This window comes from Labrenzia sp. PO1, from assembly GCF_012273635.1.
GTDB classification, from domain to species: domain Bacteria; phylum Pseudomonadota; class Alphaproteobacteria; order Rhizobiales; family Stappiaceae; genus Roseibium; species Roseibium algicola.
The window spans coordinates 908,705-1,022,980 of the sequence record NZ_JAAXCR010000001.1; the positions used below are offsets into that span (position 1 = coordinate 908,705).

General features: G+C 60.5%; 112 protein-coding genes (2 of these 112 only partly in view). 57 read left to right on the forward strand and 55 right to left on the reverse strand.

The window, feature by feature from the left end; translation table 11 throughout:
• From HCG46_RS04325 to HCG46_RS04335, 3 genes are all read right to left on the reverse strand, one after another.
• Nucleotides 1-87: the 5' portion of an ABC transporter permease subunit gene (locus HCG46_RS04325; RefSeq protein ID WP_168684810.1), read on the reverse strand. 1,596 nt of this gene lie to the left of the window's left edge; the window shows 87 of its 1,683 coding nt (coding positions 1-87); its start codon is at nt 85-87; its stop codon lies beyond the left edge, outside the window.
• On the reverse strand, nt 84-1,124 hold the full coding sequence (locus tag HCG46_RS04330; RefSeq protein WP_168684812.1) for an ABC transporter ATP-binding protein: 1,041 nt from the start codon (nt 1,122-1,124) through the stop codon (nt 84-86). Before HCG46_RS04330 ends, HCG46_RS04325 begins: the two co-directional genes overlap by 4 nt.
• Nucleotides 1,125-1,211: 87 nt before the next feature.
• Nucleotides 1,212-2,219: an ABC transporter substrate-binding protein gene (locus HCG46_RS04335; protein ID WP_168684814.1), complete on the reverse strand. Its 1,008-nt coding sequence runs from the start codon at nt 2,217-2,219 to the stop codon at nt 1,212-1,214.
• A gap of 202 nt (nt 2,220-2,421) precedes the next feature.
• Here HCG46_RS04335 and hisN point away from each other — a divergent pair, with 202 nt between their 5' ends.
• Complete coding sequence (hisN, locus tag HCG46_RS04340) at nt 2,422-3,210, forward strand: histidinol-phosphatase (protein WP_168684816.1); 789 nt, start codon at nt 2,422-2,424, stop codon at nt 3,208-3,210.
• 155 nt (nt 3,211-3,365) lie between these two features.
• Here the strand turns inward: hisN and HCG46_RS04345 are convergent, their stop codons facing one another.
• From HCG46_RS04345 to HCG46_RS04385, 9 genes are all read right to left on the reverse strand, one after another.
• The gene (locus HCG46_RS04345; RefSeq protein WP_168684818.1) at nt 3,366-4,682 is read right to left on the reverse strand and encodes an SGNH/GDSL hydrolase family protein; all 1,317 of its coding nucleotides are present in this window, start codon (nt 4,680-4,682) and stop codon (nt 3,366-3,368) included.
• Between the two features lie 12 nt (nt 4,683-4,694).
• Nucleotides 4,695-6,530 carry a carbamoyltransferase gene (locus HCG46_RS04350; RefSeq protein ID WP_230057592.1) on the reverse strand — a complete coding sequence of 612 codons (1,836 nt, stop codon included), beginning with the start codon at nt 6,528-6,530 and terminating at the stop codon, nt 4,695-4,697.
• Nucleotides 6,531-6,534: 4 nt separating this feature from the next.
• Complete coding sequence (locus HCG46_RS04355; protein ID WP_022998046.1) at nt 6,535-6,684, reverse strand: DUF5989 family protein; 150 nt, start codon at nt 6,682-6,684, stop codon at nt 6,535-6,537.
• Between the two features lie 47 nt (nt 6,685-6,731).
• Nucleotides 6,732-7,136 carry an SxtJ family membrane protein gene (locus tag HCG46_RS04360; protein WP_031268239.1) on the reverse strand — a complete coding sequence of 135 codons (405 nt, stop codon included), beginning with the start codon at nt 7,134-7,136 and terminating at the stop codon, nt 6,732-6,734.
• Nucleotides 7,137-7,363: 227 nt separating this feature from the next.
• Nucleotides 7,364-7,537, reverse strand: coding sequence for a hypothetical protein (locus HCG46_RS04365; protein WP_168684820.1), 174 nt, complete (start codon nt 7,535-7,537; stop codon nt 7,364-7,366).
• A 114-nt stretch (nt 7,538-7,651) separates the two neighbouring features.
• Nucleotides 7,652-8,656, reverse strand: a complete 1,005-nt coding sequence (locus tag HCG46_RS04370; RefSeq protein ID WP_168684822.1) for an aldo/keto reductase — start codon at nt 8,654-8,656, stop codon at nt 7,652-7,654.
• 134 nt (nt 8,657-8,790) lie between these two features.
• Entirely contained in the window at nt 8,791-11,970 is a 3,180-nt protein-coding gene (locus HCG46_RS04375; RefSeq protein WP_168684824.1) for an efflux RND transporter permease subunit, read from the reverse strand.
• Between the two features lie 56 nt (nt 11,971-12,026).
• On the reverse strand, nt 12,027-13,538 hold the full coding sequence (locus HCG46_RS04380) for an HlyD family efflux transporter periplasmic adaptor subunit (RefSeq protein ID WP_022998051.1): 1,512 nt from the start codon (nt 13,536-13,538) through the stop codon (nt 12,027-12,029).
• A gap of 269 nt (nt 13,539-13,807) precedes the next feature.
• Entirely contained in the window at nt 13,808-14,479 is a 672-nt protein-coding gene (locus HCG46_RS04385; RefSeq protein WP_022998052.1) for an outer membrane protein, read from the reverse strand.
• Nucleotides 14,480-14,849: 370 nt separating this feature from the next.
• Here HCG46_RS04385 and HCG46_RS04390 point away from each other — a divergent pair, with 370 nt between their 5' ends.
• The 7 genes from HCG46_RS04390 to mscL all read left to right on the forward strand — a co-directional run bounded on the left by HCG46_RS04390 (nt 14,850) and on the right by mscL (nt 23,780).
• A complete protein-coding gene (locus HCG46_RS04390) occupies nt 14,850-15,863 on the forward strand; it encodes a calcium/sodium antiporter (RefSeq protein ID WP_022998053.1) in 1,014 nt (337 codons plus the stop codon).
• A gap of 89 nt (nt 15,864-15,952) precedes the next feature.
• On the forward strand, nt 15,953-17,932 hold the full coding sequence (gene uvrC, locus HCG46_RS04395) for an excinuclease ABC subunit UvrC (protein WP_168684826.1): 1,980 nt from the start codon (nt 15,953-15,955) through the stop codon (nt 17,930-17,932).
• 60 nt (nt 17,933-17,992) lie between these two features.
• Nucleotides 17,993-19,549 (forward strand): sulfotransferase, encoded by a 1,557-nt coding sequence (locus HCG46_RS04400; RefSeq protein ID WP_168684828.1) that lies wholly within the window; start codon nt 17,993-17,995, stop codon nt 19,547-19,549.
• Nucleotides 19,550-19,689: 140 nt separating this feature from the next.
• Complete coding sequence (locus HCG46_RS04405) at nt 19,690-21,249, forward strand: tetratricopeptide repeat-containing sulfotransferase family protein (RefSeq protein ID WP_168684830.1); 1,560 nt, start codon at nt 19,690-19,692, stop codon at nt 21,247-21,249.
• Between the two features lie 82 nt (nt 21,250-21,331).
• Entirely contained in the window at nt 21,332-22,435 is a 1,104-nt protein-coding gene (locus HCG46_RS04410; RefSeq protein WP_168684832.1) for an endonuclease/exonuclease/phosphatase family protein, read from the forward strand.
• A 129-nt stretch (nt 22,436-22,564) separates the two neighbouring features.
• Entirely contained in the window at nt 22,565-23,143 is a 579-nt protein-coding gene (locus HCG46_RS04415; RefSeq protein ID WP_022998058.1) for a thymidine kinase, read from the forward strand.
• A 193-nt stretch (nt 23,144-23,336) separates the two neighbouring features.
• Entirely contained in the window at nt 23,337-23,780 is a 444-nt protein-coding gene (mscL, locus tag HCG46_RS04420; RefSeq protein ID WP_031268245.1) for a large conductance mechanosensitive channel protein MscL, read from the forward strand.
• A 29-nt stretch (nt 23,781-23,809) separates the two neighbouring features.
• On the opposite strand, the gene HCG46_RS04425 is transcribed toward mscL, so the two are convergent.
• Nucleotides 23,810-24,763, reverse strand: coding sequence for a helix-turn-helix domain-containing protein (locus tag HCG46_RS04425; RefSeq protein WP_156912442.1), 954 nt, complete (start codon nt 24,761-24,763; stop codon nt 23,810-23,812).
• A gap of 124 nt (nt 24,764-24,887) precedes the next feature.
• Between HCG46_RS04425 and HCG46_RS04430 the strand changes: the two genes are divergently transcribed.
• The 8 genes from HCG46_RS04430 to HCG46_RS04465 all read left to right on the forward strand — a co-directional run bounded on the left by HCG46_RS04430 (nt 24,888) and on the right by HCG46_RS04465 (nt 30,646).
• Nucleotides 24,888-25,913 carry a carbon-nitrogen hydrolase family protein gene (locus tag HCG46_RS04430; protein ID WP_055655853.1) on the forward strand — a complete coding sequence of 342 codons (1,026 nt, stop codon included), beginning with the start codon at nt 24,888-24,890 and terminating at the stop codon, nt 25,911-25,913.
• Nucleotides 25,914-26,080: 167 nt separating this feature from the next.
• Nucleotides 26,081-26,452: a winged helix-turn-helix domain-containing protein gene (locus HCG46_RS04435; protein ID WP_168684834.1), complete on the forward strand. Its 372-nt coding sequence runs from the start codon at nt 26,081-26,083 to the stop codon at nt 26,450-26,452.
• 71 nt (nt 26,453-26,523) lie between these two features.
• Entirely contained in the window at nt 26,524-27,315 is a 792-nt protein-coding gene (gene modA, locus HCG46_RS04440; RefSeq protein ID WP_168684837.1) for a molybdate ABC transporter substrate-binding protein, read from the forward strand.
• Between the two features lie 185 nt (nt 27,316-27,500).
• Entirely contained in the window at nt 27,501-27,791 is a 291-nt protein-coding gene (locus HCG46_RS04445) for an HlyU family transcriptional regulator (RefSeq protein ID WP_022998064.1), read from the forward strand.
• Between the two features lie 102 nt (nt 27,792-27,893).
• Nucleotides 27,894-28,466 (forward strand): CDP-diacylglycerol--glycerol-3-phosphate 3-phosphatidyltransferase, encoded by a 573-nt coding sequence (pgsA, locus tag HCG46_RS04450; protein ID WP_022998065.1) that lies wholly within the window; start codon nt 27,894-27,896, stop codon nt 28,464-28,466.
• A 43-nt stretch (nt 28,467-28,509) separates the two neighbouring features.
• A complete protein-coding gene (moaD, locus tag HCG46_RS04455; RefSeq protein ID WP_022998066.1) occupies nt 28,510-28,761 on the forward strand; it encodes a molybdopterin converting factor subunit 1 in 252 nt (83 codons plus the stop codon).
• Nucleotides 28,762-28,764: 3 nt separating this feature from the next.
• On the forward strand, nt 28,765-29,226 hold the full coding sequence (locus HCG46_RS04460; RefSeq protein WP_152505786.1) for a molybdenum cofactor biosynthesis protein MoaE: 462 nt from the start codon (nt 28,765-28,767) through the stop codon (nt 29,224-29,226).
• Nucleotides 29,227-29,422: 196 nt separating this feature from the next.
• A complete protein-coding gene (locus tag HCG46_RS04465; RefSeq protein ID WP_168685597.1) occupies nt 29,423-30,646 on the forward strand; it encodes a multidrug effflux MFS transporter in 1,224 nt (407 codons plus the stop codon).
• Nucleotides 30,647-30,670: 24 nt separating this feature from the next.
• Here HCG46_RS04465 and HCG46_RS04470 read toward each other — a convergent pair whose 3' ends face one another.
• Nucleotides 30,671-31,747 (reverse strand): alcohol dehydrogenase family protein, encoded by a 1,077-nt coding sequence (locus HCG46_RS04470; RefSeq protein WP_168684839.1) that lies wholly within the window; start codon nt 31,745-31,747, stop codon nt 30,671-30,673.
• Nucleotides 31,748-31,827: 80 nt separating this feature from the next.
• Here HCG46_RS04470 and HCG46_RS04475 point away from each other — a divergent pair, with 80 nt between their 5' ends.
• Nucleotides 31,828-32,355: a TetR/AcrR family transcriptional regulator gene (locus HCG46_RS04475; protein ID WP_286185197.1), complete on the forward strand. Its 528-nt coding sequence runs from the start codon at nt 31,828-31,830 to the stop codon at nt 32,353-32,355.
• Between the two features lie 49 nt (nt 32,356-32,404).
• Here HCG46_RS04475 and HCG46_RS04480 read toward each other — a convergent pair whose 3' ends face one another.
• Nucleotides 32,405-33,307: a branched-chain amino acid aminotransferase gene (locus HCG46_RS04480; RefSeq protein ID WP_168684844.1), complete on the reverse strand. Its 903-nt coding sequence runs from the start codon at nt 33,305-33,307 to the stop codon at nt 32,405-32,407.
• 246 nt (nt 33,308-33,553) lie between these two features.
• Here HCG46_RS04480 and HCG46_RS04485 point away from each other — a divergent pair, with 246 nt between their 5' ends.
• The 4 genes from HCG46_RS04485 (at nt 33,554) to HCG46_RS04500 (ending at nt 37,827) form a co-directional block, all read left to right on the forward strand.
• Complete coding sequence (locus HCG46_RS04485) at nt 33,554-34,120, forward strand: MarR family winged helix-turn-helix transcriptional regulator (RefSeq protein WP_205838367.1); 567 nt, start codon at nt 33,554-33,556, stop codon at nt 34,118-34,120.
• Nucleotides 34,121-34,154: 34 nt separating this feature from the next.
• A complete protein-coding gene (locus HCG46_RS04490) occupies nt 34,155-34,853 on the forward strand; it encodes a response regulator transcription factor (protein WP_022998074.1) in 699 nt (232 codons plus the stop codon).
• A 71-nt stretch (nt 34,854-34,924) separates the two neighbouring features.
• Nucleotides 34,925-36,259, forward strand: a complete 1,335-nt coding sequence (locus HCG46_RS04495) for an ATP-binding protein (RefSeq protein ID WP_208992267.1) — start codon at nt 34,925-34,927, stop codon at nt 36,257-36,259.
• Nucleotides 36,260-36,492: 233 nt separating this feature from the next.
• Nucleotides 36,493-37,827 (forward strand): 8-oxoguanine deaminase, encoded by a 1,335-nt coding sequence (locus HCG46_RS04500; protein WP_168684846.1) that lies wholly within the window; start codon nt 36,493-36,495, stop codon nt 37,825-37,827.
• 39 nt (nt 37,828-37,866) lie between these two features.
• Here HCG46_RS04500 and HCG46_RS04505 read toward each other — a convergent pair whose 3' ends face one another.
• Nucleotides 37,867-38,208: a tRNA-binding protein gene (locus tag HCG46_RS04505; protein ID WP_022998077.1), complete on the reverse strand. Its 342-nt coding sequence runs from the start codon at nt 38,206-38,208 to the stop codon at nt 37,867-37,869.
• Between the two features lie 70 nt (nt 38,209-38,278).
• Nucleotides 38,279-38,977, reverse strand: a complete 699-nt coding sequence (locus HCG46_RS04510) for a TetR/AcrR family transcriptional regulator (protein ID WP_055655868.1) — start codon at nt 38,975-38,977, stop codon at nt 38,279-38,281.
• Nucleotides 38,978-39,344: 367 nt separating this feature from the next.
• Between HCG46_RS04510 and HCG46_RS04515 the strand changes: the two genes are divergently transcribed.
• Nucleotides 39,345-39,818, forward strand: a complete 474-nt coding sequence (locus HCG46_RS04515) for a ferritin-like domain-containing protein (RefSeq protein ID WP_055655871.1) — start codon at nt 39,345-39,347, stop codon at nt 39,816-39,818.
• A 108-nt stretch (nt 39,819-39,926) separates the two neighbouring features.
• Here the strand turns inward: HCG46_RS04515 and proC are convergent, their stop codons facing one another.
• The 3 genes from proC to HCG46_RS04530 all read right to left on the reverse strand — a co-directional run bounded on the left by proC (nt 39,927) and on the right by HCG46_RS04530 (nt 41,857).
• On the reverse strand, nt 39,927-40,745 hold the full coding sequence (gene proC, locus HCG46_RS04520; protein ID WP_168684848.1) for a pyrroline-5-carboxylate reductase: 819 nt from the start codon (nt 40,743-40,745) through the stop codon (nt 39,927-39,929).
• On the reverse strand, nt 40,742-41,242 hold the full coding sequence (locus HCG46_RS04525) for a YbjN domain-containing protein (RefSeq protein WP_022998082.1): 501 nt from the start codon (nt 41,240-41,242) through the stop codon (nt 40,742-40,744). Before HCG46_RS04525 ends, proC begins: the two co-directional genes overlap by 4 nt.
• 348 nt (nt 41,243-41,590) lie before the next feature.
• Nucleotides 41,591-41,857, reverse strand: coding sequence for an accessory factor UbiK family protein (locus HCG46_RS04530; RefSeq protein WP_022998083.1), 267 nt, complete (start codon nt 41,855-41,857; stop codon nt 41,591-41,593).
• 253 nt (nt 41,858-42,110) lie between these two features.
• Between HCG46_RS04530 and lgt the strand changes: the two genes are divergently transcribed.
• From lgt to HCG46_RS04585, 11 genes are all read left to right on the forward strand, one after another.
• Nucleotides 42,111-42,926 (forward strand): prolipoprotein diacylglyceryl transferase, encoded by an 816-nt coding sequence (gene lgt, locus HCG46_RS04535; protein ID WP_022998084.1) that lies wholly within the window; start codon nt 42,111-42,113, stop codon nt 42,924-42,926.
• A complete protein-coding gene (locus HCG46_RS04540) occupies nt 42,923-44,011 on the forward strand; it encodes a class I SAM-dependent methyltransferase (protein WP_168684850.1) in 1,089 nt (362 codons plus the stop codon). The genes lgt and HCG46_RS04540 overlap by 4 nt, the downstream gene beginning before the upstream one ends.
• Nucleotides 44,012-44,067: 56 nt before the next feature.
• Entirely contained in the window at nt 44,068-44,832 is a 765-nt protein-coding gene (gene pgeF, locus HCG46_RS04545; protein WP_022998086.1) for a peptidoglycan editing factor PgeF, read from the forward strand.
• A 9-nt stretch (nt 44,833-44,841) separates the two neighbouring features.
• Nucleotides 44,842-45,999, forward strand: a complete 1,158-nt coding sequence (locus tag HCG46_RS04550; RefSeq protein WP_152505778.1) for a Xaa-Pro peptidase family protein — start codon at nt 44,842-44,844, stop codon at nt 45,997-45,999.
• 91 nt (nt 46,000-46,090) lie between these two features.
• Nucleotides 46,091-46,612, forward strand: a complete 522-nt coding sequence (locus tag HCG46_RS04555) for a hypothetical protein (RefSeq protein ID WP_022998088.1) — start codon at nt 46,091-46,093, stop codon at nt 46,610-46,612.
• A 239-nt stretch (nt 46,613-46,851) separates the two neighbouring features.
• The gene (locus tag HCG46_RS04560) at nt 46,852-47,784 is read left to right on the forward strand and encodes a ribose-phosphate pyrophosphokinase (protein ID WP_031268253.1); all 933 of its coding nucleotides are present in this window, start codon (nt 46,852-46,854) and stop codon (nt 47,782-47,784) included.
• A gap of 389 nt (nt 47,785-48,173) precedes the next feature.
• Nucleotides 48,174-49,181 carry a BMP family protein gene (locus tag HCG46_RS04565; protein WP_075282500.1) on the forward strand — a complete coding sequence of 336 codons (1,008 nt, stop codon included), beginning with the start codon at nt 48,174-48,176 and terminating at the stop codon, nt 49,179-49,181.
• A 96-nt stretch (nt 49,182-49,277) separates the two neighbouring features.
• The gene (locus HCG46_RS04570; RefSeq protein WP_055655884.1) at nt 49,278-50,825 is read left to right on the forward strand and encodes an ABC transporter ATP-binding protein; all 1,548 of its coding nucleotides are present in this window, start codon (nt 49,278-49,280) and stop codon (nt 50,823-50,825) included.
• Nucleotides 50,822-51,904 carry an ABC transporter permease gene (locus HCG46_RS04575; protein WP_062487649.1) on the forward strand — a complete coding sequence of 361 codons (1,083 nt, stop codon included), beginning with the start codon at nt 50,822-50,824 and terminating at the stop codon, nt 51,902-51,904. Before HCG46_RS04570 ends, HCG46_RS04575 begins: the two co-directional genes overlap by 4 nt.
• Nucleotides 51,901-52,845 carry an ABC transporter permease gene (locus HCG46_RS04580; RefSeq protein ID WP_022998093.1) on the forward strand — a complete coding sequence of 315 codons (945 nt, stop codon included), beginning with the start codon at nt 51,901-51,903 and terminating at the stop codon, nt 52,843-52,845. Before HCG46_RS04575 ends, HCG46_RS04580 begins: the two co-directional genes overlap by 4 nt.
• Nucleotides 52,846-52,854: 9 nt before the next feature.
• Nucleotides 52,855-54,147 carry an amidohydrolase family protein gene (locus HCG46_RS04585; RefSeq protein WP_168684852.1) on the forward strand — a complete coding sequence of 431 codons (1,293 nt, stop codon included), beginning with the start codon at nt 52,855-52,857 and terminating at the stop codon, nt 54,145-54,147.
• 181 nt (nt 54,148-54,328) lie between these two features.
• Here HCG46_RS04585 and HCG46_RS04590 read toward each other — a convergent pair whose 3' ends face one another.
• The gene (locus tag HCG46_RS04590; RefSeq protein ID WP_168684854.1) at nt 54,329-55,099 is read right to left on the reverse strand and encodes a hypothetical protein; all 771 of its coding nucleotides are present in this window, start codon (nt 55,097-55,099) and stop codon (nt 54,329-54,331) included.
• An 87-nt stretch (nt 55,100-55,186) separates the two neighbouring features.
• Between HCG46_RS04590 and HCG46_RS04595 the strand changes: the two genes are divergently transcribed.
• Both HCG46_RS04595 and HCG46_RS04600 read left to right on the forward strand, forming a co-directional pair.
• A complete protein-coding gene (locus HCG46_RS04595) occupies nt 55,187-55,753 on the forward strand; it encodes a MarR family transcriptional regulator (RefSeq protein WP_168684864.1) in 567 nt (188 codons plus the stop codon).
• Entirely contained in the window at nt 55,750-56,436 is a 687-nt protein-coding gene (locus HCG46_RS04600; protein ID WP_168684866.1) for an MOSC domain-containing protein, read from the forward strand. The genes HCG46_RS04595 and HCG46_RS04600 overlap by 4 nt, the downstream gene beginning before the upstream one ends.
• Nucleotide 56,437: 1 nt before the next feature.
• Here the strand turns inward: HCG46_RS04600 and HCG46_RS04605 are convergent, their stop codons facing one another.
• Entirely contained in the window at nt 56,438-56,785 is a 348-nt protein-coding gene (locus HCG46_RS04605; RefSeq protein ID WP_022998098.1) for a hypothetical protein, read from the reverse strand.
• 344 nt (nt 56,786-57,129) lie between these two features.
• Between HCG46_RS04605 and HCG46_RS04610 the strand changes: the two genes are divergently transcribed.
• Together HCG46_RS04610 and pth are read left to right on the forward strand one after the other, a co-directional pair.
• On the forward strand, nt 57,130-57,753 hold the full coding sequence (locus tag HCG46_RS04610) for a 50S ribosomal protein L25/general stress protein Ctc (protein ID WP_022998099.1): 624 nt from the start codon (nt 57,130-57,132) through the stop codon (nt 57,751-57,753).
• A 161-nt stretch (nt 57,754-57,914) separates the two neighbouring features.
• Nucleotides 57,915-58,703, forward strand: coding sequence for an aminoacyl-tRNA hydrolase (gene pth / locus HCG46_RS04615; protein WP_168684868.1), 789 nt, complete (start codon nt 57,915-57,917; stop codon nt 58,701-58,703).
• A 51-nt stretch (nt 58,704-58,754) separates the two neighbouring features.
• Here the strand turns inward: pth and HCG46_RS04620 are convergent, their stop codons facing one another.
• Complete coding sequence (locus tag HCG46_RS04620) at nt 58,755-59,360, reverse strand: OmpA family protein (protein WP_055655899.1); 606 nt, start codon at nt 59,358-59,360, stop codon at nt 58,755-58,757.
• Nucleotides 59,357-61,051 carry a DUF4384 domain-containing protein gene (locus HCG46_RS04625; RefSeq protein WP_168684869.1) on the reverse strand — a complete coding sequence of 565 codons (1,695 nt, stop codon included), beginning with the start codon at nt 61,049-61,051 and terminating at the stop codon, nt 59,357-59,359. Before HCG46_RS04625 ends, HCG46_RS04620 begins: the two co-directional genes overlap by 4 nt.
• Nucleotides 61,052-61,283: 232 nt before the next feature.
• Between HCG46_RS04625 and ychF the strand changes: the two genes are divergently transcribed.
• The 4 genes from ychF (at nt 61,284) to HCG46_RS04645 (ending at nt 66,779) form a co-directional block, all read left to right on the forward strand.
• Entirely contained in the window at nt 61,284-62,384 is a 1,101-nt protein-coding gene (gene ychF / locus HCG46_RS04630) for a redox-regulated ATPase YchF (RefSeq protein ID WP_022998103.1), read from the forward strand.
• Nucleotides 62,385-62,544: 160 nt separating this feature from the next.
• Nucleotides 62,545-63,843, forward strand: a complete 1,299-nt coding sequence (locus HCG46_RS04635; protein ID WP_168684871.1) for an MFS transporter — start codon at nt 62,545-62,547, stop codon at nt 63,841-63,843.
• A 165-nt stretch (nt 63,844-64,008) separates the two neighbouring features.
• Complete coding sequence (locus HCG46_RS04640; RefSeq protein WP_022998105.1) at nt 64,009-64,692, forward strand: fumarylacetoacetate hydrolase family protein; 684 nt, start codon at nt 64,009-64,011, stop codon at nt 64,690-64,692.
• Nucleotides 64,693-65,003: 311 nt separating this feature from the next.
• Nucleotides 65,004-66,779 carry an SLC13 family permease gene (locus HCG46_RS04645; RefSeq protein WP_168684873.1) on the forward strand — a complete coding sequence of 592 codons (1,776 nt, stop codon included), beginning with the start codon at nt 65,004-65,006 and terminating at the stop codon, nt 66,777-66,779.
• Nucleotides 66,780-66,787: 8 nt separating this feature from the next.
• Here HCG46_RS04645 and HCG46_RS04650 read toward each other — a convergent pair whose 3' ends face one another.
• Complete coding sequence (locus HCG46_RS04650) at nt 66,788-67,687, reverse strand: AraC family transcriptional regulator (RefSeq protein ID WP_168684876.1); 900 nt, start codon at nt 67,685-67,687, stop codon at nt 66,788-66,790.
• Nucleotides 67,688-67,876: 189 nt separating this feature from the next.
• Here HCG46_RS04650 and HCG46_RS04655 point away from each other — a divergent pair, with 189 nt between their 5' ends.
• The 4 genes from HCG46_RS04655 (at nt 67,877) to HCG46_RS28525 (ending at nt 70,264) form a co-directional block, all read left to right on the forward strand.
• Entirely contained in the window at nt 67,877-68,776 is a 900-nt protein-coding gene (locus HCG46_RS04655; protein ID WP_055655907.1) for an NAD(P)-dependent oxidoreductase, read from the forward strand.
• 118 nt (nt 68,777-68,894) lie between these two features.
• The gene (locus HCG46_RS04660; RefSeq protein ID WP_022998109.1) at nt 68,895-69,257 is read left to right on the forward strand and encodes a hypothetical protein; all 363 of its coding nucleotides are present in this window, start codon (nt 68,895-68,897) and stop codon (nt 69,255-69,257) included.
• Nucleotides 69,258-69,329: 72 nt separating this feature from the next.
• On the forward strand, nt 69,330-69,788 hold the full coding sequence (locus HCG46_RS28520) for a MaoC family dehydratase (protein WP_022998110.1): 459 nt from the start codon (nt 69,330-69,332) through the stop codon (nt 69,786-69,788).
• Entirely contained in the window at nt 69,785-70,264 is a 480-nt protein-coding gene (locus HCG46_RS28525) for a MaoC family dehydratase (protein WP_168684878.1), read from the forward strand. Before HCG46_RS28520 ends, HCG46_RS28525 begins: the two co-directional genes overlap by 4 nt.
• Nucleotides 70,265-70,377: 113 nt before the next feature.
• Here the strand turns inward: HCG46_RS28525 and HCG46_RS04675 are convergent, their stop codons facing one another.
• Both HCG46_RS04675 and HCG46_RS04680 read right to left on the reverse strand, forming a co-directional pair.
• Nucleotides 70,378-70,620 (reverse strand): hypothetical protein, encoded by a 243-nt coding sequence (locus HCG46_RS04675; protein WP_075282487.1) that lies wholly within the window; start codon nt 70,618-70,620, stop codon nt 70,378-70,380.
• A 114-nt stretch (nt 70,621-70,734) separates the two neighbouring features.
• Nucleotides 70,735-71,757, reverse strand: coding sequence for a methyltransferase (locus HCG46_RS04680; RefSeq protein WP_022998113.1), 1,023 nt, complete (start codon nt 71,755-71,757; stop codon nt 70,735-70,737).
• 288 nt (nt 71,758-72,045) lie between these two features.
• Here HCG46_RS04680 and HCG46_RS04685 point away from each other — a divergent pair, with 288 nt between their 5' ends.
• Nucleotides 72,046-72,942 carry an agmatinase gene (locus HCG46_RS04685; protein WP_168684880.1) on the forward strand — a complete coding sequence of 299 codons (897 nt, stop codon included), beginning with the start codon at nt 72,046-72,048 and terminating at the stop codon, nt 72,940-72,942.
• A 78-nt stretch (nt 72,943-73,020) separates the two neighbouring features.
• Here the strand turns inward: HCG46_RS04685 and HCG46_RS04690 are convergent, their stop codons facing one another.
• The 14 genes from HCG46_RS04690 to HCG46_RS04755 all read right to left on the reverse strand — a co-directional run bounded on the left by HCG46_RS04690 (nt 73,021) and on the right by HCG46_RS04755 (nt 88,065).
• Nucleotides 73,021-73,500, reverse strand: a complete 480-nt coding sequence (locus tag HCG46_RS04690; RefSeq protein WP_022998115.1) for a GNAT family N-acetyltransferase — start codon at nt 73,498-73,500, stop codon at nt 73,021-73,023.
• Nucleotides 73,501-73,617: 117 nt separating this feature from the next.
• Entirely contained in the window at nt 73,618-74,280 is a 663-nt protein-coding gene (gene bluB, locus HCG46_RS04695) for a 5,6-dimethylbenzimidazole synthase (protein ID WP_022998116.1), read from the reverse strand.
• Between the two features lie 7 nt (nt 74,281-74,287).
• Entirely contained in the window at nt 74,288-74,836 is a 549-nt protein-coding gene (locus tag HCG46_RS04700; RefSeq protein ID WP_022998117.1) for an adenine phosphoribosyltransferase, read from the reverse strand.
• 135 nt (nt 74,837-74,971) lie between these two features.
• The gene (locus HCG46_RS04705; protein ID WP_168684882.1) at nt 74,972-75,850 is read right to left on the reverse strand and encodes an S-methyl-5'-thioadenosine phosphorylase; all 879 of its coding nucleotides are present in this window, start codon (nt 75,848-75,850) and stop codon (nt 74,972-74,974) included.
• 61 nt (nt 75,851-75,911) lie between these two features.
• Nucleotides 75,912-76,403, reverse strand: a complete 492-nt coding sequence (locus HCG46_RS04710) for a heme-binding protein (RefSeq protein ID WP_022998119.1) — start codon at nt 76,401-76,403, stop codon at nt 75,912-75,914.
• 71 nt (nt 76,404-76,474) lie between these two features.
• Nucleotides 76,475-77,359 carry a cytochrome c1 gene (locus tag HCG46_RS04715; protein ID WP_022998120.1) on the reverse strand — a complete coding sequence of 295 codons (885 nt, stop codon included), beginning with the start codon at nt 77,357-77,359 and terminating at the stop codon, nt 76,475-76,477.
• Between the two features lie 30 nt (nt 77,360-77,389).
• Nucleotides 77,390-78,655 carry a cytochrome b/b6 gene (locus HCG46_RS04720; protein ID WP_022998121.1) on the reverse strand — a complete coding sequence of 422 codons (1,266 nt, stop codon included), beginning with the start codon at nt 78,653-78,655 and terminating at the stop codon, nt 77,390-77,392.
• Nucleotides 78,656-78,680: 25 nt separating this feature from the next.
• Nucleotides 78,681-79,241, reverse strand: a complete 561-nt coding sequence (gene petA / locus HCG46_RS04725) for a ubiquinol-cytochrome c reductase iron-sulfur subunit (RefSeq protein WP_022998122.1) — start codon at nt 79,239-79,241, stop codon at nt 78,681-78,683.
• Between the two features lie 306 nt (nt 79,242-79,547).
• Entirely contained in the window at nt 79,548-81,386 is a 1,839-nt protein-coding gene (locus tag HCG46_RS04730) for an ABC transporter ATP-binding protein (RefSeq protein WP_075282482.1), read from the reverse strand.
• A 2-nt stretch (nt 81,387-81,388) separates the two neighbouring features.
• Complete coding sequence (locus tag HCG46_RS04735; RefSeq protein ID WP_145903536.1) at nt 81,389-81,817, reverse strand: hypothetical protein; 429 nt, start codon at nt 81,815-81,817, stop codon at nt 81,389-81,391.
• A 394-nt stretch (nt 81,818-82,211) separates the two neighbouring features.
• Nucleotides 82,212-84,074, reverse strand: a complete 1,863-nt coding sequence (locus HCG46_RS04740) for an EAL domain-containing protein (RefSeq protein ID WP_168684884.1) — start codon at nt 84,072-84,074, stop codon at nt 82,212-82,214.
• A gap of 132 nt (nt 84,075-84,206) precedes the next feature.
• Nucleotides 84,207-85,526, reverse strand: coding sequence for a methyl-accepting chemotaxis protein (locus tag HCG46_RS04745; protein ID WP_022998126.1), 1,320 nt, complete (start codon nt 85,524-85,526; stop codon nt 84,207-84,209).
• 182 nt (nt 85,527-85,708) lie between these two features.
• The gene (locus HCG46_RS04750) at nt 85,709-86,107 is read right to left on the reverse strand and encodes a DUF2177 family protein (RefSeq protein ID WP_077292109.1); all 399 of its coding nucleotides are present in this window, start codon (nt 86,105-86,107) and stop codon (nt 85,709-85,711) included.
• 104 nt (nt 86,108-86,211) lie between these two features.
• Entirely contained in the window at nt 86,212-88,065 is a 1,854-nt protein-coding gene (locus tag HCG46_RS04755) for an ABC transporter ATP-binding protein (RefSeq protein ID WP_168684886.1), read from the reverse strand.
• A 200-nt stretch (nt 88,066-88,265) separates the two neighbouring features.
• Here HCG46_RS04755 and HCG46_RS04760 point away from each other — a divergent pair, with 200 nt between their 5' ends.
• Nucleotides 88,266-88,748, forward strand: coding sequence for a tRNA (cytidine(34)-2'-O)-methyltransferase (locus HCG46_RS04760; protein WP_168684888.1), 483 nt, complete (start codon nt 88,266-88,268; stop codon nt 88,746-88,748).
• A gap of 54 nt (nt 88,749-88,802) precedes the next feature.
• On the forward strand, nt 88,803-89,729 hold the full coding sequence (gene hemF, locus HCG46_RS04765) for an oxygen-dependent coproporphyrinogen oxidase (RefSeq protein WP_168684890.1): 927 nt from the start codon (nt 88,803-88,805) through the stop codon (nt 89,727-89,729).
• A 1-nt stretch (nt 89,730) separates the two neighbouring features.
• Here hemF and HCG46_RS04770 read toward each other — a convergent pair whose 3' ends face one another.
• From HCG46_RS04770 to HCG46_RS04790, 5 genes are all read right to left on the reverse strand, one after another.
• Nucleotides 89,731-90,843: an HD domain-containing phosphohydrolase gene (locus tag HCG46_RS04770; protein WP_168684892.1), complete on the reverse strand. Its 1,113-nt coding sequence runs from the start codon at nt 90,841-90,843 to the stop codon at nt 89,731-89,733.
• A gap of 108 nt (nt 90,844-90,951) precedes the next feature.
• Nucleotides 90,952-92,196, reverse strand: a complete 1,245-nt coding sequence (locus HCG46_RS04775) for a CCA tRNA nucleotidyltransferase (protein ID WP_168684894.1) — start codon at nt 92,194-92,196, stop codon at nt 90,952-90,954.
• A 4-nt stretch (nt 92,197-92,200) separates the two neighbouring features.
• A complete protein-coding gene (locus HCG46_RS28530) occupies nt 92,201-92,461 on the reverse strand; it encodes a DUF6111 family protein (protein WP_055655939.1) in 261 nt (86 codons plus the stop codon).
• Nucleotides 92,461-93,111, reverse strand: coding sequence for a CoA pyrophosphatase (locus HCG46_RS04785; protein ID WP_022998134.1), 651 nt, complete (start codon nt 93,109-93,111; stop codon nt 92,461-92,463). The genes HCG46_RS28530 and HCG46_RS04785 overlap by 1 nt, the downstream gene beginning before the upstream one ends.
• A 39-nt stretch (nt 93,112-93,150) precedes the next feature.
• Nucleotides 93,151-93,759: a DUF1285 domain-containing protein gene (locus HCG46_RS04790; RefSeq protein WP_062487595.1), complete on the reverse strand. Its 609-nt coding sequence runs from the start codon at nt 93,757-93,759 to the stop codon at nt 93,151-93,153.
• A gap of 281 nt (nt 93,760-94,040) precedes the next feature.
• Between HCG46_RS04790 and HCG46_RS04795 the strand changes: the two genes are divergently transcribed.
• Genes HCG46_RS04795 through HCG46_RS04810 form a run of 4 tightly spaced genes read left to right on the forward strand, consistent with a single transcriptional unit; the run spans nt 94,041 to nt 100,937 of the window.
• Entirely contained in the window at nt 94,041-95,060 is a 1,020-nt protein-coding gene (locus tag HCG46_RS04795; RefSeq protein ID WP_022998136.1) for a MoxR family ATPase, read from the forward strand.
• Nucleotides 95,061-95,094: 34 nt separating this feature from the next.
• A complete protein-coding gene (locus HCG46_RS04800; RefSeq protein ID WP_022998137.1) occupies nt 95,095-96,030 on the forward strand; it encodes a DUF58 domain-containing protein in 936 nt (311 codons plus the stop codon).
• Nucleotides 96,031-96,033: 3 nt separating this feature from the next.
• Nucleotides 96,034-98,853, forward strand: a complete 2,820-nt coding sequence (locus HCG46_RS04805; protein WP_168684896.1) for a DUF4159 domain-containing protein — start codon at nt 96,034-96,036, stop codon at nt 98,851-98,853.
• Between the two features lie 8 nt (nt 98,854-98,861).
• Nucleotides 98,862-100,937 (forward strand): hypothetical protein, encoded by a 2,076-nt coding sequence (locus HCG46_RS04810; protein WP_055655948.1) that lies wholly within the window; start codon nt 98,862-98,864, stop codon nt 100,935-100,937.
• Nucleotides 100,938-101,173: 236 nt separating this feature from the next.
• Here the strand turns inward: HCG46_RS04810 and HCG46_RS04815 are convergent, their stop codons facing one another.
• Complete coding sequence (locus HCG46_RS04815) at nt 101,174-101,686, reverse strand: N-acetyltransferase (protein WP_031268273.1); 513 nt, start codon at nt 101,684-101,686, stop codon at nt 101,174-101,176.
• A 375-nt stretch (nt 101,687-102,061) separates the two neighbouring features.
• Here HCG46_RS04815 and HCG46_RS04820 point away from each other — a divergent pair, with 375 nt between their 5' ends.
• On the forward strand, nt 102,062-103,036 hold the full coding sequence (locus HCG46_RS04820; RefSeq protein WP_075284771.1) for a glutathione S-transferase family protein: 975 nt from the start codon (nt 102,062-102,064) through the stop codon (nt 103,034-103,036).
• 76 nt (nt 103,037-103,112) lie between these two features.
• Here HCG46_RS04820 and HCG46_RS04825 read toward each other — a convergent pair whose 3' ends face one another.
• A complete protein-coding gene (locus HCG46_RS04825) occupies nt 103,113-103,565 on the reverse strand; it encodes an NUDIX domain-containing protein (RefSeq protein WP_353621809.1) in 453 nt (150 codons plus the stop codon).
• Between the two features lie 565 nt (nt 103,566-104,130).
• On the opposite strand from HCG46_RS04825, the gene HCG46_RS04830 reads away from it, so the two are divergent.
• Nucleotides 104,131-105,069, forward strand: coding sequence for a metallophosphoesterase (locus HCG46_RS04830; protein WP_152505753.1), 939 nt, complete (start codon nt 104,131-104,133; stop codon nt 105,067-105,069).
• A 104-nt stretch (nt 105,070-105,173) separates the two neighbouring features.
• On the opposite strand, the gene HCG46_RS04835 is transcribed toward HCG46_RS04830, so the two are convergent.
• The gene (locus tag HCG46_RS04835) at nt 105,174-105,755 is read right to left on the reverse strand and encodes a hypothetical protein (protein ID WP_023014621.1); all 582 of its coding nucleotides are present in this window, start codon (nt 105,753-105,755) and stop codon (nt 105,174-105,176) included.
• Nucleotides 105,756-105,985: 230 nt separating this feature from the next.
• Between HCG46_RS04835 and mtnA the strand changes: the two genes are divergently transcribed.
• Nucleotides 105,986-107,092, forward strand: a complete 1,107-nt coding sequence (gene mtnA, locus HCG46_RS04840; protein ID WP_168684898.1) for an S-methyl-5-thioribose-1-phosphate isomerase — start codon at nt 105,986-105,988, stop codon at nt 107,090-107,092.
• Nucleotides 107,093-107,150: 58 nt separating this feature from the next.
• Here mtnA and HCG46_RS04845 read toward each other — a convergent pair whose 3' ends face one another.
• On the reverse strand, nt 107,151-107,762 hold the full coding sequence (locus HCG46_RS04845) for a GNAT family N-acetyltransferase (protein ID WP_168684900.1): 612 nt from the start codon (nt 107,760-107,762) through the stop codon (nt 107,151-107,153).
• A gap of 144 nt (nt 107,763-107,906) precedes the next feature.
• Between HCG46_RS04845 and HCG46_RS04850 the strand changes: the two genes are divergently transcribed.
• Nucleotides 107,907-108,182 carry a hypothetical protein gene (locus tag HCG46_RS04850; protein WP_022998149.1) on the forward strand — a complete coding sequence of 92 codons (276 nt, stop codon included), beginning with the start codon at nt 107,907-107,909 and terminating at the stop codon, nt 108,180-108,182.
• Between the two features lie 149 nt (nt 108,183-108,331).
• Nucleotides 108,332-108,607 (forward strand): hypothetical protein, encoded by a 276-nt coding sequence (locus HCG46_RS04855; RefSeq protein WP_022998150.1) that lies wholly within the window; start codon nt 108,332-108,334, stop codon nt 108,605-108,607.
• A gap of 67 nt (nt 108,608-108,674) precedes the next feature.
• Here HCG46_RS04855 and flhA read toward each other — a convergent pair whose 3' ends face one another.
• From flhA to fliG, 5 genes are all read right to left on the reverse strand, one after another.
• Nucleotides 108,675-110,852 carry a flagellar biosynthesis protein FlhA gene (flhA, locus tag HCG46_RS04860; protein WP_022998151.1) on the reverse strand — a complete coding sequence of 726 codons (2,178 nt, stop codon included), beginning with the start codon at nt 110,850-110,852 and terminating at the stop codon, nt 108,675-108,677.
• 77 nt (nt 110,853-110,929) lie between these two features.
• Nucleotides 110,930-112,282 carry a sigma-54 dependent transcriptional regulator gene (locus tag HCG46_RS04865; protein WP_055655957.1) on the reverse strand — a complete coding sequence of 451 codons (1,353 nt, stop codon included), beginning with the start codon at nt 112,280-112,282 and terminating at the stop codon, nt 110,930-110,932.
• Nucleotides 112,283-112,294: 12 nt separating this feature from the next.
• Nucleotides 112,295-112,630 (reverse strand): flagellar motor switch protein FliN, encoded by a 336-nt coding sequence (gene fliN, locus HCG46_RS04870; RefSeq protein WP_022998153.1) that lies wholly within the window; start codon nt 112,628-112,630, stop codon nt 112,295-112,297.
• Complete coding sequence (locus HCG46_RS04875) at nt 112,627-113,319, reverse strand: FliH/SctL family protein (protein ID WP_208984228.1); 693 nt, start codon at nt 113,317-113,319, stop codon at nt 112,627-112,629. The genes fliN and HCG46_RS04875 overlap by 4 nt, the downstream gene beginning before the upstream one ends.
• A 38-nt stretch (nt 113,320-113,357) precedes the next feature.
• Nucleotides 113,358-114,276, reverse strand: partial view of a flagellar motor switch protein FliG gene (gene fliG, locus HCG46_RS04880; protein WP_022998155.1) — the 3' portion only. 128 nt of this gene lie beyond the right edge of the window; 919 of the gene's 1,047 nt are visible here — the last part of the coding sequence; the start codon falls outside the window, past its right edge — the gene reads right to left on this strand; the stop codon is at nt 113,358-113,360.

Sequence of the window (114,276 nt, forward strand, 5' to 3'; positions counted from 1 at the left end):
CGGCAGCCCAACGCAAACAAGTGTGAGCAGCCGGTCCGCATCCAGTTGTTTGCGCGCTGGCGTGGTCATCGTTTCCACACCGCTCATGCGGCGGTCTCGGCAGGCTGGTGGACCATGTCGTCAGCCACCCAGGTGCAGGCTTCCGGTGGAATGCTCAGGTTCACGCGTTCGCCCTCGTGACAGGAATTATACCCGTGGGTCTCGACGACCAGCGGGCCGATTGCGCTATCGACCTCAAGCCGTCTGAGATTGCCAAGGAAACTGATGCTGCGCACCATGGCGTTGCCGTCCGGCGCCGGGGTCAGACTGATCTGTTCAGGGCGAATGCAGGCAACATGCTCCGTCCCCGATCCCCCCGGCCACTTTGCCATCAGATCCGGGTATTCACGCCGGATTGGGGCAGCAGAAACGAGATTGCTGATCCCCATGAAGTCCGCCACAAAGCGCGTCGCCGGTCGATGGTAGAGGTCTTCCGGCGTGCCGGCCTGCACCACGACACCATGGTTCATGCAGATGATCTTGTCCGCCAGCGCCAGTGCCTCTTCCTGATCATGTGTCACCATCAAGGTTGGAATGCCGAGCGAACGCTGAACATGGCGGATTTCGTCTCGCAGTTCGGCCCGGACCTTCGCGTCCAGCGCCGAAAGCGGTTCGTCCAGCAGCAAGACACGCGGGTCGACGGCGATTGCCCGTGCCAACGCGATCCTCTGCTGCTGCCCGCCGGACAGCTGACCGGGAAACTTGCCGGCGACCTGCGGCAGTTTCACCAGCTCCAGAAGTTCCGTCACGCGCCGTGAAATCTCCGATCGCGGGGTGCCACGGATCTTCTGCCCGTAACCGATGTTTTCGGCCACTGTCATGTTGGGAAAGAGCGAGTAGGACTGGAACACGATCCCGAAGCCCCGCTTGCGTGCGGGAAGGTTCGAAAGCGCTGTCCCCTCCAGAAGGATTTCGCCGCTGTTCAGCTCCGTCAGCCCGGCGATCAGCCGCAGGAGTGTCGTCTTGCCACAGCCGGAGGGACCCAGCAGGCAAACGAATTCCCGTCGATCGATCTCGATCGAGACATTGTCGAGCGCTTTGAAGGCCCCGAAGGTCTTGGTGGCGTTACGGACGGTCAAGTACACGGCGGATCGGTCTCCTGTCAAAGGTGCGCGGGCCTCCAGTGAAGCCCCGCGCGCTTCTGGCGGCAGCCGGAGCTGCCGCGGGCACGATCAGCGGCCCAGCTTTTCTTTCCAGGTTTCCTTCACGGCCGTCTGGTTCTTGGCCGCCGTGACGAAATCGATTTTCGCCAGGACGGTCGCAATATCAGCCGGCAGGCCCGCTTTTTCAGCCGCTTGCGAAGCATCGACACCCGGAACCGTGATCAGCGCCTTGTACTGCTGGTAGAGACCGATTGCCTCGTCGGACATCGTCCAGTCGAGGAAGGCTTTTGCCGCATCCTTGTTGTCGGAGCTTTCCATCAGGCCGGATGCTTCCAGTTCATATCCAACGCCTTCCTCTGGGAAGACCATTGCCAGCGGATAACCTTCCTCGATGGACTGCATCGCGGTGAATGCCAGAGAGATACCAACGGTGTATTCGCCGACGCGTGCGGACTTGCAGGGTTTGGAACCGGATGAAGTATATTGTGCCATGTTCGGATCGACGGCTTCGAGCTGTGCCCAGCCGGCCTCGTCACCCATGGTTTGCAGAACCGCATTGACGTGCAGGTATCCGGTCCCGGAAGAATTCGGGTCCGGCATCAGGATCTCGCCCTTGAAGTCCGGGTTCTCCAGATCCTTCCAGCTCTTGGGCATCGGCAGGCCCTTCTCCTCAAGCCGTGCCGTGTTCACGCAAAACGCGCCCATGTAGCCGATCGGAGCAAACCATTTGCCGTCTTCACCACGGAAGGAGGCAGGCAGAACATCGACGCCCTTGGCTGCGTAGGGTTCCAGCATCTCCAGGATCTGGGGATCCATCATGGCGCTGACGGCCCAGCCCCAGATCACGTCGGCCTGCGGGTTGCCCGCTTCTGCCAGAAGACGCGCGCCCAGCTTGCCCGTGGACAGGCGCAGCACATTGATCTCGGTATCGGGCATCGCCTTCTGGGCGGCCTCGATATAGGCCGCGATCTCTTCTTCCTCAAGCGCAGTGTAGACGGTGATTTCGTCGGCAGAGGCTGTTGCCGTCATGCCGACGGCAAACAGCGAAGCCAAGGTGAATTTCGTCCAGGTCTTCATTGTCGTCTCTCCTTGTTGATCCACGTGTTCGTGTGCCAGTGCCTGCCCCGGATCGGATCCTCCCGAGACCCTTTGTTATTGCCGCGTCCTCTGTTCGCGGTTCTGGGGATATTTGTGTAGTCTTGCATTTTTGTGGATTTTGTCTAGAGTTAATTTGCCGGCTGACCATCGTTGCCAGCTTCCCCGCAGACAAGGAAAACCCATGCAAAGCTCCACGACGCCGCCCGAAACGGAGATGCTGGCGCGTTTTGCCGACGGGCTCGCCAACGTGGCTGACGCCATGGCGATGACCTACTTCCGCAAGCCATTGGACGTGGAACAAAAGGCCGACCTATCCCCGGTCACGCAGGCTGACCGCGCCATCGAGGCCGCGATGCGTGAAAGCATCCTCAAAGAGTTCCCGGCCCATGGCATTCTTGGCGAAGAGCACGAGGACGCACGTCTGGATGCCCAATACCTCTGGGTGCTCGACCCGATTGACGGGACGAAGAGTTTTGTTTCCGGGATGCCGACCTTCGGCACGCTCATTGCCTGCCTTTTCAACGGGACACCGGAACTCGGCATCATCTCGATACCGCCGACCGGCGAACGCTGGATGGGGCGACGTGGTGAACCGTCAACATTCAATGGTGAACCTTGCTGCACCAGCGGCAGGCACCGACTGGCCGACGCGATCCTTTACACGACCACGCCCGACACGTTCGACACCGAGGGACGCGCGCAGTTCGAGGCACTCTCAAGCAAGGTCGCCATGCGCCGCTTCGGGGGCGACTGCTACGGATACGGACTGCTGGCTTCAGGCCACATTGATCTGGTGTTCGAAATGAATCTGCATCCCTACGATTACATGGCCCTCATTCCGGTTATCGAGGGTGCGGGAGGCGTGATCACCGACTGGAAAGGTGAAAGGCTGGGCCTGCACTCTGAAGGTCAGGTTCTCGCCGCGGCCAACGCCACACTGCACGCAGAAGCCCTCGCCGCCTTGTCCTGACCCGCCTTCGACAGTGCCCTGGGCTGTCGCCCCTGCGCCGTCCCAATTCAGATCCTGTGCCCGTGCCGGCGTCATCAGCCCGGGAGACATGACGAGGCTGCCTGTCAACACCGTTGCCAGAAACGGGGCATTCCAACGATAGAGACATGGCAGCGTCAGGGAATTGCCATCAGCGGGTCGGCCATGATCGTGCCGGCGGCAAGCGCCGCGCCTTCGGCATTCAGATGCGCATCCGGCGCGTAAAGACCCAGCGGCGAGGGATAGTCCCGAAAGGTCGGGGTCAGGTCGATCATGCCCAGGCCTGCGCTCTCGGCTGCGCGCGCCACGTTCTCGCGTAGCGGAGCGCTGAGAAAGCCATGCGGAAACACCCCACCGAACTGGTCGAGAGCGGGGATATAGACCACCACCACCCGCCCCTGCCAGCCATCTGCGATCTGCTTCATGCGATGCAGGATCTGCTCGAAAACCGGGTTGTCGCTGGCCGCCTTGGGGTAGTGCAGCCCCAGGATGCTGGCGGTTTCCTGAAGGGCGAGGAAATTGCGCAAATAGGCCCGGCGGCTCAGATATTCCTCCAGAGTGGCGGCAGTGCCCTGCCACCAGCCGGCAATGATCCGGGCCGCGTCCGCGCGCCGCGCCGCATCCACCTCGATCGGGCCGAAATCGGCCTCCGGCGCCAGGGCCTCGTGCAGCCACGGCTGTTCTGTTTCAACGGACAGGTTTTCCCAGTCGTTCCCCTCGAAAAAGGCCAGAACGGTGATGCGGGGGCGAAAATGCGGGCCATAGCGGCCAAGGACCGCCAGTTCATACAAGGGGCCTGCGCCCCGGCTGGCAGTGTTCAGGATCGAAGCCCCGCCTGCACGCATCTGGTCGACGAAATGCTGGCCATCGTCGAGGCAAATCCCCTCGGCAAAGGAATCGCCGAGGATCATCAGATCGACCGGCGCGGCGGTTTCCGGCTGCGGATTGCGAAAACCGTAACTGTCGATCCGTGTCGTGACCGGCACGCCCATACGGCTGCACAGCAGCATCTCGGCTCCGGGCGTCCCGGCCAGCACCGCCTCGGCCAGAGTTTCGGTCCCCAACTTGGCATTCAGGGCCTTGATCGTATAGGCCGGAGGCATGGCGCCGCCATAGCGTTCCAGATCGGTTCCGCCATCGACGATCCCGGCCAGCCCCATCCGCTGCGGCAGGTTATGCCAGCGCATGTACCCCTCGAACATGAACATCCCGGCCAGGATCGAGCAGGCTGTAATCCCTATCGTCAGCGCGTTGTCGGGCGACAGAAGCCAGGCACAGCCAACCAGCAGCGCGGCAATCGCCAGCGGCCCCAGCACATAACGCAGCAGCCTGGGCAGGTCTGAGGCGAAATCGTCAAAATGCACCAGCGCAAAGATCGCGGTCAGCAGGAAGTAACCCGCCGGGATCAGGCACAAGATGGTAGCGATCCGGCGATGGCGGCCGAAGATGTGCAAGGGCTCCTCCGGTCAGTCCAGTTCGTACATGTTTTCGTAATTCTCGTGCAGCGAGGCGTCCTGCGCCTCCTTCTCCAGCAGGCAATTGCCGGCGACCAGCATCTCGATCCCGGTGCCCATGAAGCAGCGGAAGGCGTCGGTCGGAGTGCAGACGATCGGTTCTCCGCGCACGTTGAACGAGGTATTGACCAGCAGCGGGCAGCCGGTCAGGTCGTGAAAGGCAGAGATCAGCGCGTGATATTTCGGGTTGGTGTCGCGATGCACGGTCTGCACTCGGGCCGAATAATCGACATGGGTCACGGCGGGGATGTCCGAGCGGCGGATGTTCAGCTTGTCGATGCCGAAAAGAGCCTGCTCCTCGGACGTCATCTGGCGCCGGATACGTTCGGCAACATCGGCGACCAGCAGCATGTAAGGGCTGTCCCCGTCCAGATCGAACCACTCGCTGACATGCTCGCGCAGGACAGAGGGCGCGAAAGGCCGGAAGCTCTCGCGGTATTTCACCTTGAGGTTCAGCAACTTCTGCATGGAGCCCGAGCGCGGGTCGCCAAGAATAGACCGGTTGCCAAGGGCGCGCGGCCCGAATTCCATCCGTCCCTGAAACCAGCCCACGGCCTTGCCATCCGCCAGCGCTTGTGCGCTACGGGCCAGGATCTCACCCTCGTCCAGCCGGGTAAAGCTGGCCCCCGCCGCTGTCAGATCCGCCGCGATCCGGTCGTCGTCGAAGGCTGGACCCAGATAGGCACCCCGCATGGCATCGCCGGGCGGCGTTTGTCGGGGCTGGCCCAGTTCCATATGCCACGCGGCCTGCGCCGCCCCGAGCGCGCCCCCGGCATCGCCCGCCGCCGGCTGCACCCAGATGTCGCGAAAAGCGCCGTCACGCAGGATCTTGCCATTGGCCACGCAGTTCAGCGCCACCCCGCCGGCAAGGCACAGCGAGGGAATACCGTATTCCTGCGCCAGCGCGCGGGTCATGCGCAGCAGGATCTCCTCGGTCACGGCCTGGACCGAGGCGGCGATATCCATGTGGAACTGTGTCAGCGGTTCCGTCTCGGGCTGGCGCACAGGGTGGCCGAACAGGTCCTCCATGGCCTTGCTGGTCATGGTCAGACCCGCTGCATAGTTGAAATAACGCTGATCCAGCCGGAACGAGCCGTCCGGCTTTACATCAACGATCCGATCCAGCATCAGGTCGCGAAATCGCGGTTGCCCATAGGGGGCCAGCCCCATCACCTTGTATTCGCCGGAATTCACCTTGAAGCCGGTGTAATAGGTGAAGGCGGAATAGAGCAGGCCCAGCGAATGCGGAAAATGCAGTTCGCGCTGAATTTCCAGATCCTTGCCGCGTCCGATCGCAACCGTGGTCGTCGCCCATTCCCCCACCCCGTCGATGGTCAGCACGACCGCCTCTTCGAAGGGTGACGAGTAGAAGGCACTGGCGGCATGGCTGATGTGATGTTCGGCGAACAGCAGCTTGTCCACGGAGAAACCCGGGTCGAAAAGGCTCAGTTCTCGCTTCAGCAGGTCCTTCAGGAACAGTTTCTCGCGCAGCCAGACCGGCATCGCCATCCGAAACGAATTGAAACCGCGCGGGGCATAGGCCAGATAGGACTCAAGCAAGCGCTCGAACTTCAGGAAGGGCTTGTCGTAGAACGCGACGTGATCGACGCTGGCAAGGTCCAGCCCGCCCTCGTCCAGCACATAGGCGATGGCATGGGCGGGAAAGCCCGCATCGTGCTTGCGCCGGGTAAAGCGCTCCTCCTGCGCGGCGGCCACGATCCGGCCATCGACCAGCAGTGCAGCGGCGCTGTCGTGATACAGCGCCGAGATCCCCAGGATCGCGGTCACTGGTCTAGAACAGCGCATAGATGAAGGGGGCGACCGCCGAGCCCTGGCTGAGCACGATCAGCGCTCCGAAAATCGCCAGTACAATGAAAACTGGCAAAAGCCAGAATTTCCGCCTATCACGCAGAAAACCCCACAATTCGGCGATCATCGACATAGAGGCAATTCCTTGCTTTGTCTGGGAACCGTGCCGGTATTTTTGTCCTAATATTGCAGTTTCATGGACTTCGGCTGGTCGGTTCTGGGAATCCAATAAGATTTTTCATTCGGATCCACTTTCCTTGAAAGCGGATCCTTCCCGCTGGCTCGCATCGCAAGACCGATGGGAATGAAGATTAAAAGAAAGACAACCGCCATCGCCACCGGCGCCATCACGGCACCAAGCAGCAGACCCAGTTTGAACCACAACCTGTTGGGTAGGCGCAGGCTCTGCGGCGCAAACATGGCAAGGGCTATAAAAACAGCCGCAAGGGATAGCAAAATCCAACGCGGCGCGGCGCCACCAGTGACCGGCCACAGCCCGATCAGCAAAAAGACCACGGCGAAGACCAGCCCGAAATTCCGTTCGGAGCCCATCCTGACCGAGGTATTGAACTGATGATCACTCATTTGGAACCACACAGGTAAACAACCTGTACTATATATATCAAAATCGACGGGGTTAGTCCCCAGTTAATATTCGCGTAAAAATTAAGCACATGATGTGGTTTTGCACAAATCGAAAGAGGGATCCACTGCGTAAACCGGGATTGATAACCTGGGAGGCATGAGCCATAGGGCGCAAGCGAAGTACAAAGCCGCGAACCGGGCTGCTTGCAAGGAGACCTTGAAGCAACCTAGGCCGGGGGCTTTGTGGGTTGTTCCTGAGAGCTGTGGATGTTGCCGCCGACCAGTTTCCTGTTCTGATTGTTGGGCATCAGATACCCCTTGATTGCAAGGTGCATAGACCGATCCAGCTCATCGAGCATTTCGGCAGGTTTCATGCCCTTGGCAACTGGATCAGGCCGCATGGCATGTCCTCGGCATGCTCCCGCAAACAGGCATGTGACATTGGCCGCACTCTGACCCTTCTGATCCAGTTAGGACTTTCACACCCGCCCCTTAGGCATGGGATGAAACGATGATCAGACCGGTTGCGGATTGCGTTCCGGGAATGCGCGTTGGTGCCAATACGGATAGGGAACGGGAGTGGTGCTGGCTTCGTCAAGCAAGCGCATATGTTCGGCATCCAGCTCCCAGCCGGTGGCCTCCATGTTGTTGCGCAACTGAGCTTCGCTGCTAACGCCGATGATGAGGCTTGCCACGGTCGGCCGCTGCAGAAGCCAGTTCAGTGCGACCTGGGCTTCGCTTTTGCCTGTGTCACGAGCCACCTCCCCCAACGCTGCAAGTACGCGCTCAAAAAGGGTTTCGTCGTAAAGAGGCGGTGCATAGTCGGGGGTTGCGTCCTTGTGCCGGCCTGCTGAAGCGTGCTTCCCGCCACCCTTCAGGCGCCCCCACCCAAGCGGGCTCCACACCAGCGCTGAAACGCCCTGGTCCAGGCCCAGTGGCATCAATTCGAATTCGTAATCGCGGCCGATGAGCGAATAATACACCTGGTGCGCCACCAGCGGCTGCCAACCGTTGTATCGTGCCGCAGCCTGAGACTTCATCAACTGCCAGCCGGCATAGTTCGAGACACCCAGGTGCCGAACCTTCCCCGCTTTCACCAGGTCATCCAGCACCTCCATGGTCTCTTCGACCGGTGTCATTGCGTCAAACGCATGGAGCTGGAACAGGTCAATATAGTCGGTGCGCAGACGGCTCAGCATTCCCTCGACAGCAGTCAGCAGGTGGCCGCGTGAACTGCCCACGTCATGTTCGCCCGCCCCGGTCCGCAGACCCGCCTTCGTGGAGATGATCACCTTGTCCCGGCGCCCGTTGATTGCCTGCCCGAGCACCATTTCGGCATTTCCGCCGGAATAGACGTCCGCGGTGTCGAACATGTTCAGCCCCTCGTCGAGACAGATGTCGACAAGACGCCGGGCTGCACCCGCATCATTGCCAGACCATGGCCCGGATGTGAAACTCGCCGTCCCCAAGCTGAGAACGGGCACAGACAGGGCACGATCGCCCAGCCAACGACGGTCCAATGCGTGTCTCCTTCCACGATTGATTGAACTGACCTTGATCAGATACTTTTCTGGTAAGACGTCGGGATTGGATCAGGTATTCCGATCCGGTTTCAGGCTTTGCTCCAGTCCATCACTGCACCCTCCCCCTGCGGTCACGCCTGTCCACCGGAAAGCGGCGTCCTGCCTCGAAGCTTGAGCAGGCGCCTGCCACTGGTGATCGCCTGACCGAAATCCTTCTGCACCGCCAGCAGAGCCGGCACCAGAAGGATGACAAGGAACAGCCCGACGCCCAGCCCGTAAGCCAGCGTGATGACTGTCGGCAGCAGGAACTGGGCCTGGCGACTGGTCTCGAACAGCAGCGGTGCCAGGCCGAACACTGTCGTTGCAGTCGTCAGCACGACCGCCCGCAACCGGTCGCAAACACCGTTGACCACTGCCTGCCGGAAGGGGTGGTCCCTGGCGTATTCGTCGATAGTGGTCACCAGCACGATGCTGTCGTTGATGATAATGCCCGCCATGCCGATGAAACCGACCACGGAGAACATCGACAGCGGAATGCCGTGCAGGTAGTGGCCCCAGATCATGCCGACGCAGCCAAAGGGAATGATGATCATGATCATCAGCGGCCGGGTCCAGGATTCGAAGATCCAGCACAGCACCAGGTAGATACCGGCCAGACACATGGCAAAGCCGATCAGTGCATCGGAGAGGAACGAGCGTTCCTGCTCCGCCAGCCCGCTCATCTCGCTTTCGACGTCATAGTCGGCGGCAAGCTGTGGCAGAAGCTCGTTCTGCAGCATGTCGGTCACTCGGGCAGCGGCTGCCGGATTGTCCTCCGATACATCCCCGAAGACCCGAAGCGTGCGCAGCCCGTCGCTGCGGCGGACCGAGGCAAAGCCGTAGGTGCTGTCGATACTGACAATCTCGCTCAGGGAAACATAAGTGCCGGCATCGGTACGCACCCGCGTTGAATAGAGAAACGCGGCATCCGTTTCCTCATCCGGCAACAGCACTTTCACCGTTGCCGTTCGCCTGCCGATCGGAAACTCGGCAACCTCGATGCCCTCCAGCCTGTTGCGCAGAATGCGGGCGATTTCCTCCGTGGTGAAGCCAAGGGCTTCGCCGCGCGGTGTCAGCGTCAGGTTCAGCTCCGGCTTGTCATAGGCCAGCGTATCCTCCAGCGCGCTGACGCCTTCCATAGGCGCCAGAGACTGCTTCAGGCTTTCGGCAGCGGCTTTCAGGTTTTCCGTGGAGTTGCCGTAGAGCTTGATGTCGATCGCGTCGCCCCCCGGGCCTGAGCGCTCGCCGCGCAGGGCCAGCGTTTCCAGAAGCGGCGGATTTATGATCTCCTCGCGCCAGTCGCCGATGAACTGAAAGGCCGAATAGGGCCGAAGGTCGGGGTCGAGCAGTTCTATGGAAATGCCGCCAAGCTGGTCGGCGTCCTTGGTATCTGCCCCCATAAGGCCGCGCCCTGCCGTAGCGCCAACGGTGGAGAGCGCAAAGACCACCGGTTCGGCGCCGTATTGCTCGCTGTATCGCTGGTTGACCACGTCAAGCGCGCGTTCCATCTCCGCAATCATCGCCTTGGTGTCATCGCGTTTTGCCCCGGGCATCATGGCAATGCTGGCGGAAACCACTGCCTGTTCCGGCGCATTGAAGAACCGCCAGCGAACCGACTTGTCGAAAACCAAGGTGAGCGACAGCGCCAGGACCATCAGCGCAAAGCCGATGGCCGGATACCGCACGGCGAGAACCCAGCCGACGAACCGGCGAAACAGCTTTTCCCGGAACCAGACGAAGCCCCGGTTGAACAGGCGGTTGGGCAGGTCGAACCAGTGTTTCTTCTTGCTGGCCTTCAGCGCGTGGTTCATGTGGGCCGGCAGGATGAGGAAGGATTCCACCAGGCTGGCAATCAGCACCACCGACACCGTAAAGGGAATATCGGCGACAAGACTGCCGAAACGCCCACCGATGGCAACCAGTCCGACAAAGGCAATCAACGTGGTGATGGAGGCGCAGAAGACCGGTGCCGTCATGCGCCTTGCCGCAAGGCTGGCGGCTTCCGCTGGCGAATAGCCGCGCCTGTGCAGGAAGTCGGCATGCTCGCCGACCACGATGGCGTCATCCACGACGATGCCGAGACAGATGATCAGCGCGAAAACGGAGATCATGTTCAGCGTGATCCCGAAGACATACATCAGGCCGATCGTGGCGGCCATCGCCACCGGAATTCCGGCAGCCACCCAGAAGGCCGTTCTGGCTGAAAGAAACAGGAACAGGAACAACAGCACCAGGGCCAGCCCGAAGATGCCGTTTTCGACCAGGATGTCCAGCCGGTCGATGATCGCCTGCGAGCGGGTGTTGGTCAGCTGAACGACAACACCTTCTGGAAGGGTGTGCTGGAAGTCCGCCGTGATCCGCTCCACGGCCCGCTGGATCTCGATTGTGTCTCCCTGGGCACTGCGGCTGACCCTCAGAACCACCGCCGGCATGCCCTTGTGATAATAGGCCCGGCCGCTTTCCACCCCTTCGGTGACAATGTCGGCAACGGACCGCAGCTCAAGCTTTTCCCCTTGCGAGGGCGCTTTCAGAACGATCTCTCCCAGCTCCTGCTCGCTGCGTCGGGTCTGGCCGGTACGCAGCCGGGCGGAACTGCCGGCGACATCGCCCGCGGGCGTCGTTTCCATCTCCGCCGAAACAACGTCAGCGATTTCGGCAAGCGTCAGACCATGCCGCACCAGCATGTTCTCGCCGACATTCACCCGGATGATCGGGTCTTCCAGTCCTCGAATGGTGACCCGCGTGACGCCCTGGCGGAAAAAGACGGTCTGGAGATCTTCGGCAAAGCGGGCAAGCTGGTCGATATCGACCGGCCCATACATGACGACATCTGTCACCCGGTCGGAATAGACGCTGCGGGTGACCACCGGTTCGTCGATGCCTTCGGGAAGACTGGAGCGGGCCTGATCGACGGCGGCCTTCACCTCGTCGGTTGCCTGGCCCATGTCCCAGCCGTCCTCGAACTCCAGTTCGATGCTGGCCCGGCCCTCGCGCGCAACGGATGTGGCTTCGTCGACACCGTTGATGGCAAGCAGTTGCGGCCCCAGGATTTCGACAACGGCCCGGTCGAGATCCTCGGGCCCCGCGCCCGACCAATTGACGACGACGTCCACTTCCTCGCGGACAAAATCGGGAAAGAACTGCGTCCGGATCTGCGTCGACGCCGCGAACCCGCTGATCAGCATCATGGCCAGTAGCAGGTTCGCCGCTGTGCGGTGCCGGACCATGTAGTCCAGCAGCGAGGCAAATTGCGATCCGCCAGGAGAACGCATGTGGGGACACTCCAATCAGAATATCAGGTCGGATGTGACGGGGTTTGCAGCGGTGTTCAGCCGCTGTTACCGCCGCCATGCTCCAGCCGTTCGATCAGCTCTTTCGGCACCATCGGCTTGTTCAGAAGGGCAAGCAGCCTGGCCTTTCGGTTTTCCGGCATGTCGGACCTGTTCAACTGATCGATCAGCGCCGCGCGTCGTTCAGGTTCCAGCGCCACCAGGTCGCCGGAGAGACGCGCTTCGCCCGCTTCCAGCGCCTGCGCCGTCGCTGGTTCGTCAGGTTGCGGGTCATCCTGCCCCCCGGTGTTGCGCCGGGGAGTAACCTTCAGACCGGTGCCAAGCTGCGGCAAGCGCTCACGCACGTAATCAGCGCCAAAGGGGACATTGGCCACGATGACTTCATTGCCCATCCGGCGCAGGATCGTCGCCTTGATTTCCTCGATCCGATCCCCTTCGCCAACGATCAGCATGCGGCCGTCTTCCGTTAGCGCCGCCGAAGGCACCTTCGCGACACGGGTCAGCTCCGGTTCAAGCACATTCACCTTCACGAAGTCGCCCGGCCGCAGCACCGTACCCGGCTCCAGATCCAGCGTCGCAAACAGCGTCCGCCCCGCTTCGCCTTCAGAGACCACGGCCGCGGCCCTGTCAATGGTACCTGGAACTTCGATCGACCGGCCTCCCAGCTGCAGGACTGCTGTGACGGGTGCCTTCACCAGACTTCCGCTGGTATCCAGCAGCCGGGAAAATTCGTCGGTCGATAGCGAGAAACGAACTTCCAGCGCCGCCGGATCGATCAACAGGGCCAGCGTCTCCGAAGAGCTGACGCGGCGCCCCAGCGTGGCGTTGACCTCAGACAAATAACCGGTGAAGGGGGCCGTCAGAGTGACTTCCTCCAGGGTACGCCTGGCATCGTCCAGAGCGAGCCGGGCTCGCTTGACCGTCAGGTCCATCCGCTCGATGCGCTTGCGTGCAGTGATGACCGATTGCAGGCGATTGCTGAGCGATTGTTCAAGGGAGGCGACGGCCAGTTCTTCGGTCTCGACCTGTACGGCCGTGGAATACCCCTTGTCCCTCAGCTGCTGCTGACGCTCCAGCGCCTGCTTGCGCAAGTCCAGCTGGCGCCGGGCTGCTTCCAGTTCCTGCTCGGCACCGACAATGGCTTCCGCGGCTTCCGCCTTCTGGGCCTCGGCATCGGCAAGGGCCGCTTCCGCGTCCAGCACCTGGAATTCCGCATTGGCCGGATCGATCCTCAGCAGCAGTTCGCCCTTTGCGACGGCGGCACCGTCGCGAAACTTGGAGGCAACCTCGACAAGCCTGCCTTCCGAGCTGGCCCTGAGTTCCAGCGTCCGCCAGCTTTCCACCTGGCCGTAGGCAGTCGTGACAGGCGCGACCGTTTGCGATGTCAGCTCGGCGACATTGACCGAATAGCTGCGTTCGCGGGCAGGACGTCGCTGCGCGGTCTCTTCTGCCGTCATGGCAGTATACAGACGGTAGCCGCCAAAACCGGCAAACCCGATCATGATCGCCATCAATGCCAGACCGACAAGTCCGCGCATCAGAAACCGCATTCGCCTCTCCACCTGAAGGGCCGGGCTAGCGGGTTGTAAGGAAGTCACCCGCGCACCGGCACTTAACGTCAGGTTCCTTAAGTAACATGGTACTGGGGCGAAATTCTGAAAAGCTTGTAACGACTTGTATCGTCTTGTATATGCCGGCCGCCTGTTCGCCCGTCAGCCGCTTCTCTTTGCCGCAGCCGGCCGAAGCGACCCGGAAAGCAGACAAGAAAAAACCCGGCACCTTGCGGTACCGGGTTTTCCGTATCGGCCGGGAGGCTGGCTTAGAACTTGTAGCCAATACCCATGCGAACCTGCGAATTGTTGAAATCCGAGCTCACGCCGGTTCCGTTCAGGTTGAAATCCTGTTCGCCGAAATCCTGGTAGACGTATTCCAGCTTGGCGCTGATGTTGTTGGTGATGGCTGCTTCGCCACCTGCGCCAAGGGTCCAGCCCAGGGCGGTCTTGCTGTCCGTGTCGCCGTTGCCGGAAACTTCCAGGTCGGCAATCGCCAGACCGCCGGCACCATAGACCATGTAACGGTCGAAGGCGTAACCGACACGGCCACGGAAGTTGGAGTTCCAGTCAGACTTGGACCGCAGGGTCAGGCCACCGTTGGACTTGGACTTTTCCAGGTCGGTCAGGCTGAAGTCCGCTTCCGCGCCGACCACTATGTTCGGCGTCACCTGGAAATTGTAACCGGTGTAAAGACCGCCGGCGATGCCGTTCGCATCCACTCCAAGCCCGGTGTTGTTGCCGGCCTTGTTGTCGAACTGGCCGAAAGCCCATCCGAGATTGCCACCGATATAAAGGCCGGTCCAATCGATGCTCTGTTGCGGAGCCGGAACCGCCTCATAGGCCGGTGCCGGCGACTGCGGCAAATCCGCAGCCAGGACAGGCGCCGATGCGACCGTCGCGGCTGTCAGGGCCATGCCAGCAAGTGCAAGACGTTTCATTTGAGTACTCCAGATCCACTTTATCCATTAGTGCGTTGGCCGGAAATTGCCGGCCAGTTGCGAGTTGGACGGGTATAAAGCCGCGTCCTCACTCTCCCCCAATGACAAGATATGGAGATCGTTTGTGGCGGATCAGGATTGAGAATGGGGAGTTTTGATGACAAATGGAGGCAACATTCTGACAGGATGAAAGACCCGTAAAGACAATTGCAATTTGCATTCAGGAACCCCATTTGGCCGGTAGAAAGATCCTTGTCCGCGGCTTTCCCCTCACCGATCTATTGCGTATAAGGCGCCAAGTTGAACTTTGGCGCTGCCACATTGAAGCCGCCTTCGAAGATTGAAACTGACCCGAACCGGAAATTCGTAAATGCTCTTTGACTACATCAGCCTCGCAGGCGGACTTGTTGTTCTGATTATCGCAGGCGATGTCTTGGTCAGGGGTTCGGTCGGTATTGCGCAGCGTCTGGGCATTCCCAATCTGGTCATCGGGTTGACCATCGTCGCCTTCGGCACCTCTGCTCCCGAACTGGTCATTTCCCTGAAAGCAGCGCTGGAAGGCGCCGGCGGCATCGCCATCGGCAATGTGGTCGGTTCCAACATCGCCAACGTGCTTCTGGTTCTGGGCATGCCCGCGCTGATTGCGGCAACCCCGTGTGGTGAAACCGGCGCAACGCGCAACGCCCTGTTCATGGTCGCAGTCACCATTGTTTTCATGGCGCTCTGTTTCTTCACGCCCATCGGCCTGACCGCCGGCCTCATTCTTCTGGCACTGCTCGGTGTCTTCCTTGCAGCCTCCACCATGATGGCGCAGAAGCACAGGAAAGAGCAGAAAGCCATCGCCGCAGCATCCGCGGGCGCCGCCGCTGCCGATATCCCGATGGAAGACGATGATGGCCTGGACGAGGTTGAGGATGTTCCCGATTCCGTCTGGATCGCGCTTGCCTATATTCTTCTCGGCCTGGTCGGCCTTCCGCTCGGTGCGCATTTCACCATCAGCGGAGCAACGTCGATCGCAACCTCCTGGGGCGTCAGCGAAGCCGTCATCGGCCTGACCGTCATCGCCCTCGGCACCTCCCTGCCGGAACTTGCCACAACGGTCATGGCCGCCATTCGCCAGCATGGTGCCGTCGCCATTGGCAACGTCATTGGCTCCAACGTCTTCAATCTGCTCGCCATCATCGGCATCACCGCCGTCATCGTGCCGATCGACGTGCCGCAGGAAGTCCTCAAGCTGGATATCTGGGTGATGCTGGCCTGTGCGATCCTGCTGACAATCCTGGCTGGAATGCGCATCTGTCTCGGCCGTATATCCGGCGCTGTCATGACGGCGGCCTATTGCGCCTATATCGCCACTGTCTATGTGCTGGGTCACACCTCCTGAAGACACTTTTGGCCGCCAGTTGGCAGCAGAGCACCGCTTCGCCGCACCCGCCTCTTTCCCTATTGCCTTGCGCGGCTTAAATGTCTGGCATGCAGGACGATACTGATTCTGAAAAAAGCGCCGTATCCGCGCCGGAGACCGACAATGCCCCCGCCCGCAAGGGTGTCGAGGTCATTGCCGACGAGGTCAAGCGCCTGCCCAACGGGCCGGGCGTCTACCGGATGCTGGACGAAAACGGCGAGGTTCTCTACGTCGGCAAGGCCCGCAGTCTCAAGAAACGGGTCACCAGCTACACGCGCCTGCAGGGCCAGTCCAACCGGATCATGCGCATGATCCTAGCGACGGCGTCGATGGAATTCGTCGTCACCCAGACAGAGCCGGAAGCCTTGCTTCTGGAAGCCAACCTGATCAAGCGCCTGCGGCCACGGTTCAACGTGCTGCTGCGCGACGACAAGTCCTTTCCCTATATCCTGGTGACCGGCGATCATGAATCCCCCGCGATCGTCAAGCATCGCGGTGCCCGCAAGCGCAAGGGCGAGTACTTCGGCCCCTTTGCCTCGGCAGGCGCGGTCGACCGCACCATCAATGCGCTCCAGAAAGCCTTCCTGATCCGGACCTGCTCGGACAGCTATTACGAAAACCGCTCCCGCCCCTGCCTGCAGTATCAGATCAAGCGCTGTGCAGGCCCCTGCACCGGGGAAATCGACCCGGCGGATTACGCCGGCCTGGTGTCGGAGGCTAAGGCCTTCCTTTCCGGCCGCAGCCAGTTGATCAAGACTCAGCTTGCAAAGCAGATGGAAGCCGCGTCCGCCGATCTGGAATTCGAGCGCGCCGCCATCTACCGCGACCGCCTGTCGGCATTGTCGCACATTCAGGCGCATCAGGGCATCAATCCGCAGTCGGTCGAGGAAGCCGACGTTTTCGCCATCCACCAGGAAGGCGGCCAGACCTGCGTGCAGGTGTTCTTTTTCCGTACCGGACAGAACTGGGGTAACCGGGCCTACTTCCCCAAGGCCGACAAGTCCTTCGAGGAAGCCGATATTCTGGAAAGCTTCCTGGCGCAGTTCTATGACGACAAACCCGCTCCACGTCAGATCCTGCTCTCCCACGAATTGAGCGAACAGGACCTTCTCGCGCAGGCGCTCTCCGAACGCACAGGCCGAAAAGTCGACGTCGCCTGCCCCAAACGCGGGGAAAAGAAGGAACTGGTCGACCACGCACTGACAAATGCACGCGAAGCGCTCGGCCGCAGACTTGCGGAAACCTCCAGCCAGGCCCGTTTGCTGAAAGGCGTCGCGGAAGCTTTCGACCTGCCCCAATCACCGCGCCGGATCGAGGTCTACGACAACTCCCACATCATGGGCACCAATGCGGTGGGCGGCATGATCGTTGCCGGCCTGGAAGGCTTCGCCAAGGGCCAGTACCGCAAGTTCAACATCAAGTCGGAAGATCTCGTCCCCGGCGACGACTACGGCATGATGCGCGAAGTGCTGACGCGGCGCTTCTCCCGTTTGTTGAAGGAACACGCCCGCGAAGACAGCAAGCCGGAGGCGGTCGACCCAGCCCTCCAGGATACCGATGAGGGCGAACTGGAAACGGCGCCTGCCGATACCGGCGTACCGGCCTGGCCGGAACTGGTGCTCATCGACGGCGGCCAGGGCCAGCTGACCGCGGCCCGCGAGACTCTGGAAAGCCTCGGCATCACCGATGTCCCGCTCGTCGGCATCGCCAAGGGACCGGACCGGGATGCCGGACGGGAGAAATTCTTCATCCCCGGCCGGCAGTCCTTCATGCTGCCCGAGCGCGACCCCGTCCTCTATTTCGTCCAGCGCCTGCGCGACGAAGCGCACCGCTTTGCCATCGGTAGCCACCGGGCCCGCCGCAAGAAGGACATCACCAGGAACCCGCTGGATGAGATCGCGGGTGTTGGTCCGACGCGGAAGAAGGCCCTGCTGCGCCACTTCGGCACGGCCAAGGCCGTCTCCAAGGCAGGGGTCGACGACCTGGCCGCCGTGCCCGGCATTTCCGAGGCAATTGCCAAACTGGTCTATGACCATTTTCATGAATAGGACGTCCGGCCGGCGGCTCCTCCCGGCCAATGATTTTGCCAAAGCCAAGGAATTCTGAGAGTGTCAAACCCGTTGGAAGCCGCGCTTCGGTGCATCGACGCAAAGGATTACGGCATGGCGCTGGAGATCCTGACCGATCTCAATGCAGCCAATCCGCGCGATCCGCAGGTCAATCACTGGCTTGGTGTCATCTATCTGACCCACGGTCACGCATCCCGGGCAATCGAACATCTACAAGCTGCCGCGAAGGTCGCGAAGAAGGAAGCCGTCATCTTCGCTACACTTGCGGATGCCCTCACCCTCGACAACCGTTTCGAGGAGGCCCTGCCATATGCGCGCAAGGCAGTCGCCCTCGACGCCAAGTCCGAATTCGCCCACCGCACCCTGGGCGAGATCTACGCAAGGCTGCGGCGGCCCGTCATGGCCGAACATGCCTTTCAAAACGCGCTTGCCATCAACGAGGCTTCGGCGATCGCGCATCTGGCGCTCTCGCGGCTGAAAGTCTCGCTCGGCAAGATGGACGAGGCCGAAACCCATTTCCGGCGCGCACTGGAACTGGCTCCCGAGGAACCCTCGGTTCTCATCAGTGCAAGGGACCTCTCCGACCTTTCACTGAAGAAAGAGGCGCTGGAAAAGATCGAGACCCTGCTGAACGATGCGGACCGGCCGATGGCGAAAGTCGAGCGGGCAAGGCTTGCCTTCACAGCCGGCAAGATCTGCGACGACACCGGCGACACGCCCAAGGCCTTTCACTATCTCGGGCAGCATCGAAACGACCTTTACGGCCACTATGATGCCGACCGGCAGGAACGCCATGTCGAAACCTGCCGGGAAGTCTTCTCGAAACAGTTTTTCGATGACCGCAAGGATTATGCCCTCACCAGCGACAGGCCCGTCTTTGTCTTCGGCATGCCGCGATCAGGCACCTCGCTGGTCGAGGCCATCCTGTCCGCTCATCCCAAGGCGACCGCCGCAGGTGAATTGAGTTTCTTTGACGAACAGATTGATGGCCTGACGAAAGGCCACACCGGTGACAACGCCTTCTTCGACGCCGCCCTGGCCCTCGACCGCAAGAGCGCCCAGCGCATCGGCCGCAAGTACCTGACCCTGCTCGACGGTTTCAGCAAGAAAAGTGCCCGCGTGATCGACAAGATGCCGCAGAATTTCGAGCACCTCTGGCTGATCGCCCTCCTGTTCCCAAATGCACGTTTCTGCCATGTCAGCCGCAACCCGGCCGATACCTGCGTCTCCATCTACATGACGCCCCTGCCCGGCAAGCACGGTTACTGTGAAAGCCAGCAATCGCTCGCCCATTATTATGGCCAGTACAGAAAGCTGATGGCGCACTGGAGCACAGTGCTACCGGTTGAGATCCGCAATCAGTCCTACGAGACCCTTGTCAGCGATCCGGATACGGAGCGCCCCGCACTGATTAGTCACGCCGGGTTGGCATGGGACGATGCCTGCCGCCATCACGAAAGCAATGAGGCGCAGGTCTTCACCTTCTCCATGGCCCAGGTCAGGCAACCCATTCATACTGGGGCCGTGAACCGTTTCGAAAAGTACCGGGATCACATTGGCCCGCTACTCGAAGGACTTGCAGGGATCGAAACCTGACACCGGAGGGTTGCATCTTCAGGCCGGTTTATCACAAGCTGTAGCGACAAACCGGCACCCGGCGCGTCTTCCGCGCCTCTTTTGGAAACGGGTGTGTTCGCGAGACCAGCCGCTTGTGCGGTGCAGACCACCGGACAAAGATGCACCCAGATCCGACCGAACAAGCTTTCGCTCTTCTTCAAGCAGGACAATTCGTCCGCGCTCAGACGCTTCTGGAGGCATTGCTCCAGAACGATCCGCGCAATGCCCGCGCACGGTATGGCCTGGGCATCGCCTGCCTTTCCTTCGGCCGGACCGCGCAGGCGATCCCGCATCTGGAAGAGGCCGCAAAAGGCGCGAAAAAGGAAGCAGTGGTTCACACCACACTCGCAAGCGCGCTCAACATCGAGAGGCGCAGCGAAGACGCACTGCCTCATGCGCGAAAGGGGGCGTCACTCGCCCCGAGGTCTGAATACGCGCAACGCGTCCTCGGTGAAGTCTACGCCGATCTCCGGCGCTCCGGACTTGCCCGGCAGGCCTTCGAGCAGGCTCTGAAGGCCGATCCGCAGTCGCCACGTGCTCATCTGGGCCTCTTCGAACTGGAAATGACGCTCGGCAATCGGGAGATTGCTGAAAACCATATTCGCATCGCTTTCACAGAGGCCCCTTCCGATCCCGCAATCCTGACCGCGGCTGCCGAAGCTCAGGACGAAACTCTCAAGGCGAGTGTCCTTGACGGAATTGAACGGCATCTTGCGAACCTGCCACAAGGCGCCGCAACCGCCGAAGTCACCCGTCTTGCGTTTGCCGCAGGCAAGATCTGCGACGCCGCAGGCGACACCGGCAAGGCATTTTCCTTTTTCGACGGATACCGGACGGGCCTTTACCCCGCCCACGACCCGGGCGTCCAGAAAGCCTTCGTGGAAACCTGCAAGGGCGTCTTTGACCGGGAGTTTTTCGAACAGCGGAAAGACTGGGCGCTTTCAAGTGACAGGCCGGTTTTCGTTTTCGGCATGCCTCGCTCCGGCACGACCCTGGTCGAGCGGATCATCGGCCGGCACCCCGCAGCACGGGCCGCGGGGGAGCTTCAATTCATCCCCGATCGGATTCATGGTTTGGCGTCCGGCCGGACACACGGCCCGCAACTCTTTGAGACTGCCCGTCAGATGACACGGCAGGACGCTCAGCGCATCGGCCGCCGCTATCTCTCCCATCTGGAGGATATCGACAAGAGAGCGCACCGTGTAATCGACAAGATGCCTCACAATTACGAAAACCTCTGGCTTCTCGCCCTTCTTTTTCCCAACGCCAGTTTCGTGCATGTGACGCGGAGCGCGGAAGACACCTGTCTTTCGATCTACATGACGCCGCTACCGCCGCATCATTCCTACAATGAGAGCCAGGCTTCACTCGGCCGCTATTTCAATCTCTACCGTGATCTGATGGCCCACTGGTCAGAGGTTCTGCCGGTTGCCTTGAGGCATCAGTCCTATGAAAGCCTTGTCAGCGACAATGAGACGGAAAGTCGGGCCCTGCTCGCCCATACCGGCCTGGACTGGGACGATGATTGTCTGAAGCCCCCTGATGAGACCACCCAGATCTTCACCTTTAGCCGCGAGCAGGCACGCCGACCTGTCTATGGCTCGTCCGTCGGGCGCTGGAAGGCTTATCAAGCGCATATTCAGCCGCTGCTGGCAGCGCTCGAAGCAAAGGCGAACTGACTTTGCGGCAAAACAGGTCGCACCTTCCGCGCAGTCCGTGCTAAGCACAGCCGCCTTCTCATGAAATCGGACCCAGGCTGCCATGTTTCGAAAGCCCCAGGCTAAACCGCGTTCCCTGATCCATAGCGTATTATCCCTGATCGGCTGGTGCGGCAGCCTTGGTGCCATTGCAGTCAGTGTGCTCGGCCTGCTTGCCTTTCTGGCGCCGGACGTCTGGCTTGCGGACAACATGAGCTTCTTCCTGAGACAGTTTCTGGCCGCAGGCCTGGCAGGGTGTCTTGGCGGCGCGGCCGGTTTCCTCGTTCGCCACAGGCTTCGTCTGATCTACCGGTTGACCTGGTTCGTGGCCGTGATCGCCTTTCTCAGCCTGGCCGGGTTCACCGGAGCTCGCACGCTTGCCAACACCAAGCCCCTTGGTCCCGCGGCGCCGGGAGACCGTCCGCTCAAGATCGTCTCCATCAATCTTGAACACCTGTTTCTGGGGGACAAGGTGTTGCAAGCCTTTCTGGAAAAGGAGCAGCCTGATGTCGTGGTGTTTCAGGAAGTGCTGTGGTGGCTTCAGGAACGCCGCTGGCAACGCTTGGGGTTGCCGACCGGCGGTGCCGGCGAGAACGGATTTCCCGAATACCTGAAGGTCGGAGACCTGGGGGGCCTGGCGGTCTATTCCCGCTTTCCGCTGACGTCGGAAGAAACCCGTGTCATCTCTGGCGATGTCCCTCCCGGAGCCAATGTCTATTACGATGGCGACAGGGAACTGCTGTCGCTCTCCGTCGACACCGGCTCGGCGCCGCTGCATCTCCTGGTCATTCATCCGGACAGCCCACGTTCGAAGATCCGCTGGGAGAACAAGCGCCGCTATTTCGACGAGGCCGATAACGTCATCGATACCTTGAAGGCCGACAACGGCAGCAACATTCTGGCGATCGGCGACTGGAACAGTTCACCCTGGTCTGCCCGGTTCCAGCAGACACTGACACGAAACGGGCTGAAGACGGCCTATCCGGACGGATGGCCGCAGACGACGCGCTTCTTCTTCGACTACAGCCTGCACTGGATCCTCGGTGCGCCTGTCGACCAGTTCGCCGTCTCCAGGGATATCCAGATCGTCAACGTTTCCCTTGGCCCCGATATCGGTTCCGATCATTTGCCGCTGATCGTGGAGATCGCCCAGACGCCGAGCAACTGACTTCGGCGACCTGCGCCCGGCACCTGAAAATTGAGTCATTGGCTGTGACTTCAACCGGAAAGTGTTTGAGGCTTCGGATGGTTTCCTGAAAACTGCCCGCAACTTCAAGACCGATTCCCAAAGTTCCGCATGGCCAAGCTCTATTTCAACTACTCCTCGATGAACGCCGGCAAGTCGACTGTGCTGTTGCAGGCCGCCTATAACTACGAGGAGCGCGGGATGAACACGCTGCTCCTGATCGCCGCCTTCGACGACCGGGGCGGCAAGGGCCGGATCGCATCGCGTATCGGGTTGGGAGCGGATGCCGATGTCTTCAACTCGGCTGACAACGTCTTTGATCACATACTGCGCGCCGACGAAGCGAAAAAGGTCGACGCGGTCTTCGTCGATGAAGCCCAGTTTCTGACGGAAGACCAGGTCTGGCAGCTCGCCCGGGTGGCCGATACGCTGCGCATTCCGGTGATGTGCTTCGGCCTCAGAACGGATTTCCAGGGAAAGCTCTTCCCCGGCAGCGCCGCCTTGCTGGCGCTTGCGGATAATCTGAAGGAAATCAAGACCATCTGCTGGTGCGGACGCAAGGCAACCATGGTTGCCCGGTTGGATGCGGACGGCAAGATCGTCGAGGAAGGCGACCAGGTCGTTATTGGTGGCAATGACAAGTATGTCTCGCTCTGCCGCCGTCACTGGAGCGAGCGGAAGCTGGGCTGATCGCCACTTTCCGTTCGGAACCTTGCAGAACCGCACCTCGGACTGGTTGCAGTGCCCTCACTTTGTGATGGACAAAGCCCCCCAGAGCAGGATTATCAGTTTTTCTGACAAGAAGCCCCGCCGCAGCCCAATTCGTTGAAGGTGCTACCGCGCGCACTCTGGTCAGCGATCCGAAGACTTTTGGGGTATGCATATGATCAAGGAATTTCGCGACTTTATCGCCAAGGGCAACGTCATGGACCTTGCCGTCGGCATCATCATCGGCGCAGCATTCACCGCCATCGTCACCAGCCTGGTCAATGACCTGATCAACCCGATTATCGGGCTCATCATCGGCGGCATCGACTTCACCTCCATGTATGTCGTTCTGTCCGGGGAGGTTCCTGCCGGCACCGGTCTTGCCGCCGCTCGTGAGAGCGGGGCCGCCGTTTTCGCCTATGGCGCCTTTCTGACGTCCTGCATCAACTTCATGATCATCGCGTTTGTCGTCTTCATGCTTGTGAAGTCGGTCAACCGGATCAAGTCCATGGCTGAAAAGCCGGACGACGTCGAGCCTGAGGTCAAGACTGGCCCGTCGGAAATCGACGTCCTGATCGAAATCCGCGACGAGCTTAAGTCAGCGAAGGCCTCTGCCTGATTTCACCGTCGCGGGACGCTTTACCGCGATTACTCTTCCTCGCCCCGGTACTGCCGGGGCGAACGGCCAAAAGCCTTGCGAAACAGTGTCGAGAAATGCTGCAGATTGTTGTACCCGCAGCGCATCGCGATTTCACTGATCGACATCGCTGCAAACCTCGGGTCATGCAGCGCCGCTGCAACGACCTCCAGCCGTTTCTGCCGGATTTCGCCTGCGATCGAAGACCCTTCGCACTGGAAGATCGCGTTGAGACGCCGTACCGACAGTCCGGTGGCCGACGCCACCTGGTTCCGGTCCAACTCCGGATCGTGAATGCGGCGCGCAATGCAGCTGCGTGCCCTGAGCAGGATCTGACGATCGAACGAGGAAAGCGCCAGCTCGCTCTTGCGGCTGCCCGCCAGCCCGGTCGCCACAAGGTCCAGAAGTGTTTCCTGAAGTGTTGAGGCAAACACCGGAGAACCGCTGTTCAGGTGAGCTGAAAACGCCAGGATGCTCTCCCGCACAAGACGGCCGATGTCGCTTTGCCCGTCGATCCAGGTTCCGCCGAGCGTCTCGGCAAATGGCAGTCGGGAGAGCAGACTTGCCTTCGAAAACTGCAGGACCGTTTGCGAGAAGGGTTCAGTCAGATCCAGACAATAGGGCTGGGTGCTGTCATAGACCACCATGTCGCCGGGACGCAGCACCGATGTTTTTCCGAATTGGGTCAGACGCGAGGAGTTTGCGGTCTGCAGGCTGACGAGGAAATCGGCTTCCGACGCCGACCGGATGTCGCTGGGACGCCGCACCACCCTGTGGGCTGTCCCGGACACTCTGGAAACGGACAGGGCTGAATGGCGCTCGATATCCAGACTGCCGACGAAACCGGGGCCCTCGCCTGCTTCACAGCCCAGCTGGACATAGGAGTCACAGACTGCTTCCCGCCAATAGGCGAAGCGATCGCGCGGGGCGATGTCCACTGTGCTGTATGAGGCCTGGCCGCTCATATCCGTTTCCGTGTTCGACTGGTCGATTTTCGGCAGTCTGCCCAAAAACGCAAGTTTTTTGGCTCAGGGGCAAAAGTAATCTCTTCGTCACTCCGGCAGGCTGGGAGGCCTAGGAGGACATCACATGACCAAGCAATTCAAAGTCGCAGCCGTCCAGGCTGCCCCCTGTTTTCTCGATCTTGATGCCGGCATCGATAAGGCCGTCCGCCTGATCGAGGAAGCTGCATCAGCCGGAGCCAGACTGGTCGCCTTCAGCGAAACCTGGCTGCCCGGTTATCCAAACTACATCTGGCTCGGCCCCGTCGCCTGGCAGATGCAGTTTGCCGGACGCTATTTCGAAAATTCCATCGTCGCCGGATCGGACCATGAAAAGCGCCTGGCCGACGCCTGCCGGAAAAACAACATCCAGCTTTCCATGGGCTGCTCGGAACGTGACGGCGGCTCGCTTTATATAGCCCAATGGCATTTCGACGAGACCGGCACGGTCGTGAACCGGCGGCGCAAGCTGAAACCCACCCACGTGGAACGCACGGTCTATGGCGAAGGCGACGGCTCTGATCTTGCCGTGGTCGAAACCTCCCTCGGCCGCATCGGCCAGCTGGCCTGCTGGGAACACCTGCAACCGCTGTCGAAATACGCCATGTATGCCCAGAACGAGCAGATCCATTGCGCCGCCTGGCCCAATCTCCACCTCTACAAGGGCACGGCCTACGCCCTTGGCCACGAAGTCAACAACGCGGCGTCGATGATCTACGCGGTTGAAGGCGGTTGTTTCGTGCTTGCACCCTGCTCGCTGGTCACCAGGGACATCCAGGACGAGCTCTGCCAGGGCGATCCGGAAAAGGAAGCACTATGCCCGCTCGGCGGCGGCTATACCCGCATTTACGCCCCGGACGGACAGGAAATCGGCACTCAGATCGCTCAGGACGAAGAAGGCCTCGTCTTTGCGGACATCGACCTCGGCATGATCGCCTTCGCCAAGGCAGCTGCCGATCCGGCGGGTCATTATGCCAAGCGGGACGCCACCAGACTGTTGCTCAACCGGAAGAAACAGCGCCCCGTTGTCGCCTTCGACGATGCCCCCGGTTGGGAAGATGCAAGCGAGCTTGCCACAGTGCGGCAGAGCCCAATGGAAGAGGCTGCCGAGTAGACCAAACAAGCCGGTGCGCGGTACCTGCGCACCGGTCCGGAATTACCCGGGTCTACCGTACGCTGAGCCAATCCGTCGGCGACCACCTCGCCGGCACACTTGGACAAACCCGCGGAACCGAAATTTGCGCCTTGTCCAGGCGTGGCCGGCAAGGTCAATATCGGCGCATGAGAGACGAAGACAGCAGTCCCCGGTTCCGCATCCGCCTCGTGTTCGGCCCGGACGAAATGATGGGCCCCGGCAAGGCCGAGTTGCTGGAACGCATTCAGCGCACCGGATCGATAGCGGCCGCGGGCCGTGAGATGGGCATGAGCTACAAGCGGGCCTGGCAACTAGTGGAAACACTCAATGCCATGTTCCGCTCTCCCCTCGTGGAACGCAGCCGCGGCGGCGCAAAAGGCGGTGGGGCGCAGATTACCGAGACCGGCCTCGCCGTTCTCGAGGAGTATCGCGCGATTGAACTGAAGGCGCGTGCCGCCGGAGACCCGCACATCGAAAAACTGAAAACCCTGCTGAGCGATATTCCCAGCGGAATATAACGCTTGCCTTTTGGCAGCTTCGCCTGCGATATTCCCGAAGAAACATATCGCAATTTTGAGGAACCAGCTGCATGTCCAATTCCAGTGTCTTCGCCTGCTTGCGCTCTCTGGCTGGTGCGGCCTTTCTTGCAGGCCTTGCGGCTCAGCCAACCACTGCGGCAGCAGAGGAAGTCACCGTTTTTGCCGCAGCAAGCCTGGCGGACGCCCTGGAAGAGATCGAACAGCGTTTCGAAGCAGCCACCGGACACGATCTGGTGATATCACTTGCGGGCTCTTCGGCGCTGGCGCGGCAGATCCAGCAGGGAGCACCGGCGGACATCTTCATCTCGGCGAATCCGGACTGGATGGATGTTCTGGAAAAGGACGGGCTGCTGGAGGCTGGCACCCGGTTCGACCTGTTGAACAATTCCCTCGTCCTGATTGCACATGGCCGTGAAGCAAAGCCGCTCGATATTTCGGCGGATCTGAACCTCCCCGAAATCCTGGGCGACAACCGTCTTGCGATGGCTTTGGTCGACGCGGTTCCCGCAGGCATTTACGGCAAGGCAGCCCTGCAAAGCCTCGGGCTGTGGGACGAGGCGGAACCACGTGTAGCGCAGTCGGACAATGTTCGTTCCGCGCTCGCCCTGGTGGCAACGGGTGAAGCGCCCTACGGCATTGTCTATGCCACGGACGCCGTGGCAGAGGACAATGTGACTGTCGTTGGAACCTTTCCGGCAGAAAGCCATCCGCCGATTGTGTATCCGGTGGCGGATCTGGCCAATCGGGACACACCCGCGGAAGAAGAGTTTCTAGCTTATCTCCAGGGCCCCGACGCGCGCGAAGCCTTCGAACGTCAGGGTTTCTTCGTGCTCGATCGCTAGGTCTTCAAGCCGGTCAACGCAGGAACCTCAAATCGCCGAACAGGTGAGCAGGCCGGACGAAACGCCTCTGCACCATCACCTTGCGCTGAAGAATGCAAATTCCCGCAAGCTTCTCCGGCCTCTCCCCTTGAAGCCCTTCCCCGCCCCTCGTAAAAGGGGGCAAATGAAACGGATTGAGGCCTCAGATGCTCGGCAAGATGTTCAAATCCCTTTTCGGCTCTTCCGGAGACGGCAACAAAGGCGCCTCGAAGGCAACGACGGTGGACTATGACGGTTACCTGATCGTCGCTCAGCCCCAGCTGTCGAACGGCCAATGGCAGGTCAGCGGCCGGATTGAGAAGCAGGTTGGCGAGACAACCAAGGTGCATACCTTCATTCGTGCAGACACGCTGCCGGACGAGGAAGCTGCGGCCAACGAGATGATCCGCAAGGCCAAATTGATGATTGACCAGGTCGGCGATAGCATATTCGATTGAGCAAGGACCGGATCTTCACCGGAAATGAATAGTCAGGGCGCTGCCGGGAACCCGTATTCCGGGCCGAAAGCGCCGGGTTCAGCCCGAAATCCGAAAGCCGACATGAAACGAAATATTGTCCTGAGCCTGCCCAATCTCCTCACCTATGGGCGCATTTTGGCGGTTCCTGCAGTTGCGGTCTGTTTTTATTTCGAAGGCAACACAGCCCGCTGGGTTGCGCTTGCGCTGTTCGTTCTGGCAGCGATCACCGATTTCTTCGATGGCTACCTGGCGCGTGCCTGGCAACAGCAGTCCGCGCTCGGGCGCATGCTCGACCCGATTGCCGACAAGCTGCTGGTGTCCGTCAGCCTGCTGATGCTGGCCGGTGACGGAACCATCTACGGCTGGACCATGATCGCGGCAATCATCATCCTGTGCCGGGAAATCCTGGTCTCGGGACTGCGCGAATTTCTGGCCGAACTGCAGGTCAGCGTTCCCGTTACCAAGCTTGCCAAGTGGAAGACCACCGTCCAGTTGATCGCTGTCGCCTTTCTGCTTGCTGGCCCGGCGGGCGACACCGTGTTCGCCTATACGACGCAAACAGGCCTCGTGGCACTTTGGCTCGCCGCCCTGCTTACCCTATATACGGGTTACGATTATTTCCGGGCCGGCATCGGCCATCTGATAACGGAATAGGCGCCTTCATTCCGGCCCTGACCGCACACCACCTGGAGGTTTCATGAACATCCGCTATTTCGCCTGGGTCCGTGAACGGGTCGGCGTCGAAGAGGAAACCATCGAGGTTCCGGCATCGGTTGCGACAGTTGCTGATCTGATCTCGCATCTGAAGACACTCGACGACAATCACGCCGCCGCGTTCGAGGAAGAAGACGCCATTCGCGTCGCACTTGACCAGATGCATGTGGAAACCGACGCTGCGCTTGGCGATGCCCGGGAAGTTGCTTTCTTTCCGCCCATGACAGGCGGCTGAACGATGGCCACAACCCCGCTTGTCCGCGTCCAGGCAGAAGACTTCGACCTGCAGGCCGAAAGCCGTCGTCTTACAGAAGGACGCAAGGACGTCGGTGCGCTGGTGACCTTCACAGGTCTGTGCCGGGATGAAGCCGGAACCCTGGCGGCACTGGAACTGGAACACTATCCCGGCATGGCCGAAGCCGAATTGACCCGGATTGCCGGAGAAGCGGCAGAGCGCTGGCCGCTGACGGGCCTCACCGTGATCCACCGCTTCGGCAAGATCGCACCAGGGCATAACATCGTTCTGGTGATCGCAGCCTCTTCCCACCGCCGGGCCGCATTCGAGGCTGCCGACTTCCTGATGGACTACCTGAAGACCCGCGCCCCCTTCTGGAAGAAGGAACACCCTGCGGAAGGCGGCACCGGAGCCTGGGTGGAAGCGAAAACCGAAGACGACACGGACGCCGCACGCTGGACCTGAGCTGCACAAGCGAATAGTCTGCTATTGATTCAAGGCCGCTCTGCCGCTTCTTTCCCATTCTCAAGCTTTGCGGCTGCCCCGGCAGCCCACCCATTTGAATTGGTCCGACCCCGTGAAACACGACAGTGAACCCTCCGGCACAGCCGCCGCAACGCCGGCGGCAGAAAAGGGTGCTTCAGGCTCTTCTTCAGAAGTTCTGCGCGAGCCAGGCATTCCCTTTGCCGAGTTTGTCGCCATCATCGCCATGATCATGGCGCTGAATGCCATGGCCATCGACGTCATGCTGCCGGCCCTGCCCGCGATTGGCGATGCACTCAACATTGTTGAGGAGAACAACCGCCAGCTTGTGCTCCTGTCCTATCTGGTGGGTTTTGGCGGCGCGCAGCTCTTCTTCGGCCCGGTAACAGACGCACTGGGGCGGCGCGGCATCCTGGTCGGCGGCCTTGCGCTTTACAGCCTTGCCAGTATCGGTGCCATCTTCGCGATGGATCTCGACACGCTTTTGCTCGCGCGCGTCCTTCAGGGCATCGGCTGTGCGGCAGCCCGCGTCACGGCGCTTTCCGTCGTGCGCGATTGCTACACCGGCAGGCGCATGGGCAAGGTCATGTCACTGGTGATGATGGTCTTCATGGCCGTTCCCGTGGTCGCGCCGTCCATCGGCCAGGCAGTTCTCCTGATTGCCGGCTGGCACTGGATCTTCGCGCTTCTGCTCATTTACGGCGTCGCGATGATGATCTGGTCCGCCCTCAGGATGCCGGAAACCCTGGCGGTCGAAAACCGCCGCCCGATGGAAGTCTCCACCATCGTCAGTGCCTACATGACGGCTCTGACCACCCGCGTGAGCCTTGGATACACCGTCGGCACCGCATTCATTTTCGGCGGCCTGTTCTCGTTCCTGGCCATGTCGCAGCAGATCTTTGTCGACATTTTCGGCCTTGGGACGCTGTTCCCGATCGTCTTCGCTGCCATTGCCATCACCATGGCCGGTGCGTCCTTCACCAACGCGCAGCTGGTGGAAGCCATCGGCATGCGGCGGCTCTCCCATGGGGCCGCGGTCGTCTACACCGCGCTCGGATTTGTCGTGTGGATTCTGGCGTTTCTAGGTTTGGAGAACTTCTGGGCGTTCATGATACTGGCAACGCTGATCATGACCAGCTTCGGCTTCCTGGGCGCAAATTTCAATGCCATGGCCATGGAACCGCTCGGCGCCATCGCCGGAACCGCTTCCTCCGTCATCGGCACCATTTCGACGCTTGGCGGCGCGATCCTGGGGTACATCATGGGGCAGCTTTTCGATGGCACGACCCAGCCCCTTGGCCTCGCCTACACAGTCTATGGACTTTGCGCCATCGGCTGCATTCTCTACGCCGAGCGTGGCCGCATGTTCCACGCCATGCACGACAAGCAGTCCCAGGACTGAGAATGAAATGTTGATGTCGGCGCCTCACGCGCCGACATCAATCGCGATTTTTCCGATGAAGGCTTTTTCCAGGAACTTTTCCTGCGCGACACGCAGCTCGCGCAAGGGATAGGTTTCAGCAACCACCGGCCGGATCTCGCCCGCTTCGATGTAGCTCACAAGGTCCTGAAAGACGTTGTCCGGCTGATAGGTGCTTCCAAGAAGCGTCAGATCACGCAGGTAGAGCGTCCGAAGATCCAGTTCGACAATCGGCCCGGCTATCGCACCCGATGTGACGTAGCGCCCTCTGTTGCAAAGCGCATCGATCAGCTTGCCCCAGGAAGGGCCGCCAACGAGATCCAGCACAACGTCAAAGGACTGTTGGGGCGGAACGGCGTCCCGATCCAGTGTTTCGTCGGCTCCAAGAAGCCGCAAGTCGGCTGCTTTTTCCCGGCTGGTAACCGCCGTGACATGCGCCCCCCGGCGCTTGGCAAGCTGGATCGCCGCAGAGCCGACCCCGCCGGACGCCCCTGTGATCAGCACACGCTCAGCCTTGACACCAGCGCGCTGCATCATTCCTTCAGCCGTGGAAAAGGCGCAGGGAAACGAAGCCAGTTCGACGTCGCTCAGACGGGAGTTTATCGCAAGTGCATCGCGAGACCTTGCCGTTGCGTATTGTGCAAATCCACCGTTGCTCTCTGACCCGAAGGTCCAGATTGCAGGTTCCTGGCCATCTGCTTCGACGGATTGAAGCGCCCGCACCAGAACCCGTTCGCCAATCCGGCTCACCGGGACGCTGTCGCCAACCGCACCGATTTGACCACAACAATCGGCGCCCTGAATATGCGGGAAGGTCAAAGGCTTGCCGGACCAACTGCCATCCGCTCCGGTGTCGGCCAAATATCCGTCAGCCGCGCCGGAGGCGGTGTCGCCACGCACGGTCTTGGAGTACCACCCCGTTCGGGTGTTCACATCGGTATTGTTGACCGACGACGCACCGACACGGATCAGAACCTCGTTCTTTCCGGGCACGGGAACCGGCAGGTCCGTCCTCCAGACCAGCTTCTCAAGTCCGCCGTGCCCCGTCAGCACGACACCGCTCATCTTTTCGGGGATCGCCATACGCTTTCCTTTGGTAGAATGATCGTTCTACTTGCCGCGTGTAGAACGATCATTCTACATAGTCAAGCATGACCGACACCATGACCAGGATCGCTTCGGGACTTGAGCGGGCATTTGCCGAAAACGGCTTTGCCTCATCAAGCGTGGGAGATTTGAGAGATGCGGCGGGCGTAAGCCTTCGCACCCTGTACAAATACGTGCCGTCGCGGGAAGACATGGTCTACGCGGCCCTGGAGCATCGGCACCGGCGCTACCTGAAACTGGTGTTTGGCGACTTGCCGGCCGATCCGGAACAAGCTCTTGGAGAAATCCTCGACCGGGTCGCCAGCTGGATGGAAACCGAAACCACGAGGGGCTGCCTGTTCCATGCCGCTGTGGCATCTGCTCCCCATGACGAGAAGCTGTTTGATCTCCTGAAGGAACACAAGACACAGGTGGCCGACCGCGCCGCCAGCGCAACAGGACTTGCGGGCTGTGAAATCGAACTCTCGCTTCTTCTGGAAGGTCTGACGCAGACCTGGCCGCTTCATGGCGACCGGTCGGTGGAACGCGCCAAGTTACTCGGCAAGCTCCTTTTGACGGCGCATTCCGACATCACCGCAAAATAAAAGGCGGGCCAATGCCCGCCTTTCTGGTCCTTGCCGTGCGGCTGTTCTGTCAGCCTGCTGCGGCCTGCAGGGCCGGAGTTTGCGGACGCACAGCGGCATCATAGTCCTGCATCAGGGTCTTGATGATATCGCCGACCTGATAGGTATTTCCTGCAATCTCGGAAACCGGCGTCACTTCAGCGGCCGTTCCGGTAACGAAGCACTGTTCGAATTCCGGCAGCTCTTCCGGCATGATCACGCGCTCGACAACCTCGATACCGCGGTCGCGTGCCAGACCGATCACCGTCTGGCGGGTAATGCCGTTCAGGAAGCAGTCGGGCGTCGGCGTATGGATCTTGCCGTCCTTGACGAAGAACACGTTGGCGCCGGTCGCCTCGGCCACCTGGCCGCGCCAGTCCAGCATCAGCGCATCGGTGTAGCCCTTGGCTTCCGCGGCATGCTTGGAGATGGTGCAGATCATGTAGAGACCGGCGGCCTTCGCCTTGTACGGTGCCGTTGCAGGCGCCGGACGGCGATATTCGGCCATATCCAGGCGAATGCCCTTCAGGCGCTCTTCCGGCTTGAAATAGCTCGGCCATTCCCAGGTGGCGATCGCCAGGTGAATGGTGTTGTGCTGAGCCGAAATACCCATCATCTCGCTGCCGCGCCAGGCGACGGGACGGATATAGGCATCGGTCAGGTTCATGCGCGCCAGGGTTTCTTCCTTGGCAGCGTTGATCTGTTCAGCAGTGTACGGGATCTCGAAACCGAGCATGCGCGCCGATGCAAGCAGGCGCTCCGTATGCTCTTCGGACTTGAAGATCCGGCCGCCATAAGCACGCTCACCTTCGAACACGCTGCTGCCGTAGTGCAGTCCGTGGCTGAGAACATGCAGTTTGGCTTCCGACCAAGGCACGAAAGTGCCGTCGTACCAGATATCACCACTGAGCTGATCAAAGGGCGTTCCAGCCATTTTTCATCTCCCGCTCGCTCTATGAGCGTTGTTTTGTTTTCTCTTTAACAGAGGCAAATGACGCCAAAGACTTGCGCCTTTTTTACCGCTGTATTTTTTGCACAGCACGCCAACTATCGGTATCCTGATGGCCGCGGCGACGATGATAGGATTCGTTTATCATCTGATGCGTGAAAATGCATCAAAAAGACCGATCATTTCGTTCGCGACCGGATAGAAGTAACAATCGACCAGAATTAAGTCAATATGACTGACGTAAATTTCAAACCGGACCAACCGCCCCTCAGACGGGATACGGACGGGGTTCGGCCCAGGCAGCCCGAAGGGGACGATACGGATGGCGCCAACGCGCTGTCCTACGACCTTATCGAGCTTCTTTTTTTCGCATATCGCGACTTCACCGGTGACCCGGATGACGTACTGGCCAAGTACGAGTTCGGCCGCGCACACCACCGTGTTCTGCATTTTGTGGATCGCAATCCGGGGATCATGGTCACTGACCTGCTCGGCATTCTCCGGATCACGAAGCAGAGCCTTGGCCGGGTGCTCAAGCAACTGGTGGACGCCGGCATCATCGAGCAGCGCGAAGGCCATCACGACAGGCGGCAGAGACTGCTCTATACCACCGAACGCGGACACGCCCTTGCTGTGGACCTTACCAGCCTGCAGCAAAAGCGCCTTGAACGCGCCCTAATTGGATTGCCAGATGGCAGCGACGAAATTATCCGCAGGTTTCTGCTCCAAATGATCGATCCCGAAGCGCGGCCTCAGATCCTGCAGCTGATACGCAGTCTCTACGATCTGAAGGATTGACCGGCAGAGGTCACAAAAGGACGACAAAGCCGACATGAATGCCCAGGTGCCTGACGACAACGCCAACCACATTCTCCTGGTCGACGACGACAAGCGCATCAGGGACCTTCTGTCCAGGTTGCTCAAGGAGAACGGCTATCGTGTGACCGCCGCCGCCCATGCGGCCGAAGCCCGCACGTGCCTGTCCGGGCTGGAGTTCGACCTGATCATCCTCGATGTCATGATGCCGGGTGAGACCGGTCTGGAACTTGCCGTTTCCCTACGCCAGGACTCTTCCGTCCCGATCCTGATGCTCACCGCGCGCTCCGAAGCCCCGGACCGGATCGCCGGACTGGAAGCCGGTGTCGACGATTACCTTTCCAAGCCGTTCGAACCGCGGGAACTGATGCTGCGCATTGCCGCGATCCTGCGCCGAGGCAACCAGCAGCCGGTCATTGTCAGCGAAGAGATCCGCTTCGGCCCGTTTTCGTTCAATTCTTCCCGGGGTGAACTCAAGAATGGCGAGGCCATGGTGCGCCTGACCGACAGGGAAAAGCAGATCCTGTCAATTTTCGCCGAGCAACCGGGCGCGACTGTTCCTCGCCACAAGATCGTCGGTGATGATAGCGGCCTGGGCGAACGGACAGTCGACGTCCAGATCAACCGGCTGCGCCGCAAGATCGAAACGGATCCGGGAAACCCGATCTACCTGCAGACGGTGCGCGGCATCGGATACAGGCTCGCGTGCGACTGAGCCGGAAACAAATGGCGAGACTCGACAGCTTCTTCCGGCGCGTTCCCCTGACGGTTCCCCTGAAACCGCTGATGGCGGTCTATCGTCAGGTCGCCAGGCTCATGTACCGGGTCATGCCGAAGGGCCTGTTCACCCGGACCTTCCTGATTATTGTCGCCCCCATCGTGATCCTGCAGTCCGTGCTCGTCTTCGTGTTCATGGAGCGGCACTACCAGTTGGTCTCGCGCAGGATGTCGGAAGCCGTGGTGCGCGAAATTGCGGCCGTGGTCTATGTTCTGGAGAACTATCCGCAGGATCCGGACTACGCCAACATCGAGGAACTCGCCTCGCGGGCGCTCGGCATGTCCATGACGGTGACGCCGCTTGAGCCCTTGCCGCCTCCGACGCCCAAACCTTTCTTCGACGTCATCGACCAGGAACTGAGCCAGGCGATCGGGCAGCGCATCGGCAAGCCGTTCTGGATCGATACGGTCGGCCGGTCCCGCTTCGTCGAAATCCGCATCCAGTTGAAGGATTCCATCCTGCGCGTCTTCACAAGGCGCAGCCAGACCTACGCCTCCAATTCGCACATCTTCCTGGTCTGGATGTTCTCCACGTCGCTGGTTCTGGTGATCATCGCCCTGTTGTTCCTGCGCAATCAGATCCGCCCGATCGTGCGCCTTGCCAATGCGGCGGAGGCCTTCGGCAGAGGGCGTCCGGTGGAGAACTTTCGGGCCAGCGGCGCACGCGAAGTTCGCCAGGCAAGCCTTGCCTTCATCGACATGCGACGACGCATCGAACGGCAGATCGAGCAGCGTACAACCATGCTTGCAGGTGTCAGCCACGATCTCAGGACCATTCTGACGCGTCTCAGGCTGCAGCTCGCGTTCCTCGGCGGCTCGCCGGAAAGCGAGGCGATGCGCAAGGATGTCGACGAGATGAGCCACATGCTCGAGGATTATCTGGCCTTCGCCAGCGGCGATGGCGACGAGGATATCCAGAAGACCGACCTGTCGCTGCTTCTGGAGGAACTGGAAGAAGAAGCGGAGATCTCGGGCCACGATGTAAGGACCCGGTTCGAAGGCTCCCCGGAAGTCGAGATCCGGCGCCTGTCGATGAAGCGCTGCCTCTCCAACCTGGTCACCAACGGCTGCAAATACGGCAACCGGGTGGAAGTACTCGGCCGGGTCGACAGAGGCTGGATCACCATCACCGTCGACGACGACGGCCCGGGCATTCCCGAAGACCAGCGCGAGATTGCCTTCAGGGCCTTCCATCGGCTGGATCTTGCCCGCAACATGGATGAAACCGGCAGCGGTCTCGGCCTTGCCATCGCCCGTGATATTGCCCGTGCCCATGGCGGCGACCTCTATCTCGAAGACAGTCCAATGGGCGGCTTGCGGGCACGGCTGCGTATCCCGGCATAGGAAAACTTTACTTTCCAGGCAGGAATTCGCCGCCATACTGGCCGAGAGACTTGCCTTTTCAGCCACCAGTTTGTTTCATTTGAAAGTCTTTCAAGGTGATTGAACACAATCGCCACCCAATTTCCGGTTGACTGGGCAAACATCAATTTTCTACCAAATGGCTTGCTGGTTCTTGCCCCCGTTTTCCACCAGCCGAGCGCATTCCGATGAGACGGGGACTTGAGGAATGCACCATGCCTGATATTCTGCTGAAAAATGCCGATACCGTCCTCACGATGGATGATGACCGTCGGGAACTGTCAGCCGTCGACATTCGTCTGCGTGATGGCGTGATTGCGGAAATCGGCAAAGATCTGGAGACCTCCGGCGAAACGCTGTCCGCTCGTGGCTGCGTCGTGACACCCGGCCTTGTGAACACGCACCATCATCTCTACCAGAGCTTGACCAGAGCCGTTCCCGGCGGCCAGGACGCCCTGCTTTTCGGTTGGCTGCAGACCCTTTACCCGATCTGGTCCCGCTTCGGCCCGGAGGAAATGTTCGTTTCCGCGCAGACCGGACTTGCCGAACTGGCACTTTCCGGATGCACGCTCAGCTCCGATCATCTCTACCTCTATCCCAACGGGTCGAGGCTTGATGACACCATCGCCGCCGCAAGAGAGATCGGCCTTCGCTTTCACCCGACCCGTGGCGCCATGAGTATTGGCGAAAGCGACGGCGGCCTTCCGCCCGACAGTCTTGTTGAACGGGAAGCCAGCATTCTGGAAGATTCCATTCGCGTCGTAGACGCCTTTCACGACCCGTCAGAAGGCGCGATGGTTCGTGTCGGCCTTGCCCCTTGCTCACCCTTCTCGGTCAGCCGGGACCTGATGCGCGATGCGGCTCTGTTAGCTCGCGACAAGAAGGTTATGCTTCATACCCATCTTGCGGAGAACGATGAGGACATTTCCTACTCGCAGGAAAAATTCGGCTGCCGACCGGGGCAATACGCCGAGGATCTCGGCTGGACCGGGCCGGATGTCTGGCACGCCCATTGCGTCAAGCTGGATGATCGGGAAATCCGGTTGTTCGCCGGCAGCGGCACCGGCGTTGCCCATTGCCCCTGCTCCAATTGCCGGCTTGGCAGCGGCATTGCCCCTGTTCGCGCAATGCGCGACGCCGGGGTGAAGGTTGGCCTTGGTGTTGACGGTTCGGCCAGCAACGATGCCGGCAACCTGGTCCTGGAAGCGCGCCAGTCGATGCTGCTGCAACGGGTGGCCAACGGTGCGGATGCCATGTCTGCCCGCGAAGCCCTGGAAATCGCGACGCGTGGCGGAGCCGATGTGCTCAACCGGCCGGACTGCGGCCGGCTCGCCCTCGGCAAACGTGCCGATATCGCACTGTGGGATGTTTCCGGCATAGAAAGCGCGGGCAGCTGGGATCCGGCGGCCCTGCTGCTCGCCGGTCCGACACGCGTCAAACACCTGTTCGTGGAAGGTCGTCAGGTCGTCAACGACGGCCAGATCACCACGATCGACCTGCCGAGGGTGATCGAACGCCAGAACCGGCTTGCGCGAAATCTGCAACCCTGAAACGAGCTTGTCCCTGGAGACGGGGCCAAGTGCGCAGGATCAGTAAAGCCGACCGCCGATCGGAACGTCCTTGGTCGGCGACAAAAGCACCACTTCGCCATCAGCATCCGGAACGCCGAGTGTCAGCACTTCGGACATGACGGGGCCAATCTGGCGCGGCGGGAAGTTGACCACCGCCATCACCAGCTTTCCGACCAGGGTTTCCGGCGTGTAGTGTTTGGTGATCTGTGCAGAGGTTTTCTTGATGCCGATTTCCGGACCGAAATCGATCTGCATCTTGTAGGCAGGCTTGCGTGCTTCGGGAAATTCCTCGGCCTTGATAACGCGGCCGACACGCACATCCACTTTCAGGAAATCGTCAAAACTGATCTGATCGCTCACGAAAACATTCCTTTTGTTCCGCGAGCGACCATGGACGGTCAGATGACTGTTCGCAAGGCCCGGGCAGCGCTCAGGCGCCTGCCGGGGCTTCTCCGCCGAGGTCTGTGTCTTCCCGGCCACTTTCCGCCCTGTCACCGCGGCGGCCAGACCGTTCAGATGCCTTGCGGAAGAACGACCGGATGCCTTTTGCGACGCCGTCCAGCTTGTTCAGCCGCTTCATGAAGGACGTGCCCTTGTCCAGTTCCTTGTCGAGGCGCGCCATGGTGCGCGGCATGCCTTCGTCTTCCTCGTCCAGCCAAACGCCGATGACACGGGCAAAGGCAACGGAGAGACCCTGGGCAACGACGGTTGCCTTGACCCCGGAAACATCGATCCCGGCAGCGATCAGCATCCATTTCTGCGAGCGCACTTCAAGGGCGTTGAAGTCAAGCGCAAGGGCGGGATCCTTTCGCGCCGCCTTGTGGAGCGCACGCACGGCTTCCTTGTGTTCGGCCATGGCGTCGATGCGGCTCATCAGGATGTCGAACAGGCGATCGCGCGGGGGTTGGTCGCCCATATCCTCGTCGCGTTCGTCCAGAACAGCGGTGTCGATCTGTTCCAGGAAGGCGGCAACCAGCTTCAGCTTGGAGGCATAAGCGCTGCGCATTTCGGAAAGCTTGACCTTGGCCGTCTCGGCGATCAACGGCAGCGAGACGTCTTCATAAGGATGTTCCGACAACAGATCGAGAAAGGTCTTCAGGATCTTCTGCTTGGTCTTCGCGGTCGCCATTGCTGGCCCTCCTGTGTGTTTACAGCCCTCAACATAGGATCGCAGGCGCTTACAGAAAAGGGCGGCCCGCTGCCGCAGGCTGTCGGAACGCCCCTCCAGGAACGCGGGTCTCAGGCAAATGCAGGCACCGAACAGGAACCAAACCGACTGGCACGGCGTTTCCTGAACTGACGGGCCTGAGACCGTGTACGGAGTGTCCGGAAGGACTCCCGGTCACCTTTCTCATGACCTGTTCCGCCCGAGCGATCGGTTCCCCCACGCGAAGCCCCGTTGAAACGGAGCATCGCGCCGATCGTCTCCGGGTGGCTTTGACAGACCTTTGCCGAGCCCCGCCCCGGGCCAAGCGCATCTTGTGAAAGGACGCCCCATGAAAACGCTTGCCGATGCTTTCGAGCATACGCTTCAGGACATCTACTACGCCGAAAAAACCATGACCAAGACCATGCCGAAACTGCAGGAGGCTGCAAACGGCAAGAAACTGAAGGATGCGATCGGTGAGCATCTGGAAGAAACGAAATCCCAGGTCAAGGTTCTGGAACAGGTCTTCAAGTCGCTCGGAAAGAAGCCGGAAGGCGAGAAGTGCGATGCCATTGAAGGCCTGATCAAGGAAACCGACGGCATCATCAGCGAGGCGAGCGGCGCGGCCAAGAACGCAGCATTGCTGGCTGCCTGCCAGGCGGTCGAGCATTATGAGATCGCCCGCTACGGGACACTGCGCGAATGGGCCAAGGTCCTCGGCCACGATGAGGCCCACGACCTGCTGACCGGCATTCTCGACCAGGAAAAGGCGGCAAACAGCAAGCTGACCAATCTTGCCGTTTCGACCATCAACGCGCAGTAACCACGCCATGCTGCTCGAAGGCCCTTCGGCTTTCGGGTCAGAGAACCAAAAGGCCGCCGGAGTTCCGGCGGCCTTTTGTCTGATAAAACCCGTGTTGCCGGGACGACCTCAGCCGGCCAGCTCCCGCGCGCGTTTGACGGCGGCGGCAACCGCCTCGCTCATAACCGGCTGCAATCCTTCGGCGTGCATCAGCACGTCAAGCGCAGCAGCCGTCGTGCCGTTCGGGCTGGTAACGTTCTGGCGCAGGATGGAGGGATGTTCACCGGACTGGTGCATCAGCTCGCCTGCCCCGCACACCGTGGCAACGGCCAGCTCATGAGCTATCTCTTCGGGAAGCCCGGCCTGCTTGCCCGCTTCGCTCAAGGCTTCTGCGAGGAAGAAAACATAGGCTGGGCCCGAACCACTGACACCGGTCACCAGATCGATCTGGTTTTCGCTGTCGAGCCAGACCACCTTTCCGACCGCTGACAGAAGCTTGGTGACATCTTCACGGGAAGAAGCGGAAACTGCCTCAGTCGGATACACCGCCGTGATGCCGCGTTTGACCATGGCCGGTGTGTTCGGCATGCAGCGGCAGATCGGCACCTTGCCAAAGTATTCCTCGAATTTGGCAACCGGAGTGCCAGCCGCAATCGACAGCACGAGCGTGTCGGCAGCAACGGCAGACCTCAGGCTGGGAAGGACCTGGTCCATGAGCTGTGGCTTGATCGCCACCAGCACGATGCCAGCCGTAAGGTCATCCGGGACCGAAGTCACATGGCGGATGCCGTGTTTCTTGAGGAGGGCGTCCATCTCTTCGGAAAGACGCGGGTCGCTGACCACGATGGCGGCGGGATCAATCCCTTCCGCCATCCAGCCTGATAACATTGCCCCGCCCATCTTGCCGGCTCCGACAAGAAGGAAAGGCCGTTCCTTTGAAAAGCTCATGCTTCTCCTGCGGTTTCAAACAAGGCCGTATTCAACGCCTCGGCTGCCGAATGACCGGCCCAGACGACGAATTGAAAGGCTTGATAGAAACGTTCGCAGTTTTCAAGGGCATTTGTCAGCATTCCCTCGATCTGTGCCGAGGAAGCCTCCGCACCGCCCGCAAGAAGCAGCGACTGCCGGAACATCACCACGTTCTCCTTGTTCCAGAGATCGAAGTGGCCCATCCAGAGCTGTTCATTGACCAGTGCGAGCAGACGGACAACTTCCGTCTTGCGCAATTCGGTGACCTTGAGGTCAAAAGCGCAGGCAAGATGAAGGGCTTCGACTTCCTCCATCCACGAGAAGGAGACGTGGTAATCACACCAGCTCCCCTCCAGGGATATGGTGATCTCGTCTTCGTCCGACCTTTCGAACGTCCAGTCGTTCAAGGCGGCGAACGTCTCGATGGTGTCAACGGGATTACCAGGTCGCTCGAGTTCAAGCTCGATGAGGCTCATGTGCCTACTCCCCTTCTGAGCCGGGGGCCTTGAACCCGATCACGATAACCGGGCGGGCCGCCGGGAAAAGTCCCATGCCGGAGGAGCAAAACGCGTCCTGTTACGGCCCTTTTAGAAGGGAACCGGTTCCGTCTTGCTCCGACGAATCCCTGTTATCTTTCAGTATAGGAGCAGGATTGACTTAAGCGATACATACCAATTGAGCGAAAAAAGCCGAAACTTGTGGACGACTCAGCGGTATTTTTCATCACACTGCCCAAAATCAACGCAAACCCGCCATGTTCACGCGTCGTAATTCTGTCATCAACTATTAACAGAAAACGCTCACATCGACGTCAACAAATCGGGTTAAGCGTCTCCAGCAGCGCCGGATTCCGGATTTTCGAGTTTGGCGATCCGCGATTCGAGCTCGTCGATCCGGTCCAGAGCGCGCACTGCCATCTCTTTGACCGCTTCGTGCTCTTCGCGAGAAACCACGTCCATGTCGGACAGGAAACGCTCGGCCTGCGCACGGAAGGCGGTCTCCACCTCGCGGCGCGCACCTTGGGCAACACCGGCGGCGTCGGTCATCAGCTTGGCAAAATCATCGAGAAGACGGTTCGGGCCTTGGGTCATCGGACCCTCCTTGATCGGAAAAACATGCGATGGGAGAGAGGTATGAGGGAATGGCGGGAACTTCAAGGACCAATTCCGCCGCAGCCGAATTCACTATCAACAGGAGCAATCTCCCGAACCCTCTTGCGGGCAGCGCCTCACCGGCCTGACAAACCCGTGTCGGCTTGACGAGGCGGACAAGATCGCGCAAGCGTTCAGCCCGAAACCCGCCCGCGCACCATCGGAAGGTTCTGCCGTGCCGCCTGTTCTGGTTATGCCCTTTCCCGCAATCGATCCTGTACTCGTCGAATTCGGGCCCTTTGCCCTGCGCTGGTACGCGCTTGCCTATATCGTCGGCATTCTGCTGGCCTGGCGCTACATGCGTCTGCTGGTGGCCAACGACCGGCTGTGGGGTGGCATTGCCCGTCCCACACAGCTCGAGATCGACGACTTCGTGCTGTGGGGAACGCTAGGTATCATCATCGGAGGCCGCCTCGGCTACGTGCTGTTCTACAATCCGGGCTATTATATCGCCCACCCGGCCGAAGCGCTCGAGATCTGGACCGGTGGCATGTCCTTCCACGGCGGCTTTGCCGGCACCGTCATCGCGATGATCCTGTTTGCCTGGAAACGCGGCCTGTCAATCTGGACCCTGTTCGACCTTGCCGGCTGCGCGGCTCCCATCGGCCTGTTCTTCGGCCGTATCGCCAATTTCATCAATTCCGAGCTCTGGGGCCGGCCGACGGATGTACCCTGGGCCGTGGTTTTTCCGAACGGCGGACCGGATCCCCGTCATCCAAGCCAGCTCTATGAAGCCGCGCTCGAAGGCATCGTGCTGTTTCTGGTTCTGATGGTGCTCAGCCGGCGCTTCAAGCTTTTGCAAAAGCCCGGCTTTCTTGCCGGTGCCTTTGCCTTCGGCTACGGCATCGCCCGGTCGATAGCAGAACTCTACAGGGTTCCGGATGCCCATATCGGCTATCTGAGCGGCTTTCTCACCATGGGCATACTGCTGTCCGTACCGATGATCCTGGCGGGTCTCGCAACCATGATCTGGGCCGCCCGGCGCCGGACTGGAGCAACCGCGGCGTGACGGGACTGAAAGACAGGATCAAGGCACGGATCGAAACCGAGGGCCCGCTTTCGGTCGCACAATACATGTCCGTTTGCCTCGGGGACCCGGACGCCGGCTACTACATGACGCGCGAACCGTTCGGCACCGCGGGCGATTTCGTCACAGCACCCGAAGTCAGCCAGATGTTCGGCGAACTCGTCGGGGCAGCCTGCCTGTCCGCCTGGCAGGCACTTGGAGAGCCCGCGGAATTTCGGCTGGTCGAACTTGGGCCCGGTCGCGGCACACTGATGTCCGACCTCTTGCGGATGGCTGCCCTGCGACCTGCCTTTGTGAAGGCGGCTCGCCTGAACCTGGTTGAGACCAGCCAGCGACTGAGGGACATGCAGTCAGCGGCTCTGAAGCGCGGTCCGTTGAAACCGCAGTTTCGCGACCGGTTCCAGGACGTTCCGGACGGCCCGCTGATCCTGGTTGCCAACGAGTTTTTCGACGCCCTGCCGATCCATCAGTTCGTCAAGACCGAACACGGCTGGCAGGAACGCCAGATCGGGCTTTCGCAGCACGGAGAGCTGATCTTCGGTGTCGGCACCGCCCGTCTGCCCGATGACGCTGTACCCGCTGGCCTTTCCACTGCACCGGACGGCACGATCTTCGAAACCCAGCCTGCAGCCAATGCGATCGCCGAAGAAATCGGCCGGCGGATTGCAGATAGCGGCGGTGCAGCACTCTTCATTGATTACGGGTATCTGAAGACTGCTGCCGGCGACACGCTGCAAGCACTTTACAGGCACGCCTATGACGACGTCCTGGCTCATCCGGGAGAAGCGGATCTGACCGCCCATGTGAATTTTGAGGCGTTGGCGGCGGCGGCTGTCCGGGCGGGCGCCCGCGCTCTTACGCCGCTGACCCAGGGCGAATTCCTGCTTCGCACCGGTCTTCTGGAACGGGCAGGTGCCCTTGGTGCGGGTAAAACCCACAGCGAACAGGAGGCGATCCGCGATGCCGTCGAACGGCTGGCCGCGCCTGACCAGATGGGGGATCTTTTCAAGGTGCTCGCTGTGACGAATTCCGGAAATTCGTTTCCCCCGTTTGACAGCGCGTCCTGAACACCCCAAGGATCAGTCGCTGGCGTGGCGAATCCCCTCCCCCTCAGGAGCCCTGAATGAAAATTGAAGCAGACGTCTTGAAGCTGGATGGCATCCGGCACGGCTTCTTCACCCGCCAGGGCGGCGTTTCCGGCGGCATTTATACCAGCCTCAATATCGGTCTCGGTTCTGACGATGAGCGCAGCAGCGTTCTTGAAAACCGCGACCGGGTTGCCGGCCAGCTCGGCATCGGTGCCGATCGCCTGGTGTCCCCCTATCAGATCCACTCCGCCGACGTGATCACTGTCAGCGCACCGTTCGCACAGGATGCAGACCGCAAAGCCGATGCCCTGGTCACGGCCACACCGGGCCTTGCCATCGGCATCGCGACGGCCGATTGCGGCCCGCTTCTGTTTGCGGATACCAAGGCGGGTGTCATCGGCGCTGCCCATTCAGGCTGGAAAGGCGCCGTTACCGGCATCTTGCAGAATACGGTTGCCGCCATGGAGGCTCTCGGCGCGACCAGAACCAACATCACGGCGGTGCTGGGTCCGACGATTTCGCAGGGCGCCTATGAGGTCGGCCCCGAATTCAAGGAACGTTTCCTTCAGGAGCACCCGGACAACACCCGCTACTTCAAGCCTTCGGAACGGGCAGAGCACTTCATGTTCGACCTGCCCGCCTTCATTACGGACAAGCTTCAGGCTCTTGGACTGGGGGCCGTTGCCGACCTGGCACTGTGCACCTATGCCGATGAAGACCGCTTCTTCTCCTATCGCCGGACGACCCATCGCAAGGAACCGGACTACGGCCGCCAGATCAGCGCGATTGCACTTTTGTGAGGACCAACCATGGCACTTCATTTTTCCGATGCCGAGTTTGAAAGCCGCTTTGACAAGCTGAAAGCCGCCATGGAGGCGCAGAAGCTGGATGCCATGCTGCTCTTCGCCCAGGAGAGCATGTACTGGCTGACCGGCTACGACACCTTCGGTTTCTGCTTCTTCCAGTGCCTCGTGGTGACGAAGGAAGGACGCCGGGTACTCCTCACCCGATCTGCCGACGAACGCCAGGCCAAGCACACCTCGAACATCGAGGACATCCGCATCTGGATCGACCGCGGCTCCGCCAGCCCGGTGCTGCAACTGAAGGAACTGCTGTTCGACATGGACCTGCTCGGCTGCAAGCTGGGCGTTGAATACGACACACAGGGCATGACCGGCAAAATAGCGCTGAAGCTGAACGAGGAACTTACCAGTTTCGCCGATGTCAGCGATGCCTCGCCCCTGATCCCCGACCTTCGTGCGGTGAAAAGCGCCGAGGAAATCGTTTATGTGCGCAAGGCCGCGGAGCTTGCGGACAAGGCCTTTTATGCGGCAATGGATGAAATCCACCCCGGAGCCGACGAAGGCCGCATCCTGGCTGCGATGCAGGGAGCCATTTTTGAAGGTGGCGGCGATTACCCCGGCAACGAGTTCATCATCGGCTCCGACCGCGACGCTCTCCTGTGCCGTTACAAGGCAGGTCGCCGGAACCTGTCCGAACAGGACCAGCTGACACTGGAATGGGCAGGCGCCTACCGCCACTACCATGCCGCACTGATGCGCACGGTGGTGATCGGCACGCCGACGGACCGGCATCTGGAGATGTACACCGCCGCACGCGAAGCACTGGCCGCCGTTGAAACACAGCTCGTTCCCGGCAAGACATTCGGCGATGTTTTCGACGCTCATGCGGAACGGGTGGACGCTCATGGCCTGATGCCGCACCGGCTGAACGCCTGCGGTTATTCCCTGGGTGCCAGGTTCACACCAAGCTGGATGGACATGCCGATGGCGTACCGGGCCAATCCGGCCGAGGTAAAGCCCGACATGGTCATCTTCATGCATATGATCCTGATGGATTCCAACTCCGGAACCGCCATGACGCTCGGCCAGACCTATCTGACCACGACCGGAACGCCAGAGTGCTTGTCCAAGCTGCCTCTCGACCTGCCGGTCAAGTCAGGCTAAACCAGTTTCAACCTTGCGGCCCGGTTCGCGTTTCGCGTTTCCGGCAGGGCCGCTGCCACGACGATATCGACCGCGAGAGCCAAGCGTCTCCATGACAGACAAGACCACCCAACAATCCATTTCTTCCCGGCGCCTGTTGGCGGTTCTACTGCTTGGAGCAGGGCTTGCAGCCTGTCAGGCTGCTCCACAGCCCCCTACTCCGATCTCGACCACTGTCACCGCGCCGACGATCGCCGGTCAGGTCGACCCGGAAGAAGGCATCACCTTCGCGTTCGAGCCGTTTACCGGTGCACCGGGCAACATTGCCGACGAGCTGTCCGAAATGATCGGCTCCGAAGCCCGCAAACAGGGCATCACGCTGGTGCGCCGCATCGGCGCGGCCGCCACCTACCGGGTCAATGGCTATCTGTCGGCCACCGGGCAGCCTTCCAACGGCACGGTCTTCTACGTTTTCGACATCGTCGACAGCTCTGGTCGCCGCGTGAAGCGAATCTCCGGAACGGAAGATACCGGCGGAGCCTCGGGCGACCCATGGCAGGCTGTCAGCTCCGGGACGCTGTCGCGCATTGCCAATCGCTCGATGGTGGAAATCAAGGCCTGGCTCAACCGATAATGAATTGCTTTGCCGGGTAATTCCGGCGTGGCGTCACAAAAAATAAAAAAAAGCGGGCGTCAGGCACGAACGCCTGTTGTGGTCCGGTTGCTTGGTTGTTACAACGCCGCCGCCTGCCGAGGGTTTCCGAGCGAGGCTCCCGGCACCCGGCACATGACTTAAGACCTAGGCCTTTCCGCGTGTTTGCAAGGCACAACCTGTCTGCAAAACCGCCGTCGCACCAGAAGGACTTGCGGCTCATGAAGATCGTCGCGGGCAATTCCAACCGAGCCCTGGCTGAGGAAATATCCAAATACCTGGATGCCCCTCTCGCCAAATGCCAGGTCCGGCGGTTTGCCGACCAGGAAATCTTCGTAGAAATCCAGGAAAACGTACGCGGCGAAGATGTATTCGTCGTCCAGCCGACCAGCTACCCGGCAAACGACCACCTTATGGAGCTGCTCATCATCATCGATGCGCTCCGCCGGTCCTCTGCCCGCCGCATTACCGCGGTCATTCCGTATTTCGGCTACGCCCGGCAAGATCGCCGCGCCTCCGGCCGAACCCCGATCTCGGCAAAGCTGGTGGCCAATCTCATTACCGAAGCCGGTGCCGACCGCATTCTAACCCTGGATCTCCACGCCGGTCAGATCCAGGGTTTTTTCGATATCCCGACAGACAACCTGTTCGCAGCGCCCGTCATGACGCGCGACATCAAGGAACGCTACGCGACCGACAATGTCATGGTCGTGTCTCCGGATGTCGGCGGCGTGGTGCGCGCCCGTGCACTTGCCAAGCGCATCGAAGCTCCGCTCTCCATCGTCGACAAGCGTCGCGACAAGCCCGGAGAATCGGAAGTCATGAACATCATCGGTGATGTCAAAGGCTATGACTGCATCCTGGTCGATGACATCGTCGACAGTGGCGGCACGCTCTGCAACGCTGCCGAAGCCCTGTTGTCCAAGGGCGCACAGTCGGTAACGGCCTATATCACTCACGGCGTTCTGTCCGGCGGTGCCGTTGCCCGCGTGACCTCTTCCAAGCTGAAGGAGCTGGTCATCACCAACTCCATCGAACCGACTGCCGCCATCACGGCTGCAGCCAACATCCGTGCAATCTCGATTGCCCCGCTGATCGGCGAAGCAATCAACCGCACGGCACTGGAAAAATCGGTTTCCAGCCTCTTCAGCTGATCGCCGAAACGTCGACTGCTCAAGACGCCCGGCCCGTGCCGGGCGTTTTTGCGTTCAGCCCACATTTTTCTGCGAGACTTGCCTTTTCCGCGATTGCCGTATTGCTCGCTGCCGTAAAGTTGTGGCCACGCCGGAGCCGGAGGGAGGGAATCGGAGCCGGAAGCCGGCCCCACAGGTTTTGCAGCCGGGACCTTGTAACCGCTCCTTCGGGCCGCATTCACGTCGACACCGGACGGGTAGTTTCCACCCCTCACAACCAGTCCGCGCCGAGCTTCACAAATTTTCCCAATTGTTCAAAAAATTTGCCGCCGAAGCTCCTGCCCAGCTTGTGAGCACGCATATTTTGTGGTCATCTAAGTCTGCACAAGGTCTTTTCCAGGGGATTTCAGATGCTCACTTCCAAACCATTTTCCAGGGCCCGCAGGGCCATGTTGACGGCCGCTCTGGCTGTTACAGTATCGGCAGGACTGTCCATTCCTTCCGCCAATGCCGCCGACCCGGTCAAGGTCGCAGCGATCTACACCGTTCCGGTCGAACAGCAGTGGGTCAGCCGCATCGACAAGGCGCTGAAAGCCGCCCAGGAACGCGGCGAAATCACCTACACCTTCTCCGAAAACGTTGCCAACACCGACTATGAGCGCGTCATGCGTGAATACGCCGAACAGGGCATGGATCTGGTGGTTGGCGAAGCATTCGCCGTCGAGCGCGCCGCCCGCAAGGTGGCTGCGGAATATCCGGACACGGCCTTCCTGATGGGGTCGTCCTTCGGACCGGCTCAGCCGAACTTTGCCGTCTTCGACAACTGGATCCATGAGCCGAGCTATCTCTCCGGCATGATCGCCGGCGCCACCACCAAGTCGAATGTCATCGGCATGGTCGGCGGCTACGCCATTCCGGAAGTGAACCGCCTGATGAACGCCTTCATGGAAGGCGCAACCTCCGTGAACCCGGACGTGAAGTTCCTCGTAACCTTCATCAACTCCTGGTACGACCCGCCCAAGGCCAAGGAAGCTGCCTTCGCGATGATCGACAAGGGTGCGGACATTCTCTACGCAGAGCGCTTCGGCGTTTCCGATGCGGCCAAGGAAAAGGGCATTCTGGCGATCGGCAACGTGATCGACACGGCAAGCGACTATCCGGGCACCATCCTGTCCTCCGCGCTGTGGCACATGGAACCGACCATCGACAAGGCGATCGGCCTCGTTGCCAGCGACACCTTTGAACCTGCCGATTTCGGCCCCTACAGCTTCATGTCCTACGGCGGCGGCAGCTTCGTTGTGGACGAAAGCCTTGCTCCTGCCGACGCGGTTTCCGCGGCAAAGGCCAAGGAGCAGGAAATCCTCGACGGCCTGTTCCGCGTCAATGTGAACGACAGCGAACCGAAATCCACCATGTAGGCTTTCGCCTGCCACGTCCGGCGGTCACAATGACCGCCGGCGATTCCCGGCCGCGGGGTTCAAGCGCGGCACTCATTCTTTTCCCGGGGGGAACATATGGCAGGTCCGGCACAGGACGCTGGTGTCGTGCTGCGATTGGACGGCATCACCAAGCGCTTCGGCGCTCTGACGGCCAATGGCGACGTATCGCTCGATTTGAAACAGGGCGAGATCCTTGCCCTTCTCGGCGAGAACGGCGCCGGCAAGACCACCTTGATGAACATCCTTTTCGGGCACTACGTGGCCGACGAAGGCCGGGTCATGGTTTCGCCGGACGGCTCCGGCTTGAGCGAACTGGAACCAGGCTCGCCGCATGCCGCGCTCCAGGCCGGTATCGGCATGGTGCACCAGCACTTCACCCTTGCCGAAAACCTGAGCGCGCTCGACAATATCCTTCTGGGCACGGAACGGCTTGCCGCGCTTTCCTCTTCCCGGGCGCCTGCCCGCCGCAAACTGGAAGAGCTGATGGCCCGCTCCGGCCTGACGGTTTCCCTCGACGCTCGCATTTCCCAGCTTTCCGTCGGCGAAAAACAGCGGGTGGAAATCCTGAAGGCGCTCTACCGCGATGCCCGCGTGCTGGTTCTGGACGAACCGACCGCTGTGCTGACACCCCAGGAATCCGACACTCTGTTCGCGACCTTGAAAAAGCTGGCCGACGACGGGCTCGGCATCATCTTCATCTCGCACAAGCTGGCGGAAGTCCTTGCCTCTTCGCACCGGGTCGCCGTGTTGCGCGGTGGCCGCAAGGTGGCCGACCTGCCGACAGCGGAATGCGACCGGCGCAAGCTGGCCGAGTTGATGGTCGGCCATGCCATTGTCGAGACAATGCGGTCCCCCGGCACACCGGGCGCACCGCTTTTCGTCTTGAACAAGGCCTCCGCCGGACATGGCCGCGATGCCTTGCACGCGGTCGACCTCACACTGAAATCCGGTGAAATCCTTGGCATTGCAGGGGTTTCGGGTAACGGCCAGACGACGCTTGCACGGGTCATTTCCGGTCTGGAACCGCTCACCCATGGATCCATGACGCTGGAAGGCACGGTGATCGGCCACGCAAGTGCCCGAACCATGATCGACAACGGCCTTGCCCGCATTCCCGAAGATCGTCACCACGACGGCATTGTCGGAGCTATGAGCGTTTCGGAAAACCTTGCCATCGAAGCCATCCGCAAACCGGAAAACCAGCGCCTCGGTCTGCTGCGGTTCTCCGCCATGCGGGAGCGGGCGCGCAACCTGATCAAGGCCTACGATATCCGTTGCCAGAGTGAGGACAGCCCGGCGCGGCTACTGTCGGGTGGCAATATCCAGAAGATCGTACTGGCCAGAACCCTTGAAACTGTTCCAAAGGTGGTGCTGGCTGCCCAGCCGTCGCGCGGGCTGGATGTCGGTGCCACGTCCGATGTTCACAAGCGCCTGCTGGCGGCTCGCGACCGCGGGGCCGGTGTCATCCTGATCTCGGAGGATCTCGACGAACTCATGCGCCTTTCCGACAGGATCGCCGTGATCCACCGCGGGCATCTGTCCGAAGCTGAACCCAGCGAGACGCTGGATCGCGGCTCTCTCGGCCTCAGGATGGCCGGACACAATGCGGAGGACGCAGCATGATCCGCTTCGAACCGCGTGGCCCCTCCTCCGTTTCCCGTATGCTGGGCGTATCGATTGCCGCGGCTGTTGCCGCCCTGGTGCTTGCCGCCATCCCCATGGCCTTTGCCGGCTTGTCGGTGTTCGAGGCCTACAGCCTCATGGCCAAGGGCGCCTTCGGCTCACTCTTTGCCTTCACCGAAATGCTGACAAGAGCGACACCGCTGATCCTCACCGGCCTGGCGGCAGCCGTCGCCTTCCGGGCCAAGCTCTGGAACATCGGCGCGGAAGGCCAGCTTTATGCCGGCGCCCTTGCGGCGGTTGCCGTCGGCACCGGCGTCATTTCCGCACCGCCCTACCTTCTCATTCCCATGGTGATCGTTGCCGGTGCGCTCGCCGGCGGGCTGGTCATGCTTGGTCCAACCCTTTTGAAAACCCGGCTTGGCGTCGATGAAGTCGTCACCACCTTGCTGCTGAACTTCATCATCCTGCTTTTCGTGCAGATGATGCTGGAAGGCCCGATGAAGGACCCCATGGGCATGGGCTGGCCACAGTCAGAACCCATCCTCGATGAAGCGGCCTTGCCCAAGCTGATGGACCGGATGCGTATTCACTGGGGTCTTGTCATCGCCCTCGTTTCGTCGCTCGGCGTCTATTTCCTCTTGAAACGCACCGTCTGGGGTTTCGAAATCCGCGCGGTTGGCGAGAACGCGGCCGCCGCCCGCCACGCCGGCATTCCGGTCACCGCAACCTTCATTCGCGTCGGTCTTCTGTCCGGCGCGCTGGCAGGGCTTGCTGGCGTTGGTGAAGTTGCCGGTTTGAAAGGCTATCTGACCGCTGACCTATCACCCGGTTTCGGCTATTCCGGCATCGTTGTCGCCATGCTTGCCGGGCTTTCCCCGGCCGGTGTCGTTCTGGCGGCTCTTTTCATCGCGAGCATCTTTGTAGGGGCCGATTCCATGTCCCGTGCCACTGGTGTCTCCAACTATCTGGCAGACCTGATCGTCGCCATGGCGCTGTTGTGCGTTCTGGTCTCCGGTCTGTTCCTGCGCTTCAAGATCCGTTTTGTCGGCAGCCAGGCAAACCCGGAGGCGGCAGAATGACCGAGATCCTCGACATTCTCATCTCCGCCAACTTCTGGGCGGCCGCGCTCCGCATCGCGACCCCGCTGATCTTCGGTGTTATCGGAGCGCTTGTTTGCGAACGTGCCGGTGTCCTCAACCTCGGCATCGAAGGCATCTTCACCGCCGGTGCCATGGCCGGCTGGATGGCGGTCTGGCTCGGCGCAGGCCTGTGGGGCGGCGTTCTGGTCGCGGCGATGGCCGGCGCCTTCTTCGGACTGATCCACGCCATTCTGACCGTGCCTCTCGGGCTCTCTCAGCACGTCTCGGGCATTGGCGTGACGCTGTTTGCCACTTCGCTCAGTTATTTCATCTACCGGACGGCCCTGCCGGACGTCTCGTCACCGCCCCGGATCGAGGCTTTCAAGCCCCTCGACATTCCGGGCCTGAGTGACCTGCCGTTCCTCGGGCCAGCCCTGTTCCAGCAGACGCCCCTGACCTTCCTCGCCCTGCTGTTGGTCGCGGTCACGGCCTATGTGCTCTACCGAACCCCGCTTGGCCTGGCCATTCAGGCGGTCGGCGACAATCCGGCTGCCGTGGAATCGCAAGGCCTCTCGGTCTATGCGATCCGCATCGGTACGGTGGTTGCGGGCTCCGCGATCATGGCGCTTGGCGGCGCCTTCCTGACCATGTCGGCCTTCGACGCGTTTTTCTTCGGCATGGTCAACGGCCGTGGCTGGATCTGCATCGCCCTGACGGTGTTCGCCTCCTGGCGACCCGGCAAGGCCCTGATCGGCGCTCTACTCTTCGGGGCTTTTGATGCCTTCCAGGTCCGTCTTCAGACCGAGGTCGGCAGTTTCATTCCCGGCCAGGTGTTCCTGATGATGCCGTATCTGCTTTCCATCGCCGCGCTGATTGTCGTTGCCCGCCGGGCAGACTATCCAAGGGCCCTTCTTGTGCCCTACTTCCGTGGTCAACGCTGAGACAGTCCCATGAGTTTCGATCTCCTCGTCAAGAACGCCAACCTGCCCGACGGCCGCCACGGCATCGACATTGCCTGCCGGAACGGCCGTATCGAGGCTGTGGAAACCGGGATCACGGCGGACGCCGGCCAGGTGATCGATGCTGGTGGACACCTCGTGTCGCCGCCGTTTGTTGACAGCCACTTCCACATGGATGCGACGCTGTCGCTCGGCCTGCCGCGCATGAACCGCAGCGGCACGCTGCTGGAAGGCATCGCGCTTTGGGGAGAACTGAAGGAGATCCTGACCGTCGATGCCGTTGTTGAGCGGGCCCTGAGATATTGCGATCTGGCCGTCTCGCAGGGACTGCTGGCAATCCGCACCCATGTGGATGTGTGCGACGACAGGCTGACCGGCGTCAAAGGCCTGCTGGAAGTGCGAGAGAAGGTGAAGGACTACATCGACCTGCAACTGGTCGCCTTCCCCCAGGACGGGCTCTACCGCTCTGCCACCGCCGAGAAGAACCTTCTGACGGCACTCGACATGGGCGTCGACATCGTCGGCGGCATTCCGCATTTCGAGCGCACCATGGACGACGGTGCCCGATCGGTCGCGCGGCTGTGCGAAATCGCGGCAGAACGCGGTCTGATGGTCGACATGCACTGCGACGAGACCGACGATCCGATGTCGCGCCATATCGAGACGCTCGCCTATCAGACCCAGCGCCTCGGGCTGCAGGGCCGCGTTGCCGGATCGCATCTGACGTCCATGCATTCCATGGACAATTACTACGTCTCCAAACTGTTGCCCCTGATCGCCGAAGCGGAAGTGCATGCCATTGCGAACCCGCTGATCAACATCACGCTGCAGGGTCGGCACGACACGTATCCAAAGCGCCGCGGCCAGACCCGTGTTCCGGAGATGCGGTCCTACGGCATCAATGTCGCCTTCGGCCACGACTGTGTGATGGACCCCTGGTACTCAATGGGCTCCGGCGACATGCTGGAGGTCGCGTCCATGGGGCTTCACGTTGCCCAGATGACCAGCCGCGACGCCATCCGTTACTGCTACGACTGCGTCACCGCGCATCCGGCCAAGGCGATGAACCTGGACGGGTACGGTCTGGACAAAGGCTGCAAGGCGGACTTCGTGCTGCTACAGGCCCGAGACACGATCGAGGCCATTCGCCTGAAGGCAACGCGCCTTGCGGTCGTCAAGTCCGGCAAGGTGATCGCAACAACCCCGGCCCGGCAGGCGCAACTCACCCTCCCCGGACGTCCGGCCCAGGTCGACCCGGCCTCCTACGCTCCGCACGAGGGCTAACGGTCTTTCCAGCTTCGGACGCTGTCCTTCAGAGCCCCCTTCCCCGTCATGCCATGGCTCGACCATGGCATCCACGCCGTTTCCCTGCCCCAGATACGACCTTGGAACCCAGCCCGGTCATGGCATGGATTGCCGGGACAAGCCCGGCAATGACGCGGTGAGTGGTTGGTGCTGATGCGGCTCAGTTCCCGGTCATTTTTCCCGGCAGGCTGAGATCGCCGGAGGCAACGTCGAAGACGTCGACGACGCACAGCAGTGGGGCGTGGACGTTCTGGTTCACCCGCAGGGCCGACGTGACGCCGTCATACGACAGGGTCTCAACAGTGCTTTCATCGGCAAAGGCCACGTTGAGGGTAATTTCCTCTGCCTCCAACACGGGTGAAAATCCAGGGCTGTCGATGTAGATCGGCAGGCCCGGCCAGGTGGCCGGCATCTTCGGGTTGGTGTCAGCGGGAATATCCTGCACGGAGAGTGCGCCGGCACCGCAGGCCTCGTTCGGTGTCAGCACCACCCAGTGCGAGTGCCATTTCGCACCGTCGTTCAGAAGGTCGCCGTCGCCGTCTTCATCAAAAAGCGGTGTGTCGTCGAAATCCGGATGGCTGGTAGCCACCAGCGCAAGGATGCCGCTCCCCCCTTCAAACCCGACCGTTTCCGGTTTCAGTGACGTTGGCCAGACATAGGACTGCACCGGCGCCCCTGCGAGCGCACCGTTTGCCTCCGGCACGCTCGCACCGGCCGTTCCCTTCAGTGTCATGTGGAAGGTTACGACACGCCCCTTGCGGTGCACATGGGCGGCCAGGATGTCGTAGTTCGGGTCAATCTCCTGGTTTTCCGGCGACAGGATTGCTCCCGTCTGGTGGAGCGCATGACTGCCGCCTGCAAATGCCACAGTCGGCAGGGCAATTGCCGACACTCCGGCAATCAGAACGGCTAGGGAAATGGATTTGTACATCGGCTTTCTCCTTGATTGAGGATGCAGCCTTATTAGTAGCGAGTCGAAACTATTGCAAGTTTAATTTCGACTCGCTACATAGAGAGCATGTTTGCTCCAACCGATACACAGACCATTCGCGACCTGATCGACCGGTTGACGCGTCTTGCCGCTGCCGAGGAATGGAACGGGCCTTTGAACCCGTCACAATTTGCTGCCCTCAACTATCTTGCCCGGGCAAACCGCTTTTCACGCGCGCCCTCGCACGTGGCCGATTTTCTGGCAACGACACGCGGCACAGCTTCGCAAACCCTCAAGGCGCTTTCCCGCAAGGAGCTGATTGCCGAAACGCGTTCGGACGAAGACAAGCGCAGCATTCGTTATGACGTCACCCGGGCGGGCCGGGACCTGTTGCAGGACCCTTCGTCTCTGGAGAATGTCATCGACGCCTTGCCGCCGGACGTCGCCGCGTCGCTGGCCTCGTCCCTGAAAGCACTTGTCCTGACGATGCTGCACCAGCGGGGTGGCCGCTCGTTCGGTCTCTGCAGCACCTGCTGCCATCACGAGGCAAGGGAAACGGGGGGCTATTGCAAGCTGCTCAACGTGCCGCTCTCGCCTGTCGATGCCGCACAGCTCTGCCACGAACACACACCAGCCGAAAGCCATCAGCCATGACCGCCAATGCCCGCATCGTCTCCCTCTTCACCGGAGAACCAGAACACCGTTGGGAGGGCAAGGAGCCGTCTGCCATCCGCAAGACCCGCGCAGATGGCATCCTCCCGGTCAGCTCCACCGGCATCACCACCGACCGTCAGGCGGATCTTTCCGTACATGGCGGACCGGAAAAGGCACTGCATATCTATCCTTCGGAGCATTATGCCCACTGGCGGGACGCCTTTCCGGAAAAGGCGGAAATCTATCAGCCAGGCGGTTTCGGCGAGAACATCGCTTCAGAAGGCTTTACCGAGGAAGACCTGTGCATCGGCGACATCCTGTCGGCGGGTACGGTCCGCATGCAGATTTCCCAGGGCCGGCAGCCCTGCTGGAAGCTGAACATGCACACAGACAACCCTCTGCAGGCAGCTCATTTCCAGAAGACAGGCCGAACCGGCTGGTATTTCCGGGTGCTGCAGGAAGGGTCGTTTCAGGCAGGCGACGAGTTGACCGTCGTTGAACGCCCCTGCCCGGACTGGAACCTGCGCGAGGTGATCCACGCCCGGTTCAACCCTCGGCTGGATCCGGCGGTGGCAAAGGCCCTGTCAGAACTTGAAGAGCTGGCTGAACCCTGGCGTGTCTCCTTCGCCAAAAAAGCCGATCCGGCCTTTCAGGAAGACACATCGAAAAGGCTCAACGGATAGGTCAGGCACCTTTCGGTGGCAGTGTCAAAGCATTGGCGATGGCAAGATCCAGCCAGTTTTGCAGAACTTCGTCGGTGCAATCGTCCTCACCGACGAAGAACATGCCACTCAAAGTGCGCCCGCCCTGAACGATCGGTTCAGCACCCGGCAGTGCCAGCCCGGCAGCATGGCTGGACTTGCCAAGACGGAAGATGAAACGTCGTTCGCCCTCCCTGGTGCGGTCGGCACCCGCGATCATGTGGCCATGCAGCAGAAAGCACATCGCGCCCATCATCCTTTTTTCGCTGATGCCTGCCCTGTTTCCAAGCGCCTCGCGCAAACGGTCGTTGAGGTCTTCATCGATGGCCATGGGGTCGATTCTTTCAGACAGGGAAGGTCAGGAAAACGATTTCGGACAGCGGGAGATATACCCGCACAGAGGACCGCAGCCTCTTCCGGACGAGCCAATCGGTCAACCGGAAGGTTCAGCAAATCTCTGTTACAGACCGGTTTGCGGGTGACCAGCTTGAAATTTCCGCAGTTCCCTGCGACAAACGAGCGACTGCGGACTTGCACTTTCCTTGCGCTTTGGGTATATCCGCGCTCGCGCCTGCACCCCTGGAGGAGGCGCTTCTGGACCGATCCCGGACAACATGAGTCTTCTGGCACGGTGGTTCGCCGGTCCGTTACCTATACACTCGAAGGAGTTTTGCCATGGCTGCCAGCTATGAGCTGAAGGCGTCGGCACGGGACCGGGTGGGCAAGGGGGCCGCACGGGCACTGCGTCGCGAAGGCCTTCTCCCTGCCGTGATCTACGGCGACAAGAAACAGGCACTGCCGATCACCATTCCGGTGAAAGAAACCACCATTACCCTGCACAAGGGTGGTTTCCTTACACACATCGGTATCATTGATGTGGACGGCGAAAAGCATCAGGTTATTGCCAAGGATTTCCAGCTGCACCCGGTACGCGACGACGTCATGCACGTCGACTTCCTGCGCGTTGCCAAGGGCTCCACGCTGACGGTTGAAGTTCCGGTTCACTTCCTGAACGAAGAAACCTGCCCGGGCATCAAGAAGGGCGGCGTCCTGAACATTGTTCGCCACACCGTCGAAATGACCGTTCCGGCCGACAACATTCCGGAAGCTCTCGAAATCGACCTGGCCAAGGCACAGCCGGGCGACAGCCTGCACATTTCCGCAGTTAAGCTGCCGGAAGGCTGCCAGCCGACCATCACCGATCGCGATTTCACCATCGCCACGATCGCTGCTCCGGCCGGTATGAAAGAGACCGACGACGAAGCTGAAGCAGAAGAAGGTGAAGGCGAAGCTGAATAAGCTGCAGCCTTGCTTTAAAAAATCGGGAGGCGGTCTCCGCCTCCCTTCCCCTTGCGGGAAAACTTGCAGAGCAGCCGCCATCGGCTGCTTTTTTGTTTCAGGATTAGCCAGCCGGTCTGCATTGCGCTAAATGCAGCACGCTCTACCTTGAAAGGCACACCATGAAATTGATCGTCGGCCTGGGCAATCCGGGCGCCAAATACGAAGGCAATCGGCACAATATCGGTTTCATGGCCGTTGATGAGATCCATCGCCGCCACTCCGGCTTCCAGCCCTGGAAAGCCCGTTTTCAAGGTCAGGTTTCCGAAGGCCGCCTCGGCTCGGAAAAGGTCCTGCTGCTGAAACCCAGCACCTACATGAACGAATCCGGCCGCTCTGTCGGCGAAGCCATGCGGTTCTACAAGATCGAACCGGCAGACATTGTCGTCATCTACGACGAACTCGACCTGCCGCCCGCGAAATTCCGCATGAAGATCGGCGGCGGCCACGGCGGTCACAACGGCCTGAGATCAATCACGGCGCATATCGGCGAAAGCTACCGCCGGCTGCGCCTCGGCATCGGTCATCCTGGCGACAAGAAGCTGGTGTCGAACTACGTGCTGGGTGATTTCGCAAAGGCCGATCGGGACTGGCTGGAGCCGCTCCTGATGGAAGTCGCCGATCAGGCTGCATTGCTGGCCGAAGGCAAGGACAGCCAGTTTGCCAACAAGTTGACCCTGGCCCTGGAGCCCGAAAAGGCACAGCGCAAGGGCAAGAGCCAGGACGACAAGGCAAAGGATGGCACGACTGGAGCCGCCAAGGCCGTTGCTCCCGGACAGGGCACCCCCGCACCAGCCAAACCCAAGGGCCAGAGCCATATTCGCCAGGCTCGGCAAGGCAAGTCGGTCAATTTGCCCAAGTCTGGGCCAATGGCTGACATGCTGAAGAAGCTTCTCGGCGGCGGCGACTGAGGCCGGTCCCTCCAAGAACACCAGCGCAACCGGGCTGCCTGCCTTTGGCGGTCAGGACAGCGGCTGAACGTTGATGATCTCCACACGCCTGTTGCGGCCGCTGGCCGGATCGCCCGGATCGACAGGACGGCTTTCGCCGTACCCCACCGGCACAAGCCGTTCACGGGGGATCGTATAGAACGCTGCCAGAAACTCCGCGACCATGAAGGCCCTTCGTTTCGACAGGTCCAGATTATAGGCCGACGTGCCGCGCAGGTCCGTGTGCCCGGCGATCTGGAAACGCATGTTCCTGAGCCGTGGATCCTGCAAGGCCTGTCCGAGCGCCTGCAACGTCAGAATGCCGTCGTTGGTCAGTGAGGCGGAATCGAACTCGAAATTGACCGTCAGATTGATGCGCGGCAGCTCCACTTCCGGCGGCAACTGGCCCTCGATGCTGATCCCGCGAAACGGGTGCGGTTCCTGCTTTCGCATGGACCGGGATTTCGGCGCGCCGGCGTCTGGCAACAACGCGTTGATGATCTGATCCGGCGTGACGGACTGAGCGGAGACGCCGGCTGGCAGCATCAAGGGGACCAGCAGCGCCAGAACGGGTGCCAATGCCAGGCGGGCGGTCGCAAATTCGATAAGAAAGCGCATGTCGAAACCTTTGAGTGTCACTCTTCCCGGATCGTCAAATGAAGGACGGCTGCAGAAATCTCACGTGGCAGGCTCATTTCGTCCGGCCGGTCCGCCATCCCTGCCCGCAATGCCGTCAGGAAATATCTGTCGTCCGCGGTCCCGGCGCCGCCTTCAGCGCTCACAGGCATGGAGAATTGCCCGGATCCGCCGTTTTCCAGTTCTTCCAGTTGGATGACAGGGCTATGAGCTGCAATCACGATAATGGCTTCCGACCCGGCAGGTGGCTGCACGGTGAACTTCTGACGCCCCTGCCGGCCATCGCCATAGACGAAACGGTCGCCGAATTGCACCTGCTGGCGCACCGGACCGCGACGCGGAAAGAGGTTCACCACAGTGCCGTCGGCCTGCAGATAGACGATATAGAGAAACGAGGCGAAATCCGGTGCGGTCACCTCGAAGGCCAGCGAATCTCCGTAGCGCAGATCCGCGCTGCCTCCCAGGAGCCGAATGCGCGGTCGCGAAGGTTCCGCCAGTGGCCGGGCAAGAGTCTTCAGGGCTTCACACACGGGCCAGGGCCTGACATCGATTTTCTGAAGCTGCTCGGGCGGAAACTCCGCTTCCAGCTTCCGGAGTGCTTCCTGTGTGCTCACGAAACCGGCGAGCAGCGGCATGCCGTCCGGCGTATCTTCGCTCACGTAAAGGCTGCTGCAGCTATCCCCCGCAAAGGCCACCTCATTGTCCCGGTCGGTTCTGGTCAGCCCAGGAACCGGACGCGGCGGCACGATGGACGTGCGCATGATCGACGCGTTGTGCATGTCGGCCTTCGTTGCCTCGTAGCTGATCCAGCCATACCCGTCTCCGGACCAGTATGGCCCCCAGGAGTTCTGGACGAGGAATGCCTGACGCCGTTCATCGTACCCGACGAACACCATCTGGTGTCCTCCGGCGGCCCCGCTGTGACGCCCGAGCGATCCCTGGTAGATCTCTCCCGATTTCAGATATTGCAGCGTCACCCCGTCCGGCGTCTGGGCGGACGGCACCACGCCGACCATCAGGAACCCGGTGGCCACGGGGTTCCCCGCCGCCAACTGCTGCTTGATCGCATCCAGATCCCGGTCCGTCGCGTTGCGGCGCTGGCGACCCTTGTCGAACACGAACAGGAAGTCTCGAATGCGGAACCTGTCGGGGGCCATCGTTGCGGTTTCCACCCGTTCCGAGCACATGGCGGCGTCCGGAATGTCGTCCTGGTCGGGAGAGCCGTTGCCCTTGAAATAGGCCATCGCCAGAAGCGCATGACTTCCGGCGGTTTCACACGCCTCCTGCCGGTTGCGGATCTGCGAATGGAGAAACGCCGGACTTGGCGTGAAGGTGCGGTTGCCGGGTTCCACGTTGTTTTCAAGCGCAGCGTAATAGCCGCGCATGGCATACCCGATGGCATAGGAAACACAGCTGCCGTATGTCTGCAGCAGGGGTGGTGGCATCATTGGCGACAGGTCGATCGCGTCGGGGATATAGGCCCGTGTGACATTTACCTGTCCGACGCCTTCCAGCAGCGCAGGATCGATCGGCGCATCGCCCAGAAGGCCCGTCAGATCACGCGGATTGAAGCTTTGAGCCGATGCCGGACTTGCCGAGAAGACAGTGGCACAAGTGGTGACGGCAGCCAGGGTGGCAAACAGGCTGCCGGAAAATGCACACAGAAACCCGTGTTTCTTGCGACTGAAAATCATCGCGTCCCAATTCCCAAAACAATCGCCCAAAACACCCACACGACTATAACCGATAAACAACCGGAGGGAAGCTTTCAGCCGGATCACATCGCCGGACGCCTTTCCTTTTGCCGCTTCATCCTGACATGCTCTTGACAAACACCCGCCCGCAGTCCGCCAAAGCCTTGACCTCTTGACCCGGCTCGGGCATTTAGCGCTGCAAAGTCTCAAGACCAACCGAAAGCGAACTCCCATGGGTTTCCAGTGCGGCATTGTCGGACTGCCGAATGTCGGCAAGTCCACACTCTTCAACGCGCTCACCAAGACGGCAGCTGCACAGGCTGCCAACTATCCGTTCTGCACCATCGAGCCGAATACGGGCGAAGTTGCCGTTCCGGATCCGCGCCTCTACGCGATCCGTCAAGTTGCAGGGTCCAAGGAAGTCATTCCGACGCGCATCACCTTTGTCGACATCGCCGGCCTCGTGCGCGGCGCCTCCAAGGGCGAAGGCCTCGGCAACCAGTTCCTGGCCAACATTCGCGAAGTCGACGCCATCGCACACGTGCTGCGCTGTTTTGAAGACGACGACATCACCCATGTGGAAGGCACTGTCGACCCGATCGCCGATGCCGAAACGGTCGAGACCGAACTCATGGTCGCCGACATGGAAAGCCTTGAGCGCCGCATTGCGCCGCTGAAGAAAAAGGCCTCCGGCGGCGACAAGGAAGCCAAGGCTGTGCTACCCGTCATGGAAGCCGCCCTGGCCCTGCTGCAGGACGGCAAGCCGGCACGCGTTCTGGAAGTGTCCGGTCCGGATGAAGAGAAGATCCTGAAGGGTCTGAACCTCCTGACTGCAAAGCCGGTTCTCTACGTCTGCAACGTCGACGAGGCATCCGCAGGCGAAGGCAATGCCCTCTCCGCCAAGGTCGCCGAAAAGGCGAAGGCAGAAGGCGCTGCCGCCGTCGTGATTTCCGCTGCCATCGAGGCGGAAATCTCCCAGCTCGACAAGGAAGAACAGGAAGAGTTCTTGGAAACCATCGGGCTTGAAGAGCCGGGCCTCGACCGGCTGATCCGCGCGGGCTACGGCCTGCTGGGCCTGATCACCTATTTCACGGCAGGCCCGAAGGAAACCCGCGCCTGGACCATCACCGAAGGCACCAAGGCCCCGGGCGCAGCCGGCGTCATCCATACGGATTTCGAACGCGGCTTCATCCGCGCGCAGACCATTGCCTACGACGATTACGTCGGCCTCGGCGGCGAAACTGCAGCCAAGGAAGCGGGCAAGGCTCGCGACGAAGGCAAGGAATATGTCGTCAAGGACGGCGACGTCCTGCTCTTCAAATTCAACACCTGACGAAATCCCGCGCAGGCAGCCAGGCGCCGCCTGCGCGTTTCCCGTCCGCTTCCACCTCCCGGTCAGCCGCCTTCCTCAGACGGCACGGAAACGGAAGATAAAGACATCCCCTCTAGGGTTACCCGGACAAACGGGAATTCGACCTGCAGGAGGGGCCAATATGGCGGGACGAAGCGACACCAGGATCCGCAAGATCATTGCGGGAACGGTGGGAAACACGCTGGAATGGTACGATTTCGCCGTCTACGGCTATCTTGCCCCCATCCTTGCGCAACAGTTTTTCCCGAGTGACGATCCGACCGTCAGCCTGATCAGCACCTTCGGTGTCTTTGCGGCAGGCTTCCTCATGCGTCCCATCGGCAGTCTGCTGCTCGGCCATATTGCCGACAAGACCGGCCGCAGCCGGGCCCTTCTGTTGTCCGTCGCCCTGATGGCCATTCCGACGACGCTGATCGCCTTCTTGCCGACCTACGACCAGATTGGCATTGCCGCACCTGTGCTGCTGACGCTGCTGCGGTTACTGCAGGGGCTTTCCGTCGGCGGCGAATACACCGGTTCAACCGTCTACCTCTACGAGATCGCCCCGCCCAAGCGTCGGTGTTTCACGGTTTCCTGGGCCCTGGTCGGGGCAACATTCGGCATTCTGCTCGGTTCCGGCGTGGCGGCACTGGCAACCGGCCTCCTGCCGGCGGACGATCTGGGAAGTTGGGGATGGCGCATTCCCTTCGCCTTCGGTCTGCTGGTCGGCCTGACCGGTTTCATGATCCGCAGCGGCACCAAGGCAGAAGAAAGGGACCAACCGCCCTCCTCGCATGATCCTGTCAGTGCTCCGGTTGGCGAGGTCCTGCGCAACCACCGGCCCGCCCTGCTGCGGACGATAGCGTGCAACATCCTCAACGGCGTCGGCTTCTATCTGACGTTCGTCTATCTCACGTCCTACCTGGTCGACTACGTCAAGTTCACGGAAAGCCGGGCCCTGACGATCAATACCAGCGTGATGGTCGTCTTCATGCTGCTGTTGCCTATTGTCGGCTATCTCGCCGACAAGATCGACCGAAGAACCATACTGCTGTTCGGATCGGGCGGTGTCGCCCTCTTCGCCCTGCCGATGTTCTGGCTGGTGCATCATCCGGATCCGGTCATGGTCATTCTGGGCCAGCTCGGCATGGCCGTTATTCTCACCGCCTTCTTTGCCCCGCTCATGGCCGCCATGGTCGGCCAGTTCCCTGTGTCCGTGCGCGTGACCGGCTATTCCATCGGATATAACATCCCGCTGGCGCTCTTTGGCGGCACGGCACCGCTGTTTGCCACCTATCTGATCGACAAGACCCACTTGCAGCTTGCGCCGGCGTTCTACATGATCGCTGCCGGCCTGCTGGCCTTCGTGGTCATCTGGTTCATGCCTTCGGAGGACGGTAGTATCGGCCAGGACGAAGAAGCGGAGCCGGCTCCAACGTAGTCCAGGGCAACAGGACCACCTGCGTTCCGGTCTGAACGCCTCTGGTGTGCCCAACAAATCGCACGGCAAAGGCTGGCTCTACCGGGGCGAACATAACTCCAGCTCGACAGGATGCTGCCGAACCCGGTACAAGCAGGCTTTCGTCAATTCTCGAAAGTGTCTGCGATGTCGACCGTCATTCCGGCTCCCTTCCCCACGATCCTGCCCGTCAGCGAAAGCCAGAAGGGTTTTCCAGTCCGCCGGGTCTATTGCGTCGGTCGAAACTATGCCGCTCATGCCGTGGAGATGGGCCACGATCCGAACAGGGAAGCACCGTTCTTCTTCCAGAAGAACCCGGACAACCTCGATCCTTCCGGCGAATTTCCCTATCCGCCCCTGTCCAGCGACGTGCATCACGAGGTCGAACTCGCGGTCGTTCTGAAGTCCGGCAAGCGCAGCATCCCGGCAGCCAGTGCACTTGAACATGTTTACGGCTACGCCGTTGCCCTCGACATGACCCGCCGCGACCTGCAGGCGGAGGCCAAGAAGGCGGGGCGCCCGTGGGAAGCCGCCAAGGCTTTTGAACGCTCTGCCCCTATCGGACGGATCATGCCGGCGGCAGACAGCGGCTTCCTCGACCAGGGCCGGATTGCACTCAGCGTGAACGGAGAGCTTCGCCAGGAAGGCGACCTCAACCAGTTGATCTGGAAAATACCGGAAATCATCGCCAAGCTGTCCGAGCTGTTCCAGCTTGGTGCCGGCGACGTCATCCTGACCGGAACCCCCGCTGGTGTCGGCTCCGTCCAGCGCGGCGACCTCATGCTGGCGACCATCGACGGCTTGCCGGAGCTGACCGTCAGGGTCATTTGACAGGCCCGGGCGGGCGTGTGCGCGCTCGCGTTGAGATCCCCGGTATTGCCGCATTGCAAGGGCCCGGAAAGCAGCCGCTTTCCGGGCCTGGTCTTATTGGCCTTCTCTCGCCCTTGAAAGCTGCGGAACCTTTTGGTGGCAATCCGTGTTTAGAAGTTGTGGTCCCGGTTTCTCCGACAACGGCGCTGTCCAGCTCCGTTCGGCCGGAAATGCAAAGGAAGACGGACCAAGTCCTTTAAGTGGTCTTGAGATTGCGGGTCGGCCATGTTCAGGTCGAACCCGGATTTTGAAGTCTTTGCCGGAGCCTGTTCGTGACCTTTGACCAGATTGCCCTGTTCGTCCTCTTCGGCACTGTCTTCGCACTGCTGGTCTGGGGCCGTATCCGCTTCGATCTCATTGCCTTTGGCGCGTTGATCCTGGGTGCGTTCCTGGGTCTCGTCCCTTCCGAGGAAATCTTCTCCGGCTTCGGCCATTCCGCCGTCATGATCATTGCCCTCGTGCTGATCGTCTCGCGCGGGCTGATGAACTCAGGTGCCGTGGAACTGATTGCGGGCGTGGTGATTTCCGCTTCCAGAGGCCTGTCGCGGCATATCGGTCTCATGGCCATCGTCGGCGCCAGCCTGTCGGCAATCATCAATAACGTGGCCGCGCTGGCATTGCTCATGCCGCTCGATATGGAGGCAGCCAAGAAGGCGGAACGTTCGCCTGGCCTCTCCCTGATGCCCCTGTCTTTCGCAACGATCCTTGGCGGCATGATCACCCTGATCGGAACACCGCCAAACATCGTGATTGCGCAGTATCGTTCGGATGCCTTTGGCGCGCCCTTTTCCATGTTCGATTTTGCCCCTGTCGGCCTCGTGGTCGCAGTGACAGGCATTGCCTTTGTTGCCCTGTTCGGCTGGCGCCTGCTGCCCCGCCATTTCCGGGACAAGCCGAAACAGGAGGGCTTTGCCGAAAGCCTTTATGCGGCCGAACTGAAGGTCGGGGAAATCTCGGAAGAAAAGCCGCTCACTGTCGGCGATCTTTACCCGGTTGCCGACGAGAAGGATGTCGCCATCATCGGCCTCATCCGCAATGGCCGGCGTGTACGCGGGTTTGCCCGCCGCGAGGCGATCAAGTCCGGAGATTACCTGTTCGTGGAAGGCGACCCCAAGGCCATCGAGGCCTTCATGGGCGCCGCCAAGCTGGAATTCGCCGGCTCAGAACAGCACAAGGGCGGCCTGAACAACGACGCCCTGTCACTGATCGAGGCAATCGCGCCGGACAATGCCAGGATCATCGGCCGGTCGAGTTTCGACATGCGTCTTCTTTACGGCCACAGCGTTACCTTGCTCGGCATTTCCAGGCAGGGTCGCCGCGTTCAGAAACGCGTTCGCCACGAAGAGATACGCCCGGGTGATGTGCTTCTGCTGCTGGGTACTCCGGAGCGGCTGGAAAGCGCCTGCGCCTGGCTTGGTGTTCTGCCTCTGGAAGGACGCAAGACGGGCGTCATGCAGCGCAACAAGGCCTGGCTGGCCATCGCAGGCTTTGCCGTTGCGATTGCAGCAGCCGTTGCCGGCCTTGCCTATCTCCCGGTTGCCCTGGCTGCCTGTGTGATTTTTTATGCCGCCGCCGGCCTGATCAGCGGATCGGAGGTTTATCAGTCCGTGGAGTGGAAAGTGATCGTGCTGCTCGGCTCGCTGATCCCCCTTGGACAGGCTTTCGAGGAAGCAGGCAACGCACAGCTGATCGCCGACAGTATTCTCGCCCTCACCTCGACGGCTCCGGCATGGGTCACCCTCGCCATCCTGATGGTGGTGACGATGACCCTTTCCGACTTCCTGAACAACGTTGCCACCTGCCTGATCGCAGCGCCCATCTCGGTCCAGATCGCCAATTCCCTTCAGGTGAACTCCGACCCGTTCCTGATGGCGGTGGCGGTTGCTTCGTCCTGTGCGTTCCTGACGCCGATCGGCCACAAGAACAACACCATCATCATGGGCCCGGGCGGCTATCGCTTTGGCGACTACTGGCGCATGGGCCTGCCGCTCGAAGTCCTCGTCCTGGCCGTCAGCATCCCGGCCATCCTGCTGTTCTGGCCGCTCTGAAGCAGAGCTCAGGCAGCAGGCTTCAGAGGCAAGCAGATGTCGGTCAGAAGGTCCGCCGGCGCCGTGTCGCGCGGGTTGTTGAGATAGACTTCCAAACAGGGCGCATCGTCCGGTTCACGGCCGGACTGCGTCAGCCACTCGCCGTAAAGCCACTCGTAGGCCCATTTCATGTCGGCGTAGGGTCCCTTGTAACGCAGCACCGCGTAGTCACCGGCACGTGTTTCCCGCTTTTCGAGCGGAGCATCGACCGGGAAGCTATCGTTTATGACCGCTCCGGCAGCCGACTGCAGATCATCTTCGGCAACATGGGTCGGGTCGGAATAATAGAGCGCCTTCATCGCACCGATCCGACCGACCAGCTGACGGCTCACCAGAATGCCGAAAAGTGTCTCAAACGCCTTGCCGATTTCCATGTACGCGCCTCGGTGAGGCAGCACGGCCAGGGTTTCGGACGGAAGGGTTTTGACGGAAACGTCATGCATTGGAGCTGGTCCTTTCAGTTTGGGAAGTGGTGCACCGCCGTTGGCCGGCTGAACCCGGCGCGAGGAAACGGAGGAGCGGTAGGCGGTGGGAGTCTGGCCGTAAGCCTGTTTGAAGCTGCGTGAAAAAGCCTCCAGGCTGCCGTAACCGGCCCGTTTTGCGACGACGGGCAAGGCCAGGTCCGTATAGGCAAGGTCTCCCGCGGCACGATGAAGGCGCAGCCGCTTGACCGTCGCGAAGATGGATTCGCCATAGGTCGACTGCCAGACCCTGTGCCAGTGTGAGGGAGAAAGGGCTGCCACCTCGGCAAGCGTCGCCAGATCAGGATCCTCGTCGAGGTTGGCGTAGATATATTCGATCACCCTTGTGAAACGGCGGACATAGCCGTTGTCTCGCGGTGAGAGTGTGAGCTTTTCGTGATTGGTCATGGACTTGGCCCTGTTCGATTGATGGGACCCTAGCACCATGCTTTTTGATAAATCTTGCTGACTTCCACCCTCTCACGCCGGCACATTCCGGAAGAACAAGGTCTTTCTTCCAGAAAGACAAAACAGGCACTGGCTTCCGGCGTCGGAATGGCCATGATGTACGCAACTCAAAAACAGGGGAGTTGAACCATGACCACCCAGAAACGCATTCTGTTCACCGGCGGTTCCGGCAAGGCCGGACGGCACGTCATTCCCTATCTGCTGGCGCAGGGACATCGCGTCGTCAATGTCGACCTGAAACCGCTTGATCATCCAGGTGTCGACAACCTCATCGCCGACATCACCTCATCGGGTGAAATGTTCAACGTCATGACCAGCTACGCCAATTTCGATGAACTGGAACCGGGCAACGGGGTGCCAACTTTCGATGCGGTGGTCCATTTCGCGGCTGTGCCGCGCATTCTCATTCATCCGGACAACAGAACCTTCGAAGTCAATACGATCGGCACATACAACGTCATTGAAGCCGCCGTGAAGCTCGGCATCCGCAAGATCGTGATCGCCTCTTCGGAAACCACCTACGGCGTCTGTTTCGCCGATGGCGTGGTCGATCCGAAGGTGCTACCCGTCGAAGAAGATTATGACGTCGACCCGATGGACAGTTACGGGCTTTCCAAGGTGGTCAACGAACAGACCGCCCGCGCCTTCCAGCGCCGGTCCGGCTTCGATATCTATGCGCTGCGGATCGGCAATGTCATCGAGCCGCACGAATACGACCGGTTCCCGGATTTCTTCGCCAATCCTGCGCAACGCCGCAGGAACATCTTCTGCTATATCGATGCGCGCGACCTCGGTCAGATCGTCGACCGCTGCCTCGAAAAGGACGGGCTCGGCTACCAGGTCTTCAACGCCGGCAACGACACGAATTCCGTCGATATTCCGAATGCGGAAATCCTCAAGCGCTTCTTCCCCGACGTGCCGCTGAGCCGGGAACTCGGCGAGCACGAGGCCCTGTTTTCGAACCGCAAGATCCGCGAGGTTCTGGGCTTCCAAGAAGAGCACAACTGGCGCAAATACGTGACCGTATAACCGGCGATCCAAGCAAGAACGAAGGCTGGCGGATTTAGTTTTACTTCCGATACGGCTGGGACTAGCTTCTGAACGCAACACTGTCGGGCAGCAAGGCTGCCCACCTGGGAAACGTGCCATGAAGCTACTGAAATCTGCCACTCTCGGCCTTGCCCTCCTGGCGTCTGCGACTGCAGCCGTCGCACAGGGAACCGGCTCGCAAGGGTACTTCCAGATCTACAACAACACCGAAGACAACGTCGTCGTCGGCTTCTACACCAATGACGGCGACGGCTGGTCGGACAACTGGCTGTCCGGGCCGCTTTCGCCGGGTGAAAGCGCGAAAGCCGAGTTCGCCGCCGACACCGGCAATTGCGCGCAGACCTTCCAGGTCGGCTGGCTGGCCGACGACGATACCGAAGTTCTCGACGATCCGATCGACATCGATATCTGCGAAGCCAGCAACGTCTACATGGATGATAACGAGATCTATTACGACTGATCTTTTCTTCCAATCTCAAGGCGGGAACGCGGACCATCGCGTTTCCGCGGACTGCCAACACCACCGGAATTCATGACCGATCTCCTTTATTTTGAAGACTTCGAACCTGGTCAGGTCTTCGAGCTGGGCTCCCTCACCGTCAGCAGGGACGAAATCATCGATTTCGCTGCCGAGTTCGATCCACAGCCTTTCCACCTCGACGAAGAGGCCGGCAAGGCATCCATCCTCGGCGGGCTCGCCGCCTCCGGATGGCATACAGGTTCGATGGTGATGCGCCTGCTTGCCGAAAATTTCCTGACCAGAACAAGCGGCCGTGGTTCGCCGGGTATCACCAAGCTGCAGTGGAAGCGTCCCGTTCATCCAGGTGACTGCCTAACGGCCCGGGTCGAAATACTCGACACGAGAGACTTGCGGTCGAAACCGGACCTTGGCCTTGTCAACATTCGCGTGACGGCCAAGAACCAGAAGGGCATTGAAGTGCTCGTCTGGGAAAACCCGAACCTGTTCGCAAGACGGGAGGTCGCCCGGTGAGTGCCTTTTTCGAAGATATTAAAGTGGGTGACACGCTTGACCTTGGGGAACACACCTTCACCCGGGAAGACATCGTGCGTTTTGCGGAAAAATACGATCCGCAGGCTTTTCATCTCAGCGAGGAGGCCGCCGCGCAGACCCATTTCGGTCGCCTGTGCGCTTCCGGTTGGCACACGGCAGCGGTTTTCATGAAGCTCTGGGTCGCAAGGCACAAGGCCCTTCAGGAAGAAGCGCTGGCAGCAGGGCAAACACCAGCCAATATCGGCCCCTCGCCCGGGTTCGAGGATCTCAAGTGGATCAGGCCGGTCTTTGTTGGTGACACGCTGCGCTACCGGCGTGTGGTCACCGGCAAGACCGAAAGCCGGACCCGCCCGGACTGGGGTCTGGTTCATTCCGACATGCAGGCCTTCAATCAGGACGGCACGCTGGTGTTCTCCTTCAAGGGCACGGTGTTCGTCGAACGCCGCAAGCGCTAACCGGACAATCAGTCGGCCCTGTTAAAACGCAAAAGCGTGCTGCGTCCTCAAGACGGCAGCACGCTTTGCGGTTGGCGATCCTGTCTTGCCATGCCTCGCATGCGAGCTGTGCGTCAGCGGCAGACGTCCAGGATCCACAAGAAGGCCATCGGCACCATGGTCAGCGCCGGCAGGATGATCGCCGGGTATCCGAAGGCATAGATCGACACCGCCCAGATCATCGCGAGATTGGCGATGAACCAGTATTTGGCATCTTCCGCGCCATAAAGCGCTTCCTTGAGAAACAGGTTCAAGATGGGCACGGCCAGAAGCAGCCGTAGCACCAGGACTTCCTTGGGGGCAGATGAAGCAGACATCTCTTCTCCGGATCTTAGGAAAAACACGTAGAGTTTGTCCCTAATCCGTTTGCCTGTTCCAGGCACTGCGGCAAACGGACATCATGCCCATTTGCCGCAGTTTGCCACGTGATGCTATTCCGGCTTGCGGCCGTGCACCAGCATCGTCATGCCCGGGATCATCACTTCAACTGCGATATCTGTGAAGCCGGCGGCTTCCATCAAGCCGGCAACGTAGGAACTCGTGATCGAACGGGCTTCCGGGTTGAAGGCGGTGTGCTGAAGCTGCCAGAGCGCCGCCAGCTTCGGCCCGTCGCGGTTTTCGTCGACCATGAAGTCATGCACCATGAAGTCACTGCCCGGTGTCAGAACCTCGAACGCCTTGCGCACAAGCCCGGGAATGGCCGTGCCCGGGACGCCGGAAAAGAGATAGGACATCAGCACTGCGTCCGCGCTGTCCGGCCAGGTGTCCTTCAGGGCATTGCCCGGCGCGTAGCGGATGCGGTCCTGCAGGCCTTCTTCGGCAATGAACTCTTCACCTACCTTGGCGACATTCGGAAAATCCAGAACGGTTGATCGCAGTCCCGGATACGCCTTGCAAAGCGAAATCGAGAAGGCCCCGGTGCCACCGCCAACGTCCAGCAACTGCTTGGCAGCGGACAGATCCACAAGCTTGGCAAGTCCCCGCCCGGGCCCGAGCGAGCCTGCATGCTGGGACCGGGAATAAAGCCGTGCTTCTTCCGGGTCGCTGAACCACGTCTCGTAGGAAGCAACCTGGTCGTCTTCCAGACTGTCCGTCAGGGCGTCGTTGAGCTGGGTCATGAAGGGGTACATCTGCTTGTCGATCTGAAACCGCAGATAGTCGCCGAAATCATACTTCCGTCCTTTCACCAGAAACGCCTCCGCTGCGGGCGAATTGGTGAAGCCTGCTCCCTCCCGGCGCACCAGCCCGAGGCTCGTAAGCGCGGTCAACAGTGTTGTGGCACGATCAAGATCAAGCTCGCTTTCTTCAGCAACTTGCTGTGGCGTCAAGGTCTTTTCGGAAAGCAGTGAAAACAAATCTACATGAAGTGCAGAAAAAAGAGCCTTGGAGCCCATAAATCCGAAAGCAATATCTGAAATTTCCTCAGCCGTTTCCAAGGACCTGGCGACGGGCATAAATTATCCTCCTCAGGAATTCTGAGCACAAATGTGCGAAATTTTTCCGTTCAGGAAAAATGAACTTGGGAATGAGCAAGTATAACTATTGTGCGCCGCAATGCAAATTCCGCTCCCCATCCGGCAAGAGCTGACGCGGGAGCCGGTTTTTGTCCTTGAACTTTGGCAGACCCCGGTCTTCGATTAAGCTGAGGCCGATGCTGTCAGGCATCGAAAGCGTTCTCAAACGCCTGGGAATTTGCCTTTCTGCAGTATACCGCCCGCAAGAAACCGAACAGGACCGACCGAGTGCCTTTTCTCGACTTTCCCGCACAGCTTCCGGAAAACCGGACACCACGTGCCGTGATCTTCGGTGCCGGACACGGCAGCACTTACCCTGGCAAGGACAGCAGCGGATACACCGGAGCAGCCGATGCCATTCGCGCAGCCAGTCAGGAAGATGCCGGCCTCGTCGGCCACTGGGACTTCGATCTCGGCGGACCGCTTTTCGAGGGTCAGCCGGTTTGCTGCACCGACATCGGCAATATCGACACCCGGCTGCACGACAACGCAGGCAACCGGGCACGGATCGAGGCACAAACACGCTCGATCCTGGCACTGCCAGCCGTTCCGATCCTGCTTGGCGGTGATGATTCCCTGCCGATCCCCTTCCTCGCCGCCTTCGCTGATCAAGGGCCCCTGTGGGTGCTGCAGATAGATGCCCATATCGACTGGCGCGACGAGGTCGACGGCGAGCGCTACGGCTACTCCAGCCCGATGCGCCGCATCAGCGAGATGCCGCATGTTGCGGGCCTCGTTCAGGTTGGCCTGCGTGCCGTCGGCAGCGCCGGCAAAACCGAAATCGAGGCTGCACAAACCTATGGTAGCCGCTTTGTCACAGCGCGCGAGGTCCACGCAGAAGGCATCTCGGCCGCGTTGAAGCATATTCCACAAGGCGCGCGCTGCGTCGTCACGCTGGACTGTGACGGCCTCGACCCGGCCATCATGCCCGGCGTTGCCGCGCGCACGCCCGGCGGGCTCACCTACACGCAGGTGATCGATCTGATTGCGGGTCTGGGCAGACGCACAAGGATCGTTGGGTTTGACCTTGTCGAATTCTACCCGCCAAACGATATCGACGGCCTCAGCGCGCTGACCGCCTCAAGACTTTTGGTCAACGCCGTCGGCGCGATCGTCCGGCAATAACAGGATGCTCGGACAGGTATTCGGGTTGGCAAGACCGATGCAGAAAAGGTGGGAAAGAAAGGGGATGTCGCCAGCACCTCAAAGGCTGCGGGCAAACAGGACTTCGTCGCGGATTTCGATACCGTAGTCGCCACGCAGCGGGATTTCCGGCTTCTTCTCGCGCTCGGCATCGATGACACCTTGCGCGATCCGCTCCAGACGGAAGCCGCGCCGTTGATAGAAGCGGAAGGCGTCGAGGTTGTCGTTGGACGTACGGACGGTCAGCCGGTTGATGCCGGATGCCTTTGCTTCATCGACCACCGCGTTCAGCAGCAGTGTTCCGGTGCCACCCCAGCGGCTGAGCGAGTCCAGCGTGAGAATTTCCCATTCGCTTTCCCGCTTGATCAGCGTGACGAGCCCCACAAGATCGTCGCCTGCGTAGGCAACATAACCCGGCAGGCTCGACGCATCGACGATCTCGCCGTCCAATAGCATTTCGGGGCCTGCCCATCGGTCTGCCAGAAGCTGGAACACAGCTTCCTTGTCTTCCTCGTTGATCCGTCGGATGATCACGCTCATGGTCTGCCCTGCCTCCAGATCAGCGGCCCTTCAATCGTCGCCAATTGAACAAGCATTTGCCGATCGCTTCCATAATTTGCGAGCATCCTTTTTGCGGTCGTCTGGCCGCAGGATGCCCTATCGGTGAATGACGCGGGATGCCAGAGGCGTGCGCGCCTGCCAACGCGCTCGCTCCAGCTCCGGGTCGATATGCTCTTCTTCCGGATAACCGACGCATAGATAAGCCACGAGGCGCCAACCGGCGTCAACCTGCAGCGCCTCTGTCACCGCGTCCGGATCAAGGATCGACACCCAGCCAACCCCGACACCTTCGGCACGAGCCGCCAGCCAGAATGTGTGGATCATGCTGACCGTGGAATAGGCCAGCGTTTCCGGCATGGTCAGCCGGCCCAGTCCGTGGCCCTGCTCCGGGTCGTCGTCGCAGAAAATCGCCAGATGCACGGGGGCTTCCTTCAGCCCCGCCAGTTTGAGCTGGCGATAGGCGAGCGCCTTGTCGTCACTGTAGGTCCTGGCGGCTTCTTCGTTTTCCGCTTCGAAGCTCGCGATGATCCGCCCACGCGCCTCGGCGCTGTCGACAACAACAATTCGCCAGGGTTGACTGTTGCCAACCGAGGGCGCGAGGTCTGCCAGTTGCAGAAGATGGTCGAGAGCGCCTGCCGGCAACGGCTCCTGCTTGAAACGGCGCACGTCCCGGCGCCATTTCAGAAGGGTCTCGAAATCCTTCTGAAATTTCGCTGAAAAGTCCGGTATCACGTCTCTGCCTTCGGCTCCTCCCGCCATGACAGACCTAGTGACCCGGAAATTCCACGAGGGTGCGCACTGGAACGTTCATCGCTTCCAGTTTCTTGCGCCCGCCGAGATCTGGCAGATCGACGATGAAGCACGCCGACTCGATGTTGGCGCCCATGGACCGCAACAATTTGCAGGCAGCCTCTGCCGTTCCACCGGTAGCAATCAGGTCGTCAACCAGGATGACACGGTCACCCGGTTTGATCGCGTCCTTGTGCATTTCCATCTCATCCAGGCCATATTCCAGGGAATAGGCGATCCGGACGGTTTCGTGCGGGAGCTTGCCTTTCTTCCTGATCGGCACGAAGCCGGCGGACAGCTGGTGCGCGACCGCGCCCCCGAGAATGAAACCGCGCGCCTCGATGCCCGCAATCTGATCGACCTTGGAGCCGGCCCAGGGCTGCACCAGGGCATCGACCGCCCGGCGGAAGGCACGGGCATCGCCGAGCAGCGTCGTGATATCCCGGAACAGGATGCCCTCTTTCGGATAGTCCTTGATCGTGCGGATTGCACTGACAAGTTCATCCTGAATGGTCTGTGCGGTCATCGGGATATCTCTCTGTTAAAATAGTTCCAGGCATCTGCCCCGGCCGGTGGTTATAACAAGTTTGACCTGCCGGTCGAAGCAATTTCGCTTTGTCTCAAGGGGTTATGCCGGCCATACTTTCAGCCGGCAATCCGGTCAGGTCCGGTTCAGGATCCGTCCTGCGACAGCGTCGAGCTTCGCCACCAGCGCCGGGTCGCGCTTGTCCGGTGCGGTCATCATGGCAAACTCCAGCGCAGTATCGGACCCGGCCGGGCAGGACTGATGTTCGCGCGGCAGATCCCTTGCGACACGGGCAACAAGCCTCTGGGCGTTTTCCGCGTTCTCGTGAAGAACCTTGATGATGGCCTGAATATCGACTTCGCCGTGGTCCGGGTGCCAGCTGTCATAGTCGGTGACCATCGCGATGGTGGCGTAGGAAATCTCGGCCTCGCGGGCAAGCTTTGCTTCCGGCATGTTGGTCATGCCGATGACGTCGCAGCCCCAGGACCGGTAGAGCTGGCTTTCCGCTAGAGAAGAGAACTGCGGGCCTTCCATGGCCAGATAGGTACCGCCCTTGGCATAGGCGAGGCCCTCAGCTTTCGCGGCTGCCGCCACTGCATCGACCAGTTTCGGGCTGACCGGGGTCGCCATGGACACATGCGCGACACAGCCGGTACCGAAGAAACTCTTCTCCCGCGCAAACGTCCTGTCGATGAACTGGTCCACCAGCACGAAGGTGCCCGGAGAATGTTCTTCCTTGAGCGATCCGCAGGCAGAGACAGACAGAAGATCGGTGACACCGCAGCGCTTCATCACGTCGATGTTGGCGCGGTAGTTGATGGTTGTCGGCGAATAGACGTGTCCGCGCCCATGACGGGGCAGGAAAACCACCTTGAGACCATCAATGGTGCCGATACGCACTTCATCGGACGGCGTGCCCCAGGGGCTGTTGACGGCGATCCATTCGGAGTTTTCCAGACCCGGAAGGTCGTAGATTCCAGACCCGCCGATAATGCCCAATACTGCGTCTGCCATAACCACTCCAAACAGATTCAAAATCAATATCTGCGGGACACAGGCCCGCATCAGCGATGGTTTATTTCAATTGATCCGCGATGGCGTCAAGCCCGGCCTTGGCGCATTTCGCCTCATTCTCGCCGCCACCGCCTCCGGCAACGCCAATCGCTCCGAGAAGCATTCCGGTCGCCGAGACGATGGGCAGCCCCCCAGCCAGAGGCAACGCCCCTGGAATAGCAGCAAGACTGGCCTCTCCGCCCGGTCCGGCGAGCGAACCTAGATCCGAACTGGGAAGGTTGAATGAAGCGGCGGTCCAGGCCTTGCGACGGGCGGTTTCGGCAACATGCGCACCGCCCATGTTACTGCGCAGTGTCACTTGCTCGACGCCGAAACGGTCCACCACGGAAGCTCCGGCCTGAAAACCTGCCTCGTTGCAGACCTCGACGGCTCGCAGCGCAGCGCGCATGGCAAGATGCATGTCCAGGACCTCGACCATGTGGGTTGCGGCCGATTGCGAATTTGCGGGGACAGGAAGCAGGAGAATTGCCAGAAACATCAATGCGCGGCGCATTGCATTACCCCTCAAAGAAAAAGCCGCCGGAAGGTCCGGCGGCTTTCATCATGCACTTAGGCGGCAATCAATCAATGCTCAACGTTGCGCCACAGTTTCTTCTTCGTGAAGTAGAGCATGCCGGCGAAGACGATCAGGAAGATCATGACCCGGAAGCCGATCTTCTTGCGCTCTTCCAGATGCGGCTCGGCGGCCCACATCATGAATGCAGCGACGTCATGCGCATACTGGTCGACCGTCATCGGTGTGCCGTCGGTGTATTCGACCAGCTCGTCGGACAGCGGTGCGGCCATGCCGATCGGACCACCTGTCAGATGCTCGTGCGCACAAGCTTCAGCGGTAACGGAACCACCCAGGAATGCCGGGTTGTAGTTGCCGGTGAAGTCCTCACCCAGACATGCCGGGTTTTCTTCCGGATAGCTGGTGAGAAGCGCGTAGATGTAATCCGGGCCCTGCTCCTGATACTGGGTGAAGGCGTCGAAGACGAACCACGGGAAACCGCGGTGCGCAGCACGGGCCTTTGCCAGCAGCGAGAAGTCCGGCGGGTAAGCGCCGCCGTTGGAAGCGCGGGCAGCCTGCTCGTTCGGGAACGGAGACGGGAACTTGTCCGCCAGGATACCCGGACGCTCATACATGTCGCCGTCGTCGTTCGGACCGTCGATGACGGTGTACTCGGACGCGATCTGCTTGGCCTGATCTTCGGTGAAGCTCGGGCCACCGTCTTCAGCAAGGTTACGGAAAGAAACCTGCTTCAGGCCGTGGCACGAAGCACAGACTTCCCGGTAGACCTTGAAGCCACGCTGCAGCTGGCCACGGTCGTAGAAACCGAACGGACCCGAGAAGGACCACTGCTCCCGCTCGATGTGCGGGGCGTTGCCTGCTGCGAAGACCGGGGTCGCGATGGCGACAGCCGCCACCGCAGCGAAGGAACGAACCATTTTGATCATGGTGCTCATTGTCTCAATTAACTCCTGATCCGGGCCGCGTTACTTCGTTTCCGGTGCTGAAGTCGCACCAGCCGGTTTGCCGGCTCCGCCCTTCAGAACCGCTTCGGAAATCGAGGCCGGCAAGGGCCGCGGTTTTTCCAGGAACCCGAGCATCGGCAGGATGATCAGGAAGTGGGCGAAGTAGTAGGCGGTGCAGACCCGGGCGAGCAGAACGTAGGTGCCTTCGGCCGGCATGGCGCCGAGATAGCCAAGCGCAACGGCGTTGGCAGCGAAGATCCAGAAGAACTGCTTGAACAGCGGGCGGTAGGTGCCGGAGCGAACCTTGGACGTGTCCAGCCAGGGCAGAACGAACAGAACTGCAATGGCACCGAACATGGCGACAACACCGCCGAGCTTGTCCGGGATGGCGCGCAGGATCGCGTAGAACGGCAGGAAGTACCATTCCGGAACGATGTGCGCCGGGGTCACGAGCGGGTTTGCTTCGATGTAGTTGTCCGGGTGACCCATGTAGTTGGGCACGTAGAAGACGAACCATGCGAACAGGATCATGAACACGATGATCGCGAACAGATCCTTGATCGTGTAGTACGGGTGGAACGGAACCGTGTCCTGCTTGGTCTTCGGCTGAACGCCTGTCGGGTTGTTGTTACCCGTGGTGTGGAACGCCCACACGTGCAGGATAACGACACCGAAGATCATGAACGGCAGCAGGTAGTGCAGCGAGAAGAAGCGGTTCAGGGTCGGGTTGTCGACCGCGAAACCACCCCACAGCCAGGTGCGGATTTCTTCGCCGACCAGCGGAATGGCCGAGAACAGGTTGGTGATAACCGTTGCGCCCCAGAAGGACATCTGGCCCCACGGCAGCACGTAACCCATGAAGGCGGTGCCCATCATGATCAAGAAGATGATCACGCCGAGGATCCAGGAGATCTCGCGCGGCGCCTTGTAGGAACCGTAATAAAGACCCCGGAAGATGTGGATGTATACGGCGATGAAGAACATCGACGCGCCGTTTGCATGCAGGTAACGCAGCATCCAGCCGAAGTTCACGTCGCGCATGATGTGCTCGACGCTGTTGAAGGCTGCATCGGTGCTTGGCGTGTAGTGCATCACCAGCACGATGCCGGTGATGATCTGCGCGATCAGCACGAAGAACAGGATGCCACCGAAGGTCCACCAGTAGTTCAGGTTCTTCGGCGTCGGGAAATCAACAAAAGAGCCGCGAACGAGCGAGATGACCGGCAGGCGGCTTTCCAGCCACTTTGCCGGAGCGCTCTGCGGTACATAGTTTGAATGTCCAGCCATGGCTGTCTCCTAAAAATCTATGCCGTTAGCCGATCTTGATCGTCGAGTCGCTGACGAACTCGAGCGGCGGAATCAGCAAATTCTCGGGAGCCGGGCCCTTACGGATACGGCCGGCGGTGTCGTAGTGAGACCCATGGCACGGGCAGAACCAGCCGCCGAAGTCGCCGGAGCTGCCGATCGGCACGCAGCCGAGGTGGGTACAGATACCGACCTGGACGAGCCATTTCTCGTTGCCTTCGACACCACGGTTGGCGTCAGACGCTTCCGCGTCCGCCGGCAGGTTAGAATTTCGTGCAAGCGGGTCGGGAAGATCAGCCAGGGGAACAGCCTTGGCTTCTTCCACTTCCGTTTCGGTACGGTTGCGGATGAATACCGGCTTACCGCGCCATTTGACTGTAATCGACTGCCCCTCTTCCACGGCAGAGATATCCACCTCGATGGAAGCCAGAGCCAATGCGGAGGCATCCGGGTTCATCTGATCGATGAACGGCCATGCCAGCGCGCCAGCGCCAACGACGCCCATGGCGCCGGTCGCAATATAGAGGAAATCGCGGCGGGTCGGTTCCGCCTGATCCGTATGTGCCAAGGTCGCGTCCTCTCGAAACCTGTTCAACCTGTACCGAAAGCCCGCATCACGTCCGGGACCCCTTCTTTGCCCAAGAAGGGAACGGAACCATGCCGGGCTCATCGGGGGCCGGATACGGGCTATTCCGCACCGGCCAAGCGGCTTGTCTTTTTGCACCCTTCGAAACGCTTGTCCAGTTCAACAAACGCCTCGAAACGCATATGTCGCAGGCAAAACAACCGCCGCGCCGCTTTTCTGCCCTTTTTTGGGGAATGAGTGCAAGAGCGGAATCCGATTGAATCCCGCTCTTGCCATTGGTCTTTGGATTTAGGCGGCCTGAACCGAGGACAGAAAGCCCCCCGACTGGTGCTCCCAGAGCTGTGCGTAAAGTCCGCCCCGCTCCAGAAGCTCCTGATGGGACCCCTCCTCGATGATTCGACCCTTGTCCATCACGATCAGCCGGTCCATGGCCGCGATCGTGGACAGACGGTGGGCAATCGCAATCACCGTCTTGCCCTGCATCAGATCGAACAGGCTCTCCTGAATGGCGAGCTCGACTTCACTGTCGAGAGCGGATGTCGCCTCGTCGAGCGCCAGGATCGGCGCATCCTTCAGCAGGGTTCGGGCAATGGCCACCCGCTGGCGCTGGCCACCGGACAGCTTGACGCCCCGCTCGCCGACATGGGCATCGAGACCCTTGCGGCCCTCCATGTCCTCCAGCTCGTCGACGAAGGACAGTGCATGTGCTTTTTCAAGCGCGGCCAGCACCTCTTCCCGCGTCGCATCCGGACGGCCATAGGCCACGTTGTCGAAGATCGACCGATGCAGGAGCGATGTATCCTGCGTCACCACACCAACCTCGGCCCGGATGTCGTCCTGACGGACATTGGCAATGTCCTGGCCATCGATCAGGATCCGGCCGCCTTCCAGGTCGTAGAAGCGCAGGATCAGGTTGACCAGCGTCGACTTGCCTGCACCCGACCGACCGATCAGACCGATCTTCTCACCCGGATGGATCGTCAGGCTGAGGTCCTCGATCACCCCGGCTTCCTTGCCATAATGGAACCGGATGCGATCGAAACGGATCTCGCCCTGCCCGACCTCGAGCGCCTTGGCGTTCTTGACGTCCATCACCTCGCGTTCCCGCGAAATGGTGGAGATGCCATCCTGCACGGTGCCGATGTTCTCGAACAATCCCGCAAGCTCCCAAAGGATCCAGTGGGACATCCCCTGGAGACGCAGCACGAAGGCAACCGCAATGGTGACTTCGCCGATGGTCACAGTGCCGGCCTGCCACAGAATGATCGAAAGACCACCGATGGAGGTCAGCAGCAGCATGTTGATGAACACCAGGACGATATTCAGTCCCGTCACCAGCCGCATCTGCAGAAAGACCGTCTTCAGGAAGCCAAGCATCGACGTGCGAGCATAGGCTTCTTCGCGCTCCGCATGGGAGAACAGCTTCACCGTGGTGATGTTGGTATAGGCATCAACCACGTGACCGGTCATCAGAGAGCGTGCATCAGCCTGCTCCTTCGACACGTCCCGCAACTTCGGAATGAAGAAGCGGATCGTGAGCAGATAGGCACAGATCCACACCAGGAACGGCAGGCTGAGCCAGATATTGGCTCCCGCGACCACGATCACGGCCGCGGTGAAGTAGACCGCGACATAGACCATGATATCGGCCATGCGCGAGACGACCTCACGCACGCCAAGTGCTGTCTGCATCAGTTTCGTCGCGATCCTGCCCGCGAAATCGTTCTGATAGAACGACACGCTCTGGCGCAGCAGGTATCGATGCACCCGCCAGCGGATGGACATGGGATAGTTGCCCATCAGCCCCTGGTGAAACAGCAGCTGCCAGATAACCTCCAGCAGCGGGCGCAGCACCAGCAGGATCACCAGCATGAAGAGGAGCGTGCGCCAGTTCTGACTGACGAACGTATCCGGATCAGATTTTTCCAGCCAGGTGACCAGGTCGCCCAGGAACGTGAAGATATAGACTTCCACGATCGCGACCAGTGTGCCGAGAAGCGACACACCGGCCAGGATCGGCCAGACAGGTTTGGTGTAGTACCAACAGAAGGCCCAGAAGCCCTTCGGGGGCACTTCGAGAACAGTCTTCTCGAAGGGGTCCACGAGTTTTTCGAAACGCTCGAACATGATTACCTCTCGGCCCCACTCAACCGTAACACATTGAGATGCACCAGGGCATCGTCAGTGCGCACAGGTTTTCTATGCGGGCGAATTATGCGGCCAGTCGCGAACAGCAGCAGACTGGCGATGAAACTTGTAAAGGCGAGAGCCACGATGAAGGTGCCCCAGAAAAGCGCGCCGAGTTCATCGGCAAACTGCGTCACCGGTATGTGTCGGCCGGCGATTTCCAGAGCCTCGATCCGGCTCAGATTGAAGACGATGACCGGAATGAAGAACACGACGGCGATCGCAAAAGTGGTTCCCAGAAAGACGCCGGCGGCGACAGCGGCACGCATCGCACGGCGGGGAAAAGCCTGTCGTGGCTCTTCTGGTAAAGACACTTCAATATCCGGACGGCCTGTCGCTGGGGACAGGTCCGGCGTGAAATGGAATGACATCGGATCATCTCCGAAATGGGATCGTAAACGTGGTGACGGCAGACACGCGCGGCAACGCATGCAGCTCAATGGGAACGGCTTCAGCCGGTCACCGCAAAAGTCAGGAATTTGAAGAAGGTCTGTGGCTTCCTAGCGGAAGCGGACAGTGATACCTGGGCAAGCCTGGAGAGCGGCATATGGGTGGATCATGCAGCGATCTGTCATTTAGTGCCCTCCTGGTTGCGCAGCCGGGCGGCTGCTGGGGAAACAAAGCCAACCACCATGAGTTGACTGGGGATGTTGGTACCTGCTTTCGGAGAACTTGAAAAGCAAAAATGCGTCAAATTGCAGCACGAAATATCGATCTGTTGCCCATCGGCCACAGACCCCCAAACCTCTCCCTTCGGCAGAGAGCTTAGGACTGATACTCCAGCAGCTCGAACTCGCGCATGTGAATTTCCGCTTCATGCGGCGATAGCGGATCCGCAATGACCTTGCCTTGCACCGTCGTGCAGCCGAATTGCTTGAGCAGATCGACCTGCTTTGTCGTATCGACCCCCGCCGCAGAAATCTTCAGCCCCAGATTGCCGGCAAGCCGGGTGACCGACTGAACCAGCTGCCGTTTTTCCTTGCTGTCCTCAAGCCCTGCAATAAGCATCGGACACAGCTTCAATTGATCCGCGTTCAGATAGATAAGCTGACCGGCGCCGCCATGTCCGCCGCCGAACTTGTCCAGGGCAACCCTGCAACCGATTTCCCTCAGAAGGTCAACGGATCCGGCGAGGCCGTCCGGTTCGTCGAAACGGATGATTTTTTCGTCCAGCTCGACCACGATGTCGTCGGTCTTGAAACCGGCCTCACAGGCAGCCTGACGAAGTTGTTCGACGAAGCCTTTTTCCTTCAGGCTGGCTCCGCTCAGGTTCACCGACAGGAAGAACGCCGTATTCGAGAGCTCTCGAAGTCGCCGGACCTGGGCAAGCCCCTCCAGCAGCGCGAAACGCTCGATCTGGGCGATTCTCTTGACGTCTTCGTGCGTCGACAGAAGGCTGACCGGGTCCACGAGCCCTTCGGAAGGATGCAGCCAGCAGGCCGTAACCTCGTATCCGATGATCCGCCGGCTCTCCAGGTCGTACTGCGGTATCATCATCAAAGACAGACCGCCGCTTTCAAGATCCTCGTCCAGCTGTGCCTGGATCATGCGCCGGTGGCGATGTGCCGCTCCAAGCGCATCCGTGTACCAGGAGATCTGGCTACGGCCCGAACGTTTGGCGGCATAAAGAGCAATATCGGCACAATTGATCAGCTCCGACGCACTCGCAGTCGCCGTTTTCGCCAGCACTAGCCCGACACTGCCGGCAACCCTCAACTCGTGACGGTCCACTCTCACCGGCTTGGCCAGTCCCTCAAGGATCCGGTTGCCCAGATCTTCCATTTCGCATGGTCCGGACGGGTCCGCGACCACCGCGACGAATTCATCCCCGCCGATACGTGCGACCAACCCCTTGTTGCCCAGCACACGGCTCATCACCATGGCCACATGACGCAGCACCGCATCGCCTGCTCCGTGTCCATGGCTGTCGTTGATGTCCTTGAAGTGGTCCAGATCAAAATGAATGATCCCGATCTGAGCGTTGCCGGCCGTGCCCTCTGCAACGCGCTCCTTCAGGTAGGCATTCAGCTTGGCCCGGTTGGCAACGCCGGTCAGGTCGTCATGCTCCGCCTGATGTTTCAACCGGATGCGCGCGTTCTCCAGCTCCTTCACATGCTCAACCTGGCTGGTTACATCCCGGCAAATCAGAATGATCTTGGTTTCTTCCAGCGTCTTTCCCTCGACGACAGCAAAGGTCAGCTGGTTCCAGAACAATTCGCCGTTCTTGCGCCGGTTGAGGATCAGCTCTTCGGTTCCCGACCGGAACTTCGTCAGGTCGTAGCGGAAGTTTTCGATCTCGTCCGGGGAGAGCTGGTTTTCCGGCGGCAAGATGAATTCCTGAGGCCGCCGGCCGCGAATTTCCTCCGCGCTGAAACCGGTGATGCGGGAATAGGCCGGGTTCGTCCATTCGATGTGCCCGTCGATGTCCTGCATGACCAGTCCTTCATGGGCATGCTCCACGACAAGCTGAAGGATTGCGGCATCATTGCCAAATCTGGAAACGTTGGAAGGAGCCGAGCCGTCCCGCTGCTTTCGGCCGCATAAATAGCATACGGCCATGAGAACCAGAGCGGCTCCCAATGCGAGCAGGAGATGTTGACCCGGCACATTCGCTAAGAATTCTGCCATATTCCGTCTTCAGCCAAGATATTAGTTCCGCTTACTCTACGGGAGCAAAACTGAACCAATCTCTAAACTGCAAGTTATTTTATTGGGTTACTGTCATTTATACCAATACACAAGGCGTTCCGCGGCTCCCTCTCAGGCAGCCCGCACGCTTTGCAGAAATTGCCGAACCTGTTCTTGCAGGCTGTTTGACAATTGCCCCAGTTCGGCAGCAGCACCGTTCATTTCATCGGTAGCCGTCCGGCTGGTCTCCATAACGTCGCTCAAGGTGTCAACGTTTTCGGCCACTTGATCGGAACTGGTCCGCGCCGTCAGTGCATTGCTGCTGATCTCGTGGGTGGCCGTAGTCTGTTCCTCGACCGCTTCGCGGATTTTTCCGGAAATCTCGCTGACGCGGCCAATGGTTTCCGCGATCGAACGGATGGCGGTTTCGGAAAGCTCCGCGACTTCCTGCACCGCTGTCACCTGCGCGGAGATGTCTTCGGTCGCCCTGGTCGTCTGCTCGGCAAGGGCCTTCACCTCATTCGCAACGACGGCAAATCCCCGCCCGGCTTCGCCAGCCCTTGCCGCTTCGATGGTCGCATTGAGCGCAAGCAGGTTGGTCTGGCTTGCGATCTGGCTGATCAACTCGACGATTTCACCAATGGCACGGCCGGTTTCCGCAAGCCGACCGACAATCTCGTCGGTTTTCCGGGCTTCCGCCACCGCGGTGCTGGCAATGTCCGTTGCCTGGTCGACGTCCTCACGCACACGGCTCAGCGAACCGGACAACCGATCTGCCGAACTCGTCACGAAAGCGACGGAACTGCTGGCTTCCGATGTTGCCTGATGTACTTCCTGAACCGCCTGCATGGACGAGTTCACCGCCCTGTTCAGATCCGCCGAATTGCCTTCAACGCTTTTGGCAGCCGTCGACAAGGCAGAAACCACACCGATGACGGACTTCTCGAAATCATCGGCAACATCCTGCATCAGCGCCTTGCGCTCCTCGCTGAGGGCTTCCTGGTGGGCAAGTTCCTGCCTCGCCTGCTCTTTGGCCCGTTCGGCGAGGTTGGCCCGGAAAGCGGTCACGGACCGTGCAATGGCTCCGATTTCGTCGCTCCGATGGGCACCGTCGATCTGGATGTCGAGATTACCTTCGGACAGCATGTCGAGGCCGGTCTGCAACCGGTTCATCGGCCGGGCGAGCCCCACGGCCAGAATGACGGCAAATGCCAGAAAGGCCAGACCGACCGGCAGCACGACCAGACCGATGGTGATCATCTGATCCAGGATGAGCCCGTCAATCTTGCCGGCAACGTTGCCTGTCAGAAAGTCCTGCGCACCGGCGGGTGTGCCGATCTTTTCCATGAAGGCCTGGCGGAAGGTATAGAAAGCAAATGCGGTACCGGCCATCATGATGGCGGCAGCCGTCAGAACCATGGCGACGAACCGGCCCTTGATTGAAAGCGTCACGTGGAAACCCCGACAGTAATTTTTCAGCCCCGCTTACGGCCGCTGTTGATCAGCGCCGTTATCGCAAGATGAAACACTACCGCTCTGCACGTAAAAATTCAGTAACGGCCAGTCCTCGGAGAACTACGTAGTCTTGATATTTTTGACGAGACTGTTGTGCCCTGCGTTTCGCGCCTAGCGGATCAGGACATCAGCCGGGTGATCGTGAAGCCCGCACCAGCTGAAACCGCGGACAGGACCGTCCCCCACGCAACGTCGACGAGAACAACGGAAACCGGCCACTCCCTGAGCGTTGCGTAGTTGGTGACGTCGTATGTGCCGTAGGTGAAAAACCCGAACAGCGCTCCGAAAATAATGGCGGTCACAAGGCTGTCTGCCTTGAGCGCGGGCGCAACCGCGAAGATCACTATGCCAACGACATACACCAGATAGAAAACACTCGCGGCGGCGATGTTGGGCTTTTCCATCATCAGATGGCCGATACGGTCAAGGTAGAACCGGGTGGATACCTGCGTCAGCCAGACGTAGTCCACGGCAAGAAAAACGAGCACTGTTGCGATGTATGCCGTGACGTATTTCAAGATCGGCCCCCTGGTTTTGCACTGCCTTGTTTCGTCGGTTCTACGCCTCGGCAAGAGCACTGGATCAGCAGGAATTGAGCTGAGCGGCTGCGGCGAACTTCAACTCAGGCGAATTCGCTTTCCGGTTCCAGAAATCCGCCGGACTGGCGGTGCCAGAGCTGCGCGTAAAGGCCGTCTGCATCTTCCAGGAGTGTCTCGTGCGTCCCCTGCTGAACGATCCGGCCCCTGTTCATGACAATCAGTCGGTCCATGGCGGCGATGGTCGACAGGCGGTGCGCGATCGCGATCACGGTCTTGCCTGTCATCAATCCTTGCAGATTCTCCTGGATGGCGGCCTCGACTTCCGAATCGAGGGCCGAGGTCGCTTCGTCCAGAACGAGGATCGGAGCGTCTTTCAGGAGCACGCGCGCGATTGCAATGCGCTGACGCTGCCCGCCGGACAGTTTGACACCACGCTCACCTACAAAGGCGTCGAACCCCTTGCGGCCGCGCCTGTCTTCCAGCCTCTGGATGAAACCGGACGCGTGGGCCTTGCGCGTCGCCTCCAGCAACTCTTCTTCACTGGCCGACGTACGGCCATAGAGGATGTTCTCGCGGATCGAACGATGCAGCAAGGACGGATCCTGGGTCACCATGCCAATCGACCGGCGCAGCGATTCCTGGTTCACATCGCGCACGTCCTGTCCGTCGATGAGGACACGCCCCGCCTCCACGTCGAAGAACCGAAGCAGCAGGCTTGTCAGCGTGGTTTTGCCCGCCCCCGACGGGCCGACGATACCGACGCGCTCACCCGGCTGGATCGTCAGGTCGAGATGATCGATGACACCGCCCGCCTTGCCGTAGTGGAACCGGATTTTATCGAACCGCACTTCCCCCTCAGTCACTTTCAGCTCCGGCGCCGCCGGTTTGTCTGTCAGGGTCACTGGCTTGACGATGGTCTCCATGCTGTCCTGCAGCGATCCGAAGTGGCGGAACAGGCCGTTGAGCTGGTTGAACAGCCGGTTCAAAAGGATGTTCAGCCGCAGGATCAGACTGAGCGTGAAGGCCACATGACCGGCGCTGATGCCGCCGTCCTGCCAGATGGACAGCGCCAAGCCCGCAATCGAAACGATCATCACTCCGTTGACCAGCGTCATGATCATGCGAATTGTGGTCAAAAGCCTGGTGAAGACCCGTATCTTGGCAATCATCGTCTCAACCGAGGCCCGCGCTCCCCGGCTTTCTTCCTCCGAGGATCCGAACAGCTTGACCGACTGGATATTGGTGTAGGTATCCACCAGACGTCCGGTCACGCCCGAATAGGCATTTGCCGAATCCTTTGCCGCAGCACGAACCCGTGGTACGAAAATGATGGCGGTTGCGGTGAAACAAAGCAGCCAGATGGCCACGAGTGCACCCAGCCAAAGGTTCAGGTCCGCGACCAGCACAAGCGTCGTGATGGCATAAACGACAATGAACCAGACCACCTGCAAAAGGTTGGTCATGAAATCGCCCGCCGACATGCCCGACTGCATCACCTTCTGCGACAGGCGCCCGGCGAGATCGTCCTGGAAATAGGAAAGGCTCTGCTTCATCACCCGCTGATGGCACTGCCAGCGCACCAGATTGAAGAACCCGGGCACGATCGCCTGTTCTTCCACCAGCGCCATCAGCGAATTGGTGAGCGTGCGCACGACCAGCACCACGAAGGCCATGGTCATGAGTGTCCAGAAATGATCGGAGAAGAATGTCGCCCGATTGCCTTCTTCCAGAAGATCCACGATGCGGCCAAGAAAATTGAAGATCGCCACTTCAACAAAGGCGGTCGCCCCGCCGATGGCGAGCATGGCAATGAACGGCCAGCGCACCTGCGTGACGAAATACATCAGGAAGGCAAACCCGCCATGGGGCATGTCGGATTTGGACGGCTCCCGGAAAGGATCTATCCAGGATTCAAAAGCGCGAAAGAGCGGGGACACGTGGCGTCTCCATGGAGGCTGGAGCGATTCTTCACGTCATCCTACGCGCCAGGCGCGAAATTGGCCCAATGAAAATATGTAACGATTTGCCCCAAACCCGCAGCTCTCGGCCTTGTACCGGGCATTGAAACCGGTCTTCCTGTGACAAATGTTATGCCTGCTGCTATTGAGCCGGTCTCCCGAAACCAATGCGGATACCCATGCCAGACATTGCCCTTTACCAACCGGACATCCCGCAAAATACCGGCACGATCCTGCGTCTTGCCGCCTGTATGGGCGTAACTGTGCACTTGATCGAGCCTGCGGGATTTCCGATCTCCGACAGCGCTCTCAAGCGGGCCGGCATGGATTACCTGGAAAGGGCCGCGATGGTCCGCCACATCTCGTTTGCCGCATTCGATGACTGGCGACGTTCGAACAAGCGCAGGCTGATCCTGCTGACGACAAAATCGGAAGTGCCCTACGCGAATTTCGCGTATCAGCCAGACGATATATTGATGATGGGCCGGGAAAGTTCGGGCGTGCCGGAGGACGTCCACACGCTTGCCGATGCCCGGCTGACGATCCCCATGGCCGACGGCATGCGCTCGCTCAACGTCGCCGTCTCAACAGGCATGGTGCTGGGTGAAGCCTTGCGGCAATCAGGCACATTTCCTAAAAGCCCAGGGTACACTCAAAGATAGCAATCACATGCATGCCCGCCGGCCCGGCAGGCCCCAACCAGTCCAGGCAGTCACATGAACGCACCCACACCTGAAAACCGCGGCGGTCCCATACCGGACGGCATCGAGGACAAGAAGGCAACCGCACCGGCCTGGTTCAAGGAGTTGCGAGACCGTATCTGCAGGGCTTTTGAAGACCTGGAGGACGAGATCGGCGATCTCGCCGGTCCGCTGGCCGACCAGCCGGCCGGGCGCTTCGAACGCACGCCCTGGGAGCGCACCGACAGCACCGGGGCAAAGGGCGGCGGCGGCGTCATGTCCATGATGCATGGCCGCGTTTTCGAGAAGGTCGGCGTCCATATTTCCACCGTACACGGTGAATTCTCGCCCGAGTTTCGCGGTCAGATCCCCGGTGCCAACGAGGATCCGCGCTTCTGGGCCTCCGGCATCAGCCTGATCGCTCACCCGCAGAACCCGCATGTCCCCGCGGTTCACATGAACACCCGCATGGTGGTCACCACCCGTCAGTGGTTCGGTGGCGGCGCAGATCTGACGCCGGTGCTGGACGCAAGGCGAACGCAGGACGACCCCGATACCGTTGCCTTTCACGAAGCCATGCGCGCTGCCTGCAACGCACATGATGTTGCCGACTATGATGCCTACAAGGCCTGGTGTGACGACTATTTCTTCCTGAAGCATCGCAACGAAGCGCGCGGCATCGGCGGCATTTTCTACGATTACCTCAACAGCGGAACCTGGGAAGACGATTTTGCCTTCACCAGGGATGTCGGCCTGGCCTTCTTGAACATCTATCCGGAACTCGTCCGCCGCAATTTCCAGAAGCCCTGGAGCGACACGGAGCGAGAGGAACAGCTGGTCCGCAGGGGCCGCTACGTGGAGTACAATCTGCTTTACGACCGCGGGACGATTTTCGGACTGAAGACCGGCGGCAACGTTGCCTCGATCCTCTCGTCCATGCCCCCCGTTGTAAAATGGCCCTAACTCAGAAGGCCGGGGTGCCTTTCACCTTCTGAGGCTGCCGGCTGACTTCACCAAAATCCCGATCGAGGACCATCTGGGCGAATTGCTTCAGCATGACCTGGTCGAGTTTCTTGCCCATCTCCAGCATGACGCCAATGGCAGCGCGAACCGGCATGCCGTCCTTGTAGGATCGGGTCTCGGTAAGCGCTGTGAATATGTCGCAAATGGTCATCAGGCGGACTTTTGGCGAGATCCTGTCTCCCTTCAGCCCATCGGGATAACCTGATCCATCCAGAAACTCGTGATGCTGGATGGCCATCTTCTTGATGTCGACCGACACTTCGAGCCGCGGTTTCAGAATCTCGCGACCGAACATGGGATGTTTGTCGATAATGGCGCGCTCGGCGTCCGTCAGCTTGTTGGCCTTGTCCAGGATGGTCAGCGGGATGCGCATCTTGCCGATGTCATGAAGCAGACCGCCGGCAATCACTTCCTGGCAATCCGCCTTGCTCCAGCCGAGATGCTTCGCAAAAGCCCCGGCGAGACCGGCCACCATCAGGGAATGACAATAGGTTCCACTGTGGTGAGATTGCACGGCTTCCAGCCAGGGTGAAAGTCCGTCAAGTGACAGCGACGACAGGATCTCCGCCGCCCCCTCGTTCATCAGGCTGATCTGGATGTTGGATCCTTCCGTTGCAGACAGCGCGATGCTTTCCAGGAAGGAGTTGCCTTTCCTGTAGGCCTCAAGTGTCTTCGCCGGAAGTCCCTTTGGAACGTTGGCAAGCGGGTCGTCGGGAATGATTGCCTTGAGTTTGCGCACCAGAATTGCCAGTGGCGTGTCACGCTCCATGATGTCGGTCTTGCCGAGCGCTGCCGCCTGGATCACTTCACGCCGGTTCTTCTTGGACACCAGGCAGATCACCGGGATTTCCGCAATGCTGGCCCAGGATTTCTTGAGCGCGGTCAGCCCCGCATCAGTCGCGTCCAGCAACTCCACGACAGCGACACGGCCATCGCCGACCGTCTTCGCAGACACCTTGGACATGTCGATCAGGCGCGCAGGAAAGAAGAACGGAAGTTTTCTGACCGGAGAATCGAGTGGAAGCGGGCCGTCTGAGATCAGGACAATTTCCATTCATCGCCTCATTGTATTCCGCACACGCCTTCTCACGACAAGTTAACCGGAAAACCCGCCCAACAGGAAATCACCATCACGATGTGACGCAATCTCAATAAGATTTCATTAAGTCGCAGCGCCTGCCCGCGTCAGCAAATCCTGTTTGGAGAGCGAAAAACCGCTGTCGCGCCAATCGGCCTCCAGAGCCTTGAGGCTATCCCCCAACGCGCGCCCGGGCGTGTGCCCGGCTGCAATCAGATCTGCGCCTTTGACCGGGAATTCAGGCACGGCAACCTCCCGCAACCGCTCCAGCAGCCTGCCAAAGATTTCCGTTGGATCTGATCCTTGCGCACGCAACCCCGCCCAGCGCCCCAAAAGGCCGTCGACCGCGCCCTGACGGCCGAATTGATACACCAAGTGCTCGGCTTCGGGCAGACCATCGGCCTGGCGAAGACATTTCATCGCCACCCAGGCGGTCCGCATCCGGTCCCTTTCGGCATTCGACAGCCGAAGCCGGTCGCTAACGCGCTCCACATCCTCGCGCACGAAACCGGCAAGCACCACCAGCCCGAGCTCCGGATCGGTCACATCACTTGCGGTGGCTTCCAGGCTGCGCAGGGCCAGGTAATCGTCGATGCGGGCAAGGCCGCCCGTCGCGATTTCCCATAGGCCGCAATCGTTCATCATTTTCAGCGCGGATCCTGCCAGAGGCGCACGCAGCAGCCGCCGCATCTCGTGGCCGATACGTTCTGCGGACAGATGCCGCAGGCCGTCCCGCTGGCGCAGGCACGCCCCGAGCCCGTCCGCATCCATCTCTCCGGCCCCGTAGGCCGCGTAGATCCGGAAGAAACGGAGGATGCGCAGATAGTCTTCCTGTATGCGCTTGTCCGGCTCACCAATGAAACGCACACGCCGGTTCAGACAATCGTCCAGTCCACCAAGCGGATCGTGCAATCGGCCATCGCAGTCGACATAGAGCGCGTTGAGAGTGAAGTCGCGACGTTCCGCGTCGCGCGTCCAGTTCCTGCCGAAAACGACACGGGCCTGACGGCCGAAGGTTTCCACGTCCTCCCGCAGCGTCGTGACCTCGTAAGGATAACCGTTGCTGACCACCGTCACCGTACCGTGGTCAATGCCGGTACCGACAGGTTTCAAGCCCGCGGCCAGCGTGCGTTCCATCACCGTTTGGGGCGAGGCAGTCGTCGCGATATCGACATCGGGAACAGGGTGACCGAGTAACGTGTTGCGAACGGCTCCACCGACAACGCGGGCTTCGTCACCGTCTTGCTCGATCGCCGCAAACACTGCCTGTATTCCCGGTGTTTTCAGCCAGTCCGCCTGTTGCAGGATCTGATCGGCAGTCGTTGTCATCGCGTTATTCGTACCGGCCCGGAACAAACACCCCATCGCGCATTTCCGACGGCCGCCAATTGGCCCCATCCGGTGCGTGATCGAAGGATGCCATGCCGACCAGGCCGGTAATGACCAGAACGAGGCCCACCAGCGTGAGCCACGCCATCGGCTTGGCAGACCACCGGCCAGGCTCGGTGTTGCGCTTGCTCAGCCACAGCCAGAGTCCGTAGGTGATGAAAGGAAGAAGGAAAAGTAACAGATGCAGTATGAACACACGAACCATCAGCGGTAGACCGTTTCGTACAAGGAGCGGATAATGCCCGCGGTGACGCCCCAGATATAACGTTCTCCGAAGGGCATTGCGTAGAAGTAGCGGCGTTTTCCCTGCCACTCGCGGCTGAGTTTCTGATGGTTCGCGGGGTCCATCAAAAAGCCCAATGGCACTTCGAAGACACTCTCGACTTCGCCGGGATTGGGCCGGAAGGCAGCACCGTCTTGAATGGTGCCAACCACCGGAATAACCCGGTATCCCGAACCGGTGAGATAGGGCGCCAGATTGCCGATCAGCTCGACGCGCTCCGGAGCAAGACCGATTTCCTCGTCTGCCTCCCGCAGCGCTGCTTCAACAGGTCCATTGTCAGTCGGATCGATCTTGCCTCCGGGAAGGGCAACCTGTCCGGCATGGGATTTCAGGTGACCGGTTCGCTGCGTCAAAACCACATTGGGCCCGTCGCTGCGTTCCACGATACCGATGAGAACTGCCGCATCGCGCGGAGGACCGTCCCACTTTGCATAGGGACCAAGGTCCGGATTGAGAATGTGGTCACCGGTCTCGCGTTCGATGTCGCGAAGCGCTGCATCATCCAGCCGCGTCCTGAACAGGGAAGTCCAGTGTGCGGAATCCGCAGGTGGTTTGGTCAGGAATGCAGTCATGCAATCGGGGTTTCCGGTCGTACGAAACAGTTCATTCGGTCAGTCCTGAACGCTCAGGAAGGCGGGATCTACCGAAAAGAACCGGCCACCGCTCCAGACCCCCATCCGGGTGCCGTCATCTGTTTCCTGCTCTTCCATAAGATCCGCCAGTTGATACATCAGCGCTCTGGTGAACAAGGCCTCCAGGCGCCCTCTGACGTGAACATAGGGTTTCAAACCGTCGCTGTCCGGTTCTTTTTCAAATCGAAGAGGATGGTCCGCACCAACGGCGACCAGATCACCGAGATTTGTCCGCAGCGTGAGCTGCTGCTCTTCCGCCTCGCCTTCCACCGCCATCTCGACGGCCAGAAGCGGGGCATCCTCCACGGTGATCCCGATCTTCTCGACTGGCGTGACCAGATAATGCCGGCCGTCCTCGTCCTTGCGCAGCACTGAGGCAAACAGCTTCACCAGAGGCATGCGGCCAATCGGCGAACCGAGATAATACCACGTGCCATCACGGGCAATGCGGATGTCCAGATCCCCGCAAAACGGCGGATTCCACTTCTCGACCGGAGGTGGTCCCTTGCCGCCTGTGTCCGCCCGGCTCATCAGTGCCTTTAAACCTTCGGGCAGTGCCCCGTCCGTTTTTGCGGTTGCCTCCGCCATGGATGTTTCGCCCTTGTCGTCTTCATCAAGGTACCGGAATTTTTGACAATTCCGCTACCGCCCGGATCTTCTTCGCCTGCTCCCGGCTTCCCGCAGGCCCGACCTTTTCCCCAAAGTGAGGAAAGATTCTTGGACCTTTCCACTGTATGGCGCACAATTGCGCCTTATCTACTGATTTATATGGTGTCAGACTGCTTGAGTCGCAGCAACAAAGGTCAGGGGTGTTGTTAGCCCCAGGGCCGGACAGGCAGTCGAAACGCAGATTGCGGGAAAGGTGATCCATGAGCGTTATTTCTCCCTCCAGCCCAAGCGAAGAAGATCTCGCCGCCGTCGCCGAACAAGCCGAACGCGCCGTCAACCGGATCAGCGATGCCAAGGTCGATATCGCCCGGATCATCTTCGGTCAGGAAAATGTGGTGGAGCAGTCGCTCGTCACCATATTGGCTGGCGGCCACGGCCTTCTTGTGGGTGTGCCCGGCCTTGCCAAGACCAAGCTGGTGGAAACACTCGGCACCGTTCTGGGCCTCGACGCCCGGCGCATCCAGTTCACGCCGGACCTGATGCCGTCCGACATTCTCGGTGCCGAAGTAATGGAACAGGGTGCCGACGGCAGCCGCTCGTTCCGCTTTATTCCCGGTCCGGTTTTCTCTCAGTTGCTGATGGCTGACGAAATCAACCGTGCCAGCCCGCGCACCCAGTCGGCGCTTCTGCAGGCCATGCAGGAGTATCATGTGACCGTCGCCGGGCACCCGCATGACCTGCCGCGCCCCTTCCACGTGCTTGCCACGCAGAACCCACTCGAACAGGAAGGCACCTACCCGCTGCCGGAAGCCCAGCTCGACCGGTTCCTGATGCAGATCGACGTGCATTACCCGGATCTTGAAGCCGAACGCCGGATCTTGCTGGAAACCACCGGTGCGGATCAGGCCAAGGCCCAGGTAGCCATGCGCGCGGAAGAACTGATGGAATACCAGCAGCTCGTTCGGCGCATGCCGGTAGGCGAATCCGTGGTGGAAGCAATCCTGAAGCTTGTGCGCTCCGCACGCCCGGACAACAGCTCCGCACCTTCCGATCTCACCAACCTGATCGCCTGGGGCCCGGGACCGCGTGCCAGCCAGGCACTGATGCTGACCGTCAGGGCCCGCGCGCTGGTCGACGGACGTCTCGCACCTTCCGTCGATGACGTCTTGGCTCTTGCCGAACCGGTCCTTCAGCACCGCATGGCGCTGACGTTCGCAGCCAGAGCCGACGGTCACACCGTTCGCGACGTCATTCGACGGGTCAAGGAACTGATCGCCTGATCCCCTCCCCTTAACCAGCCAGGAAGCCGACCGCATGGATTCGAGCAGTACTCAGGGCAGCAACCAGACAGGCATTGATGCCGATACCTGGCCGAACGTCATCGGCGAGGCCCGGTCGGTCGCGGATGCCCTGCCGGATCTGCTGGTCGAGGCAAGCCATGTTGCCAGTTCCATCATCGCCGGCTGGCATGGCCGTCGGCGTGCGGGCCCGGGGGAAAGCTTCTGGCAGTTCCGCCCGTTCAACATGGGCGAACCGGCAAAGCGCATCGACTGGCGCCGTTCCGCACGCGATGATCATCTTTATGTTCGCGAACGCGAATGGGAGGCCGCGCACACGGTCTGGCTCTGGGCAGATCTTTCGCCCTCCATGGTTTTCCGCTCCCGCCTTGCAGGTGTCGCCAAGCGCGACCGCGCCATTGTGCTGATGCTTGCACTTGCCGACATGCTGGCTGAAACAGGCGAACGGATCGGACTGCCAGGCCTGACAAGAGCCTTTTCCGACCGGCGTGCCGCTGAACGTCTCGCCGATGCACTCACCCATCTTTCCAAACCGATCGCCTATCCGGACACCACGGCCGTGCAAAGGTTTGCCGATGTGGTTCTTGTGTCCGATTTCCTGGACCCGATCGAGGAAGTCGCGGCATGGGTTGCCCGCGTTGCCAGCACGGGTGCGCGTGGCCACCTGGTTCAGGTGCTCGATCCGATAGAGGAAACCTTCCCGTTTGACGGCAGGGTCGAGTTCACAGATCCGGAAAAGGGGTTTCGGCTGACCGCCGGACGCGCGGAAAAGTGGCGCGAGGATTATCGCAACCGGCTGGAAGCCCACCGCGCGGAAATTCGTGACATCGCAAGGCGTGCCGGCTGGACATATGTCCTGCACCACACCGACCGTCCGGCATCCGAACCTTTGCTCGTGCTTCACAGTGCCCTGTCCGGTGCGCTGGACGTACTGCCAAAAGGAGGAATCTGACCCGTGTTCGCAGGATTGCCTCTGACATTCACCGCCCCCTGGATCCTGACCGCGCTGGCATTGCTTCCGGTTATCTGGTGGCTGTTGCGCCTGACACCGCCGCGCCCACGCGAAATCCGGTTTCCGCCGACCCGGCTGCTGATCGGCATCGATCAGCATGAGGAAACACCGCAGCGCAGCCCCTGGTGGCTGACACTGCTCCGCCTGCTGATGGCAGCCATCCTCATCATTGCCCTGGCCGGACCGATCTGGCGCTCCAGCGAACCGCTTGAAACCGGCGAAGGTGTCCTTTGGGTTCTGGTTGACAATGGCTGGACATCCGCAAAGGGATGGACCGCGCAGGTCAATGCAGCCGAGCAGATCCTGAGCGAAGCAGAACAGAGCGGTCAGCCAATCCTGTTTGCAGCCTCCGCCGAAGGCCCCGGCCAGAGTTTCACACCGGAGGCAGCAACAACGGCTCTGGAAAAACTGCGCGCACTTGAACCGCGTCCCTATCCGCCGCAGCGCGCCGAACTCAGCATCGGCCTGCGCAAGGCAGCCCAGGAGACACCGCCCGGTGCCGTGATCTGGCTGTCGGACAACACCAGCACCAAAGGTTCGTTTCTAACCGATCTCGCACAGATTTCCGGCACGGCTCCGATAACGGTCCTGACAGGTCTGGACACGCCCATGGGATTGAAGGACCTCAACAACGACGCCGACGCCCTGTCGTTGACCGTTGTGCGCCACCCGGACCAGAGACTGGGGTCCGCAACACTTCAGGCCCTCGATCTGAAGGGCCTTGTCCTTGGCGAAGTGCAAGCGAATTTTGACGCTGGCGCGACCGAAACACAGGCGCGCTTCGAACTGCCAAGCGAATTGCGCAACGACATTGCCCGGGTCGAAGTCACCGGTGAGGCCGCCGCGGGCGCCGTCCAACTGGTGGATGACAGCTGGCGCCGACGCACGGTCGGACTGATTTCAGGCCAGTCGGGTGATCTGGATCAGCCGCTGCTGTCGCCCCTTTATTATCTGGAGCGCGCCCTTGCGCCCTTCTCGGACATACGCCGCCCGCGCGATGCGGATATTGCCGACGCTGTACCTTCTCTGATCGAGCAGGGCATTTCCGTGCTGGTTCTGGCCGACGTTGGCCGGTTGCCTGAATCGACGACCGAGACACTTCGCGACTGGATTGAAAACGGCGGCACGCTTGTCCGCTTCGCTGGCCCGCGGACTGCGGGTGGCAGTGATGATCTCATCCCCGTGCGTTTGCGCGCAGGCGACCGGTCCCTTGGTGGTTCACTCAGCTGGAAACAGCCACAACACCTGGCAGACTTTCCGGAAGGATCGCCCTTCGCGGGCTTGCGGGTCCCACAGGAAGTTACGGTGACCCGGCAGGTACTGGCCGAGCCGACATCGGACCTGCCTGAACGCACCTGGGCCATGCTCGAAGACGGCACTCCCCTTGTGACGGCGGCTCCTATCGGTGCGGGGTCGATGGTGCTGTTCCACGTCACAGCGGATTCCTCCTGGTCGAACCTGCCGCTGTCTGGCGTCTTCCTGAACATGCTGCGGCGGATCCTGTCGGTCTCGAACGTGGCCGCCGCCTCTGAAACCGCCGAAGATGGCACGCCGGCAACGAGCGTGTTGCCGCCCTTGCGCCTGCTGGACGGTTATGGCCGTTTCGGCCCGCCGCCGGTAGAAGTCACGCCCGTGAACGCATCTGTTTTCCGGGATGCGGAAGCAAGCCGCAGAACACCGCCCGGTCTTTACGGCACGGAAGACGGCTTCCGTGCGCTCAATCTGATGCAGCGGGACGATGAGCTCCTGCCGCTCGACCTCTCGGCGCTGGGCGACCGAACCGTGCAAACTGCCTACCCGACCTCCGATCCCTTTGATCTGCGAGCCCTCTTCTTCACGCTGGCTTTCCTGCTGATGATCCTCGATACGATTGCCGTCTTCCTGCTGGCCGGTGGTCTGAGCCGTCTCGGCTTGCGCAGCCGCACCGCCGCCACGGCTCTTGTTCTGGCTTTCGGTGCAGGCCTCCTGGCCCCTGCCGGCATCGATCAAGCCAAGGCGCAATCAAGCTCGGATGATCTTCTGGCCTTGGAATCGACCCTGGAAACCCGCCTGGCCTACGTGCTGACGGGCAATCCGGAGATCGACGATGCAAGCTCAGCGGGGCTTTCGGGACTGACTCAATTCCTGTCGGAACGCACTGCGCTTGAACCTGGGGCACCGATTGCCATCGACATCGAACGCGACGAACTTGCGTTCTATTCCCTGCTCTACTGGCCGATTGATGCGGCTGCCGACAAACCGAACGATCAGACAATTGCCCGCATAGACACTTTCATGCGCAACGGCGGAACGATCCTGTTCGACACGCGCGATCACATCAATGCCTCGGCCAACGGCTTTGCCTCGACGCCGGCAACGCTGAAGCTGCGTGAAATCCTGGAAGACCTGGACGTTCCCCCGCTTGAGCCGGTGCCGCCCGATCACGTTTTGACGAAGGCTTTCTACCTGCTGGATTCGTTCCCGGGACGGTATGCGACCAGCCCGCTCTGGGTGGAAAGCCTGGAAGAAGTTGCAGCCAGGGGCGACCGGCCGGTGCGGGCCGGTGACGGCGTGTCACCGATCCTCATTACCGGCAACGATTTTGCCGCTGCCTGGGCAATCACCGAGGCAGGTGAGTTCATGTATCCGACGGTGCCCAACAATCCCATGCAGCGGGACTACGCGTTCCGTTCCGGGGTCAACATCGTCATGTACAGCCTGACCGGCAACTACAAGGCCGATCAGGTGCACATTCCCGCTCTGCTTGAGCGTTTGGGACAATAGGAGACTAGATGGTCTGGTCACTCGCCTTCGATCCCCTCGTTCCGCTCTGGGCCCTTGTGGCAGGCGGCGTTATCGCTGTTCTTCTCACCGCCTTTTCCGGCTTTCTGAATTTGCGTGGCTGGTTGCTGCGCACCCTGACAATGGCCTTGCTGTTGCTGGCGCTGGCCAATCCCGCTGTTGAGCGGGAAGACAGGGAACCGCTCTCAAGCGTCGTTGCTCTTGTCGTCGACAAGAGCCAGAGCCAACGCCTCTCCGATCGCCAGTCGACAACTGATGAGGCCGTGGAAGAACTGACCCGCCGCATCGGTGCCCTTGATGGTTTTGACCTGCGCGTTCTGGAAGCGCGAAACTCCGGTTCGGGCGATGGCACCGAGGCGTTCCAGACCCTGGCAAACGGCCTTGCAGACGTTCCGCCGGATCGGGTTGGTGGTGCGATCATCGTGACCGACGGGCAGATCCACGACATCCCCGGCAACGCAGGCGCCCTGGGGTTCGACGCCCCGGTTCATGGCCTTATCACCGGTACGGTTGATGAACGGGACCGACGCATCGTACTCGACAAGGCCCCACGGTTCGGCCTGGTTGATTCAGAGCAGATCGTCAGCCTGACTGTCGTCGACCAGGGCCGTGGCACAGGACCTGGCGACCAGGTGCGCCTGACCGTCAAACGCGATGGCGATGTCGTCACTGAACGCACGGCCCGGACAGGCGAGAAGATCGACATTCCGGTTGAGATCGCCCATGGCGGCAACAATATCTTCGAATTCGACGCCGAGCCGCTGACCGACGAACTCACGACGCTCAACAACCGGGCCGTTGTGACCATCGACGGCATCCGCGAGAATCTGCGTGTGTTGCTTGTTTCCGGGTCACCGCATGCCGGTGAACGCACCTGGCGCAACCTTCTGAAGTCCGATGCCTCGGTGGATCTGGTTCACTTCACCATCTTGCGCCCGCCGGAAAAACAGGACGGAACGCCGATCAACCAGCTTTCGCTGATCGCTTTCCCGACCCGGGAACTCTTCTCGGTGAAGATTGACGAATTCGACCTGATCATCTTCGACCGCTACGTGCGCCGCGGCGTTCTGCCGATGCTGTATTTCGACAATATCGCCCGCTATGTGCGCGATGGCGGTGCAATGCTGCTGGCTGGCGGTCCTGATTACGCCGAAGGTGGCAGCCTTTACCGCACGCCACTGGCGCCGATCCTTCCGGCCCGTCCGACAGGCACCATTCTCGAACAACCCTACCACGCCACCCTCGCCGACCTCGGCAAGCGCCACCCGGTCACCCGTGGGCTTCCCGGATCCGAACAGGACCCGCCCGCATGGAGCCGCTGGTTCCGCGTGGTCGACACTGAACTCGACGCCGGCCAGACGCTGATGTCCGGCCCGAGCGACACGCCGCTCTTGGTTCTCAACCGCGAAGGCGAAGGCCGAGTGGCCATGCTGCTGTCCGATCACGTCTGGCTCTGGGCACGTGGATATGAAGGCGGTGGTCCGCATGTTCCGCTTCTGCGCCGTCTGGCCCACTGGCTGATGAAGGAGCCGGATCTGGAAGAAGAAGCGCTGAATGTATCCATGCGCGGACCGGAACTGGTCATCGAACGCCAGACCCTGGGCGAGACCGTCGGGGAAGTCACGGTCGTCTCGCCGACAGGCGACCGGTCGCAGATCGTTCTGACCGAACAGGAACCAGGCCTGTGGCGTGGCGGCATGCCTGCCGGTGAAACCGGGTTGTTCTCGGTCACCGAAGGCGACATGAGTGCGCTGATCCACGTTGGGCCCCAGAACCCGCGTGAATATACCGACGTTCTTTCCACGACCGAGCCATTGGCCCCGCTCAGCGAAGCGACGGGTGGAGCGTCTGAGCGCTTGCGGGATGTCGGCGGAGACCTGACCGTCCCGCGCATTGTTTCGATGCGTCCGTCAGCGAGCTATGCCGGTAATGGCTGGCTGGGGCTGAAGGCCACTGAGGCGAGCGTCCTCAACGGCATCGACCGCTATCCGCTGATGATCGGACTGCTTGGTCTTGCGCTCCTGCTGGGTGCCTTGTCCCTGACCTGGTATCGCGAAGGGCGGTAGCTTTTGCGCCGACCACCCTCGCGGCGGTCGGCAATCCGCTTGAGTTAAGTATGAACCGATCTGTTGTGTTTGAGGCCCATCCTTCGAGACAGGCCTTCGGCCTTCCTCAGGATGAGGTCGAGGGGGAAATACCGGCCTATCAATATTCTCTTCCACATCCTGAGGAGGCCTTCAGGCCGTCTCGAAGGATGGGCCACACCCACCGTCAACCCGCCCCGCGTCACGCAGAAACAACCTCAGGAAGCGACCGCAACAGAGGCTCCGCCGTGCACCATTCCGCTCGGAATGTCGCCGTCATTCAACAGCGCGACGAGGAGCCGCGCCGGGTCGACGGGCCCGGGCAACGTAATGCGTCCGAACGGAACCTGCTGAAAGCCGAAGGGGCTGTAGTAAGGCGCATCGCCGACCAGCAGCACGACCTTGTCTCCGGCCGCAGCCGCCGCTTCCATCGCCGTACGCATAAGCGCCTTGCCGAGACCCCGGTTCTTGAAGTCGGGAGATACGGTCAACGGACCGAGCAGCAGGGCGTCACTCTCGCCAATCCTGATCGGTGTCAGTCTGATTGACCCTGCCACCTGCTCACCCGCAAGGCCGACGAAAGAGACATCCGGACGGTGCGGCACGCCTTCGCGGATCCGGAAAGCGGTTCGCGCGAACCGGCCTGGGCCGAAAGCTTCGGCCTGCAGATCGTCAATTGCGGAGGTGTCTGTCGCGTCTTCGGGCCGGATGACCCATGTGGTCTGTTTCATTTGGCTGGTTCCAGCAAGCATGCAGTCTTTGGAGAAATGCGCGCCTGCCAGTGCCTGGATAAAACGTAAGGAAGATCCAGGATCAGGTCAGCCGCGACGGTGCGGACGAGAGTTATCTCGTCGGCTGGTTCGTCGTCGAAGCGTAAGACCTGCGGTCATTTATCCCAGTCTCGTTGCGATATCAGCGTGTTCGAAAGCCGATATTTCCAGAAAGAGGAGAAGCGGTTACCACGCAATGGCTGCTTCGGTCCAGCCTTTTTTGTCCCTCCTCACCAGTCCGCTGATTGTTCACCGAGCCGGAACAGAGCATTCAATTGATTGATTTTCCGCCTGTGTGCACAACCTAACGAGACGAAGCACAACAAGGAGCGCATCATGGGACTGCTGGTCGACGGCGTCTGGAAAGACAAATGGTACGACACGAAATCCACCGGTGGACGCTTCGTCCGCAAGGACGCGGCATTTCGGAACTGGATCACGGCGGACGGGTCTGCCGGCCCCACGGGCAACGGCGGCTTCAAGGCTGAAGCGGATCGCTATCATCTGTTCGTTTCCTATGCCTGCCCCTGGGCGCATCGCACGCTGGTATTCCGAAAGCTCAAGAAACTGGAAGACCTGATTTCCGTCTCCGCCGTACAGCCGCTCATGCTGGAGAACGGCTGGGAGTTTCCGGAGATAGATCCGCTGACCGGCGCGAAATACGCCTGGCATGTCTACACCAAGGCCGACCCGCACTACAGCGGCCGTGCGACCGTGCCGATCCTCTGGGACAAGCACCAGAACACGATCGTGAGCAACGAGTCCTCCGAGATCATCCGGATGTTCAACTCGGCGTTCAACGACCTGACCGGCTCACACCTTGATTTCTATCCGACTGCCTTGCGCACCGAAATCGACAGTATCAACGAGCGCGTCTATCACGCCGTCAACAACGGTGTTTACAAGTCCGGTTTCGCGACCACACAGGAAGCCTATGAAGAAGCCGTCACGGAACTGTTCAAGGCACTGGACGAGCTGGAAGACCGCCTGTCCCGTCAGCGCTATCTGGTCGGAGACCAGCTGACGGAAGCCGACTGGCGACTGTTCACGACGCTGGTGCGCTTCGACGCGGTCTATGTCGGGCATTTCAAATGCAATATCCGCAGGATCGACGACTATCCGAACCTGTCGAACTACCTGCGGGAGCTTTATCAGGTCCCGGGTGTTGCAGACACGGTCGACATGACAACGATCAAGCAGCACTACTACGGCTCACATGAGAGCGTGAATCCGACCAGGATCGTCCCTGTCGGGCCGGCCCTGGATTTCACCCGCCCTCACGACCGTGAGCGTTTCAAGGCAGCTGCCTGATCAGGTTTGAAATTTCCAGGTGAGCCGGCTCCGGCTTACCCGGAAGACGACATGACAGACCTGATGGTGGCAGGCTTCACCACTTGCCGCTTTCCGGTTCGCGGCCGGAGCGAAACTCGTCAAGCCGCCGGGCTGTGGACTGCGTAAGCCCCTCCGGCAAAGCCTCCAGCTCAAAGAACGCCGCTTCCTCGATTTCCGCATTGGGCTGAAGGAAGGTGTCGGCCTGTCTCCACTCGGGCATGTGATAAAGCCCGACATGATCCCGGCCTGTCGCTTCTTGGTTCAGGAAGATATTGAGAAGCTGCGGGCGGCTTACCGAGACGACACCTGCTTCTTCCAGAACCTCCCGGCAGGCAGCCTCTTCCATCGTCTCGCCCTTGTCCACGCCCCCACCCGGCAGGTACCAGCCCGTGACATAACTGTGCCGCACCAGAAGGACCCGGCTGTTGCGGTCTTCAACGATCACGCGCACCCCAAGCGTGAACGGGTTTCGGACAAGTCCAATTCCCTGGATCAGGCGTGTGGTCACCGACTTCGGCAAGACTGATAATATCTTCAACATTTTCAAGACGTTACAGGATCCAGACGGGAAATAAAACTTTTTTAACCCATGCAATCCCCGCAGGGCTGACCCGTGAGAATAACGCTCCTCCTTTGTGCACCGCATGCATATATATCGGGCAAGTTGATGAATTCGAGGGCAGCCCTTCTGACCGCCCGAACCTGAAGGAAAAATAAAATGTTGAACGCTCTGTTTGGAAAACGCCGCCGCAACCGCAACAATTACCAGTGGAAGCCGGCTATCGACCTGACCAACCCGCGCATCGTCGCAACCCTGACCACTTTCCCGACCAACTAAGGTCGGTCGAAGGAACCTGTACGGAGAAGACCCATGTTCGGATTCGTGAATGTTGTTGGCGCGACGCTGCGCGAAACCACGCGCTCCGCAGACAATAACACCGAGAAAGCGCCGAAAGCCGCAAAGGCAGTCAAACCGGTCAAGTAACCGGTTTCCCGGCAGTTCCTGAACTCACTTGAAAGCGCCGCGTCATTTCCCCTTGACGCGGCGCTTTTCGTTTTGAAGATGCGCGACCATGTCCACATTCACGCTCGCTCATCTTTCCGACCCTCATCTCGGCCCGCTTCCGGACCCCAAGCTGCTGCAGCTTTTTTCCAAGCGGATCCTTGGTTACCTCAACTGGCGCCGCAACCGGTCGAGGATCATGGGCGGCAGTTATCTCGAACAACTCGTCGATGACATGCAGGCGCAGGCGCCCGACCATATTGCCGTCACCGGCGACCTGGTGAATATCGCGCTGCCCCTGGAAATTTCCGGTGCGAGGACCTGGCTTGAAGATATCGGCCCGCCGGAGGATGTCTCCGTCGTTCCGGGCAACCACGACGCCTATGTGCCTGGAGCCGTGCGCAGGGCCCGTGCGGCATGGTGGCCCTACATGCGCGGCGATGGCGCAGGCAATGTGCCGTCAAACGGCACCAACTCGGAAGCAACCTTTCCCTATGTTCGCAAGCGGGACGGCATCGCCCTTGTCGGCGTGACGACCGGTCGTGCCAGCGGCCCCTGGTTCGCAACGGGCCGTGTCGGCAGCAAGCAGAGCAAGCGTCTGCGGGCAATTCTGGACGACCTTGGCCGGGACGGTTTCTTCCGCGTGGTGATGCTGCATCACCCGCCATTCCCCCATGCCACCCGTTGGCACAAGCGCCTGTCGGACGCCTCCAGGGTGCGCGCCGTCGTCAAGAGAGCCGGTGCCGAGCTGATCCTGCACGGCCACACCCATGTCGACAGTTTCGAGCATATCGAGGGACCGGACGGGCTTGTCCCGGTGGTTGGGGTGCCATCTGCCACAAGCGCGCCTGGCGGCAAGAAACCGGCGGCGCGCTACAACCTGTTCCGGATCGAAAAGACAAACGAGGGCTGGTCCTGCCAAATGGAAGAGCATGGCTTTGCCGCGCCAGACGAGCCGGTGAAACTGCTCACGGAACGAGAAGTCGCCATTCCGGGTGGCAGGCCCTGAGGCCCTTCCTGCAGGCCTGACGAGTTGCCCAGAAAGACACTCACAGGCTCGCGGTAACCAGGACCGAGACTGGAGAGTGCTGGACGTCTTTCACAAAAGACGCCTTAGAGCGGATTGGCGAACCAGGCAAACACGATGAGGCCGATGACGCCCGCCGCAAGACCGATCCCGAAGGCACCTGCGACCGCCATCCAGGGTGTACGGCTTTCCTTGACGCGCACGACCTTGCTGTCGAGTGCGACCTGCCGCAGCCGGTTGTTGAGCCAGTCGCCTTCCAGCGCCTTTTCCCGCTCCAGCACGCGTTCGGCAATATATTCGGTCAGGCAGTCTGCCATGTCGTCGATGTTGGCCGTTTCCAGAATGACCACCCGGCCGAGGCGCGTGTCCTTCAGGAACCGATAGGTGCGCCTGTCACCGCCTACGGCCACGTGGCTGGTCGCATCGATCCAGAGCCGTGGCGTGGAACCGGAGATGATCTGAAGGGAAAACTGGTCGTCGTCTTCCGGGATTTCCCTGAAAACATCCTTGAGTTCATCTGCAAGCATGTCCAGCCGGGCACGCTCGGTCTCCTGGAGCTCAACAACCACGTCCGAACGTTCGACTTCGCCAAGCTGAACCTTCCGGATCGCATCGCGCAAGGACCGCATGCGCGTATGTGGGACAACGTTATCCTGCATTTCAGACATGGGGTACACGTGACTCCGTTGTACTGCCGTTGGTGAATCAAGTCTTAACTGACTCTATCGCGAGTGAAACAGCCGCATGGCCTCCACCTGCGAGCTATCCACTGGCAATGATCCAAACATGGTTAACGGAGATTAAGGTATTTTTGACAGTCACGCCAGTAACGCGCGACTGGCCTGAAGCCTGTTCATGGGTTATGCAAAAAACATATTGCGATTGCGGAGTTTCGCTCATGAACGTGGACGGCAAGAAATATCGCACGATCTGGCTGGCGGAAAATGGCGGCTCGGTCGAGATCATCGATCAGACAAGATTTCCGCACACGTTCGAGACCATCCGACTGCATACAATGGAAGACGCCGCCCATGCGATCCGGTTCATGCAGGTGCGCGGCGCGCCTCTGATTGGTGCAACAGCCGCCTACGGTGTCGCGCTGGCCATGCGGACCGACGCTTCAGACGACAATCTCCATGCTGCCTGCTCGTCCCTGCTGGAAACCCGGCCGACAGCGGTCAACCTGCAATGGGCCCTCGACAAGGCGCGTCGGACACTGGTCCGGCTGGCACCTGAAATCCGCGAGGAAGCTGCCTTCAAGCTGGCCAATGACATCTGCGACGAGGACATCGCCATCAACATGGCCATCGGCATGCACGGGATGGAGCTGATTGCCGCGATCTCGCGGCTGAAACGCGCCGGTGAGCCGGTCAACATCCTCACCCATTGCAACGCCGGCTGGCTGGCCACCGTCGACTGGGGCACCGCGACAGCGCCGATCTACATGTCCCATGACGGTGGCATTCCCGTTCATGTCTGGGTCGACGAAACCCGCCCGCGCAATCAAGGGGCTTTTCTGACCGCCTGGGAGCTCGGTCAGCATGGTGTGCCGCACACGGTGATTGTCGACAATGCCGGCGGACACCTGATGCAGCATGGCGAGGTCGATATCGTCATCACCGGAACGGACCGCACCACGGCCACTGGCGATGTCTGTAACAAGATCGGCACCTATCTGAAGGCACTGGCAGCAAAGGACAACAGTGTGCCCTTCTACGTTGCGCTGCCGTCACCGACCATCGACTTTACCCTGTCGGACGGTATCCGGCAGATCCCGATCGAGGAACGCGGCGGCGAAGAGGTCAGTCGCATCACCGGCCGCACCAGCGCCGGCGAGATCGAGACGGTGGACATCGTTGCGGACGGATCTCCTGTCGGAAATCCGGCCTTTGACGTCACCCCTGCCCGTCTCGTGACCGGCCTCATCACCGAGCGCGGCGTGCTGGAGGCAAACCGCAAGGCCATTGCAGATGCCTTTCCGGAGCGGGTTCGGGCAACTGCCTAGACGGATGCGCTTGCGAGCGGGCAGCCCCATTCCTTCGAGATCGCACTGAAGCGCGTCATCACTCGATTACAGGCACATGCGGGGCGCGCTTTCGGCCGAGAAGCCCCTGCAGACGCGGGTCTTCGGCAACTTCGATAGCACGCTTGTAGGGCTTGAAACCGCAGGCCTGGTAAAAGATCAGCGCCTGCGGGCTGTCGCCGGTGCAGGTGTGCACCCAGAGCCGTTTCGTTTCCGGGCGTGACCAGACGATGTCCAGCGCCTGGGCCATCAGCCAGCGGCCAAGCCCGCCACCGATCGCACCGGGGACCAGGCCGAAATAGGAAAGTTCGGGCTCTTCCGGGTTGGCAAAATCCAGCTCCAGCGTACCGACCGGCTTGCCATCGAGGATCGGCAGGTAGTTCTCGCGGGCAGGCTCGGCGAGCAACTGCTCCAGCGTCTTGTCGTCATGAACCAGCCGGCCGAACCAGATCCAGTCTTCACCAACCTCCCGAAAAAGCTTTCGATAGCTGTCGAGATCCGGCGTCTGCCACCGCTGCAATGTCACATCGCTGCGTGATGGCGCGAGAGGCTGTTCAGGTGCCTGAAGCATTTCCAGGAACGTGACCACGAAGGCAACCTTGCCCTCCGGAATATCCGTATAGCCATCGAGGTTAAGCGCTTGCGTCGACATGAAAACTCCAGAATCTCGCATATTTTTCCGGGCTTAACAGCTGGAACGTTTGTCGCCAAGCCGCCCTGTGCACAATGCGCTGATTTAAGGGCTTGTTAACCATCTTCGCACACAGTCTGTTCAGATCTCCAGGAAGGAGCTGCCATGGCAAAGGTCGGAAACTACGTCCAGCGGGACTACCACAAAACTTTCAGCACGAAGCGGAAGTCGACTTGGTCTGACTACAACAAGGCCTGGAACGGGCGCCGTCAGGCGTCGTCGCAGAAAATGCAGCAGCTTCGGAACCTGGCATCCACCTTCGCGACCATCAATACGCAGGCAGCTCAGACGAACACGCTGTTTGTCATGCAGAACCAAGGCCGGCTGGGTGGTTATGCGAACCAGACCGCGGCGATGGCCCGCATCAACGTGCTCGTCTAGATTTTCCCGGATAAACCGCCGGGCAAAGGCCCGGGAAAATGATATTTCCTCGAAAAAAGTTACGTAGCGTTTTCTGCAGAAACGCGCGTTAAGAGCTTGTTCATTCCTTCGGGAGCTATGCTGTTTCAGTCTTTTGAAAAGGCAATCGCATGGCTAAGGTCGGCAACTACTTCCAACGAGATTATTCCAAACGTTTCAGCTCCAGTCGCAAGGTGTCCCTGGCCGACTACAACAAGGCCTGGACGAAGCGGCGTCAGACAGCCGCAAAGCGTATCGACCAGCTGAACAACCTCGCTTACGTGATGCAATCGATCAACACGCAGGCCTCTCAGGCCAATTCGCTGTTTGTCCTGCAGAACCAAGGCCGGCTGGGCACATACGCCAGTCAGACCGCCGCCATGGCCAGGATTAACGTGGTCGTCTAGCACACCGGGCATGACATCATCGGGCGTCCAACAGAGCCTTGTTGAACGCACTGATGATTGCCCCGCCTCAGATCGAACCGATTGTCTTGAGCTTGATCCGCGGGTGAACTTCCGCCTGGCTCATGATCGTCGTATGGGCACGGAAACGCTCGACGATGGAGCGAACGAACGGCCTGGTCTGCGGGGATGTCAGCAACACGGGAACCTCGCCCTGCTGCGCAGCCTGCTCAAACGCATCGCGGACCCTGCCGACGAATTCCTGCAGCTTGCTGGGTTGCATCGCAAGCTGGCGGTCGTCCCCCTCGCCGATGATGGATTCCAGGAAAGCCTGCTCCCATTGCGGCGATAGCGCGATGAGCGGCAGATAGCCGCCGGGCGCCAGATTGGCGGCGCAGATCTGCCTGCCAAGACGGGTGCGCACGTGCTCGGCAATGGTGTCCGTGTTGCGGGTCATGCCGGTTGCTTCGGACACGCCTTCCAGAATGGTTCCAAGGTCGCGAACAGAAATCCGCTCGCCCAGGAGGGTCTGCAGCACGCGCTGGACACCGGACACGGTGATCTGCGACGGGATCAGGTCCTCGACCAGCTTTGCCTGCTCGCCCTTCAGCTCCTTGAGCAGCTTCTGCACGTCGCCATAGGTCAGGAGTTCGCTGATGTTGGCCTTGATCGTCTCGGTTAGATGCGTGGACAGAACGGTTGCCGGATCCACCACGGTGTAGCCGCGCAAGGAAGCATCCTCGCGGTACTGGGCCTCCACCCAGGTTGCCGGCAAGCCGAACGTCGGTTCCGTGGTGTGCGTGCCCGGCAGCTTGACCTGCCCACCTGCCGGATCCATGACCATGAAGTGGTTCGGGTAAAGCACGCCGCGGCCGGCTTCGACTTCCTTCACCTTGATGACGTAATCGTTCGCGCCAAGCTGAATGTTGTCGAGGATGCGCACCGGCGGCATGATCACGCCCATGTCGCCCGCGATCTGGCGGCGCAATGCTTTGATCTGCTCGGTCAGAACATCGTTGTCGCCCGTTGCCTTGCCATTGATCAGCGGCAACAGGGCATAGCCGAGCTCGATCCGCAGTTCGTCCATCTTCAGGGCGTCGGTAATCGGCGGCTCTGGCGGCGGCTTCGGCGCAGCTTCCACGGCCTTGACCATCTCGGCCTTTGCCGCGGCCTTCTTTTTCTTCGACCCGACGGAAAAGGCCAGGTAACCGGCAAGACCTGCAAGACCGAAGAACGGGACCATGGGCATGCCCGGAAGCAGCGCCAGGATCACCATAACCGCGGCCGACATGCCGAGTGCCTTCGGATAGCCGGTGAACTGGCTGGTCAGCGCCTTGTCGGCAGCCCCATGCACACCTGCCTTGGAAACAAGAAGGCCGGCCGCCGTGGAAACGATCAGTGCCGGAATCTGGGAGACAAGGCCATCGCCGATGGTCAGCAGCGTGTAGTTGTTGGCGGCCTCGGTAAAGGTCAACTCCATCTGCGCAACACCGATGAAGATGCCGCCGAGAATGTTGATGAAGGTGATCAGAAGGCCGGCAATGGCGTCGCCGCGCACGAATTTGGACGCACCGTCCATGGCCCCGAAGAACGCGCTTTCGTCCTCGAGCGCCTTGCGGCGAGACTTGGCTTCGGCTTCGTCGATGAGGCCTGCGGACAGATCCGCATCGATCGCCATCTGCTTGCCCGGCATGGCATCCAGGGTAAAGCGTGCCGCGACTTCCGCGATACGGCCGGAACCCTTGGTGATGACGACGAAGTTCACGATCACCAGGATCGCGAAGACGATGATCCCGATGACGAAGTTCCCGCCCATGACGAGATTGCCGAAGGACTGAATGACGTTGCCCGCCGCCGCAGTGCCTTCATGCCCGTTTGCCAGGATAAGCCGGGTGGACGAAATATTGAGACCCAGCCGCAGCATGGTCGCAATCAGCAGCACCGTCGGGAAGGACGAGAATTCCAGCGGCCGCTGGATGAACAGGCCCGTCATGAGGATCATGACGGAAAAGATGATGGAGACCGCCAGGAACGTATCCAGCATCATCGGCGGCATCGGCAGGATCAGGAGCGTCAGGATGACGAGAATGCCGGTGGCCAGACCGACGTCACCCCGGCGAAGGGTATCTACAATCTCCTGAAGGACGGGGAAACCTGCAAGACCGGTGGCCGCGGCGGGCGCAGCCGTCTGCTGCTCCGCTGCGGGGCCTTCCGGTCTGCGCTGTTCGCCTGCTGCCGTGTCCGACATGTGTGGTCTGGTTTCCTGTAACCGCCGCCCGGGTCAATCAACGGACGTGGCCTTCGTTATGGTTCCTGCCGGTGCGATCAGGCCCGGGCTTCGCCCGGTCCCGGAACGCTTATTCCTTCATCGGTATATTGATTCAGCTTGTTGCGCAGCGTCCGGATTGAAATACCCAGAATTTTTGCAGCATGTGTCCGGTTGCCCAGGCAATGATCCAGCGTGTCGAGAATGAGATCACGCTCGACATCAGCAACCGTGCGTCCGACGAAGGATCGCGTCACGGCTTCGGCCGTCTGTGCAGCCCGTTCCGCAGCGCCCTTGGAGACGCTCAGCGGCGTGCCGTCCGGCATGCGGATCGCCTCGACGCCGATTTCACCTCCCGAAGCCAGCAGCACCGCGCGGTGCATGGTGTTTTCCAGTTCGCGCACGTTACCCGGCCACGGATTGGACATCAGCGCCTGACGGGCCTCGACGGACAGTGGCCGAACCGGAACACCATTGGCTTCCGAGTAGTGCTTGATGAAGAACAGGGCGAGTTCCATGATGTCCGCCGGCCGCTCGCGAAGAGCCGGCAGCTTCAGGTTCACAACATTGAGGCGGAACAGAAGATCTTCGCGGAAATGGCCCTGACGCACGCTTTCGGCAAGATCCCGGTTGGACGTTGCCAGAATGCGGATATTGACCGGAACCGGGCGCGTGCCGCCGACGCGATCGATCACACGCTCCTGGATGGCGCGCAGGAGCTTGGCCTGCAAGCGAACGTCCATTTCCGAAATTTCATCAAGCAGCAGCGTGCCGCCATCGGCTTCCTCGAACTTGCCGATCCGACGGGCAACGGCGCCGGTGAAAGCGCCCTTCTCGTGGCCGAAGAGTTCGGATTCCAGAAGATGTTCGGGAATGGCCGCGCAGTTGATCGAGATAAACGGCTTCGAGGCCCGGTTCGAGCATTTGTGCACATGGCGGGCAATGACTTCCTTACCCGTGCCGGATTCACCGGTGATCAGCACAGAAGCATCGGATGGCGCGACCTGTTCGGCAAGCTTGACCACCGATGCCATGGCATCGTCCCGGTAGATCAGGTCGCCACGTTCCTGGGCAACTGCCGCCAGAACGGCTGCGATCAGCTCCGGATCGGGCGGCAGCGGGATATATTCCTTCGCGCCTGCCCGAATGGCAGACACCGCGGCCTGTGCATCCGTTTCAACGCCGCAGGCCACCACCGGCACATGCACGCGTTCGTTCTGGAGTTTCTGGATCAGCCCGGCAATGTCGAGATGAACCTCGACCATCAGGAGGTCCGCTCCGCGCCCGGACCGAAGCACCCTCAGGGCACCTTCGATATCGTCCGCATGGGTGACCTGGGCCCCGCCCTGCATCGCGATCTTGGAAGCCGTCGTCAGCTGACCGCCGAGCGTTCCGACAATTAACAGCCGCATCCGTTACTTTCCCTATCGATCCGTCTTGATGATTTCAGTCATGGTCACGCCGAGCTTGTCTTCCACCAGGACGACTTCACCACGGGCGACCAGCCGGTCGTTCACGTAGATATCGATGGCTTCCCCCACCTTCCGGTCGAGTTCCAGAACCGTTCCGGATGCCAGTTTCAACAGATCCGAGACATGCATTCTGGAGTGCCCCAGAACGGCGGAAATGCGCACAGGAACGTCGAACACGGCCTCAAGGTCAGCCGCGGACTGCGGTACATGCATTTCGCCATCGTCGAGCCGGCGCTGCGGCGCCTCTAGCTCGTCGAGCGGGATATTGTGATCTTGCTCGTCGCTCATGCGTCAGTTTCCTTTTCCGCCGACGTGTCGGAGGTTTTGCCTCGTCTTTCCGCGCTGCGCCCTCGCAGGTAGGAACGAATGCTGGCATCGATTTCGGCCTCGATCGCCTTGCGGTCGCGTCTGATACCGCCGTCGGCCCACTCGATATGGCAATCGCCGCGGCCGATTTCCGGCTCGCCGAGGATGACCAGCCGTCCTTCGAAGCCCTTTTCGTGAATGATCGGATCCACCTGGGCCTTCAGCGCCTCGACATCCTTCTCGGCGATACGGATGACGAGATGCGGCGCCTTGCGCAGCGGTCCCAGGCATTCTGACACCAAAGCCACCGTCTCGGCCAGCGGCTGGCGTGCGATCAGATGGGCACACAGACGCCTGGCCACAAGAAAAGCGAGACTGATGGCATCTTTCTCGCGTTCCGCCACCTGCCCGTCCAGGGTCTCCAGCACGCGCGAAACCGCCCCGGCCAGATGATTGACTTCCGCCGTAAGCAAGGTCTCCTGCTTGGTCTGCAGGTCCTGAAGCGCCTTCACCCGGCCTTCCTCGAAAGCCTGGGCCCTTGCCTTCTTCAGCAATTCCTCATGCTGGGCGACCGGAATCATCGGTATCTCCGGCTCGACGGGAGCGACCTCTTCCGGCTCTTCAGGCTCGGAAAAGTCGACGTTGAACAGAAATTTCGATGGGTTGGTCATGCGTCCCATTCTGCTGTAAGTGCCTGCCGTTTGCCGCATCAGTAGATAATTTCATCCTCGCCCTTGGACTTGGAGATCATGATCTCGCCCTTGGCTGCCAGGTCCTTGGCCTTGTTCACCATGCCGGTCTGCGCTTCGTCCACATCACGCAACCGCACGGGTCCGAGCGCATCCATGTCGTCCTGCAGAAGTTTTGCGGCACGCGACGACATGTTGCCGAAGAAGAATTCCCTTGCCGTATCCGTGGACCCCTTGAGCGCAATGGCCAGGGCGTCCTTTTCGACGTGCCTGAGCAATGTCTGCGCACTGGCTGCGTCCAGCTTCAACAGATCGTCGAAGGTGAACATCAGGGTCTTGATGCGGTCGGCAGCTTCGCGGTTGTCCTCTTCCAGGGCTGCCAGGAAGCGGGCTTCGGTCTGCCGATCGAAATTGTTGAAGATCTCCGCCATCATCTCGTGGCTGTCGCGCCGCGAGGTGTTGGTGAGGTTCGACATGAATTCCACGCGCAGCGTCTGCTCCACCTTCTCCAGAACTTCCTTCTGGACGGCATCCATGCGCAGCATGCGGCTGACCACTTCCAGAGCCAGCTCCTCCGGCAGAATGCCCAGCACCCGTGCCGCGTGGTCGGAATTGATCTTCGACAGCACCACAGCGACCGTCTGCGGATATTCGTTCTTCAGATAGTTGGCGAGAACGTTCTCCTGCACATTGGAGAGCTTCTCCCACATGTTACGCCCGGCCGGACCGCGGATTTCCTCCATGATGATGGAGACCTTCTCGCCCGGCAGAAAGCTGGCCAGCAGCCGCTCGGTCGCATCGACGTTCCCTGTCAGTGATCCCTTGGAACTGACGCGGCGCACGAAATCCTTGAACAGGTTCTCCAGCATGTTCGGCGTGACCGGACCGAGGTTGGCCATCGCAGCCGAAACCTGGCGCACCTCGATCTCGTCAAGTTTT

Bases quoted from the DNA above. Each gene is read 5' to 3' on its own strand.
- HCG46_RS04495 (WP_208992267.1), top strand. From the start codon at position 34,925: ATGGCGGTCTATCGTCAGGTCGCCAGGCTCATGTACCGGGTCATGCCG.
- mscL (WP_031268245.1), top strand. From the start codon at position 23,337: ATGATCAAGGAATTTCGCGACTTTATCGCCAAGGGCAACGTCATGGAC.
- HCG46_RS04425 (WP_156912442.1), bottom strand. From the start codon at position 24,763: ATGAGCGGCCAGGCCTCATACAGCACAGTGGACATCGCCCCGCGCGAT.
- HCG46_RS04490 (WP_022998074.1), top strand. From the start codon at position 34,155: ATGAATGCCCAGGTGCCTGACGACAACGCCAACCACATTCTCCTGGTC.
- HCG46_RS04775 (WP_168684894.1), bottom strand. From the start codon at position 92,196: ATGACAACGACTGCCGATCAGATCCTGCAACAGGCGGACTGGCTGAAA.
- HCG46_RS04865 (WP_055655957.1), bottom strand. From the start codon at position 112,282: ATGCGGCTGTTAATTGTCGGAACGCTCGGCGGTCAGCTGACGACGGCT.
- HCG46_RS04515 (WP_055655871.1), top strand. From the start codon at position 39,345: ATGAAAACGCTTGCCGATGCTTTCGAGCATACGCTTCAGGACATCTAC.
- HCG46_RS04720 (WP_022998121.1), bottom strand. From the start codon at position 78,655: ATGGCTGGACATTCAAACTATGTACCGCAGAGCGCTCCGGCAAAGTGG.
- HCG46_RS04855 (WP_022998150.1), top strand. From the start codon at position 108,332: ATGGCTAAGGTCGGCAACTACTTCCAACGAGATTATTCCAAACGTTTC.
- moaD (WP_022998066.1), top strand. From the start codon at position 28,510: ATGAACATCCGCTATTTCGCCTGGGTCCGTGAACGGGTCGGCGTCGAA.
- HCG46_RS04770 (WP_168684892.1), bottom strand. From the start codon at position 90,843: ATGGAAATTGTCCTGATCTCAGACGGCCCGCTTCCACTCGATTCTCCG.
- HCG46_RS04650 (WP_168684876.1), bottom strand. From the start codon at position 67,687: ATGACCAATCACGAAAAGCTCACACTCTCACCGCGAGACAACGGCTAT.
- HCG46_RS04635 (WP_168684871.1), top strand. From the start codon at position 62,545: ATGGCGGGACGAAGCGACACCAGGATCCGCAAGATCATTGCGGGAACG.
- HCG46_RS04525 (WP_022998082.1), bottom strand. From the start codon at position 41,242: ATGAGCCTCATCGAGCTTGAACTCGAGCGACCTGGTAATCCCGTTGAC.
- modA (WP_168684837.1), top strand. From the start codon at position 26,524: ATGTCCAATTCCAGTGTCTTCGCCTGCTTGCGCTCTCTGGCTGGTGCG.
- HCG46_RS28530 (WP_055655939.1), bottom strand. From the start codon at position 92,461: ATGGTTCGTGTGTTCATACTGCATCTGTTACTTTTCCTTCTTCCTTTC.
- HCG46_RS04365 (WP_168684820.1), bottom strand. From the start codon at position 7,537: ATGCGGCCTGATCCAGTTGCCAAGGGCATGAAACCTGCCGAAATGCTC.
- HCG46_RS04360 (WP_031268239.1), bottom strand. From the start codon at position 7,136: ATGAGTGATCATCAGTTCAATACCTCGGTCAGGATGGGCTCCGAACGG.
- HCG46_RS04715 (WP_022998120.1), bottom strand. From the start codon at position 77,359: ATGAGCACCATGATCAAAATGGTTCGTTCCTTCGCTGCGGTGGCGGCT.
- HCG46_RS04680 (WP_022998113.1), bottom strand. From the start codon at position 71,757: ATGCCCGTCGCCAGGTCCTTGGAAACGGCTGAGGAAATTTCAGATATT.
- HCG46_RS04785 (WP_022998134.1), bottom strand. From the start codon at position 93,111: ATGACTGCATTCCTGACCAAACCACCTGCGGATTCCGCACACTGGACT.
- HCG46_RS04835 (WP_023014621.1), bottom strand. From the start codon at position 105,755: ATGTCTGAAATGCAGGATAACGTTGTCCCACATACGCGCATGCGGTCC.
- HCG46_RS04355 (WP_022998046.1), bottom strand. From the start codon at position 6,684: ATGTCGATGATCGCCGAATTGTGGGGTTTTCTGCGTGATAGGCGGAAA.
- HCG46_RS04485 (WP_205838367.1), top strand. From the start codon at position 33,554: ATGACTGACGTAAATTTCAAACCGGACCAACCGCCCCTCAGACGGGAT.
- uvrC (WP_168684826.1), top strand. From the start codon at position 15,953: ATGCAGGACGATACTGATTCTGAAAAAAGCGCCGTATCCGCGCCGGAG.
- HCG46_RS04800 (WP_022998137.1), top strand. From the start codon at position 95,095: ATGGATTCGAGCAGTACTCAGGGCAGCAACCAGACAGGCATTGATGCC.
- HCG46_RS04760 (WP_168684888.1), top strand. From the start codon at position 88,266: ATGCCAGACATTGCCCTTTACCAACCGGACATCCCGCAAAATACCGGC.
- HCG46_RS04705 (WP_168684882.1), bottom strand. From the start codon at position 75,850: ATGGCAGACGCAGTATTGGGCATTATCGGCGGGTCTGGAATCTACGAC.
- HCG46_RS04740 (WP_168684884.1), bottom strand. From the start codon at position 84,074: ATGGCAGAATTCTTAGCGAATGTGCCGGGTCAACATCTCCTGCTCGCA.
- pgeF (WP_022998086.1), top strand. From the start codon at position 44,068: ATGAAAATTGAAGCAGACGTCTTGAAGCTGGATGGCATCCGGCACGGC.
- HCG46_RS04575 (WP_062487649.1), top strand. From the start codon at position 50,822: ATGATCCGCTTCGAACCGCGTGGCCCCTCCTCCGTTTCCCGTATGCTG.
- HCG46_RS04430 (WP_055655853.1), top strand. From the start codon at position 24,888: ATGACCAAGCAATTCAAAGTCGCAGCCGTCCAGGCTGCCCCCTGTTTT.
- HCG46_RS04610 (WP_022998099.1), top strand. From the start codon at position 57,130: ATGGCTGCCAGCTATGAGCTGAAGGCGTCGGCACGGGACCGGGTGGGC.
- HCG46_RS04460 (WP_152505786.1), top strand. From the start codon at position 28,765: ATGGCCACAACCCCGCTTGTCCGCGTCCAGGCAGAAGACTTCGACCTG.
- HCG46_RS04445 (WP_022998064.1), top strand. From the start codon at position 27,501: ATGCTCGGCAAGATGTTCAAATCCCTTTTCGGCTCTTCCGGAGACGGC.
- mtnA (WP_168684898.1), top strand. From the start codon at position 105,986: ATGAACGTGGACGGCAAGAAATATCGCACGATCTGGCTGGCGGAAAAT.
- HCG46_RS04560 (WP_031268253.1), top strand. From the start codon at position 46,852: ATGAAGATCGTCGCGGGCAATTCCAACCGAGCCCTGGCTGAGGAAATA.
- HCG46_RS04675 (WP_075282487.1), bottom strand. From the start codon at position 70,620: ATGTCTGCTTCATCTGCCCCCAAGGAAGTCCTGGTGCTACGGCTGCTT.
- HCG46_RS04385 (WP_022998052.1), bottom strand. From the start codon at position 14,479: ATGAAACGTCTTGCACTTGCTGGCATGGCCCTGACAGCCGCGACGGTC.
- HCG46_RS04815 (WP_031268273.1), bottom strand. From the start codon at position 101,686: ATGAAACAGACCACATGGGTCATCCGGCCCGAAGACGCGACAGACACC.
- HCG46_RS04410 (WP_168684832.1), top strand. From the start codon at position 21,332: ATGTTTCGAAAGCCCCAGGCTAAACCGCGTTCCCTGATCCATAGCGTA.
- proC (WP_168684848.1), bottom strand. From the start codon at position 40,745: ATGAGCTTTTCAAAGGAACGGCCTTTCCTTCTTGTCGGAGCCGGCAAG.
- HCG46_RS04690 (WP_022998115.1), bottom strand. From the start codon at position 73,500: ATGAGCGTGATCATCCGACGGATCAACGAGGAAGACAAGGAAGCTGTG.
- bluB (WP_022998116.1), bottom strand. From the start codon at position 74,280: ATGGCGGGAGGAGCCGAAGGCAGAGACGTGATACCGGACTTTTCAGCG.
- hisN (WP_168684816.1), top strand. From the start codon at position 2,422: ATGCAAAGCTCCACGACGCCGCCCGAAACGGAGATGCTGGCGCGTTTT.
- HCG46_RS04790 (WP_062487595.1), bottom strand. From the start codon at position 93,759: ATGGCGGAGGCAACCGCAAAAACGGACGGGGCACTGCCCGAAGGTTTA.
- HCG46_RS04530 (WP_022998083.1), bottom strand. From the start codon at position 41,857: ATGACCCAAGGCCCGAACCGTCTTCTCGATGATTTTGCCAAGCTGATG.
- HCG46_RS04600 (WP_168684866.1), top strand. From the start codon at position 55,750: ATGACCGCCAATGCCCGCATCGTCTCCCTCTTCACCGGAGAACCAGAA.
- HCG46_RS04875 (WP_208984228.1), bottom strand. From the start codon at position 113,319: ATGACCAACCCATCGAAATTTCTGTTCAACGTCGACTTTTCCGAGCCT.
- HCG46_RS04730 (WP_075282482.1), bottom strand. From the start codon at position 81,386: ATGTTCGAGCGTTTCGAAAAACTCGTGGACCCCTTCGAGAAGACTGTT.
- HCG46_RS04640 (WP_022998105.1), top strand. From the start codon at position 64,009: ATGTCGACCGTCATTCCGGCTCCCTTCCCCACGATCCTGCCCGTCAGC.
- HCG46_RS04850 (WP_022998149.1), top strand. From the start codon at position 107,907: ATGGCAAAGGTCGGAAACTACGTCCAGCGGGACTACCACAAAACTTTC.
- lgt (WP_022998084.1), top strand. From the start codon at position 42,111: ATGCCCTTTCCCGCAATCGATCCTGTACTCGTCGAATTCGGGCCCTTT.
- HCG46_RS04415 (WP_022998058.1), top strand. From the start codon at position 22,565: ATGGCCAAGCTCTATTTCAACTACTCCTCGATGAACGCCGGCAAGTCG.
- HCG46_RS04470 (WP_168684839.1), bottom strand. From the start codon at position 31,747: ATGGCGATCCCCGAAAAGATGAGCGGTGTCGTGCTGACGGGGCACGGC.
- HCG46_RS04550 (WP_152505778.1), top strand. From the start codon at position 44,842: ATGGCACTTCATTTTTCCGATGCCGAGTTTGAAAGCCGCTTTGACAAG.
- HCG46_RS04570 (WP_055655884.1), top strand. From the start codon at position 49,278: ATGGCAGGTCCGGCACAGGACGCTGGTGTCGTGCTGCGATTGGACGGC.
- hemF (WP_168684890.1), top strand. From the start codon at position 88,803: ATGAACGCACCCACACCTGAAAACCGCGGCGGTCCCATACCGGACGGC.
- HCG46_RS04660 (WP_022998109.1), top strand. From the start codon at position 68,895: ATGAAGCTACTGAAATCTGCCACTCTCGGCCTTGCCCTCCTGGCGTCT.
- HCG46_RS04590 (WP_168684854.1), bottom strand. From the start codon at position 55,099: ATGTACAAATCCATTTCCCTAGCCGTTCTGATTGCCGGAGTGTCGGCA.
- ychF (WP_022998103.1), top strand. From the start codon at position 61,284: ATGGGTTTCCAGTGCGGCATTGTCGGACTGCCGAATGTCGGCAAGTCC.
- HCG46_RS04405 (WP_168684830.1), top strand. From the start codon at position 19,690: ATGCACCCAGATCCGACCGAACAAGCTTTCGCTCTTCTTCAAGCAGGA.
- HCG46_RS04565 (WP_075282500.1), top strand. From the start codon at position 48,174: ATGCTCACTTCCAAACCATTTTCCAGGGCCCGCAGGGCCATGTTGACG.
- flhA (WP_022998151.1), bottom strand. From the start codon at position 110,852: ATGTCGGACACGGCAGCAGGCGAACAGCGCAGACCGGAAGGCCCCGCA.
- pgsA (WP_022998065.1), top strand. From the start codon at position 27,894: ATGAAACGAAATATTGTCCTGAGCCTGCCCAATCTCCTCACCTATGGG.
- HCG46_RS04700 (WP_022998117.1), bottom strand. From the start codon at position 74,836: ATGACCGCACAGACCATTCAGGATGAACTTGTCAGTGCAATCCGCACG.
- HCG46_RS04830 (WP_152505753.1), top strand. From the start codon at position 104,131: ATGTCCACATTCACGCTCGCTCATCTTTCCGACCCTCATCTCGGCCCG.
- HCG46_RS04605 (WP_022998098.1), bottom strand. From the start codon at position 56,785: ATGGCCATCGATGAAGACCTCAACGACCGTTTGCGCGAGGCGCTTGGA.
- HCG46_RS04820 (WP_075284771.1), top strand. From the start codon at position 102,062: ATGGGACTGCTGGTCGACGGCGTCTGGAAAGACAAATGGTACGACACG.
- HCG46_RS04585 (WP_168684852.1), top strand. From the start codon at position 52,855: ATGAGTTTCGATCTCCTCGTCAAGAACGCCAACCTGCCCGACGGCCGC.
- HCG46_RS04480 (WP_168684844.1), bottom strand. From the start codon at position 33,307: ATGGCTGGAACGCCCTTTGATCAGCTCAGTGGTGATATCTGGTACGAC.
- HCG46_RS04555 (WP_022998088.1), top strand. From the start codon at position 46,091: ATGACAGACAAGACCACCCAACAATCCATTTCTTCCCGGCGCCTGTTG.
- HCG46_RS04795 (WP_022998136.1), top strand. From the start codon at position 94,041: ATGAGCGTTATTTCTCCCTCCAGCCCAAGCGAAGAAGATCTCGCCGCC.
- HCG46_RS04390 (WP_022998053.1), top strand. From the start codon at position 14,850: ATGCTCTTTGACTACATCAGCCTCGCAGGCGGACTTGTTGTTCTGATT.
- HCG46_RS04375 (WP_168684824.1), bottom strand. From the start codon at position 11,970: ATGCGTTCTCCTGGCGGATCGCAATTTGCCTCGCTGCTGGACTACATG.
- HCG46_RS04510 (WP_055655868.1), bottom strand. From the start codon at position 38,977: ATGGCGACCGCGAAGACCAAGCAGAAGATCCTGAAGACCTTTCTCGAT.
- HCG46_RS04435 (WP_168684834.1), top strand. From the start codon at position 26,081: ATGAGAGACGAAGACAGCAGTCCCCGGTTCCGCATCCGCCTCGTGTTC.
- HCG46_RS04335 (WP_168684814.1), bottom strand. From the start codon at position 2,219: ATGAAGACCTGGACGAAATTCACCTTGGCTTCGCTGTTTGCCGTCGGC.
- HCG46_RS04710 (WP_022998119.1), bottom strand. From the start codon at position 76,403: ATGCGCCGCGCATTGATGTTTCTGGCAATTCTCCTGCTTCCTGTCCCC.
- HCG46_RS04810 (WP_055655948.1), top strand. From the start codon at position 98,862: ATGGTCTGGTCACTCGCCTTCGATCCCCTCGTTCCGCTCTGGGCCCTT.
- HCG46_RS04380 (WP_022998051.1), bottom strand. From the start codon at position 13,538: ATGCGGTTTCTGATGCGCGGACTTGTCGGTCTGGCATTGATGGCGATC.
- HCG46_RS04735 (WP_145903536.1), bottom strand. From the start codon at position 81,817: ATGTCATTCCATTTCACGCCGGACCTGTCCCCAGCGACAGGCCGTCCG.
- HCG46_RS04595 (WP_168684864.1), top strand. From the start codon at position 55,187: ATGTTTGCTCCAACCGATACACAGACCATTCGCGACCTGATCGACCGG.
- HCG46_RS04500 (WP_168684846.1), top strand. From the start codon at position 36,493: ATGCCTGATATTCTGCTGAAAAATGCCGATACCGTCCTCACGATGGAT.
- HCG46_RS28520 (WP_022998110.1), top strand. From the start codon at position 69,330: ATGACCGATCTCCTTTATTTTGAAGACTTCGAACCTGGTCAGGTCTTC.
- fliN (WP_022998153.1), bottom strand. From the start codon at position 112,630: ATGAGCGACGAGCAAGATCACAATATCCCGCTCGACGAGCTAGAGGCG.
- HCG46_RS04580 (WP_022998093.1), top strand. From the start codon at position 51,901: ATGACCGAGATCCTCGACATTCTCATCTCCGCCAACTTCTGGGCGGCC.
- pth (WP_168684868.1), top strand. From the start codon at position 57,915: ATGAAATTGATCGTCGGCCTGGGCAATCCGGGCGCCAAATACGAAGGC.
- HCG46_RS04475 (WP_286185197.1), top strand. From the start codon at position 31,828: ATGACCAGGATCGCTTCGGGACTTGAGCGGGCATTTGCCGAAAACGGC.
- HCG46_RS04655 (WP_055655907.1), top strand. From the start codon at position 67,877: ATGACCACCCAGAAACGCATTCTGTTCACCGGCGGTTCCGGCAAGGCC.
- HCG46_RS04625 (WP_168684869.1), bottom strand. From the start codon at position 61,051: ATGATTTTCAGTCGCAAGAAACACGGGTTTCTGTGTGCATTTTCCGGC.
- HCG46_RS04845 (WP_168684900.1), bottom strand. From the start codon at position 107,762: ATGTCGACGCAAGCGCTTAACCTCGATGGCTATACGGATATTCCGGAG.